Below are 114488 nucleotides of genomic sequence, written 5' to 3' on the forward strand. Positions count from 1 at the left end.
ATCTGCACGAAGGGCTCGATCTCGGCGTAGGTCTCCACATACCGCGCCGGGCTGATCGGCTGGCCGTCGATCGCAATGCGCTCGACCGCCGACTGCAGATGCGGGCTGGTGGTGCGCCCGGTACGGCGGCTGAACGCGGTCAGCAGCGCGTCGATCATCCGTACCACCGAGGTTTTGCCGTTGGTGCCGGCGACGTGGATGGACGGATAGCTGCGCTGCGGCGAGCCGAGCAGTTCCAGCAGCGCGTTGATGCGGGTCAGGCTCGGTTCGATCTTGGTCTCGCCCCAACGCTGATCTAGCAGGTGCTCAACCTGGAGCAGTGCCGCGATCTCGTCCGGGGTGGGCTCCGTGGTGCCGATCGGCTGATCGGTCACGTCAGGCCTGCCAGACGCGCGGTGATCCGCTCCACCTCGTCGCTGGCCAACTGCTGGCGACCGCGGATCTTGTCGACCACCGCATCGGGCGCCTTGGCCAGGAACGCCTCATTGCCCAGTTTCGCCGAGGTGGTCTCGAACTCCTTGCGCGCGGTGGCCAGGTCTTTCTCCAGCCGTCGGCGCTCGGCTTCGACGTCGACGGTGCCGGAGGTGTCCAGTTCGACAACGACGGTGCCGTGCCCCAAGCGCACCTCCACGGTGGCCGACGGCGCGAAGTCCTCCCCCGGCTCGGTCAGCCAAGCCTGGGAGGTAACCGCTGCCACCTGGGTGGCCAGGTCGGCATCGTCGATGCCGGTCAACCGGGCCGGAACCTTCTGCCGGTCACGCAGCCCCTGGTCGCTGCGGAATCGGCGCACTTCGGTCACCAGCTTCTGCATATCGGTGATCCGTTGCGCGGCAACCTTATCCAGTGCCATGCCCGACGATTCCGGCCAGTCCGCGATCACCAGCGACTCCGCGCCGGTGAGCTCCTGCCACAGCGTCTCGGTGACGAACGGGATCACCGGGTGCAACAGTCGCAACAGGTTGTCCAGCACCGCGGCCAGCACGGCGGTGGTGTGGGTCAGCCCCTGCCCCAGCTGGGTCTTGGCCAACTCCACGTACCAGTCGCAGAACTCGTCCCAGGCGAAGTGGTACAGCGCCTCACAGGCCCGACCGAACTCGTAGCCCTCGAACGCCGAATCCACTTCGGCACGAACCTCTTCCAGGCGCCCCAGGATCCAGCGGTCGGCGTCGGTCAGCTGCTCGGTCGCCGGCAGCGGCGCCGGCGCGGCGCCGTTCATCAGCGCGAACCGGGTCGCGTTGAACAGCTTGGTGACGAAGTTGCGGGACGCGCGAGCGTGGTCCTCGCCGATCGACAAGTCACTGCCGGGGCTGGCGCCGCGGGCCAGGGTGAACCGCAGGGCGTCGGCGCCGAACGTCTCCACCCAGTCCAGCGGGTCGATCCCGTTGCCGCGCGACTTACTCATCTTGCGGCCGTGCTCGTCGCGGATCAGACCGTGCAGGAACACGTTGCGGAACGGAACTTTGGCGTCGGGCAGCGCGGCATCGCCTCCGACGAAGGTGCCGAACATCATCATCCGGGCCACCCAGAAGAACAGGATGTCGTAGCCGGTCACCAAAACGCTTGTCGGATAGAACTTCTCCAGCTCCGGGGTGGCGTCCGGCCAGCCCATCGTGGAGAACGGCCACAACGCCGAGGAGAACCAGGTGTCCAGCACGTCGGGGTCCTGCTCCCAGCCCTCCGGCGGGGTCTCATCTGGGCCGACGCAGACCTTTTCACCGTTGGGCCCGTGCCAGATCGGGATGCGGTGGCCCCACCAGAGCTGGCGGGAGATGCACCAGTCGTGCATGTCGTCGACCCAGCCGAACCAGCGCGGCTCCAGGCTCTTCGGGTGAATGACGGTGTCGCCGTCTCGGACCGCGTCTCCGGCGGCCTTGGCCAGCGAGGAGACGTCGACCCACCACTGCATGGACAGCCGCGGTTCGATGACCTCGCCGCTGCGCTCGGAATGCCCGACGCTGTGCAGGTAGGGCCGCTTCTCGGCGACGATGCGGCCTTGCGCGGCCAGCGCTTCGCGCACCGCGACCCGTGCCTCGAAACGGTCCATACCGTCGAACTGTGTTCCGGTGCCGGTGATCCGGGCGCGTTTGTCCAGGATCGTCGGCATCTCCAGCTGGTGGCGCAGACCGATCTCGAAGTCATTGGGATCGTGGGCGGGGGTGACTTTGACCGCGCCGGTGCCGAACTCAGGATCGACGTGGGCGTCGGCCACCACAGCGATCTGACGGTCCAAGAAAGGGTGCGGCAGTGAGCTACCCACCAGGTCGCGGTACCGGTCGTCGTCGGGGTGCACCGCGATCGCGGTGTCGCCGAGCATGGTCTCCAGTCGGGTGGTGGCCACCACGATATGGGGCTCGGCGTCATCGAGTGAGCCGTAGCGGAACGACACCAGCTCGCCCTCAATGTCGTCGTACTTGACCTCGAGGTCGCTGATCGCGGTCTCCAGCACGGGCGACCAGTTGACCAGTCGTTCGGCCTGGTAGATCAACCCAGTGTCGTAGAGCCGCTTGAAGATGGTGCGGACCGCCCGCGACAGGCCCTCGTCCATGGTGAAGCGTTCACGGCTCCAGTCCACCCCGTCGCCGAGCCGGCGCATCTGGCTCCCGATGGTGCCGCCGGACTCCCGCTTCCAGTCCCACACCTTCTCGATGAACAGCTCACGGCCGAAGTCTTCCTTGGTTTTGCCGTCGACGGCGAGTTGGCGTTCCACCACGCTCTGGGTGGCGATGCCGGCGTGGTCCATGCCCGGCAGCCACAACACCTCGTAGCCCTGCATCCGCTTGCGACGGGTCAGCACGTCCATCAGGGTGTGGTCGAGCGCATGGCCCATGTGCAGGCTGCCGGTGACGTTCGGCGGGGGCAGCACGATCGAGTAGCCGGGCTTATCGCTGGTGGGATCCGCGGTGAAGTAGCCGGCATCCACCCAACGCTGGTAGATCGCGTCCTCGACCGCACCCGGCTCCCATGACTTGGGCAGGTGATCGGTGTTGGCGGCGTTGGGAATGTCAGTCACCGGTCAATTCTAGGAATACCTGCCGAGCAGTCGCGAAAGCCCCCGAATCCGCCGCGATTCGGGGGCTTTGACGACTGCTCACGCAGGTAGGGCTACTTCTTGCCGCCGAGCAGACCGCCGAGGATGTCGCCGATGGCGCCGCCGGTCTTGCCGCCGATCATGTTGCCCAGGATGCTGCCCATCGACTGGTTCTTGGCGGCGCCGCCACCGGACATGCCGCCCAGGATGCTGCCCAGGACGTCACCGAGGCCGCCACCGGAAGCCTGCTCGTGGGCCGGCTCGGCCTTCTGACCGGTCAGTTGCTTGCCGATGTAGGCGAGCACGATCGGCGCGATGATCGGCAACAGCTTCTGCAGCAGCTCGTTGTTGCCTGCGCCGGCACCCGACAGCGCCGAGGCGACCTGGCTGGTGTCGTTGCCGCCGAAGATGGTGGAAATCACCTGTTGGCCTTGAGACTGGCTGGCGCCCAGCGCGTTGTCCAGCAGTCCCTGGGCCGCGAAGGTGGCGGCGGTGTTGACGATGCTGTCCGCCTGGCCCGGGTCTTGGGCGTGCTCGCTCAACCCGCCGACCAGTACCGGCACCAGGGTACGAATGGTGCTGTCCACTTCACCCGAGTCGGCGCCGAGCTGGTTGGCGATGTCCTGGATGGGGATCTGAGCGAAGAGATCGTCGAGGCCGGCCATGAGATTCCACCTTCGTTGCTGGGTGCTGCTACGGGCAGCGGTCGAAAACGACACTAGCGGAAAGATCAGTGGCCGGCACCGAACAATGTGAGCCCGATCAGCGCAGTCGGGAGACCTCTAGCGTCACTCCCGCCGCAGGCAGTCTGGTCAGCAGCACATCGCCCATCGCGGCCGCCGGGGTGAGCACACCGTAGCGGTCCGGCAGAGCGTCGCGGTCCAGTGCCAGCGCCAGCGCGCACTCGCCCAGCAGCACCGAGGTGGCTTGGTAGCCGGGGTCACCCCGCTGCGCCATGTCCGCCCGGTAGCGAGCTCCGCTGCTGGTGGTCGTGTAGGTCTCAATGCGGTAGTAGCCGTTCTCGCGGCGGCTGCGGCTGGGGCCGGTACCCGGTTTGGGCAACACCCGTTCCAGCCAGCCGGCCGGCACCAGCCGCAACAAGTTGCCGCCGACCGCGAAGGTCGCCTTGCCCATCCCAGTGGCCAGTCCCGACAGCGCGGGCGCCGCGGCCGACGAGCCGACGCTCATGTGCTCGGAGTAGCGGAAACGACGCCCGTAGGCCCAGTCCAGCAGTCCGTTGCTGCGCCGCACGATCCGGGTGTTGACGGGCGCCATAGCGAAGCCTGCGGTCCATATTCCGTCCAGTTCCGGTGCGATATCGCGGCCCCGCCGCCAGGACAGGTCCGGCTCGGGGCCCAATCGGGGTTCGGCGGACCGATCTGAGCTCAGCGTGTAGGGATCAAACAGCTGGCGTCGGGCCTTCGGGTCGTCGGCTGCGGCGCTCAGGACCTCGATCATCGTCGCGAGGGTGCCACCGGACGCCCCACCGGAGGCTCCCCGCATCACGAAATCGGTGTCAAGCAGGTCGCCGGCGCCATCGTCGCGGGCCGCCCGATACAGGGCGTACACACTCATGTCCGACGGAAGGGAGTCGAAACCGCAGGCGTGCACGATTCGGGCCCGGTTTTCGGCGGCCTGCTTGTGGTAGTGATCGATGCTCTCCCGCACGAACAGGGTCTCGCCGGTGAGGTCGACGTAATCGGTGCCCGCCGCGGCGCAGGCCGCGACCAGGGGCATTCCATAACGGAGGTAGGGGCCGACGGTGGTGATCACCACCCGGGCGCGGGCCGCCATCGCCTCCAGGGTTGCGGGCTGGTCGGCGTCGGCCACCACGATCGGCCAGTCTTGGGCTCGCGATCCGAGACCGTCGCGGACCTCGCGCAACCGTTCCGCCGAGCGGCCGGCCAGCCCGATCCGGGCTTCGCCGCCGGCGCGGGCCAAGTACTGGGCGGTCAGCTTCCCTGCGAAACCGGTGGCTCCATAGAGGATGAGGTCGAGTTCACGGGGCGTGTCAGGCACGCGCCCGACGCTACTCGCCGGCCGGGGCCCATTACGGGCGGCGACGGCGGCGGGCTGCCCGCCCGCCGCCGTCGATAGCGCTAGAGAGATGTTCAGCCGCGACGGCCGCACACCGGCCAGGCACCGATGCCCTGACTCCGCAGAACGTTCTCGGCAACCCGGATCTGCTCGGAACGGCTGGCATTGTGCGGCATGCCGCTGCCGCCGTTGGCCCGCCAGGTGCCGGCGTTGAACTGCAGTCCGCCGTAGTAACCGTTGCCGGTGTTGATCGACCAGTTGCCGCCCGACTCGCAGGCCGCGATGGCGTCCCAGTTGACGCTGTCCGCCTTGGCGGTGGCGTCGGACAGGGCGATCGCGCCGGTGATCAGGGCGCCGGCGATCGCGGCCAGGGTCAGGGGCTTGCGGACGTTCTTCAACATCGTTCCTTTCGCAGTGCGCGCGTCGAAGTGCGCCCACGGCAGGTGGGGCGACATGCCTGGGATCCAGGCGGGAGTGGTCTTCGAGACGTGCCGTCTAGGTCAGGCACGACAGCGGGGGCAGATCGCCCGCCGGGATGGCACCCGGCACCGCGGAGGCGTTTGAGGGGCCGCCCGCGGCCCCGCTCACACGCGGTTCCGTCGATTCAATTTGTTTGCCCCGCATTAGGGCGAGAGGAAACTTACGAAACGTTCATACGACAAGTCCAACCGCATGACGCGACTATTTCGAACAGATAACGAAACCATCACGCCGGCGCCAGGAATGGTTGTAGCAGGTCAGCGCCCGCTTTGGGCGTCCTGCCGACACGGCAGCGTGCGCCGGCGAGCGTGAGTCAGATCACCAGGTTTTTGTGGGCTGGACCACTGGAAATGAGGAGATTTGAAGTCGGCCTGCCGTCCGCCGTGCCGCAAATCGCCCGCTACAGGGGCCTCAGCAGCATCAACTGCCTCAATCGTCGCAGGTCATCCGGCCGGCATTGTCCGAAGCGCCTCAAGCAGGCAATAGACCCAGGACCGCCGAACCGGCAGGTAATTGACCAGGCGGAAGCAACGTTGCAATCCGGCCCGCCGCAACATTCACGGCCGACCCAGGCCCCGAACCAATTACCTTGCGCTACAAGCATTTCCGGCCAACCCCAACGCGGCGACCACGTGACAAATACCATGTGGCGCCAATAATCTTTGTATCTCTTGCAGATAATACGACGATTTATTTCATTATCCGCACCCACTGAAATGTGCTTTTTTTACGGCCAAAACCTGGCTTTGCTGCTATGCGCCTCAGGCCAGGCCGGCGAGATCGTCCGGAGAGTTGAGATTGGCCAGCGGCGCCGCGTCGGCCAGCACGATCCGCCGGACTTCGATCCCATCGATCAACGCGCCCACCCGGCGCTCCCCGGCAGCGACCATCGCATCGACAGTGTCGGCCAGGGCGGTGCGATACACCCCGGGACGACAGCGCGGGGTGCGCCGGCCTGCGCCGCAGCGCGCAGCCCCAGCCCGATCGCCGGCAACGGACCCAGCCCGGGCACCGCGTCGCGCAGCACCTGCGCAGCGAGGTCGGGCAGCAGCTGGCCCTGCGCGGCCACCACAAAGACGGGATCGCAGCGCTGCGCCAGCACCGAGACCTGGTGTTCCACCAGGGTCAGGCCGGCGAACCTGCCCGGCACGGTGAGAGTGGCCTTATCGCGGCCCATCCGGCGCGATGCGCCGCCGGCCAGCACGACACCGGCCAACCGACCGGCCGTCATGGCGTCAGTCGACGGTCCAGGTGTCCCGACCACGCAGCAGCGCCTGAAGTGCGGCGGTGTCATTAGGAGTCGACTGCCGGGCCTCGGCGACCTGCGCGCGCGCCAAGTCGTCGTAGGTGGGCTTGCTGACGTTGCGGAAAATGCCCATCGGGAAGTGCGACAGGTCCTGCTCGGAGAGCCGCGACAGCGCGAACGCGTACGAGGAGTCGGCCTGGGTGGCGTCGTGCACCACGATCTGGTCGGCCGAGACGTCGGCGGTCTTGGCGACCTCGAGCCCGAAGCCGGACCTGATCACGCAGTACTCCCCCTCGGCGCCGAACACGACCCGCTCGCCCTGCTGGACGTTGATGATGCGGTTCTCCGCACTGTCCTTACGCAGCAGGTCGAAGGAGCCGTCGTTGAACACCGGGCAGTCCTGCAAGATCTCCACCAGCGCCGAGCCACGGTGCTCCATGGCACCGCGCAGCACCTCGGTGAGGCCCTTACGGTCGGAGTCCAGGGCGCGCCCGACGAAGGTCGCCTCGGCGCCGATCGCCAGCGAGATCGGGTTGAACGGATTGTCCAGCGAACCGAACGGCGTCGACTTGGTGACCTTGCCGGTCTCCGAGGTCGGCGAGTACTGCCCCTTGGTCAGGCCGTAGATCCGGTTGTTGAACAGCAGGATGGTGATGTTGACGTTGCGGCGCAGCGTGTGGATCAAGTGGTTGCCGCCGATCGACAGCGCGTCGCCGTCACCGGTGATCAGGAACACCTTGAGGTCTTCACGGGCGGTGGCCAGCCCGGTCGCGAACGTCGGGCCGCGGCCGTGGATCGAGTGCACGCCGTAGGTGTTCATGTAGTACGGGAACCGGCTCGAGCAGCCGATACCGCTGACGAACACCACGTTCTCGCGGCGCAGTCCCAGCTCGGGCAGGAAACTGCGGATCGTGTTGAGGATGACGTAGTCACCGCAGCCCGGGCACCACCGCACCTCCTGGTCGGAGGTGTAGTCCTTGGCCTTCTGCGGCTCGTCGGTGGTGGGCACCCCGCTCAGCGAGGTCAGCCCCAGGTCGGTACCGACGAGCGTGCCGACAGCTTCGGTGGTGGTCATGAATTCGCTCCTGCTGTACCCGCAATGGTGACCGCCGCGGCCCTGGCCAGCGACGCCTTCTCGTTCTCCCGATCCGCCAGCGTGCCTGCCAGCGCGTCGTCGATGATCGCTTCGACCTCGTCGGCCAGGAACGCCTTGCCGGTCACCTTGGTGACCGACTGGATGTCGACCAGGTAGCGGCCGCGCAGCAGCAACGCCAGTTGACCCAGGTTCATCTCCGGCAGCACCACCTTGGGGTAGCGCCGCAGCACTTCACCCAGGTTGGCCGGCAGCGGGTTGAGGTAGCGCAGGTGCGCCTGCGCGACCTTGATACCGCCGCGCCGGACCCGCCGGCATGCCTCGGCGATCGGACCGTAGGAGCTGCCCCAGCCCAGCAGCAGCAGCTCGGCGTCGCCGGACGGGTCGTCGACCACCAGGTCGGGAACCTCGATGCCGTCGATCTTGGCCTGGCGCAGCCGCACCATCAGGTCGTGGTTGGCCGGCTCGTAGGAGATCTCGCCGGAACCGTTCGCCTTCTCCAGACCACCGATCCGGTGCTCCAGGCCCGGCGTGCCGGGGATGGCGAACTGCCGGGCCAGGGTCTGCGGGTCGCGCGCGTAAGGTGCGAAGTCCTCGCCGGCCTTGGCCAGGTTGCGGTCGATGGGCGCCATCGCGGCGACGTCCGGAATACGCCACGGCTCAGAACCGTTGGCGATCGCGCCGTCGGAGAGCAGCACCACCGGGGTGCGGTAGGTCAGCGCGATCCGGACGGCCTCGATGGCCGCGTCGAAGCAGTCCGACGGCGTGCACGGCGCCAGCACCGCCACCGGCGACTCACCGTTACGTCCGTACAGCGCCTGCATCAGGTCGGCCTGCTCAGTCTTGGTGGGCAAGCCGGTGGACGGACCGCCGCGCTGGACGTTGATCAGCAGCAGCGGCAGCTCGGTCATCACGGCCAGGCCCAGCGCCTCGGCCTTGAGCGCCAAGCCGGGGCCAGACGTGCTGGTGACACCCAGCGCGCCGCCGTAGGAGGCACCGATCGCTGCACCGATGCCGGCGATCTCGTCTTCGGCCTGGAAGGTCAGCACGTTGAAATTCTTGTACTTCGACAGCTCGTGCAGGATGTCCGAGGCCGGAGTGATCGGGTAGGTCCCCAGCACCACCTGGGTGTCGGCCAACTGGCCAGCCACGATGACGCCGTAGGCCATCGCGGTGTTGCCCGAGATCTGGCGGTACTCACCCGCCGGCAGCTTGGCCGGCGCGATCTCATAGGTGGTGCCGAACGCCTCGGTGGTCTCGCCGTAGTTCCAGCCCGCCTTCAGTGCCAGGACGTTGGCCTCGGCCACGTCGGGCTTCTTGGCGAACTTCTCCCGGATGAAACGCTCACTGCTCTCCAGCTCCCGGCCGTACATCCAGGACAGCAGGCCGAGGGCGAACATGTTCTTGGCCCGGGCGCCGTCCTTCTTGGTCGCGCCGATCGCCTCGACCGCACCCAGCGTCAGGGAGGTCATCGCGACCGGAACCACGACATAGTCGGAGAGCTCTTCGGTCTCCAGCGGGTTGGTCTCGTAGCCGATCTTGGCCAGGTTGCGCTTGGTGAACTCGTCGGAGTTGACGATCACCATGCCGCCACGCGGCAGGTCGCCGATGTTGGCCTTGAGCGCAGCCGGGTTCATCGCCACCAACACGTCGGGGCGGTCACCGGCGGTCAGGATGTCAAAGTCGGCGATCTGGATCTGGAACGACGAAACACCGGGCAGGGTGCCCTGAGGTGCCCGGATCTCGGCCGGGTAGTTCGGCTGGGTGGCCAGGTCGTTGCCGAACAGGGCCGCCTCAGAGGTGAAGCGATCGCCGGTGAGCTGCATACCGTCGCCGGAGTCACCGGCGAAACGGATGACGACCTTCTCGAGTTTTTGGCGCCCGGGTGCCGACCCGACTCCATTACCACTCGGCCCCACGGCCCCGCCTTCCATCACTGTCCGACCGGGCCCGCGCAGCACGGCTGCCGCACCCACAAGTTTTTCTGTCACTGGCAGTACCGATTATTGCACCGCTCTTATAGACCATACGACGCCACACCGTGTCGAAATTCGGGTTACTCAGTGTTAAATGTCGATGTCACACCGGGGTTCGCAGTCAACTTGAGCTGGAAATGTGGTTTTCATCACGTTCACCCGCGCGCCAACTCTAAGAGAACACCGGTACTGGCGAGTAACTTTGCCGGGCGACGAGCGCCGCCCCGGATCAGGCGCTCTTGTCGCGACGCTCGCCGCGGGATGCCTTGCGCGGCACGATGGTCGGCAACACGTTGTCCTGCACCGTTTCCTTGGTCACGACGACCTTGGCGACGTCGTTGCGGCTCGGGATGTCGTACATGACGGGCAGCAGGACTTCTTCCATGATCGCCCGCAGACCGCGCGCACCGGTGCCGCGGTGGATCGCCTGATCCGCGATGGCCTCCAGCGCGTCCTGGCTGAACTCCAGCTCCACCCCGTCCATCTCGAACAGCCGGGAGTACTGCTTGACGAGCGCGTTCTTGGGCTCCGACAGGATCTTGACCAACGACTCCATGTCTAGGTTGGTCACCGAGGCCACCACTGGCAACCGGCCGATGAACTCGGGGATCAAACCGAACTTGATCAGGTCCTCGGGCATGACCTCGGCGAAGTGGTCGGTGGTGTCGATCTCGGCCTTGGACCGAACCTCGGCGCCGAAACCCAAGCCCCGCTTGCCAACCCGGTCGGAGACGATCTTCTCCAGTCCGGCGAAAGCACCAGCCACGATGAACAGCACATTGGTGGTGTCGATCTGGATGAATTCCTGGTGCGGGTGCTTGCGGCCGCCCTGCGGCGGAACCGAGGCCTGAGTGCCCTCCAGGATCTTCAGCAGCGCCTGCTGCACGCCCTCGCCGGAGACGTCGCGGGTGATTGAGGGGTTTTCGCTCTTGCGGGCGATCTTGTCGACCTCGTCGATGTAGACGATGCCGGTCTCGGCGCGCTTGACGTCGTAGTCAGCCGCTTGAATCAGTTTGAGCAGAATGTTCTCGACGTCCTCACCCACGTAGCCCGCTTCGGTCAGCGCGGTGGCGTCGGCAATCGCGAACGGCACGTTGAGCATCTTGGCCAGGGTCTGGGCCAGGTAGGTCTTGCCGCAACCGGTGGGCCCGAGCATCAAAATGTTGGACTTGGTCAGCTCAACCGGCTCACCGGAGCGGGAATCCCGACTCTTCTCGCCGGCCTGGATGCGCTTGTAGTGGTTGTAGACGGCCACCGCCAGGGTGCGCTTGGCCGTGTCCTGGCCGATGACGTAACCCTCCAGGAACTCCCGGATCTCCGCGGGCTTGGGCAGTTCATCGAGCTTCACGTCGTCGGCGTCGGCCAACTCCTCTTCGATGATCTCGTTGCACAGGTCGATGCACTCGTCGCAGATATAGACGCCCGGACCTGCGATGAGCTTCTTAACCTGCTTCTGACTCTTGCCGCAGAACGAACACTTCAGCAGGTCCCCGCCGTCTCCAATGCGCGCCATAGTGCGTTAGGACCTACTTCCTGTTCGCCGTCTGTCGTCGGGGTGCCGGTGTTCTGCTCCGACGCTACCCGTTCATTCCGGTGCGAGGCGACCGATAAGGCCGAATCGCGTCGTTGGTATTCATCGCCGGCTCCGTCTGCCTGCTCCACGAACATATAGCCCACGGCTGCGCAGCCGGCGTGTGACGCGCTGGCGTGGCGTGAGCGTTTCGGGGGCGTTACCCGGCTGTGAGGCGGGCGGAGCCTTTCCCGCTCTAGAGTGGCAAACGTGGGGTTCGCCGTGCCCGACGATACCGTGCTGGTCGCCGATGGGGGGCTGGCGACGGAACTGGAGGCCCGCGGGGCAGACCTGTCCGACCCGCTGTGGTCTGCCCGGTTTCTCATTGAGGCACCCCAAGCCATTGCGTCCGTGCACGCGGCCTTCTTCGCCGCCCGCGCACAGATCGCGACCACCGCCAGCTACCAGGCAAGCTTCGAGGGGTTCGCCGCCCGCGGGATCGACCGCCGGGCGGCCGCCGGGCTGTTGCGGCGCAGCGTGGGCCTGGCCCGCCAGGCCGCCGGCGTCGCGAGTGGGCGCTGGGTTGCGGCGTCGGTCGGTCCGTACGGCGCCGCCCGCGCCGACGGTTCGGAATACCGTGGCGGGTACGGGCTTTCGGTCGCGCAGCTGTCGGCGTGGCACCGGCCCCGGTTGGAGGTCCTGGCCGACGCCGGTGCCGATCTGCTCGCGTTGGAGACGGTGCCGGACCTCGATGAGGCGGCGGCACTGGTGGGTCTGGTCCAGGCGGTCAATGTGCCGGCCTGGCTCAGTTACACGATCGACGGCACCAAAACCCGCGCCGGGCAACCACTCGCGGAGGCCTTCGCGGTGGCCGCCGGGGTGCCCCAGATCGTCGCGGTGGGGGTGAACTGCTGCGCACCCGACGACGTCCTGGCGGCGATCGAGATCGCCCGCGAGGTCACCGGCAAGCCGGTGATCGTCTACCCCAACAGCGGTGAGCGCTGGGACGCCGGGGGTTGGGCCGGACCGGCGCGCTTCTCCCCCACGCTGGTGCCGCAATGGGTGGCCGCCGGCGCACGCATCGTGGGCGGTTGCTGCCGAGTCAGCCCGGCCGATATCGCCGGACTCGCCGAGATCGTGCTCACGCAGGAAAAGTGCGAGTAACCGCCTGCGTGAACGCGATCTCGCGGAAACCTACGCGGTGGTGGCCGACAGCTTCCGGTACTCCAGCACCGTGTCGATGATCCCGTACTCCTTGGCCTCGGCCGCGGTGAGAATCTTGTCGCGGTCGGTGTCCTTGCGGACCACCTCCGGGTCCTTGCCGGTGTGACGGGCCAGGGTGGACTCCATCAGGGTCCGCATCCGCTCGATCTCGGCGGCCTGGATCTCCAGGTCGGAGAACTGGCCCTGGATCACGCCGGACAGCGACGGCTGGTGGATCAGCACCCGGGCGTTGGGCAGCGCCATCCGCTTGCCCGGCGTACCGGCGGCCAGCAGCACCGCGGCAGCTGAGGCGGCCTGACCCAGGCACACGGTCTGGATGTCGGCCCGCACGTACTGCATGGTGTCGTAGATCGCCATCAGCGAGGTGAACGAACCACCCGGGGAGTTGATGTACATGGTGATGTCGCGGTCCGGGTCCAGCGACTCCAGCACCAGCAACTGGGCCATGATGTCGTTGGCCGAGGCGTCGTCGACCTGCACGCCGAGGAAGATGATGCGCTCCTCGAACAGCTTGTTGTACGGGTTCGACTCCTTGACGCCCCAGCTGGAGTGCTCCACGAACGACGGCAGGATGTAGCGCGCCTGCGGCGCGGTGGCGCGCAAGGTTTCGGGGTTCATGATGCATCTCCGTTGACGTGGGCGCGGGTGATGATGTGGTCGACGAAGCCGTATTCCAGGGCCTCAGGGGCGGTGAACCAGCGGTCACGGTCAGAGTCAGCCTCGATGCGCTCGATGCTCTGACCGGTGAACTCGGCGTTGAGCCGGAACATCTCCTTCTTGATGACCGCGAACTGCTCGGCCTGGATGGCGATGTCGGCGGCGCTGCCGGTCACCCCGCCCAACGGCTGGTGCATCAGGATCCGGGCGTGCGGCAGGGCGTAACGCTTGCCCTTGGTGCCCGCCGCCAGCAGGAACTCGCCCATTGAGGCGGCCATCCCCATCGCGTAGGTGGCGACGTCACACGGTGCCAGCACCATGGTGTCGTAGATCGCCATCCCCGCGCTGATCGATCCGCCCGGGGAGTTGATGTAGAGCGAGATGTCCTTGGTCGGGTCCTCGGCGGCCAACAGCAGGATCTGGGCGCACAGCCGGTTGGCGATGTCGTCGTCCACCTGCGACCCCAGGAAGATGATGCGTTCTCGCAGTAGCCGCTCGTACACCGAGTCGACGAGATTCAGACCGGGCTGGCTCACAGTGGGATACCTGCTTTCTCGAGATTCATATGCACCGACCCTAACCAACCGGCGCGGCTGAGGTAGGTCCGAACCGGCTTCGTTCGCTTACAGCGTCACTCGTCGGATGCGGCCTCGGCCTCGACGGCCTCGTCGGCTTCCTCGGCGGCTGCCAACGCCCCGGCGGCCTCGTCGGCCTCGTCGGTTGCCCGCGGTGTCGCGGGCCGCGGCCGCACGCACCGCCGCTGCCAGCGCCATGCCGCGGCGCACGTCGGCGAAGACCGCCGGCAACTGGTTGTTCTGCTGCAGGAACTGAACCAGCTGCTGCGGCGGGATGCCGTACTGACGTGCCATCAGCACCAGGTGCTGGGTGAGGTCGTTCTGCCCCACCTGGATCTCCAGCTCGTCGCCGAGCGCGTCGAGCAGCAGCTGAGTCTTCACCGACTTCTCGGCCTCACTGCGGGTCTCGGCGTCGAACTCGGCACGCGAGGAACCCTTCTCGGCCAGCGACTCGGCGAACTTGTTCTCGTCGTGGTCCAGACCGTGCAGGGCGTTGTGCAGCGCGTTATCGATGTGCGCCTGCACCACGGCCTCGGGCAGCGGCATCTCGACCTGCTCGACCAGGGTCTCCAGCGTCACCTCGCGGACCTTCTCGGCCTGCTGGATGCGCTTGGTCCGGCCCACCTGCTCGGTGAGCTTCTCCCGCAGCTCGCCGATGGTGTCGTACTCGCTGGCCAGCTGCGCGAATTCGTCGTCGGCCTCCGGCAGCTCACGTTCCTTGACCGACTGAACCGTGACCGTGACCTCAGCGTCCTTGCCGGCCTGCGGGCCGGCCGCGAGCTTGGTGGTGAAGGACTTGCTCTCACCGGCCGAGAGCCCCACGATGGCGTCGTCGAGGCCCTCAATGAGCTGACCCGATCCGACCTCGTGCGACAGCCCCTCGGTGGCAGCGCCTTCAACCGTCTCGCCGTCGATGGTGGCGTCCAGGTCGATCGAGACGAAGTCGCCTTTGGCGGCCGGGCGCTCGACACCGGTCAGGGTGCCGAACCGGGCGCGCAGCGAGTCGAGCTCGGCGTCGACCTCGTCGTCGTTGACCTCGATGGGGTCGACGGTGATCTTGAGCTGCTCCAGGTCGGGCAGGATGATGGCCGGTCGCACGTCGACCTCGGCGGTGAAGGTGATGTTCTCACCGTCGTCGAGCTTGGTGACCTCGATGTCGGGCTGACCCAGCGGCTTGAGGTCCGAGCTCGTGACCGCCTCGCTGTAGCGACTCGGCAGCGCCTCGTTGACCACCTGCTGCAGCACCGCGGCCCGGCCGAAGCGGGCCTCGATGAGCTTGGCCGGAGCCTTGCCCGGCCGGAAGCCCGGCACCCGCACCTGCTGCGCCAACTGCTTGTAGGTCCGCTCGAAGTCCGGCTGAAGCTCGGTGAACGGCACCTCAACGTTGATGCGAACCCGGGTCGGGGTCAGCTGCTCGACGGTGCTCTTCACGGGTGTACTCCTCGATATCGTTGACGTGGTCGGTCGTGCCAGGTGCGGCGCGCGCTGCTGGTCGGGGTGACAGGATTTGAACCTGCGGCCTTCCGCTCCCAAAGCGGATGCGCTACCAAGCTGCGCTACACCCCGCACTGACCAGGCGATCCTACGGCCCGGCAAATCGGTGATCACAATGACCTGCTGCCAACGCCCCACGAAGCCAGCGCGGCGGGGCAATTGGATTTCGGGTCCGCCACGCCGGTACAGTCTCGCTCTAGCTGTTCATGCGGGCGTAGCTCAATGGTAGAGCCCTAGTCTTCCAAACTAGCTACGCGGGTTCGATTCCCGTCGCCCGCTCCACGAGGACCCACGCGGAGTCCGCCGAACTGCGGTTCGACGGACTCCAGCGGGGTGATCCCCCGGGTCCGGGGCCTGCTGTACTCGCACGACACCCCGGACTTATCCTTCCAAGCAAGTACACGGGTCCGATCGGCCCGTCGCCCCCGCGGAAGGGGATTCTCCCTAGCAGGAAGGCACGCCATGGGCGGCACACGGCACGTCCAAATCCATGGGACGTGCTCCCCGCGCTTTGAGAAGGTGCGGTCCGAGTTCGAGCGCAACTTCACCGAGCGCGACGAACTCGGCGCGGCCGTGGCGGCCTATGTCGACGGCGAGCTGGTCGTCAATCTGTGGGCCGGCTCCGCCGACGTCGAGGGCGACCGGCCCTGGCAGGAAGACACGCTGAGCACCGTGCTGTCGGGCAGCAAGGGCCTGACCAGCACCTGCGTGCACCGGCTCGCCGATGCCGGGGAACTGGACCTGCGGGTACCGGTGGCGCACTACTGGCCGCAGTTCGGCCAGGCCGGCAAGGGCGACATCTCCCTGGCGATGGTGCTGGCGCACCGTTCCGGGGCGATCGGGCCACGTGAACCGATGCACTGGCGCGACGTCACCGACTGGGATCTGGTCTGCGAACGCCTTGCCGCCGCCGAACCGTGGTGGCGTCCCGGCACCGCCCAGGGCTACCACATGACCACCTACGGCTTCATCATCGGCGAGGTCGTCCGGCGGGTCACCGGATTGACGGTGAGCCAGTACCTGCGCACCGAGGTCGCCGGTCCGATCGGCGCCGAAGTGCACATCGGGGTGCCGGCCGAACAGCAGCCCTACCGCTGCGCCGACCCGGTGGGCAAGCCGACGATCCGGGAGATGCTGGCCTCGGCCGGAGCCCCGAAACGCCCGACTTCGTTGGCCGACCACTCCAAGGCGGGGCTGGCAGTCGCGATGGGATTCGCCCCCGACGACGAGATCGCCACCAACGACCTGACGCTGTGGCGCCAATTGGAGTTCCCCGGCACCAACGCCCAGGTTTCCGCCCTGGGCATGGCCACGTTCTACAACGCACTGGTGCAGGAGAAGCTGCTCAGCCGGGCCGCCATGGACCGCCTGCGGGTCCTGCAGGGCGGCACCGAAACCGACCTGGTGCTCGGCCCCCGCGTCGCCGAGCACGGCTGGGGCATGGGCTACATGCTCAATGCCCAGGGGGTCAACGGACCCAACCGGCGGATCTTCGGTCACGGCGGCCTCGGCGGATCGTTCGCGTTCGCCGATCTGGAGCACCGGATCGGCTACGGCTACGTGATGAACCGGTTCGACCACACCCAGGCCAATGCCGACCCGCGCAGCGTGGTGTTGTCCAACGAGATCTACCGGGCACTGGGGGTGCCCCTACGTCCCCGGCGCGAAACCGTCTACGACGACTGACCGCCCTGACAGGACGGACACCAGAACACATTGCGGCCTGCTAGTTCAGCGGTCCGCACGGTGGTCCCGCACAGCCGGCACGGGTCTCCGGCGCGGCGGTAGACGTAGGTACGCGGCTTGCCAGTCGCGTACGCCGGAGCGCCGTGGTCATCCTCGGGCCGGACGACGACGATGCTGCCGCGCCGCAGCCCTACCTTCATCAACGCCACCAAGTCCGACCAGATCGCAGCGAAGTCCGCTTCGCCGATCGCCGCACCGGGCCGGTAGGGGTCGATCCGGTGCCGGAACAGCACCTCGCTGCGGTAGACGTTGCCGACCCCGGCCAGCACCGACTGATCCATCAGCAGCGCAGCAATAGTTTTGCGGGACTTGGCAATTCGCTTGAAGGCTAGCGATGGGTCGGCGTCGCTGCGCAATGGGTCGGGTCCCAGCCGCGCGATCACGTCGGCGACCTGCGCCTGGTCGATGACCTCGCATGCGGCCGGGCCGCGCAGATCGGTGCCGTAGTCGGTGCCCACCATCCGCATCCGGACCTGGCCGACCGGTTCGGGCAGGCCACCATCGGCCAGGTCGAACTCGGTGAAGTGGCCGTAGATCCCCAGGTGCACGTGCACGATCGGCCCGCGCGCGTAGTGGTGGAACAGGTGCTTGCCCCAGGCCTCGGCGCGCAGCAGTGGCTGCCCGTCGACTACCGCGGCACCGGATTCGAAGCGGCCCTGCGGACTGGACACTGCGACCGGCGCCCCCGCGAAGCGGCGCTGATGGAGCCGGGCCAGCCGGTGCAGGATGTGCCCCTCCGGCATGTCAGGCCAGTCTGCGCTCGCGTCAGGCGGGCGCGCCGGGCACCGGAGGTGCCTCGTGGTTGCGCTCGTAGGCAGCCAGGATGTCGATGCGCCGCTGGTGACGTTCGGCCTCCGACCACGGGGTGCTCAAGAACGCGTCGACGATCGCGAGCGCTTCGGCGGTGGTGTGCATCCGGCCGCCGATGCCGATCAGCTGGGCGTTGTTGTGTTCGCGGGCCAGTTGCGCGGTTTCGGTGCTCCAGGCCAGCGCGCAGCGCGCCCCGGGCACCTTGTTGGCTGCGATCTGCTCGCCGTTGCCGGACCCGCCGATCACGATTCCCAGGCTGTCGGGATCGGCCACGGTGCGGGCCGCCGCGGCGATGCAGAACGCCGGGTAATCGTCCTCGGCGTCGTAGCTGAAGGCCCCGCAGTCGACCGGCTCATGACCGGCCTTCTTCAGGTGCTCGACGATCTGTTCTTTGAGTTCGTAGCCGGCGTGATCGCAGCCGAGGTAGACGCGCATGGCGTCATTGTCGCAGACCCGGTCTGCTCCCCCGCCAGCCGTCAGTCGAACTCCGGTGCCTCGGTGCGGGTGCGCTTGAGCTCCCAGAAGTGCGGGTAGGACGCGAACGTCACCGATGCGTCCCACAGCTTCCCGGCCTGCTCACCGCGGGGGATCCGGGACAGCACCGGACCGAAGAACCCCACCCCGTTGACGTGGATGGTCGGGGTGCCAACGTCCTTGCCGACGGCGTCCATCCCGGCGTGATGGCTCTTACGCAGCGCGTCGTCGTAGGTGTCGGTGGTGGCCGCGTCCGCCAGCTCTGCGGGCAGGCCCACCTCGGCCAGCGAACCCGCGATCACGTCGGGGAGGTCCTTGTTGTTCTGGTTGTGGATCCGGGTGCCCATCGCGGTGTACAGCGGGCGCAGGATCTCATTGCCGCGCAGCTTCTCGGCGGCGATCGCCACCCGCACCGGTCCCCACGCCTGCTTCATGCCTTCGCGGTACTGCTCGGGCAGGTCGTCGCGGCCTTCGTTGAGCACGGCCAGACTCATCACGTGGAAGGTGACGTCGATATCGCGGACCTTCTCGACCTCCAGGATCCACCGCGAGGTGATCCAGCACCACGGGCACAGCGGATCGAACCAGAACTCGGCGTGTGATTTCTCGGACATCGGCGGGTCCTTTCGTGGGGCGGCGGGCATCTCGCCCAACACAACTATGCCCGCCCGCCCGGTGTTCCCGAACCCACCCTTACANTCATCACGTGGAAGGTGACGTCGATATCGCGGACCTTCTCGACCTCCAGGATCCACCGCGAGGTGATCCAGCACCACGGGCACAGCGGATCGAACCAGAACTCGGCGTGTGATTTCTCGGACATCGGCGGGTCCTTTCGTGGGGCGGCGGGCATCTCGCCCAACACAACTATGCCCGCCCGCCCGGTGTTCCCGAACCCACCCTTACAAGCTCAGCCCCAGCAGCGCGACTGCAACCGCCGGGAAGGCACCCTGGACGACGGCGGCGCGGGCCTTGTCGGGCGACGACGTCACCAGAACCAGTGCCGCGGCCAGCATGGATCCCACTCCGGCGAACATCAGCGCAAGCCCAACGGTGTTGTGGTCCAACGAAACCGCGCAGATTCCAACCACCGTGACGATGGCAAGGAACAGATTGTAGAAACCCTGGTTGAAGGCCAGCGCCTTGGTGATCTCGGCCTCCTCTGCGGTGGTGCCGAAGACGGCCCGGGTGCGCGGTGAGGTCCAACTCAGCGACTCGAGCGCGAAGATGTAGACGTGCAACACCGCGGCCAGCGCGGCGAAGGTCAGACCGGCGAGGAGCATGGCCTCATTAAACTCGGTCCGGCGCCCGTCCGCACGATCCGGCGGCTACTGTAGGCGGGCGTGGCACTTCCTAACCTCACCCGCGACCAGGCCGCCGAACGGGCCGCGTCGGTCACCGTCGTCAACTACCGGATCGCCCTGGACCTGACCGATGGCAGCGGCAAACCGGGCGAGCGCACCTTCCGCTCCACCACCACCGTCACCTTCGACGCCCTGGCCGGCAGCGACACCGTCATCGACATCGCCGCCGAGACGATCCACCGCGCCACCCTCAATGGCCGCGCCCTCGATGTCTCGGCCTACGACGAGTCGGTCGGCGTCGCCCTGAGCGGCCTGGCCGAGCACAACACCGTCGAGATCGACGCGCAGTGCTACTACTCCAACACCGGTGAAGGGCTGCATCGCTTCGTCGACCCGGTCGACGACGAGGTGTACCTGTACTCGCAGTTCGAAACCGCCGACGCCAAGCGGATGTTCGCCTGCTTCGACCAGCCAGATCTCAAGGCCACCTTCGACATCACCGTCACCGCGCCGTCGCACTGGCAGGTGATCTCCAACGGCGCCACTACCGCCGTGCGCGACGGCGTGCACACGTTTGCGACCACGCCCAAGATGAGCACCTATCTGGTGGCGCTGATCGCCGGACCGTATGCCCGTTGGGACGACGTGTACCGCGACGAGCACGGCGAGATCCCGCTGGGCCTGTTCTGCCGGGCGTCGCTGGCCGAGCACATGGACTCCAAGCGGCTGTTCACCGAGACCAAGCAGGGATTCGGCTTCTACCACAGCAACTTTGGCGTGCCGTATGCGTTCGGCAAGTACGACCAGCTGTTCGTTCCGGAGTTCAACGCCGGTGCCATGGAGAACGCGGGCGCGGTAACGTTCCTGGAGGACTACGTCTTTCGCAGCAAGGTGACCCGGGCGTCCTATGAGCGTCGCGCCGAGACCGTGCTGCACGAGATGGCGCACATGTGGTTCGGCGACCTGGTCACCATGCGCTGGTGGGACGACCTGTGGCTCAACGAGTCGTTCGCGACGTTCGCCTCGGTGTTGTGCCAAAGCGAGGCAACCGAGTACACCAGCGCCTGGACCACGTTCGCGAACGCGGAGAAGTCGTGGGCCTACCGCCAGGATCAGCTGCCGTCGACGCACCCGATCGCCGCCGACATCCCCGACCTGGCCGCCGTGGAGGTCAACTTCGACGGGATCACCTACGCCAAGGGCGCATCGGTGCTCAAGCAGTTGGTGGCCTATGTCGGTTTGGAGCACTTCCTGGCCGGATTGCGCGACTATTTCGCCGCGCACGCCTTCGACAACGCCACTTTCGACGACCTGCTGGCGGCGCTGGAGAAGGCGTCCGGCCGGGACCTGTCCGACTGGGGCAGGCAGTGGCTGAAGACCACCGGGTTGAACACCCTGCGGGCCGACTTCGACGTCGACGGCGACGGCCGGTTCACCCGGTTCGCGGTGACGCAGGGCGGCGCTGCCCCGGGTGCCGGCGAGACTCGGGTGCACCGGTTGGCCATCGGCATCTACGACGATGACCCCGCTGGCTCCGGCGGGTTGGTGCGGGTGCACCGCGAGGAGCTGGACATCGACGGGCCCAGCACGGACGTGCCTGGGCTGGTCGGGGTTTCGCGTGGAAAGCTGATTCTGGTCAATGATGACGACCTGACCTACTGCGCGCTGCGGCTGGACCCGCAGTCCCTGGCTGCGGCGACGGAGCGCATCGCCGACATCGCCGAGCCGTTGCCGCGCACCCTGGTGTGGTCGGCGGCCTGGGAGATGACCCGCGAGGCCGAGCTGCGCGCCCGGGACTTCCTGGCGCTGGTGCAGCGCGGTATCGGCGCCGAGACCGAGGTCGGCGTCGCCTCGCGGCTGCTGCTGCAGGCGCAGACCGCGTTGGGGTTCTACGCCGATCCGGTCTGGGCCGCCGAGCAGGGGTGGCCGGCGTTCGCCGACCGGCTGCTGGAGTTGGCCCGCGAAGCCGATCCGGGCTCGGATCACCAGCTGGCCTATCTCAACGCGCTGTGCACCTCGGTGCTCGCCGAGCGGCACACCACGGTGCTGGCCGCGCTGCTGGACGCCGATCCGGGAACGCAGGGGCTGGCGGGTCTGGCCGTCGACACCGACCTGCGCTGGCGGATCGTGGTGGCGCTGGCCCGCAGCGGTGCGCTGGACGCTGCGGCGATCGACGCCGAGATCCAGCGTGACCCGACCGCGGCCGGCCAACGGCAGGGCGCCCAGGCTTCGGCGGCCCGCCCGCAGCTCGCCGTCAAGGAAGCGGCCTGGCAGCAGGTGATCGAGGACGACACGTTGGCCAACATCACCGGTCGCGCGATCATCGGCGGGATTGTGCAGCCCGGCCAGGGCGAGCTGTTGGCGCCGTTCACCGCGCGCTACTTCGAGGCGATTTCCGGTGTGTGGGAGCGGCGATCCAGCGAGGTGGCGCAGACCGTGGTGGTGGGCCTGTACCCCGGGTGGGATGTCAGCCAGGCGGGATTGGACGCCGCCGACGCCTTCCTGGCCGATCCTTCGCTGCCGCCGGCGCTGCGCAGGTTGGTCACCGAGGGCCGGGCCGGGGTGGAGCGGTCGCTGCGGGCACGCACCGTTGATACCGCTTGATCAGCGGTATCCCCCGTCACGCAAGCCGGCGTCCTTCTCGAAACTGTTGACACCGCCGAAGATTCGCGCCCTCGCCTCCTCGGCGAGGTAGCGGGCGGGCATCCGCACCGGCCCTAGGGCAGCCCACTGCTGGGCGTGGATCTCCTCGTGATGCAGCAGCGCGTCCAGGTTCGGCCCGGCCGGGGCGAGCCGTCCTGATTCGATGATGTCGCGCATTCGCCCAGCGGGGTCTAAGACCCGCCGGTCGGTGTTGACCAGGAACAGATCCCCCCACATGGTGCCGCCGCGGTGGCTGAACGACCCGTGAATTCGATTGCCGCCCACGACCATCAGCACCCCGTTCGGGGTGGCGGCCACGCAGCCGCCGGTGTTGCAGATGCTTCGAACCACCGCGTAACTCCAGCGATTCGCGCGCTGACGGTCGATGATCCGTCGCACTTCGGCGGCACCGTACGGCGTCTCGGGAAAGTCGCTGAGAGCGCCGTGCCGGCCGTAACCGGTGCCCGCATTCAGCAGGTAGGTCAGTAGCACCGCGCGCCGCACGGCGTCGCCGCCAGCTGTTCGAGGGATGACGAAAAAGCTCTTGCCATCCGGGTCGGTGATCTGCTCCAGCACGTCCAGAGCCCGGAAGCTGTCCCGCGTGATGCCCTGCCCGCGAACGATTTCGGTAACCGTCCGGGGCCCGACAGCGCGCCGGTCGATGTTCGCCAGCCAGGCCCGGTGCGCCGGGGAGGCCGCGGCGCGGGCATGCGCCAAAACGACCTCCGGTCCCGCGTGTGGACCGGGCAAGTTCACGCTCGCGACCATGGGATCGTCCAGCGGTACGGCCGACGGCTAGGCCGGGGTGACGCCGGCGCTGATCACCTGCACCGCGCTGACCAGACCGTCGATCAGGTTGCCGTCGCGGAACGCCGCAGCCGCCGCGGCCACACCCTGCGGTGCGGCAGCCGGGGCAATGCGACCGGCCACACCGGCGCCGTAGACCACCTCGATGGCCTTCTGGTCCGGCGAGACCGCAATAAGCACGGCGTCGTTCGGGGTGGGCACCTTCGCCAGAATCTCGCGGGCCCGCGCCGCGGTGTCAGCGCCCAGGTCGCCGATGTAGGTGGCGAATCGGGCCTGCGTGGCGCGCGACGCGTAGGTCAGTGCCTCATCGAGGGCCACCAGTTCCTTGACCGGGAACGGATAGTGCAAGGACGCCTCACCGGGCTCGGTAACCCCGGAAACTCGACCGCTGTTGGTGACCACAAAGCCGTAGGGCAGGTCGGCCGGATCGATCGTTACGACTTCACCAGTTGCCACTGGTTCCACCCCCCACGCTGAACTCGGAATGGCCGTGGCCGTGTCCGCCAATGGCCTCGTCGGTCGCCGACCACAGGATCGGCGGGTGTGTCCACCGCTCGGACATCTGATAGGTGGCCGCGCGCGGCCCCTTTCGCGACAGGGTCCGGGCGGCCAGCAGTGCGAACATTGCCACTGGAATGCCAATGAAGATGCCGAGGGTTTCCAACACGCTCACGCCGTAGACGGTATCCCACCGCTTATCGATCGGTGCGGGAACCCGGCCCGATGCGGCGACCCGGTCAGGCGGCGCCTTCACCGAGGTAGCGCATCCACACCGGATCGAGATCGTGGATCACCGCCAGCAGCCGCCAATGCTGGCCCTTGGGTGAGGTGGGCACCAACCGCAGCGTCCAGCCGATCTCGGCCAGCAACCGGTCCGCCTTGCGGTGATTGCAGGTCGAGCAGGCGGCCACACAGTTCTCCCAGGAGTGATCCCCGCCGCGGCTGCGCGGCACCACGTGATCGACGGTGTCGGCCTTGCCGCCGCAGTAGGCGCAGCTGTGCTGGTCGCGGTGCATCAGCGCAGCCCGGGTCAACGGGATCCGGGCCCGGTACGGCACCCGAACGTAGTTCCGCAGCCGGATCACCGACGGCACCGGCACCGACCGGGTCGCCGAGTGGATGACCGGACCGGCCGGATCGTCGTGCACCATGTCGGCCTTACCGCAGATCAGCATGACTACGGCACGGCGCAGCGGAAGCGCCGTCAACGGCTCGAAGGTGGAGTTCAGCAGCAATACCCGCCGGCGGGTCCAGATCGATGCGGCGTCATGACCGGCTTCGGAACCGGACGCGGCGACCGAGTGCAGGCATGGGGCGGCGGCAAGCCCGCTCAGGCTCGCCGGTGGGGCACCGTGGGTGCGGTGGCCCCGACGTTTCATATCCGGTCTTGCAGCCGGTTTAGATGTCGCACCATTGACCTCCGCCGAACAGTTCACCATGATTCGGCGCTGGTCGCACGCCTATTTGCTGTGTGTTCACCGGCGGGGGCCCGCGATGCCCCACAATGGTGGGCGATGCAGCCGATAGAAGAACCCTCGTTTTACGACGCCGTCGGCGGTGCGAAAACGTTCCACGCCATCGTCTCGCGGTTTTATCAACTGGTCGCCCAGGACCCGATCCTGCGCCCGATGTACCCCGCCGACGACATGGACGGCGCCGAGGAACGCCTTCGGATGTTCCTCGAGCAGTACTGGGGCGGACCGCGCACCTACACCGAGCTTCGCGGCCACCCGCGACTGCGGATGCGCCATATCCCCTACCGAATCGGCCCGCTGCAGCGCGATGCCTGGCTGCGCAACATGGTGACCGCGGTCAACGAGATCGACAGCGACACCCTCGACGATGCGCACCGCGGCGAACTGCTGCAGTACCTGCATTCGGCGGCCGACTTCCTGGTCAACGCGCCGATCTGATGGGAGCCGAGCAGACCACCTGGTGGGCCGACAGTGTGTTCTACCAGGTGTATCCCCGCTCGTTCGCCGACAGCAACTCCGACGGGGTCGGCGACCTGGACGGGGTGACCGCACACCTGGACTACCTGCGGTGGCTGGGGGTCGAGGCGCTGTGGCTCAACCCGGTGATGGTGTCGCCGATGGCCGACCACGGCTACGACGTGGCGAATCCGCGGGACATCGATCCGCTCTTCGGCGACCTCGCGGCACTGGATCGGCTGGTGGCCGCGGCGCACCAGCGCGGACTCAAGCTGACCATGGATCTGGTGCCCAATCACACCAGTTCGGCGCACCCCTGGTTCGTCGAGGCACTGGCTGCCAAGCCGGGCAGTCCCGCGCGAGACCGCTACTTCTTCCGTGACGGGCGTGGACCAAACGGCCAGCTGCCGCCCAACAACTGGGTGTCGGTCTTCGGCGGCCCGGCCTGGACGCGGGTCACCGAACCCGACGGCCCGGGCCAGTGGTACCTGCATCTGTTCGATGTGTCACAGCCGGATCTGAACTGGGACAACCCGGAGGTCTTCGCCGACTTCGAGCGCACCCTGCGGTTCTGGCTCGATCGCGGCGTGGACGGCTTCCGGATCGATGTGTCCCACGGCATGGCCAAGCCGGCCGGCCTGCCGGACATGCCGGTCACCGATGTGAAGCTGCTCGCCCACCAGGACGACGACCCACGCTTCAACCGGCCCGGCGTCCACCCGATCCACCGGGCGATTCGCCGGGTTATCGACGACTACCCGGGCGCGGTGAGCATCGGCGAGGTCTGGGTGCACGACAACGCCCAGTTCGCCGAGTACCTACGGCCCGACGAACTACACCTGGCCTTCAACTTCCGGCTGCTGCAAGCCGACTTCGATGCCACCCAGATCCGCGGTGCGATCGACAATTCGCTGGCCGCGGTGGCGTCGGTGGGTGCCAGCGCTACCTGGGCGTTGGAGAACCATGACGTCGAGCGGGCGGTCACCCGCTACGGCGGCGGGGCGATCGGGCTGGACCGGGCGCGGGCCGTGGCCCTGGTGCTGTTGGCGCTGCCCGGGGCGGTGTTCGTCTACAACGGCCAGGAGTTGGGCCTGCCCAACGTCGAGCTCCCCGATTCGGCCCTGCAGGACCCGGTATGGGAGCGCTCCGGGCATACCGAACGCGGCCGGGACGGCTGCCGGGTGCCACTGCCCTGGTCCGGCGACGCGCCGGCGTTCGGCTTCTCCGACAACCCCGACACCTGGCTGCCGATGCCGCCGGACTGGGCGCACCTGACTGTCGATCGACAACGCAGCGAGATCGGCTCAACCCTCTTGCTGTACCGGCACGCCCTGGAAATACGCAGGCGCCGAGACGAACTCACGGGACGGCAGCTCGATTGGCTGGACGCACCGCCGGGACTGCTGGCCTTCCGGCGCGGCGGTCTGGTGTGTGTGCTCAACACAGGTGACAGCCCGGCGGATCTGCCGGAGGGCCGGCTGATCTTATCCAGCGCCCCGGTGGCCGACGGGCTCTTGGCGCCCGACACCGCCGCGTGGTTGGTCTGAGCGGCAGGTCAAGTCACCGCCGACGGGTTGCGGCGCCGGCGAATTCGGCGACCAGATCTGCCAGTCGGTCCGTTTGATCGATCATCGAATAGGTGCGTGCACCTTCGATGAGTTCGAATCGAGAGTTGGGCAGCACCTCGGCCAAACGCCTGCCGTCCTCGATCGGAAAGAACAGATCGTCGGCGGACCAGGCGACCAGGGCCGGCTTGGTGAACGAGTGAAGTCGCGCCCCGGCATCTAATGAGGTCTGCTGGTTCAGCGACTTGGTGAGCTGACGGAGGTCCTCGGCGACGCCTGCATCCCGCAGCGCGGGCCTGACCCACTCACGCACCAGGTCGTCGATATCGCGGTGCGCCAGCTTCCCGTAGGCGTAATGACGAAACGCGCGCATCCGCATCGGTTGCAGCGCAACACGGAAGGTGATCGCGGTCTTCGCAGCCACAATGAACGGATTGATGATGGGCGGCGGGAAGTGCTCGAAAGCGTCGCAGCTGGCCAGGACCAACGCTCCGAGTCGGTCCGGGTGGTTGACCGCAACCAACTGGCTGACCAGGCCCCCGGTGTCACTGCCAACCAACACCACGTCGTCGAGGCCGAGCGCCGCCATGAACGCGTCGACCATGGCGGCGATGCCCGGCAAGGTTCTGTCGGCGCCGGCCCGCAGCGCCTCCGGATGCGCGCCCAGCGGCCAGTTCGGGGCGATGCAGCGGAGATTTCGCTCCGCCAGGCGGGCGCTCAGCGGCCCCCACATGGAGGCGCCCATGGCGTAGCCATGGACGAACAGCACCGGGCGACCGTCCTGCGGGCCCGCGGTGTCGTAGTGAATGGTTCCGGCGTCAATGTCAACGGTGGGCATGGGAAGCTCCTAACATAGTTACGTGCAACCTGCCGATAACTTACCGACAGCCTGTACGGAAATCAAGCGTCGGACGCAAGCGGAGCGTTCTGCGGCCACCCGTGCTGCGCTGATAACCGCGGCCCGCACGTTGTGGGGTGCGCGTGGCTTCGCGGCCGTGGGCACCCCCGAGATCGCCGAGGCCGCCGGCGTGACCCGGGGCGCCATGTACCACCAATTCCCGGACAAGGCAGCACTTTTCCAGGCCGTCGTGGAATCCGTGGAAGCCGATGTGATGGCGCGGCTCGGCGACGCGGTCGCCGCCTCGGCGGCAACCACCCCGGCCGCCGCACTGCGGGCAGCCGCCGAGAACTGGCTGGAGGTGGCCAACGATCCCGAGGTGCGCCAACTCGTGCTGCTCGATGCCCCCACCGTGCTGGGTTGGGACGGCTTTCGCGACGTGGCCCAGCGCTACAGCTTGGGCATGACCGAGCAGCTGCTCAGCGAAGCGATGAGGGCTGGACAGCTCCCCCAGCAGCCGGTCCGCGCGCTCGCCCACGTTCTCATCGGCGCGCTCGACGAAGCCGCGATGCTGATCGCGACGGCCGATGACCCCGAGCAGACCCGCGCCGACGTGAGCATCGTCATTGAGCGACTGCTCGACGCCATGCTCACCGAGGGCTGACCGGGTAGCGTCCGCGCGCTCAGCGGAGGAATTTCTCCAAGTAAGCGCGATGGTCCGGCGAGAGCCGCACCAGTTTCTGCTCGTCGATGCTGAAGGTGGCCAACTGCGTCTCGGCGATCACGGCGGGCCGTGAATCCGGGGCCGCGTGCACCGAGCGCACCTCGTAGCCGATGGTGAAGTCCACCGTGCGCAGCCGCGAAATCCACATTGTCACCTGCAGCGGTGAGTCCGTCAGCCGCAGTTGCCCCTTGTAGGTGACTTTGACCTCGGCGATCAGCAGACCGACGCTGGTGATGTCGACCGCGAAGGCCGGCGACAGGAAGGGCACCCGCGCTTCTTCGAGCATCGTCACCATGGTCGCGTGGTTCACGTGCTGGTACATGTCGATGTCCGACCAGCGCACCGGAACAGCTGCCACAAAGCCCACCGGCGCCCCGGTGGATTCTGCCGGACTCACGAGGCCGCACCGCGGGTCATGCTGCGGATCTGGCGCGCCGCCACCGACAGCGTGGCCAGATCGCGCTGGTCGGATTCGTAGATCTGGGTCAGCGTGCGCTGTGCCCGGGCAACGCGGGAGGCATTGGTCGATTCCCATTCGGTGATTTTCTGCATCCCGTCCTCGTCCGGTTCCCCGACCGCCAGCACATCCAGGCACAGCGACCGCACCGAATTGTAGATGTCGTCACGGATCGCCAACCGCGCCAAGGCATGCCAGCGGTCATCGCGCGGCAGCTGGGCGACCGCGGTCAGCAGCCCGTCGGTGCCGAGCCGATCCATCAGCGCAAAGTAGGTGTCCGCGACCTCGCCGGCGTCGCGTTCGGTGATGTCGGCGACGTCGATGATGTCGAGCAGGCTGTAGCGATACAGGCCTAGGGCGACGTCGGCAGCCAGGCCACCAGGCACACCCTGAGCCTCGAACTCGCCGATGTGCTTGGCGACGATGTCGGCGTCGTCGCCGCGCAGCCATTCCGACATCCGCGGTAACAGCGCAGCAACCTGCGCGGCGAACCGGTTGATCTCGGCGCCCACCGCCAGCGGCTGCGGGCGATAGTTGAGCAGCCAACGGCCGGCCCGGTCGATGAGCCGTCGCAGGTCCAGTGTCATCCGGTCGGTCACCGCTACCGGCAGACCGTCCCGCTCGCCGGCTTCGCGGATCCGGCGCCACAGGTCGCCCACCCCGAAGATGGCGTCGGTGGCAACGTAGGCCCGCACCGCGTCGATCAGTTCGACGCCCGCGTCCTCGGTGATCCGGAAGGCGTAGGTGATGCCCGCGGTGTCCACCACATCGTTGATCAGCATCGTGGTGACGATTTCGCGGCGCAGTTGATGCTGACGGATCTCGGCGCCGAAGCGCTGCTGCAGCGCCCGCGGGAAATACTGCGGCAGCCGGGCGGCGAACACGTCCTGTTCCGGGAGGTCGGTGGCCAGCACCGCCGCTTTCAGCGTCAGCTTGACGTGCGCCATCAGGGTGGCCAACTCCGGTGAGGCCAGGCCCAGCCCGGCCTCGGCGCGTCGGGCGATCTCCTTCTCCGACGGCAGCGCCTCCAGTTCACGGTTGAGGCCGCGGTCGGCCACCAGGTGGCGGATCTGATCGGCGTGTACCGGCAGCAGGCTCGCGGCGTTGGCCCGGCTGGTGCCCATCAGGTCGTTCTGGGCGGTGTTGTCGGCGAGTACTAGCGCGCTGACCTCGTCGGTCATCGATGCCAGCAGCTCGGGCCGGTCGGCGGCGTCCAGTTTGCCGACGGTGACCAGGGCGTCGATCAGGATCTTGATGTTGACCTCGTGGTCGGAGCAGTCGACGCCGGCGGAGTTGTCCAGGGCGTCGGTATTGATGCGCCCGCCGGCCAGGTCGAACTCGACGCGACCCAGTGGCGTGACGCCCAGGTTCCCGCCTTCGCCGATCACCTTGGCGCGCACCTGGTTTCCATTGACCCGGACCTGGTCGTTGGCACGGTCTCCCACGTCGGCGTCGGATTCGGCCTCGGCTTTGATGTAGGTGCCGATGCCGCCGTTGAACAGCAGGTCGACCGGCGCCCGCAGGATCGCCCGGATCAACACCGGCGGGGTGAGTTCGGTGATGTCCTCGTCGAGCCCCAGCACTGCGGCGACCTGCGGGCTGACCGGCACGGATTTCAGGTCCCGCGCGTAGACGCCACCACCGGCGCTGATCAGTGACTTGTCGTAGTCGTCCCAACTGGAGCGAGGCAGGTCGAACATCCGCTGACGCTCGGCGAAGGACCGGGCGGGATCGGGGTCGGGGTCGAGGAAGATGTGGCGATGGTCGAAGGCGGCCATCAGTCGGATGTGTTCGCTGCGCAGCATGCCGTTGCCGAACACGTCGCCGCTCATGTCGCCGACGCCGACGACGGTGAAATCCTGGGTCTGGGTATCGATTCCCATCTCCCGGAAGTGCCGTTTGACCGCCTCCCAGGCACCCTTGGCGGTGATGCCCATCTCCTTGTGGTCGTAGCCGACCGACCCGCCGGACGCGAACGCGTCGCCCAGCCAGTAGCCGTAGGACTTCGCCACGCCGTTGGCGATGTCGGAGAAGCTGGCAGTGCCCTTGTCGGCGGCCACCACCAGGTACGCGTCGTCGCCGTCCCGGCGGACGACCTGCGGTGGCGCGCTGACTGCACCGGTGGCGTGGTCGACATTGTCGGTGACGTCCAGCAGGCCGGAGATGAACAGCGTGTAGCAGGCGATCCCTTCGTCGCGGGCCGCCTCGCGGTCCTCCGCAGGGTTACCGCTGGGCGTCGGTGGGTGTTTGACCACGAAGCCGCCTTTGGCTCCGGTCGGGACAATGACGGCGTTCTTGACCTCTTGGGCTTTGACCAGCCCGAGGATCTCGGTGCGATAGTCCTCGCGGCGGTCCGACCAGCGCAGCCCGCCGCGCGATACGAAGCCGAACCGCAGGTGCACACCCTCGACCCGGGGCGAGTAGACGAAGATCTCGAACTTCGGCCGAGGCAGCGGCAGCTCGTCGATCAGGCCGGCATCCAGTTTGAACGCCAGCACGTTACGTGCGCGAGCCGAATCGGCGCGGGTGACATAGTAATTCGTGCGAAGGGTGGCTTGAATCAGGGAGGCGAATGCGCGCAGGACTCGGTCGGTGTCCAGACTCACCACCGCGTCGATGCCCGCCGCGACCTCAGCGGCTGCCGCCTGCGCGTCGCGGTTGCGCTGCGCGCGCGACGGGTCGAACAGCGCCTCGAACAGTGCCACCAGGGCCCGCGCGATGCCCGGATGCTCGTTGAGCACCGAGGCGATGTGGCTCTCGCTGTAGGGGAAACGGGCCTGCCGCAGGTATTTGGCGTAACCACGCAGCACTACCACCTGGTGCCAGTTCAGCCCGGCCCGCAGCACCAATTCGTTGAACCGGTCGGCCTCGACCCGGCCCTCCCAGATCGCGGTGACCCCATCGGCGAACCGCTGTTCGGCGTCGTCACGCTCGGCGCCGGTCTCCGGAATGTCGATGGTGGGGTGCGCTGACACCTTGAACTTGTAGATCCACACCTGTAGGCCGTCAGCGCGGGTGACGGTGAATGGCCGCTCTTCGAGCACCGCGACCCCCATGCACTGCAGCATCGGCAGCAGGTGGCTCAGCGATGCACCGTGCCCGCCGAGAAACCAGGCCAACTGACTTCCGTCGGCCTCGCCGTAGTGGGAGAACACGAGTTTGACCGAGTCGTCGGTCAGCCGCTCGATGATCGCGATGTCACCGACGGCCTCGGTCGGCGTGACGGCCTGTTTGTAGATTTCGTCGAAGGCGACGGCATAGTGTTGCGCCACGTCGTCGTCGATGGAGTCCTGCGCCGCCACCTCGATCAGCCGGTCCCCCCAGGTGCGGGTCGCCTCGGTCAGCAGCGCCTGAATCCGGACCCGGTTGGCCTCGCCGGTGTCGACCGGACCAGCGTCGGGGTCGTCGGACATCCGGACCATGAAGTGCAGCAGTGCCCAGGGCGCTTCGCTGACACGGGCGCTGTATTCCAGCCCTACCCCACCGAACTCGTGGATCAGGATGTCCTCCATGTGCAACCGCACCGGGGTGGTGTAGCGGTCACGTGGCAGGTACACCAGGCATGACACGAATCGACCGGTCCGGTCGCCGCGCAGGAACAGCAGAGTTCCGCGCCGCGAACCCAGGTCGGAGACCGCCATCGCCATGTTCAGCAGCTGCTCCGCGCCGATCGCGAAAAGCTCTGAGCGCGGCACGGTTTGGATGATGTCGAGCAGCAGCTGCCCGGGATGGCCGGGCTCCTTTTCCGCCAAAGCCAGGGCATGGCGGACGGTGTGCGAGATGACCGGGATCTCGAAGACGTCGGCGTTCATGGCACCGGCGGTGAACAGCCCGACGAAGCGGTGCGCGACGATGCCGTCGCCGGTGTCCTCCCGGATCACCACCACATAGGTGTGCGAACTGAACCGCATGTAGCTGGGCACGGTGGCCTGCGCCAAGGTCAGTAGATTGTTACCGGTGAGCCTGGGCCGCAGGGACTTACGCAGGCGCAGCACTCCCAGCCGGGCGGCGTCTTCGATGTGAACCTGCCCGTCGCGCACCACGCCGCTCTGGTAACCCAGCAGCACAAAGTGCCCGTCCGCCAGCCACTGCAGCAGCGCGGCGACATCGTGGCGGTCCGGCGCGGTGTAGTGGCCTTGCGCATTGGCTTCGACGTCGGCGGCAAGCTCGTTGAGCGCATTGCGCATCGCCGTGGAATCGATGGCGACCTGGCGGACGTCCGCCATCACGTCGGGCAGCAGGCGTTCGGTCTCGGCGAGGGTGCTGCGGTTGACCGTCGGTGAGAGTTGGACATGAATCCAGGCCTCGGCCCCCGTGGAGCCGTTCGCGGGTCTCGGTTCCACCGAGCGCAGTTCCCCGGCCCCATCGCGCTGCACGGTGAACACCGGCGACATGATCCCGACGTAGGACACCCCGAGCCGGTGCAGCAGCACCGCCACCGAGTCCATCAGCATGCCGCCGTGCTCGGTGACCACCTGCAGTGCCGGACCGAACCCGGCCGGATCATCGGCGGGGGACACCGCAACGCGGGTCTCACCGGCGAGCCGGTGCTGCGCCAGCCGGGCGTGCGCGGCCAGCAGCGCCGGGGTCACCACCGCGGTGGCGGCGGCCCGACTGGCTGGATCGGTGCCGGCTGGTTCGTCGCTGACCAGCGAGTCGCTGTGCGACCCGCGATAGGTCTCGACGTAGGCGGTCGAGACCCAGGCAGGAATGCCTTGCGGCTCAGAGGAATCGGGAAATGTTGTCCACGCGGTCAATTCTTTGGTGGACTTTGTCATCCCACCCCTCCTGACTGTGTGTCAGCTCCGGCAGCGCCGCTACCGGACCAACCCTAGTCGCGGGTGAGCCTGCGGTGCGTTACTCGATGCGGACGCGCCGCTTCGGCACCGAGTCGTTCCACCTTGTTCTCCTCGTAGGCACCGAAGTTCCCCTCGAACCAGAACCACTTGGCCTCGTTGTCGTCGTCGCCCTCCCACGCCAGGATGTGGGTGCAGGTGCGGTCCAGGAACCAGCGGTCGTGGCTGATGACCACGGCACAACCGGGGAACTGTTCGAGGGCGTTCTCCAGTGAACCGAGGGTTTCGACATCGAGGTCGTTGGTCGGCTCGTCCAGCAGGATCAAGTTGCCGCCCTGCTTGAGCGTCAACGCCAGGTTCAGCCGGTTGCGCTCACCACCGGAGAGCACGCCAGCAGGCTTCTGCTGATCGGGGCCTTTGAACCCGAACGCCGAGACATAGGCCCGCGACGGGATCTCGTTCTGCCCGACCTCGATGTAGTCCAAGCCGTCGGAGACCACTTCCCAGACCGTCTTCTTCGGGTCGATGCCGGCACGGTTCTGGTCGACGTAGCTCAACTTGACCGTTTCGCCGACCTTGACCGTGCCGCTGTCGGGCTCTTCCAGGCCGACGATCGTCTTGAACAAGGTGGTCTTGCCGACGCCGTTGGGGCCGATCACGCCGACGATGCCGTTGCGCGGCAGCGTGAACGACAGGTCCTTGATCAGCTGGCGCGACTCGAAGCCCTTGTCCAGGTGCTCCACCTCGACGACGGTGTTGCCCAGTCGCGGGCCGACCGGGATCTGGATCTCTTCGAAGTCGAGCTTGCGGGTCTTCTCCGCCTCAGCGACCATCTCGTCGTAGCGCTGCAGGCGGGCCTTGTTCTTGGCCTGGCGGGCCTTGGCACCCGAACGCACCCAGGCGAGTTCGTCCTTGAGCCGCTTCTGCAGCTTCTGGTCCTTCTTGCCCTGCACCTCGAGGCGCTCGGCCTTCTTCTCCAGATAGGTCGAGTAGTTGCCTTCGTAGGGGTAAGCCCGGCCGCGATCGAGCTCCAAGATCCACTCGGCCACGTTGTCGAGGAAGTAGCGGTCGTGGGTGACCGCGAGGATCGCGCCCGGGTAGGAGGCCAGGTGCTGCTCGAGCCACAGCACACTCTCGGCGTCCAGGTGGTTGGTCGGCTCGTCCAGGAGCAGCAGGTCGGGCTTGCTCAGCAGCAGCTTGCACAGCGCCACCCGCCGGCGCTCGCCACCGGAGAGGTGGGTGACGGGTTCGTCGGCCGGCGGGCAGCGCAGCGCGTCCATCGCCTGTTCGAGCTGCGAGTCGATGTCCCAGGCGTCGGCGGCGTCCAGTTCCTCTTGGAGCTTGCCCATCTCCTCCATCAGCTCGTCGGTGTAATCGGTGGCCATCAGCTCGGCGACCTCGTTGTACCGATTGAGTTTGGCCTTGATCGGCACGCCCTCTTCGACGTTCTCCCGGACGGTCTTGGTTTCGTCCAGATGCGGCTCCTGCAACAGGATGCCGACGGAGGCGCCCGGCGCTAGGAACGCGTCTCCGTTGTTCGCTTTGTCCAACCCGGCCATGATCCGCAGGACGCTGGACTTACCAGCGCCGTTAGGACCGACGACACCGATCTTGGCGCCGGGCAGGAAGTTCAGCGTGACGTCGTCGAGGATGACTTTGTCGCCGTGTGCTTTGCGCACCTTCTTCATCGTGTAGATGAACTCAGCCATGCCGGGGTGTCGCCTCCTGGTCTCGCGAATTTGCTCGCTGACCATCCTAGGGGGTAGCCCGACACCGCCGTCGGCTGCTGTCAGGCGGTGAGCGCCATCCCCTCATCGGCGTCGACGGCTTCCCCGGCGGAATCCGGGTCGTCGGCCTCCTCGGCCTGGGCGGCAGCAGGCGGATTGTCCGGTCCAGCGGCGATGATCTTCTCCACCCGGGCCGCGCACCGCGCCAGATCGGGGCCAACCGCTGTCGCACGCAGCTCCACCGACGACCGGCGAACCCCGTCCTTGTCCTCATACTCGCTGGTGAAGACATGCCCCACCACGATCACCGGCAGCCCCTTGCTCAGCGACGCTCCCACCCCGGTGACCAACCTGTCCCAGCAGTTGACCGTCACGAACAGCGAGTTGCCGGTCTCCCAGCTGCCGTCAGCAGCACGCTTGCGCGAGTTGCTGGCGACCCGGAACTTGATCAGTTCGTGCTCGCCCACCCGACGGCGAATCGGGTCGTTGACGATGTTTCCGATCACGGTCAGCGTTGTCTCGAACATTCGATGTTTCCTTCCTGGTTGCGGCGGGCCTGACGGACTCGCCGGTGGTGCACCCATTGGGCCGGCCGGGCCCGACAAGGACGCCGGGCCGGCCGCCGCGCACGACGGCAACTGGGGAAGAACCTCGGATTGGGGATAACCCTGGCGGACGCTTAGGTCCGCGGCTTGCCGACGGTCACCGGCGCATTCCAGTTCGAGAAGGTGATCGCCACGGCGTTGTCGTCGCCGGAGGCCAGCTTCAGCGCAACCAGGTGGTGCTCGCCGGTCTCCTCGATCCAGACCGTGCAGGCGGTCCTTTTGGTGGCCTGCAGCTGCGGCACGATCTTCTGCGCCACCTCGGCCGACACCTCGCCACTGATCCGGACGGTGTGTACGTCATCGATGGTCTCGCGGCCCTCGACCTCGGGATCGACGAAATCGGTCAGCAGACCGGCCAGCCCGGTGTCCGGGCTCAGGATGCTCGCCGCGTCATAGAACTTCGCGGCCGGACCGTAGTCGACCCAGCGGCCGCGATCCTGCGACACGTAGAAATCGCCGCCGAACACCACGAACGCGACATAGGCCGGCGCGCCCCGGTAGGCGATCTTGGCGTAGCCCTTCGCGGCGGGGCCCGGCTGCTGGGTCACGTCCCCGTCAAGCGCCGTGACCGGCATGTTCTCCATGCTGCCGGTCACCGCCAGCGTCAGGTGCACACTGGCGAGTTCGGCGGTGGTGGCGCTGGACTCCTTCAGGATCGCCGCGGCGTCCGGCAGGGGCTCGGTGGACTTCTTCGCCGACGATGCCGTCGTCGATGACGACGTGGCCGAGGGAGCCGACGAGGTTGGTGGCGTCGTCGCGGTTGACGACGCAACCGCCGGAAGGCTTGTGGAGGGGGTGAACGAGCACCCGGCGACCAGGGCAGCGGCGATGCTGACCACGGTCAGGACGCCCGGGAGCCTGCGCATGCCCGCCATCGTAGAGGCCACCAGCCCGCCGGGCAGCTCTTGCGGCGGCGACGAGAAGTAAGCGCGCGGTTGGTATACGTTGCTTGCGGTGGGTACCAAAGGCCGGTCCGGCAGCGGTGAACACACGAGCCGCAGCACCTGGGCACGCGACGACATCCGGGTCTCGGACCCGGCGGCCATGCAGCGCTCGATCGCCGGCACGGCCGTGGGCAACTTCATGGAGTGGTACGACTTCGGGATCTACGGGTTCCTGGCGACCACCATCGCGCAGGTGTTCTACCCCAGTGACAGTTCCAGCGCCGTCGGCCTGATCGCCACGTTCGGAACATTGGCGGCGGCTTTCGCGGTTCGACCGTTCGGCGGCATTATCTTCGGCGCGCTCGGTGACCGCATCGGCCGTAAGCGGGTCTTGGTCATGACCGTCACTCTGATGGCGATCGGCACGACCGTGACCGGACTGCTGCCGTCCTACGAGAAGATCGGCGTGTGGGCGCCGATCCTGCTGATCGTCACCAAGATCATGCAGGGCTTCTCCACCGGCGGCGAATACGTCGGCGCGATGACCTACGTCAGCGAACACGCCCCAGATCGCAGTCGCGGCGCGCTGACCGGGTATTTGCCGCTGGGCACACTCGGCGGCTACATCACCGGCGCCGCGGTGGTGACCCTGCTCAAAACCCAACTACCGGTCTCAGACATGCTGCACTGGGGTTGGCGGGTCCCATTCCTGCTCGGAGTGCCGCTGGCCATGGTGACGCTGTACATGCGGCTGCGCATCGACGAATCACCGGCCTTTGCAGAGCTAGAGCAGCTCAACGAGAACCACGACACCGACCACAGCAACGGCTGGCGGCAGTTCAAGCAAACCGTCACCGGGCAGCGCCGCGGGCTGCTGATCTGCATGGGCCTGGTGTTGGCCGAGAACGTCACCAACTACATGCTCACTGGCTATCTGCCGACGTACTTCAAACAGGTCGGTCGGATCAGCGGCAGCCGCGGACTGACCATGATCGTGGTGGCATTGGTGTTCATGCTGGTCGCCGTGTTGCCGCTGGCCAAGTTGTCCGACCGCATCGGCCGCAAGCCGATTCTATGGACCGGCAGCGCCCTACTGATCGTGGGATCTGTTCCCGCGTTCCTGTTGATCCGCCAGGGCGGCAATTACCCGCTGCGGTTGCTCGGTGTGCTGCTCATCGGTGTCATGCTGCTGTGCTTCTACAGCACCACTCCGTCGACCCTGCCTGCGCTGTTCCCCACCAGGGTGCGCTATTTCGCGGTTGCGATCGGATTCAACATCTCAGTCTCGCTGTTCGGCGGCACCACCCCGCTGGTCGCCGAGACCCTGGTATCGGGAACCGGCAACGTGATGTTGCCGGCCTACCTCCTGATGGGTGCTGGCGTGATCGGCGCAATCACGGTGTGGTTCACCCCGGAGACGGCAGGTAAGCGCCTACCCGGGTCGGGGCCGTCGGTGGCCACCGAGCAGGAGGCCGAGGCGATCGCCGAAGCGGGGCTGCACGAATAGCGCCAGACCCGAAGATCAATGTTGACGGCGCTTACTTCGCCCCCTATGCTGACGTAAGCACTGTTAACATTACCCACGCTCGGAGAGTGCGATGCCCGCCACGATCTTCACACCGCTGCGCCTGGCCAACGGTTCCGTCATCGAAAACCGCCTGGTCAAGGCCGCCATGGAAGAGAACATGGCCGTCGCCGGTCAATTGCCCGACGAAACGCTCTTCCGGCTGTACCGGCGGTGGAGCCAGGGCGGCGCCGGGTTGATCATCACCGGCAATGTGATGGTGCATGCCGAGGCGCTGACCGGACCGGCGGGCGTCGTACTCGACGCGCAGGCGCCGTTGGAGCCGTTCCGGCAGTGGGCGGCCGCGGCCCGCAGCGGCGGCGCACGGGTGTGGATGCAGATCAACCATCCCGGCCGGCAGGTGATGGCCAACATGCCCGGTGTCGCCTGGGGCCCTTCGGCCATCCGGGTGGATATCGGCCGCAACAGCAAGCGGCTGGCCCAGCCCGTCGAGATGACCGCCGAGCAGATCGACGCCACCGTGGCACGCTTCGCCGAGACCGCTCGGCGCGCCGAACAGGCCGGGTTCGACGGGGTCGAGGTCCACGCCGCCCACGGCTACCTGCTCTCGCAGTTCCTCTCGCCGTTGTCGAACCAGCGCACCGATCAGTGGGGCGGAACATTGGCGAACCGGGCGCGTCTGCTGCTCGACATCGTCCGCGCGGTCCGCTCCTCGGTGTCCCCCGCGTTCACGGTGGCGGTCAAGCTCAACTCGGCCGACTTCCAGCGAGGCGGCTTCGATACCGACGACGCCGCGACGGTGATCAGGCTGCTGGCGCCCCTCGGGGTCGACGTGGTTGAACTGTCCGGCGGCAGCTACGAAAGCCCCGCCATGACCGGCCAGGCTGCCGATGAGCGGACCCGATCCCGTGAGGCGTACTTCCTCACCCTCGCTGAGGAACTGGCCCAGTCCAGCCCGCTGCCGCTGATGCTGACCGGCGGCATCGTCCGCCGATCGGTGGCCGACGAAGTCCTCGCCGGCGGTATCGACCTGGTCGGCATGGGAACCGCGCTGGCTGTCGATCCCGATCTGCCGAACAAGTGGCGCACCGGCACCGACGCCGCGGTCGAACTCCCCCCGGTCACTGTCAAAGACAAAGCCGCCGCGTCAGCCATCGGCATGGCCCGCGTCCGCTATCAACTGCGCCGGCTGGGCAGGGGCAAACAACCCCGACCCACCGTGCATCCGTTCACCGCCTACGCCCAGGAGGCCGTCTTGCGGCGCCGGGCACTGCGCCGCTACCAGAGCTGGCTGCCCGCCCGCGCCGCGTGACCGCCCCGAAGAAGAATGGACTATGAGCATTCCTGACCAAACTCCCAGCCGCCCTTTCGATCTGGTGATCTTCGGCGCCACCGGTTTCACCGGTGGTCTGACCGCCGACTATCTGGCCGCCCATCTTCCCGCCGACGCGCGGTGGGCCCTGGCCGGCCGCAACCAGACCAAGCTCGAAGCCGTGCGCGACCGGCTCGCTGCCCTCAATCCGGCCGCCGCCACGCTGCAACTCCTGCTGGCCGACAGCAATGATCCGGACTCGCTGCGCGCGGTGGCCGAATCCGCGCGGGTGGTGATCGCCACGGTCGGCCCCTATCTGGAGCACGGTGAGCCCCTGGTGGCGGCGTGCGCTGCGGCCGGCACCGACTACCTCGACCTCACCGGCGAGCCGGAGTTCATCGACCGGATGTATCTGAACCACCACGCCACGGCCGTCCGGAGCGGCGCGCGGCTGGTTCACGCCTGCGGATTCGACTCCGTCCCCCATGATTTGGGCGCCTTCTTCACCGTCCAGCACCTGCCCGACGGGGTGCCGCTGACGGTCCGCGGCGTGGCACGCGCCAACATGATGATCTCCGGCGGCACGTTGCACTCCGCGCTGGCGCAGCTGTCGCGCTTGCGGCAGATGCGCCAGGTCGAGGTGGCGCGCAAGAAGGCCGGACCGCACACCGATGGCCGCCGAACGCGCGCCCGCGTCGGTGTTCCGCGCCGCGATGCCGAACTCGGTGTGTGGCTGCTGCCCCTGCCGACGGTCGATCCCCAGATTGTGCAGCGATCCGCGGCCGCCCGCGCCGAGTACGGCCCGGACTTCACCTACACCCACTACGCGGGCCTGCGGCGGGCCAGCACGCTGGCGGCTGCCCTCGCAGGCGTCGGCGCGTTCGTCGCCGCCGTGCAGGTGCCGCGACTGCGTCGGGTGCTCGGCAGCCGAATCCCGCAGGGTGAGGGCCCCTCGGAGTCGCGGAGGGCCAATTCGTGGTTCACGGTCGACTTCATCGGCGAAGGCGGCGGCAAGCAGGTGCACACCCAAGTCCGCGGCGGCGATCCAGGCTACGGCGAGACCGCGAAAATGCTGGCAGAGTCGGCTATGTCCCTGGCGTTCGACGACAACCCGCCGACCTCCGGTCAGCTCACCACCGTCGCTGCGATGGGCGAGAACCTGCTGCGCCGGCTCACCGACGCCGGTATCTCATTCAGTGTCCTCGAGGACGCGACGAGCCAGGCCCCGGAGCCCTTCGTACCCTCGTCCACCGCCGAGGCACTGGCGGGATTGACCATGCCGCTCGCCGAGGCCATGCGCTCGCAGCGGGCGATCCGCCGGCTGCACTTCGCCCCGGTCGACGAAGACCTACTGCGCGAAGTGCTTGCGCTCGCGCTCAAGGCTCCCACCAGCTCCAACAGCCAGGACTGGGCATTCGTCGTCGTGAACGACGCCGAGCAGAAGCGGCGTCTGGTGCGCAGCTATCAAAGGATTTCCAAGCTTCTCAACGGGTTCGCCAGGCGCACCGCCCCCGACGAACCAACGCGACGCCAGTTGCGGGTGTCCGAGTGGCAGGGCGAGCACTTACACGAAATGCCGACCCTCGTCGTCGCCTGTTACCGGCGCACCCTCAAGCACCAGCCGGTCGGGTGGCCGCAGATCAGGGTCTCCTCGTTCTACGGTTCGGTCTATCCGGCGGTGCAGAACCTGCTGCTGGCGTGTCGAGCCGTGGGCCTGGGCGCTTCACTGCAGACGCTGCCGTTGTGGTTGGTCCGCCGCACGCGCCGCGTGCTGGAGCTACCGCCCGAGATGGTGCCGGTGTGCATCATTCCGATCGGCTGGGCTCGCGGGCGCTACGGCCCGACCCAGCGTCCGCCGATCGACGACGTGGTGCACGTCGATCGATTCGGCCACCAGCCGTGGCGATCAGTTCAGGCCGACGAGGTCGGCGGAGACGGCCCATAGCCCGTCGATGAGCTTGGGGTCGTGCGCTTGCCGATTCTCGCGACCATGGGCGCGATGCCGGTCGAAGTAGACGCCGTTGATCTCGGGGTCGGCGCCGCGGTTGGCCAGTTCGATCAACGGGGTGGCGCCCTGGGCCGGGGTGATGGTCGCCAGGTGGCGCAGCGGGGTGCGGTAGAGCAGGCCGGCAAACCACGAGTCCCGACCGAAGCTGGTCGCGACCGGACCGGGATGTACTGCGGCCGAGACGATCCCGTCGTCAGCCCAGCGATGGGCGATGCCGCGGGTGAACAGGATGTTCATCAGTTTGCTGGTCCCGTAGGCCCGCGTCTCGAAGGCACGTCGGCGCCGATAGTCCAGGTCGTCGAGGTCGACGTGCCCGAACCGGTTGCCGACGCTGGAGGTGTTCAGCACCAGCGCGCCGCCGGCTGCGGCCAGTCGATCGCGCAGCAGGTTGGTCAGCAGGAAGGGCGCGAGGTGGTTGATCCCGAAGTTGGGTTCATGCCCCTGCGCGGTACGCAGGCTCGGTGCGAACGTGCCGCCGGCGTTGTTCAGCAGGACGTCGATGGCGCCGACCTGTTCGCGGATCTGGTCGGCCAGCGCCCGAACCTGGTCCAGATCGGCGAAATCAGCGGTGAGCGCGGTGGCACCGGCGTCGGCGGCGACCGGTGCCAATTTCTGAGCCGAGCGGCCGACGACCACGAGGTTGACCTCCGGTCCGGCCAAGGCGCGCGCTGCGACGGCGCCGATGCCGTCACTGGCACCGGTGATCACGATCGTTCGGGGTGAGGTCACTGCACAGTCTCCTTCGCTTCGTCGCCGCGGCGCCTTATGTTAGCGACGCTTACACGCGCGTGCTGCTAACATTAGGAACTCATGTAAGCGGCGTCAACACGGGGTAGCCACAGATGTCAGCGTCGATCAAGACCTATCACCACGGCGACCTGCCCGGAACCCTGCTGCGCGCCGCTATGGATCTCCTTGAGGAAAACGGCGCCACGGAATTGTCGCTGCGGGCCGCCGCCCGCCGCGCCGGCGTATCGACCGCGGCGCCCTACCGACATTTCGCCGACCGGAACGCTCTGCTGTCGGCGATCGCCGCGGTGGGCTATCGCGAACTGGCCACCGACCTGGTTGCGGCACATCCGGCACCGAAGACGGCGGACGACCTCGCTGCGATCGCCATCGCCTACGTCCAGTTCGCGCTGGAGCGGCCCGGACTGTTTCGGGTGATGTTCACCGAGCAGTGCGACCCGAGCAACGCCGAACGGGTGGACGCCGTCACCGCGATCCAAGAGTATCTGAACTCCATTGTGCGGCAGGTGTTTCCATCGGCCGACTCCGACGCGATGGCGAACGCGGTGTGGGGATTGGTGCACGGCCTGGCATTCCTGCACCTCGACGGCAAGCTGGACACCTCATCGGCACAGGTCGTTGCCGGCACGGTGCGGGCGGCGGTACGCGCCGCGGCCGGTCAGATCGCCTAGGCGGGTCGCCGCGCTGGGCTCAGTGCTGCACGGTCCCGTCGCGGCGGGCCATCTCGGCCAGCATCGCGTTGTAGGCGGCCAGGTCGGCGTCGTCATCGCGGTCGGCGGCGCGGTCAAGCCGCTTCGCGGTGCGCTGATCACTGCGATGCCACTGCACCAGCAGCGCAATCATCACCATGAGCAGGGGCAATTCGCCTGCCGACCAGGTGATGCCGCCACCCAGGTGCTGGTCGCCGGCCAAGTCGGTGTGCCAAGGCAGGCCCAGCGCACCGTAGAACCACTCCCCGAGCACCTTGTGCATCCCCATCAGGAAGACCCCGAAGAAGCCGTGCAGCGGCAGCGAAGCGAACACCACCGCCAGTTTGGCCAGCGGTGAGACGGGCCGGGGGGTCGGATCGACGCCGATCACGACCCAATAGAAAAGGTAGCCGCTGAGGATGAAGTGGATGTTCATCGCGAGGTGCCCGGCATGGCTGCCGGCGATCGAGTCGAACAGGCTGCTGAAGTAGAGCCCGTAGAAGCCGACGACGAAGATCACCGCCGCGATGATCGGATTGGTGAGGAACCGCGAGACCCGGCTGTGCAGCGCGGCCAACAGCCATTCCCGCATCCCCGGCGGCTCACCGCGGCCGGCCACCGGCAGCGCCCGTAGCGCCAGCGTGGTCGGCCCACCCAGCACCAGCAGGATCGGCACCAGCATCGACAGCAGCATGTGCACGGCCATGTGCATGCTGAACATCGCCGGCATGTAGCGACCGGTTCCCGACGAGGTGGCGAACAGCAGGGTCAGGCAGCCCAGCATCCACGCGGTCGTGCGGCCCGCGGGCCAGGCGTCGCCGCGGCGGCGCAGCCGCAGCACACCGGCCAGATACACGCCGGCCAGGACTATCGCGGCGGTACCGAAGACGAGGTCGAATCGCCAGTCGAACAGGATCCGCGCCACGGTCGGCGGGCCGGCGAAGTCATAGCCGATCTTGACCATCGGGACCGACGGGTTGAGCACCGCTGGCGGGGGTGGCGGGGTGCGCCCCAGCCCCACTGCGACGCCGAAGGTGAGCGCGAAGACGACGGCCTCCGTCAGCGCCAGCCGGATCAGCGGGGCACGCTTGTTCGGGTCTTCCTGCAGCGCCGCTACCCCGCGGCGCCGCTGAGCGGCACCCAGGGCGCTCAGCACACACAGCGCGACGAACTTGACCACCACCAGCCGGCCGTACGGGCTGGTCAGCAGATCGGCGGGGGTCAGCCGAACCAGCGCATTGAGCACCCCCGACAGGCCCATCGCCACGAAGCACCACAGCGCCACGGTGGAGAATCGCCGCGCGGCCAGGTCGGCGTGTTCGCCGCCGCGAATCGCGTGTACCAGCAGCGCCAGCAGGCCGCCGGCCCACAGGCCCGCGGCGACCAAGTGGATGAGCAGGCTGTTGGTGGCCAGGTCGTGTGACCCGCCGGCGGCCGAATGCCCGGTCAACCCCAACGGGATCAGGGTCAGCAGCGACCCCGCCAGCAGCACCGGCGTCCACGACCAGCGCAGGACGGGCAGGCTGGCCAGCGTCACCACCGCGGCCAGCAGCGCGGTCCACCGCCAGGCCGACGCGGTGTCGACCAGTCCGGCAAACGACCAGGCCGTGGCCGGGTCGAGGAACTCAGACACGGGGTGGCCGGAGACATCGGAGATGGTCAGCGGAACCAGCAGCGCGGCACACACCGCCCACGCTCCCGACGCCGCGGCGCCCAACCGCAGCGCCCGGTAGCCGGCGGCGTCGAGTACCCCGCTTTCCTGCGGCGGCACCAGGAACGCCGTGAGCAGAAACGAGCCCACCGCCAGCACCGCGGCCATCTCGCCGGCCGCCCGCACGAATGGCAGCCCCAGCGTGGTCACCGGTCCCGGGTCGGGCAGGCCGGTGGCGGTCAGGGCGTCGGCCAACGACAGTGCCCCGATCCCGGCGGCGATGCACCCGGCCAGGATCGCCAACCCGGCCAACATCGGCACCACGATCGCCGCGCGGCCGCGGGTCGCCGAAGTAGCCGTCATGGCTCCCAGCGTATGGTGCGCGCCCGTCGCGCCGCATACCAGGCGGGCGACGTTGCAGACCGCCCCGCTACCTGCTCAAGCCCCGCCAATGCCGTCGCACCTCCATGTCCCGGGCGGCAAAGGCCTCCCGGGCGATGCGGGCGATGTGGTCGGAGTCCTGCAGGATCGCGCGCAGTTCAGCCCGGAACGCCTTGCGGCGGCCCGCCAGATCCGGCGCGGGTTCCAGCAGGCCCTGATCGGCGACTACCTGACAGGCGGTCGCGAACAGCAGGGTGGACACCGATTCACTGCTGCGAACGCGCCCCTGCGCCACGTACTGGCGGCCGACCCCCAGCGCCAACTGGGTCAGTTCGTTCTCGCCGATGTCGGCCGGTGCGTCGCAGAGCACGTCGGCGACGATCGCGTAGGACTCGAAGAACACCCGCAGCATGACGTCGGAGGTCACCGGGGTCTTTTCGGACAGGATGCCGTCGATCTCGGCGCCACCGGCGCCGACCCGCTCCTGCCAGTCACCGAACCAGGACATCTCCTCGGCGATGTTGTCGCGGAAGGACGCGGAGTCGGCGAAGTAGAAGTCGAACTTGAGCAGGTCGCGCAGCCGCATCGCCTGCGTCCAGAACGCGTCCAGCCGGTCGCCTTCGCCGCGGCCGGCGTGCGCCAGCGCCAGCTCGACGATCGAGGTTTCCAGGAAGGCGTGGATCACCGAGTTGCGGTAGAACGATGCGGCGTGCTCGTCTTCGGGGGCGATCCGCCACACCGACTCTCGCCCGCCGTCGACGCGGGTGACCGGATGCCCGTTGGACAGCGCGTCCACCGCGGCGCGTACCCCGTCGCGGCTGCGCAGCCGCAACGCGCTGGTGGAGATCGGAGTCTGCTTGCGTTCCAGGTAGTCCAAGCCGGCCTGCAGCGAATGGTGGATCTGGTCCAGCGTCAACGCCAGCCCGTGCGTGGTCAGCAGCAGCGCGGACACCAGACCGGTCGCGCTGATCGGGGTGACGCGCTGGATCCGCCAGGCCACCTCGATGGCCATCTTCTGCATGGCCAGCCGCTTGGCGTCCGGGTCGGTCGCGGTCGGACTGTCGGGGGCACCGAGGTATTGGCGCATCGAGACGGCCTCGGGGAAACGCACGTAGATCTTGCCGTAGTTGCGTTCGCCTTGCGCCTTGATGAAGCGGTAGAGCCAGCGGATCCCCTCCGGCGTCTTCTCCCCACCCCGGGCGTAGGCGGCGTACTCGTCGGCCTCGTGCAGCTGGTCGAAGCTGATCGAAACACCCTGCAGGAGAACATCTTCAGTGCGGTCGTCCAGGTAGGCGTCGGCGACGTAGGTCATCAGTCCGAGCTTGGGAGGCAGCATCTTGCCGGTGCGCGACCGGGTGCCCTCGATGGACCAGCTCAGGTTGAACCGCTTCTCCATCACGTAGCCGACGTACTCCTTGAGCACGTATTTGTAGAGCGGGTTGTTGCCGATGCTGCGGCGGATGAAGATGACCCCGGAGCGGCGCAGCAGCGGCCCCATCAATCCGAACGACAGATTGATACCGGCGAAGACGTGGACCGGCGGAAGCCGGTTCTCCTGCATCGCCACCGGCATGACCGCGCCGTCGATGTAGGACCGGTGGGAGAACAACAGCACCGCGGGGTGGTTCTCCAAGGCGGTGCGCAGCGCGGCGACCTGATACTCGTCGTAGTCGATCTCGGGGTCGAAGCCGCGGCTGAGCATCCGGGTCAAGACGGCGACCATGTCGACCGAAACCCGACTCCAGCCGGTGGACAGCTCGTCGAGCATCTTGCCGGCCTCGTCGACGGTGGCGCCCGGAATGGCTTGCAGTCCCTCACGGAATCGGGTGGACGCCAAGATCTCCGGTTTCACCAGCCGCGGCGACTTGTATTGCGGGCCCAGGATCCGGTTCTCGGCGCGTTCCAGCGCCAGCACCGCGCGACGCGTAACGAAATGCGCGAAATCCCGGGGGTTTTCACCGACGGTGTTCTCACTCCACTGGCTGCGCAGGTCGGCGACGCTGGCCGGCTCACCCACCACGACGCGGGCCAGCGACGACTCGGTCCGCAGGATCTGGCGCTGTTGGCGTTCACTGGGCCGGTAGGGATTGCGGCCGGGCAGCAAGGCGGCCACCCGCTTCAGCGCGGAGGCTTCGGCACGGGGCATCCAGAAGACCCGCACCGGCAGGATCGACCGCCGCTCGTCGCGTTCGAGATGCCCGACCAGCCGCGCCATCGCCCCGGGTGAGCGCTGCGACGGGTCGAGTTCCAGCAGTTCGATGCGGTCGCCGGGCCGGCCGTCCCGGTACCGTTCCAGCCACTCGTGGACGAGGTCGGCCTCCACCGGCGACGACACGTAGGCCAAGACCAGCGTGTCGACGGTTGCGGTGGACCCCGAGGGGTCGGTGGCCGGTGATGTCGTCACTGCTCCCCCTTCGGGGCCGGCGGTTTCTTGGCCGGAGCTTTCTTGGCCGGAGCTTTCTTGGCCGGGACTTTCTTGGCGACAGCCTTCTTGGCGGCGACCTTTTTCGCTGGCGCCTTCTTGGCTGGCACCTTCTTGGCCGGCGCCTTCTTGGCTGGCACCTGCTGTTTGGGCGACCAGGCCGGCAACTCGTCGACCGGCCAGTCGGCCAGGGTGTCCAGGTACAGCTGGCGGACCTCCGCGATCCGCTCAGGCAGCGTGTCGAGGGTCCAGTCCTGGACCGAGATCGCCGGGAATACCGCAACATCCACGGTGCCGGGGTGGGCGCTTATCGAGTCCCGGGCGGCGACCACCTCGGCGTTGCGGATGATCACCGGCACGATCGGAATCCCGGCCGCCATCGCGAGCCGGAACGGCCCCTTCTTGAACGGACCCACCCCGGTGGTGTCCACTCGGGTGCCTTCGGGCGCGATCACCACCGACAAACCGCGCTTGGCCCGTTCCTCGACCTCCTGCAGGGACTCCACGGCCGCGGCCGCGTCGTCCCGGTCGATGAACACCATCTCGGTCAGCTTTCCCAGCGCGCCGGCGATCGGATCCTTCTCCAGTTCCCGTTTGCCGACGCTGATCCAGTTGTCGCGGACCAGTGCCGCGGTGATCACCGGATCCACCTGGTTGCGGTGGTTGAAGATGAACACCGCCGGCCGGGTTGCGGTGAGGTTTTCTTTGCCGATCACGTTGAGCCGCACGCCATTGAGACCCAACAGCACTTGCGGGAACAGCGCGGTGAAGAAGTTGACGCCCCGGCGCCGGCTGCCGCTGAGCAGGCCCATCCCGATGGCGCCCGCGCCCACCGGGACGATCGAGCTGAGGCCGGCCAGGTTCCGCAGTTGGCCGACGACCCCGCTGCCGCGGCTGCTGAACTGCAGGATCGGCCAGCCGCGCTTGCGGGCGACCGAGGCCATTTTGCCCTCGGGGTTCGTCGGGCGCGGATTGCCGACCAGATGCATCAGCGCGACGTCTTCGTCGCCGTCGGCGTAGAAGTAACTGTCCTGCAGGTCGATGTCGTGTTCGGCGGCGAACTTCTGCACCGCGGCGGCTTTACCCGGCCCCCACAGAATCGGTTCGACCACCTCGCCGGTGAGCGCACCGTCCTCGTCGGTGACGAAGGCGTTGGTGAGCGTGTTGGTGATGCCCAGGAAACGGGCCACCGGTTCGACCTGAATGGTCAGCGCCGAGGAGCTCAGCACCACGGTGTGCCCGCGCGCTTGGTGGGCCCGCACCACTTCGCGCATCTCGGGGTAGATGCGCTTGGCGATCTTCTGGACGAACAGCCGCTCGCCGATCTCGTCGAGGTCACTGATCGAACGGCCACGCAGTGCCGACGACGCCGTGGTGATGAGCTCCTCGAACTCGATGCGGCCGAGTTGATGGTTGAGCCCGGCCTGGATCATGCCGAACAACTCCCCCAGCCCCATGTCACGGCTACGGAATCGCTCCCGGGTGAGGATGACGGCGGTGAAGCCGGCCACCAGGGTGCCGTCGAGATCGAAGAACGCGCCGATCTTGGGGCCGGGCGGGCTGGCCGCGATCTCGGCTACCGATCCGGGCAGCCGCATGTCGCGCGGCGGCCGAGACTTCGCGTCGTCGGTCATGACTCGTCACCGGTGCTGAATGAGGCCGGCACGCAGCGCGGCGCGGGATCGCCGGCGAGCGCCAGCACTTCGTCGAAGCCCTCCACCAAACACCTGGCGAACAGCTTTTCGTCGCGGACTGCTGCGCGGTCGTAGCGGACCGTGATGGTGCACTCGCCGCCCCGGGAGATCAGCACTACCATCATCGCGACCCCCGGCAACGGACCGATTCCGTAGTGCCGCAGCACCTTCGCCCCCGCGATATAGGTTTCGCCGGGATAGAACGCGACGTTGCTGGCCTGCACATCGGCGCTGACCACCGACTCGGTCATCTTCTCCAGAACTGGGGACGGAAAGACGCTCAGCAGTGGCGCGATGGAGCCGATCACGTCCATCGCGGGCTCGTCACGTCGCTGGGTCATCTGGGCCCGAATCCGCTTGATCCGCTCCACCGGGTCGGCGACTCCGACCGGGGCGGCCACGTTCACCCCGGTGAACCGGTTGCCGCCGGCAGGATCGGCGTCGGCGCGCAGGTTCACCGGGATCGCCATCGGCAGGGTCGCGATCGGCACTCCCAGCGCTCGGTGATAGCGCCCCAGCGCACCGGACAAGGCAGCTAGGTAGGCGTCGTTGATGGATCCACCGCCGGCCTTGGCGGCCCGGTGCAGATCCGACAGTCGGACGTCAATCGCCTGGGTCCGGCTGGCCAGGCTGCGCCGACGCAGCAGCGGGGAGGGCTCGGCTGCCTGGCTCATCACTCGCGCGCCCGACCGGGCGTAGGTGATGACACCGGTGACCGCCGACAACGGGTCGCGCACGGTGCGGGTCGCCATCGACAGCGCCCCCAGCAGCACATCGCGAGTGCTGCCGAGCATCGCGATCGGCAGGTGGTTGATGCCGTCACGCATCAGGTCGTTGGCCGACAGGTCCTGCGGCACCGGTTGCGGCGGCATCGACCGGGCCGGCGGATCGCGCTCCAGGTCATAGATCCGCCCGAACATCGCAGCACCCCCGACACCGTCGGTGACCGCGTGACTCAGGTGCATCAAGGTGGCAGCCCGCCCGTCGGCCAGCCCCTCCACCAGTGTCGCCGACCACAGCGGGCGCTGAATATCCATCGGTGATTGCAGGGCCACCTCGGCCAGATCGAGCACCTCGCGCAAGCCGCCGGGCTCGGGCACCCGGACCCGCCGGACATGAAAGTCGAGGTTGAAGTCGGGGTCTACCACCCACCGCGGCGCAGCCGTCGGCAGCGTGGGCACCACGACCTTCTGGCGCAGCCGCAGCACTTTCCGGGAGACGTTCTCGAACAGGCTCCGGAAGCGGTCCCAATCCGGGGTGGTGTCGAGCAGCTCCAGACCCATGATGCCCGAGCGGGTGCGCGGATTGGCCTCTCCGCGGTGCAACAGGTAGTCGAGAGCACCGAGCTCGGTGGGCAATCCGGCGGCGTCCACGCGATCAGCCACGCCGAGCTCCCCACGCCGCAGCACTGCCCCGTCCCACCCGGCACACCGAGGCTGTCACCACACACCACTCCTGATTCACAGACGTCACGAGCACCATTCAACGCTAATCGTTTGCCCACGGCGACGGGTGTCGATTGGCGCAGATCCGGATCCCTGCCGACAAATCGAAATACTCTGTTGGCCGGTTGAATTGGAAACCGGCGGTTTAGCGAGGCTCGACGAAGGAGAGGCGAAGCCGGCAGCGCCGCATGCGCCCGGCCCTTCAGCGAGGCTCGGTTGGCGTGGATCCACCTCTAGCAGCGGATAAACTGGACGCGCATTGCCTCCGTAGCTCAGGTGGATAGAGCACATGACTTCTAATTTTGTCTCTTGCTTTCAGCACCGTTCGTTGTCGCACGTCGGGGCAGGTTGCACGCCACACCGCATGACACCGGACGCACGCGAAAGGGCGTACGAAAGGGCGTAACTTCGCCCGTGTGTGCGAGCGGCGCCCCGGCGTGACCTGCGGCGAGACTCGAATCGTTTTGGACTCGAAGCCCACGCGTCTTACGTTGCATAGGCAAGCTATCAATCGACAACGAACGGAGCGCACCATGCCTGCACCCACCTCCCCCACCCTCACGTCCAAGGACGTCGCCGAAGCGCTCGACATCGACCCGAAGGCGTTGCGCGTGTACCTGCGCTCGGGCAACGCTGACGGCATGTTCACCCGCGAAGGCAAGTCGTACGTCTTCGCCAAGGCCGACGTTGCCAAGCTCAAGAAGGGCTATGCCGCGTTCGTCGCTGACCGTGGCACGAAAGCCCGCGCTCTCGCGGTCGTCGCCGACGAGACGGCTGAAGCCATAAAGGCGTCATAACCCGGTTCCACACCCAACAAGCCTCGGTGCATCGCCGGGGCTTTTTGGTGAGTGCGACGATGGTCGCCATGGAACGGATGGTGCTCAAACTGTTCGGCGCGTGGACAGAGCTGCAGGCGCTAATCAAGGACTACACGTTGATGGCCCTCGAAGGCGAGGACGCACGGGCGTACGCAGAGAAGGGGAAGTACGCCGACGACTACATCCTCAAGGAGTACAAGAAGGTTGTCCGTCGCGTCTGGGGTGTCGCTTTCCCGCAGGTTTTCTCGGTGATCTACAAGGAGGCCAAGGCAATACGCGACAAGCTCGCGCACATGGTCGACGTTGTCTCGGTCGACGGAGAGGAGCCGCACCGTGTCATGACCATCGCCCTCGGCAAGGGCTTCGAGAAACACGCAGACGGAATCTGGTTCCAGCAGCGCTACAACGAAGAGATCCGCGAAGAGGATCTGGCTAAGGCGCTCCGCAATGTCGGCGAAGCCAAAAGCATGCTCCACATCATTGATCGACTGGGCGCAGCGTTTAAAGAGTTACAGCCATCGGACGACGACATCTGGGACTTTCATTGGGTTCCGTGGTGGGACGGTCGATGGGGTCAGCCTCCGACGCATCCGACCCAGGGCCATCGGTTCCCTGTCGGTCGATATCGCCATAATCCTGAGCCGGGGGCCGAACAGGCGTATTGGGATCCAGACGAGAGCAAGTGGTATCGCTACCAGCCCGATGCCGACGAGGACGACGACGACTAAGCGAGGAAGTTCGCCAGCGCGATAATGCCGCGCATGATGACGACCTCGCAAGCCGCTGCGGCACTTGATATTTCGATCCCAGTCCTACAACGCGCAATCCGTAAGTCGGGCCTCAGAATGAGGCTCGCCAAACGCGGAACCGACTACCTATTCTCACCCGACGACATCAACGCCGTATCCGAATATCTGTGCACGCCCAAGCCCGTGAAGAAGTCCGGGAACAATGCCAGCCATAGTGATTCACCGGGGCTGCCCTTGGAGTGGCTAAACGATCCTGCCCACACTGCCGAGTTCGTCGCTGAACGATACCGACGCGAAGCGCGACTGATGACGCTCGTACGCGCCGTGGATTGAAGCCATCACCTTCTACGAACAGCCGCCTCGACGTCCTTGAGATCCAGGCTAAAGTGCTTGCGGGCTAGTACTACAGCCGTAGTTCGCTTCCGGTGAGCGGGTTCGGCGTGTTTGCGCTGGTAGGGGCGGCTGCCGGGGCATGATTCACGGTTTGTGAAGACGAGAAAAACACCCACGGCAGCCGCGGGTTTGAGAGTAGATCACCAACGCTGGCGCGATGGCCTGGACGCGCTGATGAACCGGATATCGGGCCGGTTCGCCCGCTATGACGCCGCGCGAAATGCGGGCGCATTCGTGCTGGGTGCGCTCTCGGCGGTGGAGTCCAAGAACTGCTGGACGATGGCCGAACTGTCTGGGCATTCCACTCCGGATAAATTGCAGCACTTGCTTGCTCGCGCCAAGTGGAACGCTGACGACATCGCAGATGAGCTGCGAACCTACGTCGTCGAGGCGTTCGCCGATTCTGATGCGGTACTGGTGGTCGATGAAACCGGCGATGTGAAGAAGGGCACCAAAACTGTTGGTGATCAGCGGCAGTACTCGGGAACCGCGGGCCGGATCGAGAACTGTCAGGTCGCGGTCTACATGACCTACACCAGCAGTCGGGGCCACGCGTTGATCGACCGTGCCCTGTACCTACCGAAGTCGTGGGCCGATGATCCGGACAGATGCCTGGCCGCTGGTGTGCCCGAGAGCGTGGCGTTCGCCACCAAACCTGCATTGGCTACCGCGATGATCGGTCATGCTCTTGACGCCGGCGTGCCCGCGTCGTGGGTGGCTGGCGACGAAGTGTACGGCGCCGACCCGGATCTTCGAACTATGTTGCAGCACAGGGGTGTCGGGTACGTGTTGGCGATTAGCTGTGACCGGCGAGTACCCACAAAGGTGGGCAGCCTGCGCGTCGATGACCTTGCCTACGCACTACCGATGTCGGCGTGGCAGCGTCGATCCGCCGGTGCGGGGGCCAAAGGCCCACGCATGTACTCGTGGGCGTGGATCGCCACCACCGAGAGCGCCCCGAGTGGGTCGTGTTCGGTGCTGATCCGCCGCAACGACATCACGGGCGAGCTGGCCTTCTACCACTGCTACAGCCCAGCCTCGGTCACACTGGCTGACCTGGTTCGTGTAGCGGGGCGGCGCTGGACAGTCGAGGAATCGTTTCAAACCAGCAAGGGATTGACCGGCCTGGACCAGCATCAGGTGCGCACCTGGACCTCCTGGCACCGCTGGACGATCCTGGTCATGCTCGCCCATGCGTTCCTGGCCGTGCAGACCGCCACCCAACGCGACACCGAGCACCACAACCCAGCACTGATCCGGTTGAGTGTCAACGAGTTTCGGCGACTGTTCGTCGCTCTTATCCTTACGCCGCTGCACCACCGCGACCGCATCCTGGACTGGTCACTCTGGCGCCGCCGACACCAGCAACAGGCCTATCAAAGTCGCCAAAACTGCAGGTCAAAGTACCAATAGCATCGATCTACGGCTGTAGTACTAGATCAAGATGTCCGCGCCTGAGCCCCGTAACCTTCTGCCAACTGTCACTTAACTCGGCCGCCGGGCGTTGGCCGTTACTCGCGGCTATTGAATACTGTTGGTCCAGCAATTCCTTTAAGAACTCGTCGATCGCTGTGTCCAATTCGAGGATGCTGTCACCGAATGACGTAGCCTTCAGAAGCGTCAACGCGACAAATCGCACTGATTCGACGGTGTCCATCCATCTCGTCATATATTCGCCCAGCTCCTCGTGCAACTCCACGCGCAGCGATCTAGTCGTACTGTGAGTGCTACCCGGACGCGGCAAATCAAGATCGAAATTAGCCGGCAAGTTCTGAAAATATTGACTAAACCTAAGCGTAGACATGTTCATCGCCAGCAGAGCCGACCACAGGTTCGATAGCGCGTCTAGATTCTCGCGCCGCCTCGCCAGCTCATGGTCGATCAGGCGGCCGTGTTGCCCCTTTAGCGATTCTCGTAGCGCTACCACCACCGCGCCGAAGGTCAAAAACCCGACGAGCCAATCTGCGAACGGTCCCCACTGCTGTGCGCCCCATCGCTGCCCGTATCCCACGCCTAGCCAGAAGATGACGCCGAGGGCCAAGACGACGCCAAGCGTTATAACTTTCCAATGTCGCATGGAGTCGTCGGCGTCATCTTCAGGCGAAAAAGAGGCAGGCGGTGATGTCGTCACATCGTCAGTGAATCACGGGGTCGCGACACAGCACCCTGAGCGACACGCACGGCGTCTGCGCGTTCGCACGCGACTCGTTGTCGGGGGGTGAATTACCGGATCGCTTACAGAAATAACTGGTATTGCGACAATCCTTGATACAAAGGTCCGACAATGATGCTGATACAAGGTCATTACCCCAGGTCAGGGCACCTTTTGCCCCTCGTCGTTCTCTAACGAGAAAAAGTTGGGCCATCCGTACGCAGCATGAGCGGCAAAGGCCGTCCGCGGCCGCGTGTGTCAGACCCCCCTGTCCCCCGCAGGGGTCAAAACATGCCTTGACCTGCGGGGATGACCCGAATCGGCAAGAAGCACGGTGGCAACGGGCAGTTCTCGATGCGCACGGGCAGTGTGGGCATTGGATATCCAATCCTCAGTCGTGGCAATTGAATTGAGATTAGCAATCGGCGTGGTATCAGGAATGTGATTGCAACACAACAGAAAAGGGAAAGAGAACTCCGAGCATCAAGTCATCATCATGCGTGTACCTACGCACGTACAACGTCGGGCACGCACACAATCAACGGGACAGGACAACGCGCACAACAGATCACGGACACAATCACGGGAACGACAACGCGCACGGGTACACACAACACGTACCCACCAAGAAGGACAACGCATCAGGAGAAAGAGGCACGTTGCCCTTCGAGGTCACGCGCATCAGTCACGTTGGGTGTTGTGGCAGCGCAGCGTGAGGTTCAGGTAATGGGGGATCATGCGCGGGTGACGAGCAGCGGCGGCCCAGCCCAACCCGCACCCAACGCATGATCCATGTGACGCGACGACCACGGGTAAACGGTCGCCTTGTGCGTCACGCCCAATCGTCGCATTCTCGAACTCAGCGGGAGCAGAAATAGGAAGAGGCGCAACCCCATTCCAGAGTCACGCCCCATTCCTATTCAGTTGTTACGACACCGTGAGGACCTGCGCCGCTTCGCTTTCGAGGATGCCCGCGCCGAACCTGAAGCTCGCCCGCAACGCCACCGAGATGGAGTTGAAGTAGAAGTCATCAGACCGCGCGACTTCCAGATTCGAGTACGCCGACACGATGTAGTTCTTGTCCAGAGCCATGATCTTGTCGGACGGCATAGCGTTGGTCGTCAACACCGGCACACCGAGAATGGATTTCTCGCCTGCCTGCGTTCCCGCACCCAACAGAGCCTCGTTCGACCCGGTCGCCTTCTTGATCTGGCGCAGCGTCGCGTATGCCGACGGGTGCGCGAGAACGTGGGTGACCACACCACCGGGCAACGCTTCGATCTCAGCGAAGGCGTCGATCAGAGCATCCAGGTCGCCCGTCAACGGACCCGCATCGGTCGCGTACGACAGAAGCCCACCCGGAGGGAACTCCACCGGCGGAACAGGCGCGGGCTGCGACAGGAACGCCGTGTCCGCCTTGTGGATCAACGAGCGCCGCATCTCGTGGGAGATCAGCGACGACGCCGAATTCTGGCCCAGCTGGTCCCTCGACACCTTCAGCAATTCCGCGACGGTCCCGGTCTTGATCAGGAGCTCGGACAGCTCGGGATCGTTCTCGGGAATGTCGTCACCCTCGGGCACGAAACCCGCATCAATGATCTTGATACGCGGGACACGGACCACGGGAGCATCACCCTGGACTTCGCCGCCCTTGGTGCTGCACTGCAGAACGAGTGCCTGCGGGATTACCGCTTCGGGCGCAATGCCCTGTACGTCCATCGCCCAGCCTTTGGGCGAGTTGTTAGTGATGAAACTTGTAGACACAGTGGTATTCCTTCAGATTCGAGAATGGATGTATGTTTTCGCACCAAAACCGACAAATGGTGCTGCATCCGTAAGCCCGTCGGCATAACCACCCGTTTTGTGTCTGGTGTGGGACATCTCGACTTTCCGCGTCGAGCGTGCGTGCCGATGATGTTACACCGCACCGACTTTCAGACTCAATGGTGCGCTGTGCGGTCCAGTGTGGGTCTGTACAAATTCGGGCCGATCAATCCCTCATTGCACAATTGAACGGAGCGCACAGACGCGCTGAGAGCGCTCTAATGTGCCTCGGTGTCGTCGTCGACCGATCGCGCGGGGCACTCGGGCGTGTGCTCGCCCTCAGGCGCAGCGCAACACGGTGACGCGGGTCCGATATGACCGAGCGGGAACTCAGCCTCATCGACACGCTCGGCGGAGAGCGGGTTTCGGTCCGCGTCTGTCCGAAGCTCCGTCTTCCACGTCTTCACGGAAGTCGCCTTGCCCACACCGGAGTCGGGATCGCCGTGATTGAGCTTGTTCATTAGTTCGCGAGCTTCTTCGAGATTCATTGCAGTTCTTACCTTTCCGTTGATTCAATGATGTTGCGTCCTGCTTTGCGTCGATGACGTGGCGGAACGCCCCTTCGTGCCCGTGTTGTCGTACGTCATGCAATGCACTCGGTACACTCGGTGCACTTGGTGCACTCGGAACGAACTTGAATGCGCCAAGTGCGCCGATTGCACCGAGTTGCACCGAGTGCACGACGTGACGTCACTCGGGGCCTTGGATGTTCATCCGTCGCCAGGTCAATTCGAAGTCGCTACGCGTGAATCCCCGTGGTCCACTGCGCCCGTGCTCGCGGGTGCTTGTGCGCTTGGTCGCTTGGTTGACGATGCGCCCGAAGCGCTGTGGGCTGAGCCTTCCGAACTTGCTGTTGGCGCCCCAATAGTCCCGATTGTGATTGACGACCAGCTTGAGGAGGTCCGCGCTGGATACGAAGTCTTCGTCATCCGGCCATACAGCCCGAAGGTCGTTGAGCAACACCATTCCCGGAGGTAGTTCTTTCAGTCCGGCTTCGCGCTCGGCCTGATCCTCGGCAATGTTGTTCTTGATCAGTTGATCTGCGACGCGGGGCCAGTCACCGCCAGCGAGCACGGCGACCCGTTTAAGAGGCCTCCATTTTTCCCGTGTGCGCCCAATACAGCCATCGGGCAGATCGACTTGCGGGATGTTCTCGCGGACACTGTCAGCCCACGTGACGATGCTGTCGTGGAGCTTCTTGGCGTCCTCTTCGATCAGTTCCCAATCGCTGTCCTCAACATCACCCGAAAGGTCGGGCATCATCAGAATCCTGATCGCACGACTCAAGGTGTCCGGGGGTAGGTGGGGCGAGTTGCCCGCCATAGCCACCGGCGCGTAAGTGGACATGTCTTGAGTGACCCAACCATCGCCACCAGGAACCAGCACTGGACGTGACGCCCCGAACCGGTACCCCGAGTTGACTACGGCGATGAGGTCTTGCACGCCCTCCTTGTTCTCTCTCAACGAACGGTCGACCTCATCGAGCAGGATCGTTCGCATCTCCGATTCGAGCATGCGGGGAATGAGCGCAGGCGAACTCAGCATGGCCGCTTGAACCGGCCTGTGGCACAACCTGGAGCAATGATCCAGCACCGTGGTCTTCCCACTGCCCGGCATGATTGAGTCGATCAACAGTCGCGGTGTGGTCCACAGTTCGGATACGAGATGGGTGTGAACAATCCACAGTGACAGGATGTCCAGATCATCTTCGTGCGTAACTGCGATGAACCGCTCAAGCCACGTACGGACATCCCGCAAGATCGCGTTACCCGATGGGCGTCGTTTATTGCCGGACATCACTGCCCCTCGCTTTCTTTCACGAGTTGCCGCAGCACCGCGCAGGGCAAGTTCCTCAGCGACGGGTGCCGAAAGAACGAGTCGCGTCGATATGGCCATTCGGGGCGCTGCTGGCACTCCCACAAGATCCGTCGCGCCCGATTCATACGGAACTCAGGCACCGGCCTCGTGTGGGACCGCAGCTTTCCGTCTTTATCGAGGCTGAACGTCGTCGGTCCCTTGACGTCGATTGGATGTGGGATCGGGGGATGACCGCCCCGCAGAGTCTTGACGAGATCCTGATATTGCTCGTCGGGGGTCTGGACGTTGGTGAAATCTAGAACTATGGGTTTAGCCCTTGCCACGATCCTTGCTCGCTTTCCTCTGGCGGGAGGTTTCGACATAAGACTTCATTTTGCTTCCCTTTCTTGCTTACGCTTCTCTCGTAACTTCTTCATCGAGGCCTTTTTCCGGGCTTCCTCCATGGCGAAATACGCAGGATCTTCGCGCCGCTTACGACGACGGGTGTTGTATGCCTGCCTGTATTCCTCGTATCCCGGCTCGCCTTTTTTAGGTCCAGCCATTTACATCACCTCCTCATTTGCTGCTCAAATTGAAACACACGGCATCTCCTCGCTATTTGACCTGCGAGAATGCAACAATTCTTGAATTACGCCGTCACGCGCATATGCGCGTACGTCGCGGAATGCGCGTAATCAGGCGCTCAGTTCGACGCAGAGCGACCTTCGGGTCGATTATGTGGTGATCGTCGGACGCGCAATTCACAGGAGCCGACAGGCCCCCCCCCCCCCGCCTGTGAGCATGGGCGGGACCCGTCGCAGCGCTACACCGCGTACTGGCGCTCTCCACACGTCATGCAGGTGTACTCGACGAACGAGATGAGTCGGCCGTCGAGCTCCTTCGCGAACTCCAGCGCCATCATTTCCTCGTCGTGATCCTCGCCGCAGCGTGGACAGTCAACGTACGGAACACCAACGGAATCGGAGATGGTCTTTCCCTTCACTGAGATGCCGTTGGTGTTCGGGAAGTCTGGCGATCCCCCGACCATGCGTAGGTAGTTCATCAAGAACTCAAACGGCGTCGATCGTGTTGTTACAATTGCGTCCGTCATTGTTTCTCCTCTGACATGAATGCCCGCGAGCCGTGAACTTGCGGGCATTCTTTTTGGCCTGGTCCAACGGGATTGTTAGATCAGGGGTCCTAGTACTACAGCCGTAGTTCGCTTCCGGTGAGCGGGTTCGGCGTGTTTGCGCTGGTAGGGGCGGCTGCCGGGGCATGATTCACGGTTTGTGAAGACGAGAAAAACACCCACGGCAGCCGCGGGTTTGAGAGTAGATCACCAACGCTGGCGCGATGGCCTGGACGCGCTGATGAACCGGATATCGGGCCGGTTCGCCCGCTATGACGCCGCGCGAAATGCGGGCGCATTCGTGCTGGGTGTGCTCTCGGCGGTGGAGTCCAAGAACTGCTGGACGATGGCCGAACTGTCTGGGCATTCCACTCCGGATAAATTGCAGCACTTGCTTGCTCGCGCCAAGTGGAACGCTGACGACATCGCAGATGAGCTGCGAACCTACGTCGTCGAGGCGTTCGCCGATTCTGATGCGGTACTGGTGGTCGATGAAACCGGCGATGTGAAGAAGGGCACCAAAACTGTTGGTGTTCAGCGGCAGTACTCGGGAACCGCGGGCCGGATCGAGAACTGTCAGGTCGCGGTCTACATGACCTACACCAGCAGTCGGGGCCACGCGTTGATCGACCGTGCCCTGTACCTACCGAAGTCGTGGGCCGATGATCCGGACAGATGCCTGGCCGCTGGTGTGCCCGAGAGCGTGGCGTTCGCCACCAAACCTGCATTGGCTACCGCGATGATCGGTCATGCTCTTGACGCCGGCGTGCCCGCGTCGTGGGTGGCTGGCGACGAAGTGTACGGCGCCGACCCGGATCTTCGAACTATGTTGCAGCACAGGGGTGTCGGGTACGTGTTGGCGATTAGCTGTGACCGGCGAGTACCCACAAAGGTGGGCAGCCTGCGCGTCGATGACCTTGCCTGCGCACTACCGATGTCGGCGTGGCAGCGTCGATCCGCCGGTGCGGGGGCCAAAGGCCCACGCATGTACTCGTGGGCGTGGATCGCCACCACCGAGAGCGCCCCGAGTGGGTCGTGTTCGGTGCTGATCCGCCGCAACGACATCACGGGCGAGCTGGCCTTCTACCACTGCTACAGCCCAGCCTCGGTCACACTGGCTGACCTGGTTCGTGTAGCGGGGCGGCGCTGGACAGTCGAGGAATCGCTGCAAACCAGCAAGGGATTGACCGGACTGGACCAGCACCAGGTGCGCACCTGGACCTCCTGGCACCGCTGGACGATCCTGGTCATGCTCGCCCATGCGTTCCTGGCCGTGCAGACCGCCACCCAACGCGACACCGAGCACCACAACCCAGCACTGATCCGGTTGAGTGTCAACGAGTTTCGGCGACTGTTCGTCGCTCTTATCCTTACGCCGCTGCACCACCGCGACCGCATCCTGGACTGGTCACTCTGGCGCCGCCGACACCAGCAACAGGCCTATCAAAGTCGCCAAAACTGCAGGTCAAAGTACCAATAGCATCGATCTACGGCTGTAGTACTAGCGTTCCTTACGGCCGCGGTTCCTCAATCGCGCAATGACTTCCTCGCGCTCGGTGCGATCGTTCGTCGGAATGGGTGGTGTGGAACTGACTGCCTTACTTGGCTTTTTGCGCTTGCCTGGAACCTCGGTCCGTGTGCGATCTGCCTTAGCGAAGCCCTTAGTCATAGCGACACCTCGCGGTAGTGTGCTCGCCGCCGAGCGCGGTACTCGGGAGTCGTCTGGTAGCCCCGCTGGCGTTCCCGCCGACGCTGGCGGTACTCGTCGTCCTGCATCCGACACCGGTCACGCGCGCCACTCGTGGCGGGGTGATCGCAGTCCGCGTGGCTACGCATCGTCGGTCAAGCCTTCGATGAAGTCGTCAAGGTCCGACTTGCGGATGCGACGAGACTTGCCGAGCTTCACGCTCGGAATCTGACCGTCCTTCATGTAGCGGTACAGACGGGTCTTCCCACACCCAAGCAATCGGCACGCCTGTTCGGGCGTATAGAGCCTTTCAACCATTGGTTCTCCTTGTTCTGGAATACGACAGAACTTATTGCGTATCGTCGCTATTGACGTTAACATGAACGTGCTTGAACGCGACTGACAGGAGATAGAATGTTCTGTAATACGACAGGTGACGAGAATGCCCACAGTTGACCCCGACGCCAAGCGATGGCAAGAAGCCACGGCCAGACGCATCGGTCGAGCCATCGCGCTGTACCGAGAACGACGAAAGCTATCGGCCTCGCAACTGGCGGAACGCACGCGGGAGCTGGGCTACCCGATTCACCGCGTGACCATCAGCAAGATCGAGTCGGGTAATCGACTGGGCAAGGTTGACGTGTGCGAACTACTCGTACTCGCTAAAGCGCTTGGCACCGACCCCCTTTCGTTGGTCCTGCCTGACTTGCTCGATGGTGAGGTCGAGCTGACACCTGGTGAGCTGATGCCCACACACGAAGCGATCCGCGACTTCGTAGGCCAGAGCTTCGACGAGACGTCCATGCGCGTGTACTGGGATTATCTCGATTTTGTCGCGCGTCAACGTATGTACGCAGAACGTGGAAACGACGACGCCGCGCACGAAGCTGGCGAACAGGCAAGACAAACGATCCAATGGGGAGTCGATCGCTACGGCTGGGAAGTCCGCAATGGATAGGCGCGGCAACCACGAGGGGTCGATCACGAAGCGCCCCAACGGGACCTATCAGGGGCGGATGAGGTACACCGATCCACACACCGGGTTACCCAAGCGGGTCAGCGTCTACGGCAAGACAAGCCAAGAGGTACGCGACAAGCTACAAGAAGTGCGAGAACGGCTGGCCATCGGCGCACCAGCCCGCGACGCTAAAGACACGGTCGCACAGTGGCTTCGGGTGTGGTGCGAGTCGTCTTTGGAGGCGTCGGACCGTAAAGCGACGACCAAGCAACTCTATGCAGCGATTGCCCGAAAGCACTTGATGGCAAAGACCATTGGTGAGATACGGCTCGACCGCCTGCGGCCATCGCACGTAGAAGCCATGATCGTGGAGCTACGTCGCCAGGGTCTCGCCGACTCGACGGTGCGACAGGTGTACGTCGTGCTACGTGCTGCTCTGGACAGCGCTGTTCGAGATGGCTTGATCGGGAAGAATCCCGCCGCCACAGTGCAACGTCCTCGCGTCGAACGTCACGAGGCGCACGTACTGGCACCCAGCGACGTCCGTAAGGTCCTCGCGGGCGCTCGTCGCAGTCGTTACTACGCTGTCGTGCTGGCGATCGCCTCGTGCGCCCTGAGGCGCGGTGAAGCCTGCGCGCTGGCGTGGAAAGACGTTGATCTGGACAACGCCGAGCTAACGGTGACGCACACGCTCGCTCTGATTGACGGCCAGCTCAAGCTCACCACGCCCAAGTCGAAACGCTCTCGCCGGCGTATCCCCATGACGCCCGAACTCGTCGCCGAACTTCGCGCCGTGCGGAAACGCCAGAAGGAGGAACGCCTACGCCTGGGTCCCGCTTGGGGCGGTCATCACGACATGGTGTTTACCACCGAGGTGGGAACACTCGTGTCACCGCGGAATATCCTCCGCGTAGTCGAGAATGGGGCCAAGGCCGCGGGACTCGAAGGCGTTGGTGCCCACACGCTGCGTCACTCGGCTGCGACCGCATGGCTTGAGGCAGGGGTACACATCAAAGCCGTTGCTGATCTACTCGGCCACGGGTCAATCGCTGTTACCGGCGACCTCTACGGGCACACGTCACAGGATCAGGCACGCAACGCCGTAGCATCACTAGGAATGATGCTCGCGAACACAAAGGGCGTAAACGAAGGGCGTACAGAGGAGGAGACGACCCCCGACAACCTCAACAAAAAGCACGTTTGACGTGCACCAGGCCTCCGTAGCTCAGGTGGATAGAGCACATGACTTCTAATCTTGTGGTCGCAGGTTCGAGTCCTGCCGGGGGCGCTAGTTGACTTGTATGACGTCGGGTGATGCTTGACGTTTTGTCTCCGGTTGATGCTTGACGGTGTTTCGGCTGATGCTTGACAGCTGTTTCGGTTGATTCTTGACGCAGCAGCCGGAGGCCCTGCCTGCGCCGCCTGCAACGCAAATAAACACAACCGCGAGGTCACCAGTTCGGCAAACAACCGGACCTTGTGCACCCGCGAACAGGGCTGGCCACTAGTCTGGAGCGTCAACGATCAACCAGCGGACGATCCGTCAACGCATCGAACGCCGCCGAACAGCGGCGCGTCGGCCGCAGCGGAACGCCAGAAGCCCGGTTCGCATGACAATCGCGTCGTGCGGAACGACAAGGAGACCGGGCAAATCAGGAAAGGCAGATCCATGAGCCACGAACGGGCGCTCATCTTCTTCACCATGTTCATGATCGCGATGGTGGGGGTGACCGCAGGCGTCGTCACCTGGATCGGCTGATCGCTCCCCACCGCGCTAGCGTCATCGCCCTATGACACGCCCCGATCTCGTCCTATACGACGTCAGTGATCGTGTAGCGCTGATCACCGTCAACGATCCGGACCGGCGTAATGCCGTCACCGGCGCCATGTCGGTGCAGCTGCGGGCCGCCGTCGAGCGGGCCGAAGCCGACCCCGGAGTGCACGCGGTGGTGGTCACCGGCGCGGGCCGGGCGTTCTGCGCCGGAGCCGACCTGTCGGCGCTCGGTGCGGCGACCGAAGACGGGCTGTTGGCGTTGTACGACGGTTTCATGGCGATCGCACAGTGCACGTTGCCCACCATCGCCGCGGTCAACGGTGCCGCGGTGGGTGCGGGTCTGAACCTGGCGCTGGCCGCCGACGTGCGTATCGCCGGCCCGGCGGCGCTGTTCGATGCCCGGTTCCAGCAGCTGGGTCTGCATCCCGGCGGCGGCGCCACCTGGATGCTGCACCGGGCGGTGGGGCCGCAGGTGGCCCGGGCCGCACTGCTGTTCGGCATGCGTTTCGACGCCGAGGCCGCGGTGCGGCACGGCTTGGCGCTGCAGCTCGACGACGACCCGGTCACCGCGGCGATGACGCTGGCCGCCGGTCCGGCATCCGCGCCTCGGCAGGTGGTCTTGGCCACCAAGGCGACGATGCGCGCCACCGCCAGTCCCGGTGCTGTCGAGGGTGACCAACACGAGTTCGCCAAGCAGACCGAGCTGGGTCCGCAGGCAGCCTCCGTCGAGTCGCCGGACTTTGCCGCACGGCTGGCCGCAGCACAGCGCAGATAGCGACATGCTTTAGAGATCCAGCAGCGCGATCTCCGGTTGTTCGATCAGATCGCGAAGCGCGCACAGGAATTCGGCGACCTGCGCGCCGTCGGCGACGCGATGGTCGAACGCGCACGTCAGGGTCAGCTGCGGACGCACCACGACGACCTCCCCCACCGCGACCGGCCGTGGTTTCAGCGAACCGATCCCCAAGATGGCCGCCTCCGGGTAGTTGATCACCGGTACCCCGTCATCGAGGCCGAGCGCCCCGAAGTTCGAAACCGTGAACGTCGACCCCTGCAGCTCGGCCGGCTTGAGTGTGCCGGCCCGGGCCTCGGCGATCAGCCGCGCAACGGTATCGGCAAGTTCGCGGGTGGTCTTGCGGTGCGCGTCGAACACCACCGGCACCAGCAGGCCGCGGGGCGCGGCCACCCCGAAACCCAGATGCACGCCGTGATGAGTGCGGATCATCGGGCCCTCCGGTGCTTCGACCCACGTCGCGTTGAGCACCGGGTGGCGGGTCAGGGCGATGACGAGCAGGCGCAGGATCAGCACGAACGGGGTGATCGTCGCGCCGCCGGCCTCCACTAGTCGATCCCGCAGCTGCAACAGGTTGGTGCCGTCGACCTGCACGCTGCCGTGCGCATCGGGGATCGTGCTGCGGGACAGTGTCATCCGTTCGGCCATGGCCGCCTGCACAGGGCTGGGCGGACGAAGTTCGTCGTCGGGAGCCGCCGCGCCGGCGGCCGCGCGTACCCCATCGGGGGTGATCACGCCGCTCGGTCCGGGCGGCACGCGACTCAAGTCGACGCCCAGCTCAGCGGCGAGTTTGCGGGCGCCCGGCTTGGCCCTGGGCCGCCCGGTCGTGGACGTGCAGGTACGGCGGCTGGTGTCGAACGTGTCGTCGGCGCCATAGCCGACCAGCACCGGTGCCCGCCCCGCAGTCTCAGCCGGTGTACCGGTGTCGATGCGCACCAACGGCGCGCCGACCGCGAGCACGTCGCCCACCGCGCCGCCCAGCTCGACCACCCGGCCGGCATACGGGCTGGGGAGCTCCACTTCGGCTTTTGCCGTTTCCACCGAGCACAGCGCCTGGTTGAGTTCGATCTGATCGCCGACGGCGACGCTCCAACTGGTCACCGTCACCTCTTCGAGCCCCTCCCCGAGATCAGGGACGGTGAAGGTCTGGACCGTCTCGGTGCTCATGGCGCCTCCAACAGCCGCTGAACGCAGTCCAGCAGCCGATCGGGGCCGGGCAGCCAGAGGCGTTCCAACCGGGCCGGTGGATACGGGGTGTCGAATCCGCTGGCGCGCAACACCGGTGCTTCCAGTTCGTAGAACAGTTCCTCGGAGATGCGGGCGGCCAGTTCGGCGCCGTAGCCGAGATTGCGGGGGCCTTCGTGCAGCACCACGCATCGCCCGGTGCGCCGCACCGACGCCGCGACGGTGTCGAAGTCGAGCGGGACCAGCGAGCGCAGGTCGACCACCTCCAGGCTCCACCCGTGCTGTTGCGCACCGATCTCGGCCGCGGACAGCGCGGTGGCCACTCCACCGCCGTAGGTGAGCACCGTGACGTCGGTGCCGGATCGGCGTACGGCAGCGCACCCGATCCCCGGCGCCGGATGTTCGGTGTCGACGGGGCCGCGGGACCAGTACCGCCGCTTGGGCTCCAGGAACATCACCGGGTCGGGGGCGGTGATCGCATGGCGCAGCAGCCAATACGCGTCCGACGGGTCGGCGGGCACCACCACCTTCAGTCCGGCGGTGTGCGCCCAATAGGTTTCGGTGGATTCCGAATGATGCTCGGCCGCACCGATTCCGCCGAACGATGGGATGCGCACGGTGACCGGCATCGACACCGCGCCGCGGGTCCGGGAGCGGTACTTGGCCAGGTGGCTGACCACCTGGTCCAATGCCGGGTAGCTGAACCCGTCGAACTGGATCTCCGGAACCGGGACGAAGCCCCGCATGGCCAGTCCGATGGCGATGCCGATCACCGCCGATTCCGCCAGCGGAGTGTCGAAACAGCGTTGCTCACCGAAGGTTTCGGCCAGGCCCTCGGTCACCCGGAACACCCCGCCCTGCACACCGACGTCGGTGCCGAATACCAGGACCTTGGGCTCGGCGTCCATCGCATCGCGCAGTGCCCGGTTGAGCGCCGCCACCATGGTCAGCTCTTCGGTGCGGGTGTGGGATCCGGCCGCTGCGGTGGGGGTCGCCGCGCGGGTGGGTGGTTCGAGGATCTGGGTCATCAACGCCCCCTGCCCAATTCGGCACGCAGCGCGGCCCGCTGCTGCTGCAGATCCGGGGTGATGTCGGCGAAGACGACGGTAAACACCTCGTCGATATCGGCATCGGCAGCCCCGACGGTGGCGTCGCGCAGCTCGCTGCGTACGCGCTTGGCCTTGGCGTCGACCCGGTCCTGCAGCCGCTGCGACCACACGCCGATATGGCGCAGGTAGGTGCGGTAACGCGGGAGCGGGTCGAGTTCCGCCCATTGGTCGACTTCGGCGCTGTTGCGGTAGCGGGTCGGATCGTCGGAGGTGGTGTGCGGACCGAGCCGGTAGGTGACGGCCTCGATCAGGCTCGGTCCACCACCATGGCGCGCCCGCTCGGCCGCTTCGGCCATCACCGCGTAGCAGGCCAGCGGATCGTTGCCGTCCACCCGGATGCCCGGCATGCCGTAGCCGATCGCCTTGTGTGCCAGTGAGACAGCGACGGTCTGCTTGCGCAGCGGCACCGAGATGGCCCATTGGTTGTTCTGCACGTAGAACACACACGGGGCGGAGAACACGGCGGCGAAATTGAGTGCCTCGTGTACGTCGCCCTCACTGGTGGCGCCATCGCCGGTGAAGGCGACGGTGACCGAATCCTCGGCCAGGCGTTGGGCGGCCATTGCGGCGCCCACCGCGTGCAGCGCCTGGGTACCGATCGGAACCGAGATCGGCGCGCAGTTCTTCTCGGTGAACTCCAGCCCGCCGTTCCACGTTCCGCGCCAGGCGGCCGCGACGTGCCACGGCGGGATTCCCCGGGTGACGAAGACGCCCAGCTCGCGGTACTGCGGGAACAGCCAGTCGGTTTTGCGCAGGCACGCGACGGCGCCGACCTGGGCGGCCTCCTGGCCACGACACGATGCGTAGAGCGCCAGCTCGCCCTGGCGTTGCAGGTTGACCAGTTCAATATCGAGTTCGCGGGTGAGCACCATCAGCTCGTAGAGCCAACCGAGGGTTTCTTCGGGCAGGTCGCGGCTGTAGCGACTCTCGGCGGTGGGGGTGCCGTCCGGCCCGATCAGCTGCACAGGTTCCAGGGCGACCTGCGGACCGGTAATGCCTGGCAGCTGGCCCATGTGAGCCTCCTTGTGACGCTGATCTCATTATGCCAGCGAATGTCGAGCGCCCTGGTGAGCCGGTGCGGCGTGGCTATTCGTCGAGTGCGCGGTTTAGTGGTCGAGAACGGCTTGTCACGTACGAAACCGCACACTCGGCGTGTTCTTTGTTGAGCTCCGCTACCCCGAGACCTCGAAGATGCCGCGCGCCCCGTTCTCGGCGTGCCGCATGTCGTGATCCATGAACGGGTAGTGGCCCGGTTCGGGGAACGTGAGCTCGACGAAGCCGCCCTGGGCGGGCGCCAGGTCGAGGACCTGCGATCCCCCCGCCGGGGCCGACGGGTCATTGGGCCGCAGCAGCCAAGCCCCCTCTTTATAGCCGGTGTCGAACTGCGATCCGACGACGTGGAAGGCGATCGCGTCGCCCGGGCCGGCGTTGACCACCCAGACGCGCACCCGTTCACCGGTGCGCGCCGGCAGCGGGGCGTGCACGTACTGGGCCGCGGTGCCGTTGAACATCCAGCCGTCGGGCTGACCGGCGCGGATGGCGGTCGTCTGGGCATCGGAATCCGGTGCGTTCGCGTAGAGCTGGGCGCCGACCAGGGCGTATTCCCGGTCCACCGGCGGCAACCCGGGTGGATCGATGATCACCGCCCCGTACATGCCGTTGGCGATGTGCAGTGCCATGGGCGGGGTGCTGCAGTGATACAGCCAGGCGCCGGCCCGGCGCGCCGTGAACCGGTAGACCAGTCGCTCGCCCGGCGCCAAGGTGCGCATCGGTTGGTCCGGGGCGAGCGCTCCGGCGTGAAAGTCGATGCCATGGCCCATGGTGGCGTCGTTGATCAGCGTGATTTCGAAGGTGTCCCCGACCTTGCCGTGCAGGGTCGGCGCCGGTTCGACGCCGCCGAAGGTCCAGCGGATCTCCCGGCGGCCGGGCGCGATCTCCAGTTCCCGGTCGACGGCGCGCAGTTCCACCCGATGCACCCCCGGGGTCGCCGGTGCGAGCACTGCATCGCGCGGCGTCCAGCCGGGGGACGGATCGGCGGCCAGGTCCAACACGGTCGGCGCGGGCAGGCCACCATGCCCCGCGCCGCTGTGCTCCTGCCTCGGGGAGCCACCGATGGCGTGGATCGTCATCGTCATGCCGGCGGCCCGGTGACCGGGCACATCGCACCACACGTCGCGGTCCTGGTGCACCGCACCGAGATCGAGCACGGCGGTCTGGCCACGGCTCAACCGCGGGGTGCGCTCGCCGGTGTCGACGTGCAAGTCGTGCGGCAACCCGTCGACGTTGGTGACCCGCAGGGCCAGCCGGGTTCCGGCCGGCACGTTGATCACGTCCGGGGAGAACCGCATGTTCTTCAGCGTGACGTCGACGGTGCGTGCCTCTCCGGTGATACCGGCGGCCCCCGAGGTCGCGGGGCCGCCGATCCCGAGTCCCAGCGCGGCGGCGACCGCGGCCACCGCGGCAACGGCGACCGCCCCGGTGATCGCCCGGGAATGTGGCGTGATCGCGTCAATATCGAGCGGACCGCGCAGCGCTACGGGCACCGCGAGCCGCAGTGCCAGCAATACGAAGCTGGCCACCGCGACCGCTGCCAGCACCCAGCCGATCAACGGCAGCGGTGCCCGCCACGGCCCGGCGACCAGCGGTACGGCGATGTTGAGCGCGCACACCCGAGCCTGCCAACCCTGGTCCAGGTAGCCGATGACGGCTTTGCGAACGGGCGGGCCGTTGGCCACCAAGACCGGCAGCAGCTGACTCAAGGCGCCCAACAGGATCTGAGCGACGAATCCGACTGCCAGCAGCGGAAGCAGGGTGTTCTCCGCGAAAGCGGGCAGCACGTCGACCGAGCGGGCGACGATCAGCCGAATCATCTCCATCAGGACAGCGACACCCAGCCAGGCCGTCGCGCCGACCAGCATCCAGGCCGCGGGTCCGGTGAAGCTGCGCCCCGGCCACAATCCGACTATGGAGAGGCCGACTCCGACCGCATACCCCAGCAGTCCTGCCGCGGTCAGCCACCAGCTGTTGGTGAGCAGACCGGCGGCTGCGACGGACAGGCCCACCGTCAGGGTCGGTAACGCGCGCTGGGCCATCGCAAAGCTGCGCGGGGTGATCTTCTCCCGGATTGTGGTGGGCCACAGGGTGAACAAGGTGCCCACAACCGTCAGGCCGATCCAGCCGTAGAGCATTACGTGCACGTGGGTGGTCCACAGCCGCGCATACCACCGGGCCACACCGAAGGCCATGGCGGCACCGGTCGCCGATCCGGCCAGCAGCGCTGCGATGGCGGCCAGGTAGAAACCGACCAGGTAGTCGAAGCGCGCGGACAGGGCGCGCTTCTTCATCGCGATCAACTCGGCACCGTGAGCGACAGCGACCACGGCCACGGCCGTGCCGCCCATCCCGGTCAGGGCCTCGGCGTTGAAGGCCACTCCGGCTAGGGTGGCGATGACGGCGAGGTTGAGCAGGGACAGCTTGGCCACCAGGTGCCATGGCGGCGGGTCGGGGACCCGGCATAGCGTGGTGGTGAAGTGTCCCGACCAGATCACGATCGCGTTGGTGGCCGCACCGAGCAGCAGCGCGTGCACCGGCAGCCAGATCGGGTGCGCAATGACGTTGTGCGCGACCAGCAGCGCGACGGCGACGACCAGCCAGCCCAGCACCACGATGTTGGCGCCGAGGAAGACCGGTCCGCGCGGTCCGCCCCGCCGGCGGGGTTTGACGACCGGCGCCGGCGGCCCCAACGGAATCATGTTCGCCAGGCTACGGCCGGATCGTTCCTACCCGGAAGTGCCCTTTGGCACTGGTTTGATCCGGGTGCGCTAAGCGGCGCGGTCGGTGGTGACCACCAGGCGGCCAGTGGTCTGGCGAGCGGCCATGCGCTCCAAAGCATTCGGCAGGTCGGTCCAGGGAACCTGTGCGCCGACGACGGTGCGGATCTTGCCGGTGCGCAGCATTTCCAGGATTTTCGCGTGAGCGTCCAGTCCCTCCGAGCGAGCCGGCCAGTTGAAGCCCAGGGTGCGCCGGATCGCCACCGGGTCGTTGACGTAGACCAGACATACCCCGCAGACATCGAAGTTGCTGTAGGCGATGGGCCGTGGCGAGAGGTAGTCGCCGTCCTCCAGGGCGATGTCCTGGGCGAACCCTGCCATCAGGTACCGGCCGTTCAGGCCCATGGCACGGAACGTCTGGACTGCCACGTCTCCGCCGACCGCGTCGAACGCGACGTCGACACCGCGGCCGTAGGTCAGTTCCATGACCTGCTCGACCCAGTCACCGTTGCGGTAGTTGATCGCGTGGTCGGCGCCGAGTTCCTTGCAGAACTCGACCTTCTCGTCACTGCCGGCGGTGGCGATTACCCGAGCGCCCAGCGCTTTGCCGAGCACCAATGCGCCGGATCCGGTGCCGCCCGCGGCGGCGTGCACTAGCAGGGTCTCCCCCGGCTTGAGGCGGCCACGTTCCCGCAATGCGAACCAGCCCAGGTGGAACGGGTAGTGCAGGGCGGCGCCGTCGACGTCGCTGACCCAGTCCGGCAGGTCCAGCGCGGTCGCGGCGTCGACGATCGCGTAGGAGGCGTACCCGCCGAAGGCCATCACCGGGATGCCGACGATGCGCCGGCCGATGAGATGTTCGGCGCCCTGCCCGGCGCTCTCCACGACTCCGACTGTCTCCATGCCGGGCACGAACGGCGGCTGCAGTGGCAGGGTGGTGTAGCGGCCTCCGATGATGTCGATGTCGTTGAAGTTGAGGCAGAACGCGTTGACCGCGACCCGGATTTCGCCGGGCCCGGGCGCGCGTACCTCGACGCTCTGTCGGGCCAGCACCTTGGCCGGGTCACCGAGTTCGGTGGCGACCCAGGCGTCAGCAGAGATCGGTTGATTCACGGTTTCTCCCATTAATCGGTAACGAATTGGTTTTGGTAGTCGCGCAGCCGGTTTGCGATCTCGTCGGCATCCAGTCCCAGATCGGCCGGCTGGTAGTCGACCGCGCCGTAGCGCCCGCGGGGGTGCTCGATGCAGAACTGCGTCATCGCGTCTGTCGCCTGAGCGTCGAGGGGCTGGCCCGCGAGCTCGTAGATGGCGGCGACGGTCCCATCCTCATCGGCCATGAAGTCCTCGAACCTCACGTCGACGGACTGCGCCGCCGGCAGCACATCGCGGTCGCGCAGGCAGCCGGTGAGCAGATCGTCGGCCCGGTCTAGCCAATACTTCGAGATCTTGACCGGGTCGGGTTGGTCGCAGGCCATCCGTGCCGCGTAGCTGATCATGGTCGCCATCGATCGCGTCACCTCGACCGGATCCCGATGAGTGACAACGAAGGTGGCGTCGGGGAAGGTGGCATACAGCGCGGGGAACTGCTCCAGATGTTGTGGCGACTTGAGCACCCAGCGGGTGCCACCGCGCAGCCATTGCAGCGCCTGCAGGGTGCGTTTCATGTACGCGTACGACGCGGTCTGATCGTGTGTCTTGTAGTGCTGCGCGAATGTCGGGAGGTAGTAACTACATTCGAAGAGCATTCCGGAGATGTCGTTGCCCAGCAGCTGGATCTCTTCGTGCGCGTGGTCGACGGTCATGTCGTGCATGCGCTTGAACTCGGGCATCGAGGTGTTGATCAGATCCAGGCCGACGGCGCAGCGGTCACGCCTGGCCTGCGGATCGGGTTCGCCCGGCGTGGCGACCGGCTCCATGCTCTCCCAGTACGGCAGGTAGCGCAGTGCCGGGTCGGCCGCGATCAGGTTGTGCAGGTGGGTAGTCCCGGTGCGTGGCAGTCCGCAGATGATGATCGGGCGTTCGATCTCGACGCTGTCGATCTCGGGGTTCTTCGCGATCAGATCTTCCAGTCGGAGCCGGTTGACCAGGTGGCCTACCAGTTGTTCGAACGCCATCGCCCGGCCCACGCCGGACAGGTCGGCCTCGGTGACCAGCGACGCGCACAGTACGTCCAGGCGCTCACGAAAGGCGTTGTCGCCCCAGTTGTCCAAGCCTGTTCGTTCGGTTGCGGCCTGCAGCAATGCGTCCGGTGTCAGCTGCAAGACGGAGCCGTAGCCGGCCAGGCCTTCCCGCATCGGGCGCGCGGCCCCGGGAAAGACCGGGTTGGCAAGGTCTTCGAGCCGGATGGCGCCCGGCCGAGTGGCAGCGCTCATGAGACCAGCTCTGCGACGTCGACGACTCGGCAGTTCAGCGGGTCGGGGGTGGCCTCGGGTAGGAACCAACGTAGCCAGATCAGGCCTTTCGACCGGCCCGCGGTGGACACCCAGTTCGGATGCCCGGGATCAGTTTCGCTGATCACGATCTGCCAAAACCCGTCGGGTGCGTAGCTGACGTGCGCACCGTTGATGGTGACCCGCTCGCGGGTGTAGTCGTAGGTGTGTAAGAACGGATTCCACAGGCACAGATTCCAGAACACGCACTCCGGTGAGGTTCCTTCGATGACCAGCGCCTGGCCGGGTTGCAGTTCGTAGGCGCCCATCGAATAGGCGGCGTCGCCGGCGGCCCAGCCCACGGTGCGACTGGGAACCGGATAGGGCTCCTGCAGCACGTTGGCCGGCAGCCGCACGGGCGCCATGGCGGCCTGCTCACGAATCCAGGTGCGCGCCGCGCGCATCCGCCGGCTCAGGTCGGCGCGGGTGTCGGGGCGCCGGCCAGTGTCATCAAGCGCTTCGATCTTCCACTGCACGCGCACATCGGTGCCGGGGTCGGTGAGATAGTCGCGGGTCAGGATGAACACGGCGTCGGGCTCCAGTTTGAGCCAGTTACCCTGCTGCTCTTGGGCACTGATGATGAATTCGAAGTTGCCGTCGGCGTCAGGGGCTAAGTCGCGGTCGTTGATGGTGTCGATGATGCGGTCGCTGTAGCGGCCGTCGTCGGGGCCGCCGTAGACGGTCATAGACAGGTAGACCGCGTCGCCGCGGTTGCCGGTGACCCGGTAGCTGCGGCTCGGGTCGATCGGCGCCAGCTGGTAGAAGGCGTCCGAATTGTCGCCGCCCCATTTGAGATAGGGGCCGATCACGTCGACCAGGATCGGCTTGTCCGCATCGCCCCAGATGTAGGCCTCGGAGGCGACCCGCAGCAGGCTCAACGCCCATCGGTAGCCGTCGAGAACGTCGGCCTCCTCCAGCGGCGGATCAGCGGTCAGCAGGCGCTGCTCGACGGCACGGACCTCGTCGAGCAACTCGCCGAATGCGACGGACAACTCGTCACTCATCCCGGTTCTCCTTCTTTCTCATTCCTTGCAGCAGTAACGTGCACAGCCTGTCGGCGGCGGCCTCGACGGTGTCGGTGGCCAAAACTTGGGCGATGTAGAAGCTGGTGCCCACCATTGCGTCATAAGCGATCTCGACATCGATGTCGGCATCGAGCACGCCTTGGTCGATGCCGGCGCGGACCAGCACACCGAACGCGGTGCGGGTCGTCTCGTCGAGCAGCTGTTGGGTGCGGATGAACAACTCCGGGTCGCGGTGGCGATCGGCCAAGATGCCCAGTGCCGCGGCAGCCACGTCCGGCGCGCGCCAGAACTCGAACACGCCGGCCACGAATTGGCGCAGGTCAGCTTCGAAGTCGCCCGAGCTGGTCAACACGTCACCGACCTCGGCGGCACCGAAGACCGCATCGAACACCAGGTGCGTCTTCGACGGCCAACGTCGGTAGACGGTGGGGCGACTGACGTCCGCCTCGCGGGCGATCGCCTCGATGGACACCTGGTCGTAGCCGTCCCGGGCCAGCAGTCGGCGGGCGGCTTCGGTGATGGCCTGCTCGGTGCGCGGATCGCGGGGGCGTCCGCGACCGGCCGGGGCCTGGTCCGGGCTTGCCGTCACTGTGGCATCTGCGGTCGGCGACTCACGGTCTAAATAATTACATTACGTAACGTAATTAGTCAACGATTCTGTGGGCCGCCCCGACTCTGCAGGTCAGAAGGCGTAGCGGTGGTACTGCGACATGTTCGCCACCGCCGGAATCAGCGACATCGCCCTGCCCAACGCCTGGTAGCGGCGGGGAAGCTTGCCATAGGTATCCGACTCGAACCAGCGCACCCATTCCAACCGTCGGGTGCCCGGCACCGCGGCAAGGATGTCGTCGGGGCGGTTGATCCCCCACCGCAGCGTCGCCCCAGAGCGGCGCACCACCGCGTTGGACCACTGGGTCTTGATGCCCAGCCAGTTGAAGGCGTCGAACTGCAACTCCCCGCCCGGAGCGTGCTCGACCACCCGGCGCAGCAACGCGACACCGTCCGCTTCGGTGAGATACATGGTCAGACCTTCGCCGAGCATCAATGTCGGACGGCCGGTGGGGATTTCGGCGAACCACGCCGGGTCGGTGACCGACGCCGCCACCACGTGGTTGTGGCTTCGCTTGGGAAGCAGTTGCCGGCGCAGGTCGGCGACGTCCGGGTAATCGATGTCATACCAGTCGACTCCGTCGCCGGGTTGGATCCGGAGGTATCGGGCGTCGAGCCCACAGCCCACGTGCAACACCACCGCGTCGGGGTTGGCCGCCAGGAACTGACGGGCCCAGGTGTCGAAGTGCGCCGAGCGGGTGGTCACCGACGGCGATTGAGCCGCGGTGATGGTGGTCTTGCTCCAGTCGTAGTCGATGCGTGCGACCACTTCCTTGGCGTAGCGATCCCCCAGGATGGGTTCGGGCAGATCAGCATCCAGCGCCTTGGCATACAGCGTCGCGAGCATAGTCTGCGGAGACCCGCTCAGATCCACCCGCGCCTTGTCATCGGTCATGCCAATCCACGCTAGCCCCGCCGGCGCAAACCGCTCGGAGCTGAACGCCGGTCGGCGTGGTGTTCAGCCCTGCGGCGTTATCCACTGACGTTCAACCGCTTTGACCAGCGCGGTCAGGGTGGCGTTCACCGGCACTTGCTCGCCCACCTGCGCGGCCGTGCGCACCACGGCGCCGTTGATGACGTCGATCTCGCTGACTCGACGGGCCAGATGATCCAGCAGCGCAGACGGTTTGGCGTTCGGCATCTGCGCACCGAAGGCCCGGACATGCGCGACCGGGTCCGCCACATCGATACCGATTCCCGCCGCGCGGGCCACCGTCCAGGCCTCGGTTGCGGTGGCGCGGCTGACCGGTCCCATGTCTGCGTCGTCCAGGACCTGCCCCACCGTCATGCCGGTCAACGCGCACGGCGCGCTATAGGCGGCGTTGCAGATCAGCTTCTCCCACTGCATGGCGACGATGTCGGCGACCGCGGCTGCGTCGAAGCCCGCCTCGGACCACACCCGAGCGATCTGATCGACAGTCGAAAACGGCAGCGCCGCATAGGCTCCGAACCAGACCGCACGCATCGCGTTGTGGTGCACATGCCCCGGGGCGGGGCGCGAGGCCCCGAATCCACTGGCGATGCCCACCGCCACCCGGGCTCCGCCGACGATGTCGGCGACGGTGTCGGCCGACCCGAGTCCGTTCTGGATGGTCAACACCGGCGTGTTCTCGCCGAGCAGCGACAGCGCCTGGTTGGCCCCCGTCGCGACGTCGGCGGCCTTGACCGCCAGCACCACCAGATCCATCGGCTCGGCCGGCGCGGTGGTGGCCGCGCGCATCGGAACCACCTGGTCAGGCTGCGGTCCGCTGATCCGCAGGCCGTCGGCGGCGACGGCGTCCACGTGCGCGCGCGACCGGTCTATGGCCAGAACGTCGTTGCCGGCCGCCGCCAGCTTGGCGGCATAGATCGAACCCATAGCGCCGCATCCGATGACCGCGATCTTCATTAGCTCATCCCACCAGGTCGGCAATCACGGCGGCCAGGTCGGGCTTGTCCTCCAGCCCGAAGCCCGGCGCATCGGTCGGCGCGATAGTGCCCTCGGCCAGCACACAACCCGGCGCGTAACCCCCGAACGGCGCGAACACCCCGGGATAGGACTCGCAGCCGCCCAAGCCCAGGGCGACCACGATATGCAGATTGATCAGGTGCCCGCCGTGCGGAAAGGCGAAGCGACGATCAAACCCGTGCGCCTCGAGGACCTCGATCATCCGGGCGTATTCGGTTAGCCCGTAGCTGAGTGCGGCGTCCATCTGGAAGATGTCCACGCCCGGCCGCATCCCGGCGTACCGAAGCAGGTTGGTCGCGTCCGGCACCGAGAACAGGTTCTCTCCGGTCGCGATGGCGCCGTCGTAGGCAGCAATGACCGCGGCATTCAAGGCGAAGTCGAGTGGGTCACCGGGTTCTTCGTACCAGCGCAGGTTATAGGGGCGTAGCGCGTGTGCCCACTGGACCGCGGCGGCCTCGTCGAACCGGCCGTTGGCGTCGACGGCGACCCGGGCTCCGCTGCCGACGATGTCGATCACGGCCTCGATGCGCGCCAGGTCCTCGCTCGTCGACGCGCCGCCGATCTTCATCTTGACCGCGTCGTAGCCCATGTCGAGATAGCCGCGGATCTCGCTGCGCAGCCGATCCAGGCCGGCGTTCGCGTCGTCGCCCGGGTAGTAGTAGCCGCCCGCTGCGTACACCGGGACGGCGGTGCTCACGATGTTCCGGCCGAAATGCTCGGCGATGGTGCGGTAGGCGGGCTCGCCGGCGAGTTTGGCGTTGAGATCCCAGCAGGCCAACTCCAGTGCGGCCGCGGCACCGGCCCGGTCGCCGTGCCCGCCGGGCTTCTCGTCGGCCAGCGCAGCGCCCAGCACCCGCGCGGGATCGATCCGGCCGGCGTCGTCAAGCAGCGACTCGGGGTTCGCGCGCAGCACTCGCGGGATCATCCGGTCGGCCAGGATGCCGCTCTGGGCGAATCGGCCGATCGAATTGAACGCGATCCCGGTCACCGGCTTCCCGTCGCGGATCTGGTCGCTGACCACCGCGACCAGTGACACCGTGTGCCGGGAGAAATCCACCAAGGCGTTGGCGACCTCGCCGCGCAATCGCACCGGTGTCTCGATGATCTGGGTGATGCGCATGCGCTGTCAGTCCTCCTGGTGCGTCAATCCGCTCGCCGCAGGATGGCTTCGGCGTGCCGCAGCACCGGGGAGTCGACCATCTGTCCTTCGAACGCGAACACCCCGCGCTCGGTCTGCGCCGCGGCGAGCACCCTGCGCGCCCAGTCGACCCGTTCCGGGGCGGGCCGATAGGCGTCGCGGACCACCGCGATCTGGCTCGGGTGGATGCACACCGTAGCAGCGAATCCGACCGCGGCGCCATCGCGCGCTTCGGCTTTGAGACCGTCGAGGTCGCCGATGTTGAGGTAGACGGCGTCGAGTGCGGCCCGGCCGAACGTCGATGCCGCCAACAGGACGCTGGAGCGCACGTGGCGAGCCACATCGCGATACCGGCCGTCGGCGTGCCGGCTGGAACCGCCGCCCATCGCCGCGACCAGATCCTCGGCGCCCCACATCATCGCGACGCATTGCTGCGCGGCGGCGATCTCGGCGCAGAACACCGCGCCGCGCGGAGTCTCGATCAGGGCCACCACCTGCCGGGGCGCCAACGCGGCGACCTGGGCGGCGGATTCGGTCTTGGCCAGCATCACCGTCGTGTAGGCGGTGTCGGCCAGGGCCTCCAAGTCGCGGGCCTGGTCCTCGGTCCCGGCCGGGTTCACCCGCACCACGGTCCGCTCCGGGTCAAGGGGCGTGCTCCGCAGCGCTTCGCGGGCGGCGGGCCGATCCGCCGCGGCCACACCGTCTTCCAGGTCCAGGATCACCACGTCGGCGACCGCGGCCGCTTTGCCGTAGCGCTCCGGCCGATCCGCCGGGCAGAACAGCCAGGCCGGACCGGTGCTCATCGCTGGTCCTCGGCGGGCCGCTTGCGGACCAGCGTGGAGCGTACTGCGCGGGCGACGATGTCGCCGTTCTGGTTACGCCCGATGTGCTCCAACGTCACGATGCCCTCGCCAGGACGGCTCTTGGACTCCCGCTTGTCAGTACAGACCGTCTCGGCGTACAGAGTGTCGCCGTGAAACACCGGCTTGGGGAATGACACCTCGGAGAAGCCCAGGTTGGCCACGATGGTGCCCAGCGTCAGCTGTGCCACCGACAGGCCGACGAGCGTGGAGAGGGTGAACATCGAATTCACCAGGCGCTCACCGCGGAAACCCGGTTGCTGGGCCGCCCACGCCGCATCTAGGTGCAGCGATTGGGTGTTCATGGTCAGCGTGGTGAACAGCACGTTGTCGGCCTCAGTGATGGTGCGCCCGGGCCGGTGCAGGTAGGTGGTGCCGATCTCGTATTCCTCGAACCACAGTCCGCGCTGCTCGACGGTCTTGCTCACGCTGTATCCCTTCTTTGACCCTCGCCGAGTGTGCATCCTGCGACGCGACACGCCGGTGCCGCGTCGCCGGATTCACACTCACCGTCCGCCATCCTCACAACCCCAGCGATCGTGCGATGAGCATCAGCTGCACCTCCGTGGTGCCCTCGCCGATCTCGAGGATCTTGCTGTCCCGGTAATGCCGGGCCACCGGGTATTCGTTGATGAAGCCGTAGCCGCCGTGGATCTGGGTGGCGTCACGGGCGTTGTCCATCGCCGCTTCCGAGGAGATCATCTTGGCGATCGCCGCCTCCTTCTTGAACGGCTTGCCCGCCAACATCTTCGCGACGGCGTCGTAGTAGGCGGTGCGGGAGACGTGGGCACGGGCCTCCATCCGGGCGATCTTGAAGCTGATCGCCTGATAGGAGCCGATCGTCTGGCCGAACGCCTCACGCTCGCCGGCGTACTTCACGCTTTCGTCGACGCAGCCCTGCGCTACCCCGGTGGCGACCGCGGCGATCGCAATGCGGCCCTCGTCCAGGATGGACAGGAAGTTGGCGTAGCCCCGGCCCTCGTCACCGAGCAGGTTGGCTTGGGGAACGCGAGCGTCGGCGAAGGTGAGCGGGTGGGTGTCCGAGGCGTTCCAGCCGACCTTGTTGTAGGCCGGCTCCACGGTGAAACCCGCTGTGCCCGAAGGCACGATGATCGTAGAGATCTCCTTCTTGCCGTCCGGCTGGATTCCGGTGACGGCGGTGACGGTCACCAGCGAGGTGATGTCGGTGCCGGAGTTGGTGATGAACTGCTTGGTGCCGTTGATGACCCACTCGTCACCGTCCAGGCGGGCGGTGGTCCGGGTGCCGCCGGCATCCGAACCGGCGCCCGGCTCGGTCAGGCCGAAGCCGGCCAGGGCGCGACCGGTCACCAGATCCGGCAGCCAGGTCTGCTTCTGTTCCTCGGAGCCGAACCGGTAGATCGGCATCGCCCCCAGGCCGACCCCGGCCTCCAGGGTCATCGCCACCGACTGATCGACCTTGCCGAGTTCCTCCAGGGCGAGCGCCAAGGCGAAGTAGTCGCCGCCCATGCCGCCGTACTCCTCGGGGAACGGCAGGCCGAACAAGCCCATCTGGCCCATCTTGGCGATGACTTCGTAGGGGAAGCTGTGCTCTTCGTCGTGCTTGGCCGCCACCGGGGCGACGACGGTGCGGGCGAACTCGGCGACGGTGTCGCGCAGGTCCTGGTAGTGGCTCGGCAGGGTTCCTGCCTCGATGGTGGTCATGGTTTCGCTTCCTCGGTCTCTTGCTGCGGGATCAGCCGCGCCAGCACCTGATCCACCTTCACTTGATCGCCCACCGCTACCAACACCTGCACCCGGCCGGAAATTGGGGCAGTCAGGGTGTGTTCCATCTTCATCGCCTCCACCACGACCACCGGATCACCTTCGCCGACAGTGGATTCCGATGCGGCACTGACAGCGATCACGGTGCCCGGCATCGGGCTGGCGATCTCCGCGCTGCGGGCTGCGCCGCCGCGGTGCACGCGCACCACTTCAGCCTCCCGCAACTGCCAGCTTCCGCGTTCGTCGGCGATCCACAGTTGACCATCGTCCTCGGCGAACAGGTAGCGACGTTGCCGCCCGGCCACGGTCGCGATCAGTTGGTCGCCTTCGACATGGGCGCTGGCGCTGTGGATCTCGCCGTCGCCGATCTGCACCTGCGCGGCCTCGGGCAGCCCCCACACCGACACCGTCTCGGTGCGCAGCGGGGTGTGCATCTCGGTGCGCACCGGCGCCGCCGCGCCGATTCGCCATCCGCTCGGCATCCCCCACAGCGATTTCGGCGCGGTTTCTCCGGCTGAGCGGTGATTACCGCGCCGAAATCGCCCGGCGAGCTGCCACTGGCGGTAGAGGCCACCGGCGGCCAGCACGTCGTCGGGGGCGGGTACCGGCATGAATTCACCCGACCGGGCGTCCAGCAGTTCGGTGTCGAGGTCACCGGCGATCACCCGCTCATCGGCCAGCAGGAACCGCAGGAACTCGACGTTGGTCTGTACCCCGAACACCGCCGTGCCGGCCAGCGCCGCATCCAGGCGCGCCAGTGCCTGCGCCCGGTCGACCCCATGCGCGATCACCTTGGACAGCATCGGATCGTAGTCGCTGCCGACGACGGTGCCGTCCTGCAACGACGAATCCACCCGCACCCCCGAACCGGTGGGTTCGTGCACCGCCAGCACTCGCCCGCCGGTGGGCAGGAAGCCACGGGCCGGGTCTTCGGCATACACCCGGGCTTCCACGGCGTGCCCGGTGAACGTGACGTCGTCCTGGGCGAAGGACAGTTTCTCCCCGGCCGCCACCCGCAGTTGCCACTCGACCAGGTCCAGACCGGTAATCGCCTCGGTGACCGGGTGTTCCACCTGTAGCCGGGTGTTCATCTCCATGAAAAAGAACTCATCCGGGCGATCCGCGGAGACGATGAATTCCACGGTGCCGGCGCCGACGTACTCCACGCTGCGGGCGGTGTTGCACGCTGCGGTGCCGATCCGGTCCCGGGTGGCGGCGTCCAGCAGCGGCGACGGCGCCTCCTCGATCACCTTTTGGTGGCGCCGCTGCAGGCTGCATTCGCGTTCGCCCAGGTGCACCACATTGCCCTGGGTGTCGGCGAGCACCTGCACCTCGATGTGGCGCGGCCGCAGCACGAATCGCTCCAAGAACAAGGTGTCGTCACCGAACGCCGAGGCCGCCTCACGCCGTGCGGTGGCCAGGGCCGAGCGCAGCTGGGCGGGGTCGTCCACCAGGTGCATGCCTTTGCCGCCGCCGCCGGCCGAGGGCTTGATCAGCACCGGATAGCCGATCTCGCCTGCGGCGGCCACCAGCTCGTCATCGGACAGACCGGGTTTGGCGATGCCCGGAACCACCGGCACCTCAAAGGCGGTGACGGTGTTCTTCGCCGAGATCTTGTCGCCCATCACCTCGATGGCCCGGGCCGGCGGCCCGATGAAAACCACGCCGGCCCGCTGGCAGGCGGCCGCGAATCCGGCGTTCTCGGAGAGGAATCCGTATCCGGGGTGAATGGCCTGGGCGCCGGTGGCCGCGGCGGCCTCAAGCACCTTGGGTATCGACAGGTAGCTCTCCAGCACCGGAGCCGGCCCCAGGCGCACCGCGGTGTCGGCTTCGCGCACGTGGCGCGCCCCGGCGTCGGCGTCGCTGAAGACGGCCACCGATCGGATGCCCATCCGGCGCAGGGTGCGAATCACCCGCACCGCGATCTCGCCGCGATTGGCTATCAGTACGGTTTCAAACATATGCGCTCACATCCGGAATACGCCGTAGGAGACCGGGTCCAAAGGCGCGTTCGAGCAGACCGAAAGCGCAAGGCCCAGCACTGTTCTGGTGTCGGCCGGGTCGATGATCCCGTCGTCCCACAACCGCGCGGTCGAGTAGTACGGGTTGCCCTGCGCCTCGTATTGCTCGCGGATCGGGGCCTTGAAGGCTTCCTCGTCGGCTGCCGACCACGGCTTGCCCGCGGCGTCGAGCTGCTCGCCCCGCACGGTGGCCAGCACCGACGCCGCCTGCTCGCCGCCCATCACCGAGATCCGGGCATTGGGCCACATCCACAGGAAGCGCCCCGCCCACACATGGAGTAGTTGCCCGCCCCGTAGGACCCGCCGATCACGACGGTCAGCTTGGGCACTCGCGCACAGGCCACCGCGGTGACCATTTTGGCGCCGTGCTTGGCGATGCCACCGGCCTCATAGTCGCGGCCGACCATGAACCCGGCGATGTTCTGCAGGAAAACCAGTGGGATCGAGCGCTTGTCGCACAGCTCGATGAAGTGTGCCCCTTTGACGGCGGATTCACCGAACAGCACCCCGTTGTTGGCGATGATGCCGACCGGGTGGCCGTGGATGCGCGCGAACGCGGTCACCAGGGTCTTGCCGTACTCGGCTTTGAACTCGCTGAACTCGCTGCCGTCGACCAGCCGGACGATCACCTGCCGCACGTCGTAGGGCACCCGGGGATCCGGCGGAACCACGTCGTAGAGCTCGGCCGGATCATGCCGAGGTTCAACAGAGTAGCTGATCTCCCATGGGCTTTCGGAGCGAGGCCCGAAGGTGGCCGCGATCTGGCGCACGATGCGCAGCGCGTGCTCGTCGTCGTCGGCCAGGTAGTCGGTGACCCCGGAGACCTTGGAGTGCAACTCTCCGCCGCCGAGTTCTTCGGCGGTCACCACTTCGCCGGTGGCGGCCTTCACCAGCGGCGGTCCGCCCAGGAAGATGGTGCCCTGCTCCCGGACGATGACGGCCTCATCGCTCATCGCCGGAACGTAGGCTCCGCCCGCGGTGCACGATCCGAGCACCGCCGCGATCTGCGGAATGCCAGCAGCGCTCATGGTGGCCTGGTTGTAGAAGATGCGGCCGAAATGCTCACGGTCGGGGAAGACTTCGTCCTGGCGGGGCAGGAACGCTCCCCCGGAGTCCACCAGATACAGGCAGGGCAGCCGGTTGCCCAGTGCCACCTCTTGGGCACGCAATAGTAGGTGCCGCCCTTGACCGTGGCGTCATTGGCGACGATCACGCATTCCCGCCCCGCGACCCGCCCGATTCCGGTGATGATCCCGGCGCCGGGGCACTGGTCGTCGTACATCCCGTCGGCGGCCAGCGGCGCCAATCCCAGAAATGGGCTCCCGGGATCCAGCAGCCGGTCAACGCGGTCGCGGCGCAACAGTTTTCCGCGCGCCACGTGGCGCTGCCGGGACTGCTCGCTGCCGCCGAGGGCGGCCGCCGCGAGCTTGGTGTTGAGTTCGGCGACCAGGCGCCGGTGTTCGTCAGCGAATGCCGGTGCTGTCATGACAGTGTCGACAGGTTCAGCGGAGCATCGGTTTTCGCGACGACCTCGTCGACGGTGACGCCCGGGGCGGTCTCGATCAGCTGCAGACCGTTCTCGGTGACGTCGATGACGGCCAGGTCGGTAATGATCCGGTTGACGCAGCGGGCGCCGGTGAGCGGCAGTGTGCACTGCTCGACGATCTTGGCGCTGCCGTCTTTGGCGGCGTGCTCCATCATCACGATCACCCGGCGCGCTCCGTGCACCAGGTCCATCGCCCCGCCCATGCCTTTGATCATCTTGCCGGGGATCATCCAGTTGGCCAGATCGCCGGCGGCCGAAACCTGCATGGCGCCAAGGACCGCCACGTCGAGGTGACCGCCGCGGATGACTCCGAACGAGGCCGACGACGAGAAGAACGACGCGCCGGGCAGGGTGGTGACGGTTTCTTTGCCGGCGTTGATCAGGTCGGCGTCGAGGTCTTCGCGCAGCGGGTAGGGTCCGACCCCGAGGATTCCGTTCTCCGAGTGCAGCACCACGCTGACGCCGTCGGGGATGTGGTTGGGAATCAAGGTGGGCAGTCCGATGCCGAGGTTGACGTACTGCCCGTCGCGCAGTTCGGCGGCCACCCGGGCGGCCAGTTCATCTCTGCTGAGGGTCATGCGCGCACCGTCTCCCGCTCGATTCGCTTGATCGGATTGGGTACGTGCACTACCCGGTGCACGAAGACTCCCTGGGTGTGCACCTCGGCGGGGCAGATCTCGCCGGGCTCGACCAGGTGCTCGACTTCGGCGATGGTGATCCGGCCTGCCGCAGCGCAGTCCGGGTTGAAGTTGGCGGCAGCCTCGCGGTAGACGAGGTTGCCGTGCCGGTCGCCCTTCCAGGCGTGCACCAGTGCGAAGTCGGTGCGGATCGCCCGCTCCAGGACATAGGTTCGGCCGTCGAACTCTCGGGTCTCCTTCGGCGGCGAGGCCACCGCGACCCCGCCGGCCCCGTCGTAACGCCACGGCAGGCCGCCGTCGGCAACCTGGGTGCCCACGCCGGTGGGCGTGTAGAACGCCGGGATGCCGGCGCCGCCGGCGCGCAGCCGCTCGGCGAGGGTCCCCTGCGGGGTCAGCTCCACCTCGAGTTCGCCGGACAGGAATTGGCGGGCGAATTCCTTGTTCTCGCCCACGTAGGAGCTGATAGTGCGGCGGATGCGCTTGTGCTCCAAAAGCACTCCGAGCCCCACGCCGTCGACTCCGCAGTTGTTCGACACCGTCTCCAGATCGGTGACCCCGAGCTGCAGCAGGGCCTCGATCAACGCCTCCGGGATACCGCAGAGCCCAAACCCGCCTACCGCCAGTGACGCGCCGTCGGTCACGTCGGCCACGGCCTTTGCCGCCGTCGCCACGACCTTGTCTATCGCCACTCGCGCCTCCTCATTTCAGTTAATGTTCATTAACTGATGCTTGAGACTACCATTCTGAAGCAGCCCTGTCAGCCGCTGCCCAAATGCTGGATTGCCTGCTGGCGCATCTGGTCCTTACGGACCTTTCCGGTGACCGTCATCGGAAACTCGGTCACCACCTGCAGGTACCGCGGCACCTTGAAGTGCGCCAGCCGGCCGGTGCAGAACTCCCGCAGCCGCTCGAGGGTCAGTGGCGGCGCCCCGTCGCGCATGATCACCACCGCCATCAGCTCCTCGCCGTAGGTGTCGTCGGGCACACCGATGACCTGGGCGTCGCGGATGTCGGGATGGGCGTAGAGGAATTCCTCGATCTCGCGGGGGTAGATGTTCTCCCCGCCGCGGATCACCATGTCCTTGATCCGCCCGGTGATGCGCACATAGCCATCGGCGTCCATCACGGCCAGATCGCCGGTGTGCATCCAGCCGCCCGCGTCGATGGCCGCCGCGGTCTTGTCGGGGTCGTTCCAGTAACCGATCATCACCGAATAGCCGCGGGTGCACAGCTCGCCGACCTGCCCGCGCGGCACCGTCGCACCGGTATCCGGGTCGGTCAGCTTGATCTCCAGGTGCGGGCCAACCTGCCCGACAGTCTCGACTCGCTGCACCAGCGAGTCCTCACCGCGGGTCTGGGTCGACACCGGGGAGGTCTCGGTCATGCCGTAGCAGATCGCGACCCCGGCCATGTGCATGTCGTCGATGACCCGTCGCATCACCTCAGCCGGGCACGGCGATCCGGCCATGATCCCGGTGCGCAGGCTGGTCAGGTCGTACTCCCCGAAGTCAGCCAGGCCGAGCTCGGCGATGAACATGGTCGGCACCCCATACAGGCTGGTGCAGGCCTCGTCCTGCACTGCCCGCAGCGTGGCCGCCGGATCGAAGCCGGGACCCGGCAAGACGATGGCCGCGCCGTGACTGGCCGCCGCCAGGCTCCCCATCACCAGTCCGAAGCAGTGATAGAGCGGCACGGGAAGGCAGATCCGATCCGCTTCGGTATAGCCGAGCAGCTCGCCGACCAGGTAGCCGTTATTGAGGATGTTGCGATGACTCAGCGTCGCACCCTTGGGGTAACCCGTTGTGCCCGAAGTGTATTGAATATTGATTGGATCGCTCGGATGCAGTGTCGCGGCCACCTTCGCCAGCGCCTTCGCATCGATCGGCGTATCGGCCAGCTCCTGCCACCGGGAACTGCCGATGACCACCACCTCGCGCAGATCCGGGCATTCGGGGGCTACGTCCCGCAGCATGCCGACGTAGTCGGAGGTCTTGAACCGCGAGGCCGCGATAACCATCGTGACCCCGGACTGCGTGAGCGCATAGGCCAATTCGTGGGCGCGGTAGGCAGGGTTGACGTTGACCAGAACCGCGCCGATCTCGGCGGTGGCGTACTGGGTCAACACCCATTCGGCACAGTTGGGCGCCCAGATGCCCACCCGATCCCCCGCGCCGACGCCAGCCTGCAGCAGGCCGGTTGCCAATTGGCGCACATCGGCTACGAGCTCGGCGTAGCTCCAACGCCGACCCGACGGAACGTCAACCAACGCATCGCGATCGGGGAACACGCTCGCGATCGCCGCAAGATTGGCGCCGATCGTCGTCTCCAACAGCGCGGGCTGGGTCCCGCCGCGGGCGTAGGACAGATCGTCCTGCGCCGCGGGTACCGCAGTTGCCATCGGCCCCTCCACCGGTGCCGCCCGAAGCCGGATGTGTTCCGAGGCGACGGATGTTACGTTAGTGGCCATTAACTGAGATGTCCACGACGAGCGGAGGTGTGATGGCTTCTTCCATTCCGAAGTCCATCTCGGCCGATTCGACGGGGGACGACGAGCCGGCCAACCGGCGCAGCCGGCTCAAGTCCGACCGGCGCAGCCAGTTGCTCGCGGCCGCCGAACGCCTCTTCGCCCAGGGCGGCTACCTGGCGGTGCGGTTGGAGGACATCGGGGCGGCCGCCGGCGTCAGCGGCCCGGCCATCTACCGACACTTCCCCAACAAAGAGGCCCTGCTGGTCGAGCTGCTCGTCGGCATCAGCACCCGGCTGCTCGCTGGAGCGCGTGCCGTCGAAGCGGGTGGACGCAGCCCCCAGGAGGTGCTGGACGGCCTCGTCGACTTTCATCTTGATTTCGCCCTCGGTGAGCCGGATCTGATCCGAATCCAGGACCGCGATTTGGCGCATCTGCCAGCCGCCGCGCAGCGCCAGGTACGCAGCGCCCAGCGGCAATACGTCGAAGTGTGGGTGAGCGTGCTGCGCGCCCTGCACAACGGGCTAGCCGAAGCCGATGCCCGGCTGATGGCCCACGCCGCGTTCGGTTTGCTCAACTCGACCCCGCACAGCATGAAGCCCATCGGCGCCAAGACGGCCGGCCCGGAGCGCTCGCGAGCGGTGTTGCGGGCGATGACGATCAGCGCGCTGGGCGCGGCCGGAATCTAGGCCGGCGCGCCGACGTCCCGGCCCCAGCCGCCCGGCACAGGTACCCTGCAAGCCATGAGGTGGGCATGACCGATCCGTACCGACCGGAGGGTTCCAATCAGCCGTGGCAGCGCGGTGGAACATCCGAACCGCCGACCTACGGCCAACCGCCCTACGTCGACCCGGCCTACGCCGGGCAGCTCCCGACGTACCCGCCCGGCTATCCCCCGCAGGCTCCGCACCCGACCGAGCAATTGCCGCGGCAGCACTGGGAACCGTCCCAGCCCCCGCCGGGCGGGCCGCCGCCAGGCAGGCCCGGAAACGACGGCCGAGGCGGACCGCCAGAGCCTCCGCGGTTTCCGAACTGGCTGTTCCTGGTGGCCGGCGCCGCCGTGCTGCTGGTGGTCGGCATGGTCATCGCCCTGGTGATCGCCAATGGCTCACAACGCAATTCGGCCACCGTCACGCCCGTGACCCCGTTGCCGACAGCCCCCAGCACCCCGATTCCCAAGCGCGTCCCGACCACCACCCCGTCACCGTCCCGGACACCGGCGCCCAGCACCACGACGACCACCCCGCCTCCGACGACCTCGACCACCGCCGGAGTGCCCGAGACGATCGTCTACAGCGTCAGCGGGACCGGCAGGGCGCTGAGCATCGCCTACATCGATACCGGCGGCGTGCTGCAGACCGAGTTCAATGTGGCCCTGCCGTGGAGCAAACAGGTGACACTGACGCCACCGGCCTCGACGGCCGCGGCGGTCACGGTGGTCAATTTCGGCGAGCAGATCACCTGCTCGGTCTCGGTGGACGGTGCCCAGGTCCGGCAGCGCACCGGCTCGATCCTTACGGTGTGCGCGGCGGCGGGCTGACGCGGCGATCGCTAGCGCGGCGAAAGTCGGGCGAAGCGGGTCGGCGCCATCGGCACCCGTACCGGCAGCAGCGCCAGTAGACCCAGCAGCAGGACGGTGCACAGCCCGCCCATGCCCGCCCGGTCGGTGCGAAAGACGTCGACGAAGACCGAGAACAGCCACGGCGCCAGGAACGACACCGCTCGACCGGTCATCGTGTAGAGGCCGAATGCCACCCCTTCCATACCGTCGTCGGCCATCCGCAACAGCAAGGTGCGCGCCGCGGATTGGGTCGGCCCGATGAACAGGCACAGCACCAGCCCGCAGGCCCAGAATGCTCCTGGACCGGACAGCGTCATCAACGTGGTCCCGGCGGCGATCATCACGATCAGTGATCCGACGATGACGGTCTTGGACCCGATCCGGTCGTCGAGCAGGCCACCGGCGATGGCCCCGACCGCCGCGACCACGCTGGCGGCCACCCCGAAGATCAGCACGTCGCCGGCCGAGATGCCGTAGACGCTGACGCCGAGCACCGCGCCGAACGCGAACACCCCGGCCAGCCCGTCACGGAAGATCGCGCTGGCCACCAGGTAGAAGACCAGGTTGCGGTCGCGGTGCCATTCGGCGGTGATGTCGTGCCACAGCTGGCGGTAGCCGCCGAAGAAGCCCAACCGCAGGGCAGGCGCCTCGCTCTCGCCGGCAAAGCGGTGCGCGGTCAGCAGCAGCGGCAACGCGAACACCGTCAGCCAGGCCGCAGCCAGCAGCATCGCCACCCGGACGTTGTATCCACCCTCGGTGGGCAGGCCCAGCAGGCCGCGGGTGGGCCCGCTGCCGGCGATGCAGCCCACGTAGACGAGCAGCAGCAGCACCACGCTGCCGGCGTAGCCGGCCGCCCAGCCGAAGCCGGAGATCCGGCCGGAGTTCTGCGGCGTCGACAGCTGCCGCAGCATGGCGTTGTAGGGCACGCTGGCCAGGTCGCCGCACGCGGCGGTCAGCGCCAACAGCAGCAGTCCCGGGGCCAGGTAGGCGGGTTCGTCACGGATCAGGCTCATCGAGGCCGTCAACATCGCCGCGGTACCGGTCAGCACCGCCAGTGTCACGCGACGCCGGTGTGGGGCGGCCACCCAGACCCCGATCACCGGGGCGACCGCGGCCACGGTCAGCCCGGAGATGGCCAGGGTGCGGCCCAGCCAGCTGGCTGGGGAGACCTCTCCGGGCAGCTCACGGCCGACACTGCTGGTCAGATACACCGAGTAGACGAACGTCACCACGATGGCGCTGACACCGGCCGCACCGGTGTCCCACAGGGCCCACGCCACGATCCGGGATCGCCCCAGCTTGTCCGCCCCCGGCTCACCCATGACTGGCACTCTACGATTGCCCCATGCCAATTCCTGCTCCCAGCCCCGATGCCCGCGCTGTCGTCACCGGCGCATCCCAGGGAATCGGTGCGGCGCTGGCCACCGAGCTGGCCGCCCGCGGCCATGCCCTGATCATCACCGCGCGCCGCGAAGATGTGCTCAACGACGTGGCGGCGCGGTTGCGGGACCAGTACCGGGTCGCCGTGGAGGTGCGGGCGGTCGACCTGGCCGATCCGCCGGCGCGTGACGCGTTCTGCGCCGAGTTGGCCGAGCGGGAGATCTCGGTGCTGTGTGCCAACGCCGGAACCGCGACGTTCGGACCGATCTCCGGCCTGGACCCGGCGGCGGAGCAGGCCCAGGTGCAGCTGAACGCGGTCGCCGTGCATGACCTGGTCTTGGCGGTACTGCCCGGCATGCTCGAGCGCCGCGCCGGCGGCATCTTGATCTCCGGTTCGGCGGCGGGAAACTCACCGATCCCCAACAACGCCACCTACGCCGCGACCAAGGCATTTGCCAACACGTTCAGCGAATCGCTGCGCGGCGAGCTGCGCAAGTCCGGGGTGCACGTGACGTTGCTGGCGCCCGGGCCGGTGCGCGCCGAGATGCCCGATGCCACCGAGGCCTCGTTGGTCGACCGGCTGATCCCGGATTTTCTGTGGATCTCCACCCAGCACACCGCGAAGCTGTCGCTGGATGCGCTGGCGCGCAACAAGATGCGCGTGGTCCCCGGGATCACCTCCAAGGCCATGTCGATGGCCAGCGGCTACGCGCCGCGCGCCATCGTCACGCCGATCGTGGGGGCGGTCTACAAGAAGCTCGGCGGGGGTTAACGCCGGCGCCGGCCGGTGCCCATTGCGCCGCGGGTGATCTGACCGACCACCACGGTGGTGACAGCACGTGTCACCTGCTTGCCCTCCCGGGTGGAAAGGAAGTGGGCGAGCCAGCGACCGAACCGCGTCCACCAATGCACTTTCGGCGGCGGCGGCACACCGTCGTAGCCCTGCGCGTCGGATGGCGGCGCACTGCCCTCCCCCGATGCGAGCTTGCCGGACAAGATCTCATAGGCCGACTCGCGATCCACCGTCTCGCTGTAGACAGCGTGTAGGGGGCTCGCCGTGGCTGCCGCGGTGATCGCCGCGTCACCGACGGAGCTCATCAGCGATCGCGGTGCCCGCAGTCGTGTCCAAGCGACCGGGGTCGGGGCGCCCTTCTCCGACAGAACGGTGACGATCGCCTCGCCGATCCCCAGCGACGTCAGCGCCGACTCCAGGTCATACACCTTGGTTTTCGGGTAGGTGCGCACCGTTTTGCTCAGCGCCGCCTGGTCATCGGGGGTGAACGCACGCAGCGCATGCTGGATCCGGGCGCCCAGCTGGGACAGCACGCTGTTGGGCACATCGGTGGGCAATTGGGTGCAGAAGAACACCCCGACACCCTTGGAGCGGATCAGCTTCACGGTCTGCTCGACCTGCTGCAGGAACGCCTTCGAAGCGTCGGTGAACAGCAGGTGCGCCTCGTCGAAGAAGAACACCAGCTTGGGCTTGTCCACGTCGCCGACCTCGGGAAGCAGTGTGAACAGGTCGGCGAGCACCCACATCAAGAAGGTGGAGAACAACACCGGGCGGGTGGCTTGATCACCCAGTTCCAGCAGCGAGATGATCCCGCGGCCCTGACTGTCGGTGCGCAGCAAGTCCTCCGGTTTGAGCTCCGGCTCACCGAAGAAAGTGTCGCCGCCTTCGGCCTCCAGATTGACCAGGGCACGTAGGATCACCCCCGCGGTCTGCGCCGACACCCCGCCGAGGTTCTTCAGTTGGGGCTTGCCGGCGTCGCTGGTCAAAAACGTGATGACCGAACGCAAATCCTTCAGGTCCAACAGCAGGTAGCCGTTTTGGTCCGCCCAGTGGAAGATCAGCCCCAGGGTCGACTCCTGGGTGCTGTTGAGCCCCAACACCTTCGACAACAGAATGGGTCCGAAGCTGGAAATGGTCGCGCGCACCGGGATTCCGAGGCCCCCGGTGCCCAGCGACAGGAACTCCACCGGGAACGCCGTCGGCGTCCAGTCGTCGCCGGTCTCGGCGGCGCGCTGGGTGATCTTGTCGCCGCCCTCCCCAGCGCGCGACAGCCCGGACAGGTCGCCCTTGACATCGGCCATCAGCACCGGGACGCCGGCGGCGGACAGCTGCTCGGCGATCACCTGCAACGTCTTGGTCTTGCCGGTGCCGGTAGCGCCGGCCACCAGCCCGTGCCGGTTGATCGTGGCCAGCGGAATACGGACCAGCGCGGAGGCGTCTGCGGTGTCGTCGATGACCACCGTGCCCAGCTCCAGGGCCTGGCCGTCGGCGACATAACCCGCCGCGATCTGCTGGGCGGCGTTCGCCGCCGACTCGGGACTCACAGGTCACGACATTACTTGGCGAGTCTGTACCGCTGTGCGGCTATGGCTGTGGTGAACGGCTAACGTTGGCTAACTGTGAGTGCTGCACGAGACGAACTCGTCTGGATCGACTGTGAGATGACCGGCCTGGACCTGGGCTCGGACAAGCTCATCGAGATTGCCGTCCTGGTCACCGACGGCGAGCTGAACATCCTGGGCGACGGTATTGACGTGGTGATCCATGCCGACGACGCGGACCTGGACGCGATGAGCCCGGTGGTGACCGAGATGCACACCCGATCGGGTCTGATCGACGAGGTCAGGGCGTCGACCGTCGACCTGCCCACCGCCGAGGCGATGGTGCTCGACTACATCCGCACCCACGTCAAGCAGGCCAAGACGGCGCCGCTGGCGGGCAACTCGATCGGCACCGACCGCGGTTTCCTGGCCCGCGACATGGTCGCCCTCAACGACTACCTGCACTACCGGATGATCGACGTCAGCTCGATCAAGGAGTTGTGCCGTCGGTGGTATCCGCGGATCTACTTCGGCCAGCCCGAGAAGGGCCTGGCGCACCGCGCACTGGCCGACATCCACGAGTCCATCCGGGAATTGAAGTACTACCGGCGCACCGCGTTCGTCGCCCCGCCCGGGCCGTCTACCAGCGACATTGCTGCGGTCGCCGGGGAACTGGGTCCGCCGGTGGACGCGCCCGACGATATCGATTCGGTCGCTGAGCGCCCAAGCGGTTAGTATCGACGACGCTGCTTGCTAGTCGGCAGCAATGGTGGCTGTAGTTCAGTTGGTAGAGCACCAGGTTGTGATCCTGGGTGTCGCGGGTTCGAGTCCCGTCAGCCACCCCGAGTAGAAACCCCGTCTGACCTGCTCAGACGGGGTTTCTTTTTGCCCTCCGAGGGGCTCCATCCAATACGCTATCCAATAACTGGGCGAATCACGGGGAATCCGCAGGTCATCCAATAACCGCCCCGCCGTCACCCCCAGACAGCGCCGTAAACGCACGTCAGAGCGCCGCCAGAGACACATCACGTCCCCGTCTGCCGCCGCCGAGTCCACCACCGCCTGCCCGCCCGAGGACACATCACGTCCCCGCCAGACCTACGCCTCGCCCCGCCACCGGCGTAACCTCCAGCACATGTCCACCGTCGTCCGCACCAGCCGCCGCGTCGCCTCCGTGCTGCGTCACGACGCGGACGTGCCCCGAACCGCCGACGGCTGGGTCAAGGTCACCGAACTGCTCCACCGCCTCGGTATCACCCGCGCCGAACTCGCCGACGTCCTCGCCGCCAGCGGGAGGTACGAACTCGATCAGCACCAGCAGCGCATCAGGGCGAAGTACGGACACTCGCTGCCTACTGGGACCGGACAGCCCTCCGTGCCGCCCGCGACGCTCTACCACGGCACCAAGTGGCACAACCTGACCAGCATCCTCCGCGACGGACTCTCTCCGATGAGCCGCCAGCAAGTCCACCTCCACACCGATCCCGCCGTGGTTGTCCGCCGTGGAGCAGCAGTCCTCGCCATCGCCGCCCAGGAGGCGCACGAACAGGGACACCAGTTCTACGACGCAGGCAATGGAGTGTGGTTGACCTCCGCCGTGCCCGCCGCGTTCATCTCGCGCGCGAACTAGACCTTCGACGTCGGCGGCACAAGCTCGATCACCGCCGTGCCCATCGGGCACCGCAGCGTCGCCGTCGGTGCCAGCAACAGTTGACGGTCAACGTCATCGCACAGCGCCCGAACGTGGTCGTCCGGCCATCGCCAGTCCGCCAGTTCGAGAGCAACGAGCGCCTCGCCGAGCCCGCAGCTCAAGGTCACCGCTCCGCCGATCTGCCGCGTGTCCAGATAATCGCCCGTGGCGCTCACAGCCTCCCCGCCGCGTGGAGTCCAGGTGACGCGGCAGGTGACGGTGTACCAGCCAGGCTCACGCGGTATAGGGACCGCATACGGGCGGGTGTCGTAGAGCGGCATGTTCATCGAATCCGCTCGATCCGCTCGATGCCCTCGGTCGTCATGCTGTCTATTGTCCCGCCCAGCACCGACAATTACCAAAGCTCGCCGTGGGACGTACCACCCGAATCCCGGTGCGCGGCAACACGTCACGTCCCTAGTCGTGCCTTGCCGCCTGTCGGTGCGGTGCCCGACGATAGAGCCATGACCGACACCCGAATCGACGCCATCGTGCTCTACCACGACGCCAGCTCCGAATACCCGCCCTATCCGACGAAGGTCGCTCCCACCATCGAGCTGTACCAGCAGGTCGTGAAGGGCTACATCGAAGCTGTGCACCTCGAACTCCCTGATGGAACCCGCGCCGTCATGTACGTGAATGAGGAAGGGCGGATTCATGCGCTGCCTATCAACCCGTTGGCTACTTCCGTTGCGCGGCAACTGAATCGCTACTTCGCCGACCCATACATCCTGGGTAACGCCATCATCGTCGGCGTGCGCGAGTGCGACGACGCCGACGCACCTCCCGCCATCACTTCCGCCGTGCAGTCCATCCACACCAACCTCCGCATCGCGGGCTACGTGCAGACCCTGCGCGGGCAAGGTAGGCAGTCGTGAACACCACCCCTGTACGCAACGTCGATGCGCTGCTGCTGGCTGCGGGGCGTCAAGGGACACCAATCCCCCACAACATCCCCGCCGACATGACTCTGTTCGCGGGACTGGTCGGCGCTTCTCGACTGCACCACGTCAACCTCACCACTCCCGACGGCGAACAGATCACGATGTGGCTCAACGGATCGGCGAACCCGCGCACCCTCACCCGCAACGAGACGGCGACGAGGTTGTATCAGCGGTTGAGTCCGGTCCCGACAACCGCCACCGTCCTCGGCGACGTCGTTGTCACGGGCTCCGTCGACGGTAACGTTCCATGGTCAGCGGTCGAACTGGTGCAGGGTCTACACGCCAACTTCGAGCACAACATGAGCGCGGCGTTGGACTCCATCGCGGAACAGGGACGGGGATGAACTCCGTCAAGCGCTTCACCGTACGGTCCCGTGGCAAATGGAAGGTGACCGATGACAACGGCAGGGTGTCGGTGTGGGACATGGATAACTGCACGTGGAAGGGCGAATCGGGCGGTCCCTGGAGCATCATTCGCGGCATCAATTACCCCTGTGTCGGTGCCGTTTTCGAGGTAGAGGTCGAAGACCCGAGCCGCGAGTGGACGATGCCGACGAAGAGGCTGGTGTCGTCAAATGTGGTGTCCATCGAGAGGACTGAGGCATGACCGATCATCCACTCTCCCTGCCATCAGGCATGGTGCTGGCGGCGGTGTCCCCCGACGGACTCAACGTTGAGTACCTGCACTCCGCCAACCCCCGCGTACAACTCGACCCTGCGGGAATCCTCACCGGTGATACTGACCTCGTTAATGCCGTGTGGGCGACAATCAACGGCTCCGACGAGTACATCGACGGAGACGAACAGTTGGTTTTCCTACACTGCCTGACCGAGGTTCATCCGACAGGGTTGAGTACGGTAGTGCCGACGGCGCGGTGGTTCTTGCCAGGTGATCGCGACTCACTGCCTGACTGGGCAATTGCGATGGCGGCGGTGATGCCCGTCGGGTCGGAGCTGAACGCGGCGTTGGACACCTACCTGCGCGAGATAGAGAACGTCGACGAGGAATAGAGCACTGACCTGCGGGAATCTACGTCCCCTGGGCTGCGCGGGCTAGCTGGTTGACCGTCGGCACGCCAAGCCCGGTCTCGGCGGCAATCACCCGTGCGGGATACCCACACTCCTTGAGCTGTGCCACCAACGCCGCCCGCTCGGCTGCAACCTCGATCCCCTGTTCCCGCAGCGTATGCGCCTTCTCGGTTGCCTTCATCAGCTCACGGATCAATCGGCGGGACTCAGGTGTTGCGCTGACCTCTACAGGTGGGCGTGCCATCACGCAACCGCCGTTTCCGTGCGACGGATGCGGGGGCGGCGGTCTAGGCGCTTCGGCACGCTGTGCCGCACCCGTCGTGTTGAGTGGATGCGCGGGCGGCTGTCCACCGCCTTCGCCTGCGCCGTGGACGGGGCGTCCGCCACGATCTCCGCCTCTACCTGCACATCTCCATGTCCCTCATCTACCTCCGTCTCCGCCTGCGCGGGTGCCTGCGCGCCTGCGTTGACGACGATCTCGGGCTGTACAGGGATGGTGTTCGCCTCGATCTCCGCCAGAGCCATCTCGGCGGCGAACGCCTCCGTCTGCGCGTCGGCGAGGGCTGCTTGTGCCGCGTCAACCCGTGCCCGTGCCTGCGCCAGGGCGATGTCCTGGTCGCTCCCAAGGGCTGCGGTCTCGGTTTCGGTTTCGCCGTCCGATGCGAGCGACAGCGAGTATCCACATTGGGTCTCGATGGTGTGCTCTACCTTGGTCTCGGTCTCGACGGTGGGCTCCGCCTCGGCGGTCGCACCGGCCTGCGCGAGGCGGCGGGCAACGACGGCGGCTTGAACACCGAGGGTGATCACCTCGGCGTCGGTGATGGTCTCCCCCTCGGCGTGGCGCGTTGCCACGGCGGTGGCGGAGGCGATCCATCCGTCGAACGCGCGGCGGACGGCAGGGTCTTTCACCGACCGTCCGATGGACGCGGCGGCGCGCCGGAACATCGGCACGGCGTGGTCAGTCAACCAGCGATCACGTGCCACCAGGCGGTCAAGTAGGGCGACGAACTCGGTCTCAGTCATGCCATTAACTATACCTGTTATATAGCTCAATAGGGCGACACGCCCGGAAGTACAGCAAAGTACGACAGGAATGCGTTTCTCCTGTATAGCACCGGTTTACGGGTAAAATCACACCATGACAGCAACCCTCGCAACACGGAGTTCGACGTTAGCTGCGGCTGGCGTTGTGACCGCCGCGTTGATGGTGCCAGTGGTCGCCGCCGCGCCCTACGCGCCCGCAGTTCCCCCGCTTCCTCCGATGCCCACCGTCACCGTGGATGTCGACCTGACCGCCTGGTCTGACCTCCCCCTAATCGGGCAGTTGTTCGACACACCCGACGGCTTGTCGGGGCTGTTTCCTGGGCTTGATCTCCTGCTCAGCGAAACGGGTATCTCGGATGTGTTGCGGGGCTTGCCCTTTGGGCTCGGAGACCTGTTCGGCAACCTGCTCGTCGGCGTCGGTGCGCAGCCCTACCTAGATTTCGTCGGCGCGTTTCCGCTGGTAGGTCCATTGTTGGAGGGGATCACGGAGGCGATCATCGCCATGCCGATCACCGGTCCCCTCGTCGAGGACTTCTTGGCTGACCTACCCGTCAGCGACTGGGTCTCGCTGATCGGCGGCTTCTTCGATTTCTAGTCCCCTACCTGGACATAACGAAACCCCCGCCGATTGACGACGGGGGTTTCGTGGTTTTCGGTTGTGCTACACCGGGTTTGCGATGTTGAACGCGCGGCTGGTGGAGACTCCCATCAACCGCCCGAGGCGGACATAGCTGACCTTGAACTCGTCGTGCAACCGTCTCGCCAGGGCGGAACGTTCGCCGGAGGCGGTGGAGAGTGCGCCCCAGGCGGAGCGCACCTCCTCCGTCTTGACTGATAGCTCAGCCAGCAGCTCGTCCATCGGACTAGAAGCTGAACAGGTCGGCGAATCCGCTGAAGATTCCGTCGAGTCCGCCACCGAACAGGTCACCGATACCGTCGAGTCCACCACCGAACAGCAGGTCAGCACCTACCAACGGCAGAGCCAGCGGGATCATCAGACCCAAGCCGATGACGTCCAACGGAGCCAACAGGACGCCGAGCGGTCCGAGCGCATCAGAGAGGCTGAAGCCCAAGATGTCGTTGATGTTCGGGAGGCCGGTGAGGAAGTCCTGCACACCGCTCAGGTCGATGCCCATGAACTCGGTGCTAGCAGCAGGGTTCGCGACGAAATCGCTTGCGAGGCTGGAGAGCAAGTAGTTCGGCTCTGCGAACGCCGTTGCTTCCGCACCACCGAGCAGGTCACCGATCCCGCCGCCGAATAGGTCGCCGAAGCCGCCGAACAGATCACTGAGCCCGCTGCCGCCGAACAGGTCACCGATACCGCCACCGAACAGGAGATCGGCGGCGACGAGTGGGAGTGCCAGCGGAATCATCAGCCCGAGACCGATGAGGTCTAGTGGAGCAGCCAACACACCGAGCGGTCCCAGCATGTCGCTGATGCTGAAACCCAAAATGTCGTTGATGTTGGGGAGACCTTCGATGAGCGCCTGGACGCCGCTGAGGTCGACGCCGAGGAACTCGGTACCGGCAGCGCTGGAGGCTTCCGCCCCGCCGATGAGGTCACCGATACCGCCTCCGCTGACCAGTCCCTGCCAGAAGTCCGAGGTGTCGAACAAGGTCGGGAACGGGTTGATGACGGAGCTGGTGAGAAGCTGCGTCAGCACGGGGAGTGCGCGGAACGCCGTTTCGATGGGCTCCCCGATCAGCGGTAGTCCACCCAGACCCGACGCGACGGTCTGCGCGAACTGGTCGTAGCCGCTTGCGATACCGGCGAGGTCTGGGTTATCAGCGGCGAGGGAGTGCAGCAGATAATCCGGTCCCGCGATGGCGAGTGCACCAGGCACGGCGGGCAACGCCATCAGGTACGGAGCCAGCGTTTCCAGCGTCGGGAGGAATCCCAACGGGTTCTGCAACCCGTTCAACAGTATCTGCGGCAACGGGGTAAGCGCTGTGCTGCCGAGGCTTTCTGGGTTGAACAGCGGCACGTTTGGGTTGAATAACGATCCGCCTGCGGTCAGCTCGATGTCGAAGTTCGACGTGCTGAAGGTCGGGAGAGTCGGCTCGACGGTCGCAGCGATGGGAGCCACGACGGCGGCGGTTGCCAAGGTCGCGGCTGCGAAGGGCGCTAGAGCACGGTTGAGGGTTGCGTTGGTCATCGAAACGTCCTTTGCTAGGTGGAACTTCTTAGCCTCAGTATATCGAGCATTTACCTACTTTCACCTGGCTAGATAAGCTGCTTCGGCGTGTCCGACCGTTTCTAGATGTGTTTGCTAACGTGACGTTAACAGGGCATCGAGATGGACACGGGATCGTCGTGGGAACGGCGCTGTATGCACTAAATCAGGAGTACGGAGCGGGATTTCGGCAAGGAAACGGCTCTGGGAGAGGGTTTTCGGGCGATGCGGTGGAGTTGCCATCTTGGCGGAGGGGTCAAAATGGCAGGTCAGGAGGTATCGGTAGTGCCGATACCTTCGGTTAATCGCCCCGAGGAATCAACGTCAAACGCAGTTCACCGCTCGGACAGCGCAGCGTTGCGGTCGGTCGTTCATTGAATTGGTCGTTGACCGTCGCCAGGAGCCGCGTCAGCTCGTCGTCGGTGAGGGTGTCCAGTTCGTCGGACAGTCCCAGCTCAGCCACCAAGACCGTTGTACCGTCGCCGAGATAGGGATAACCGTCGGCGCGGATCGCGTCCAGGTACAGACCTTCAATGGTGACGGGTTCGCCGCCGCGTGGTGTCCACGTTACCCTCACCCACACCAGGTGCAGGTCGGGCAGGTGAGGCTCGGGTTCGATGGCGAATGTCGTGTCGTACGGTGCGGTTCCGGTTTTGCAGGCGGTGTAGAACATCACGCCGCCGCCTTCAGGTATCGGAACACCGTCGCTCTGCTGACGTTGAACATCTCCATCAGCTCCGATACGGGCTCTCCACCGTGGTACAGCCTGACTAGGCGTTTCCGCTGGTCAGCGTCCAACTTCGGAGGCTTGGTCGCAGGCAAACCCCGCGCGAGGCGGGCGGAACGGGACGCGGCGCGACGCTCAGCACCAAGTTCAAGCTCAAGTTCGGCGAGCGAAGCCATGATGGCAGCGATTGCCCGCCCCGTCGGCGTGCTGGTGTCCACTGCTTCCCTCAGCGCCACAACGGTAATACCGCGCGAGGTCAGGTCAGCAATAGTTGCCGTGACTTCGGCAACCGACCTACCTGTCCTATCGAGAGCAACGGTCACGAGCTGGTCGCCGGGGCGAAGCCATGCCAGCGCCTCCGCTAGACCAGGGCGATCCGTACCGGCCTTTCCCGATGCGATGTCGGAGAATTCACGGTCAGGGGTAATGCCTGTCGCTGCCAGTTGGTCGCGCTGCTGGTCGAGGGACTGGTGATCCGTCGACACCCTCATGTAGAAAGCGGTAGCCATACCTGGAGTCTCACATGGGATTACGACAACATGCGAGACTCGGCTCGGGACGTGACGGGTGCTGAGGTCGCTGGGCGCATCCCGCCGTGAGGGCTCAGAACCAAGTCGCTAATCAGCGGTCAACAGTGAAAAGATACGACACCATATCTGCGACTGCTGTCCTGGGCTTTCGTCGCTCCGTCGGGGGCGAGAGGGCCTTGCCCCCATGTAGTGGACACGGGATTTGTGGTTAAGCAGCTTCGGGCAGCGTAGCCGGTGTCAGGGTCCTTTCGTAGGTGGCAGGGCTGGATTGACGGCAGTGGGAGTGCCGTCGTTTGGTGTTGTAGCGGGCCAGCCATCGGAAGACCTCCCGGCGGCAGGTCGCCGCGTCCGGCCAGCAGGCACGGTCCTGCAGGATCTCGCGTTTGAGGGCGGCGTTGAACGATTCGGCCAGGGCGTTGTCGGCGCTCGTTCCCACCGCTCCCATCGACTGGATGACCCCATACTCGCGGCAGAGGGACACGAAATCCCTTGAGGTGTACTGACTTCCGTGGTCCGAGTGGAACACTGCACCGGCCAACGTGCCGCGTAGCGCGGCAGCGGCGTTGAGGGCGTCGGTGACCAGTTCGGTGCGCATGTGATCGGCGATCGCCCACCCCGCTACCCGCCGCGAGCAGAAGGAGAGAACCGTGGCGAGGTACAGGTTGCAGAGGGTGGCCAGTGGCAGGTAGGTGATGTCGCCGACATAACGGGTGTTGATCTGCGCGGCGGTGAAATCCCGCTTCAGCAGATCAGGGACTTTCTGGCTGGCCGGCTCCGCCTCGGTGGTCTTGACCCGCCGCCGGCGCCGATAACCGACGATCCCGGCGCCGCGCATCACTCGAGCGACCCGCTTGTGGTTGACCCGCTCACCGTCGGGCGCACCATCGTTGAGCTCGGCGGTGATCCGCGGCGCCCCGTAGGTGTTGTCCTCGCCGTGCACCACCCGGATACGGGCGGCCAGCGCCTCATCAGCGGCGGCCTTCGCGGCGCGGGAATCGGCGCCGGCGAGCCAGGCGTAGAACGATGAACGCGCGACCTCCACGACCGCGCAGAGCCACTTCACCTCGAAGGCGTGTAGGTGGTCGGCGACGAACTGGAAGCGGCTCACCAGTTCGTCTCCCCGGCGAAATATTTGGCTGCCGACCGTAGAATGTCCCGCTCGGTGGATAGCCGAGCATCGATGCCGCGCAGCGTCTTGTTCCCGGCGCGCAGCCGCACCAGTTCCTGCTCCGGGCTCTCGGCCCCTGGCGCAAGCTCGGTCTCTACGCTGCCGCGGCGGTGCCGAATCGCCACGCCGGCCGACTTGCACCACGCTGAGAGCGTGGCTTCGCTGACACCGAGCTCGGCAGCGATCTGCGTAATCGTCGCACCCTCGGTATCCCGGTACAGCGCGACCGCGTCACGCTTGAACTCATCGGGGTAATTTTTCCTTGCCATCGGGTTGGATCATCTCGCTTCCCCCAGGACATTCCTGGGATTGAGCGTGTCCAACACACGGGGTCAAGTCCCAGAACCGCCCTCGTCATTTCTAAAGATGTGAGACATCCCGTTTTGGGCTGCACTGCAACGGATTCTGTGGGTCGGCGTCCACCAGGGCGGCGTAGACCGCGACGATGGTCAGCTTCTCATCCAGGGTCAGATCGGGTTCTGTGGCGTCCACGCTGCCGACGGTAGGACGGTGGTCGGACAGTGCATCGTTTCATCACCAGGTCACGAAACTGACCTGCCCTGACCTGGGCTTTCCTAGTCCCCGATTGCTACCCAGCGGCGGCGGTTGGACGCTCCTCGACGGTGATCTCCAACCGCGTGCGTAGACCCAGCCGAGCAGCCATGTTGATCAAGGTGTCCAGCGAGAACAGGGCGATCTTGCCGCGCAGGAGGTCGGACACACGCGGCTGAGTTACCCCGAGGTTCCGCGCCGCGACGGTCTGAGACCACCCGAACTCCGCTAGGCGGTCTTCAATCGCCAGCATCAGATCGGCTCGCGCTCGCAGGTTGGCAGCTTCCTCGGGCGTGTCCGATACCGCGTCCCACACACTGACGTACGCCTTGATTTCGTCGCTCATGGTTTCTCCCTCCGTTCTCTCTCCACATCGGATATCGCTTGGCTCAGTCGGCGTTTGGCAATGTCGATGTCTGCCTTCGGCGTCTTCTGCGTCTTCTTGGTGAAGCAGTGCAGGACGTAGATGTGCTCGCCGAGGCTCGCGGTGTAGATGGTCCGGTAAGCACCAGTCTCGGTACGAACCCTGATCTCTCGGACACCTTTCCCGACGGTCACCATCGGCTTCCAGTCGCTCGGTTCCCGGCCAATCTCTACGCGGTAGAGCTGGTAGCCCATCTCACGGCGGGCATCGTCGGGGAACTCACGCAGCTCGTCATCCGCGCCTCCCACGAATCGCACTCGCCCCACACGGACTCACTATACAGAGTTTTGTATATGAGGGGTAGCCTCCGCCGACATCCCCTATGACCTGGGCTCTCCTAGTCCCTCACCAGTTGCTCGACAACCCCGCTGAGATCAACTACTGAACGCGGCGTTCGGGTCGAGCGCGGCAGCCGACATCGACAAGCCCGGTACGTTCGCCGTCGACTCCGACGTGCTCCCGACAACGGGTGCATCGTCAGTGGGGACACCAACTTCGGCGGGCGCGGCTGCGACGGGCGGAGCCTCCTGCACAGCTCCTACCTGCTGTACCGGCCCGTGAGCACCCACGGCGGTGTCGGGCTCAGCCAGTCGGAAGATGCCATCGTGCTCACGGTTGAATCCGCCCGCGACATCCCCGAGCTTCTGCACGGATTTGTCCTCCATGAGAACATCTCCATCGCCGAGGTAAATCCCGTGCTTCCCGTCGGCGGTGATCACGTCGCCCTCCCGCATCGAGGCGGGACTCACAGGCTCGCCAAGGTCTTCGCCCTGCGGTGGCAGGACGTAGCCACTCTCCGACGCTGCCATGAACAGCGATTTCGGGTTGAACTGGTCGGCGGCGACCATCGCCCGAAGCGTCTCCGCCATGCGGAAACTTGGCATCGTCGCCATCCGCCCGTTGCCTACGTCCACCGTGCGGGCTTCCTCACTGTTCGGGTCGAATTCCGCGTGAGCTGCGGGAACGCCTGCGTCGATAGGCGCAACGCCGCCGTCATCGGGCTGCGTGTCGTCGGGCAACAACTCGTCGTCGGGAGCCTCGTCCACGTCGGTGTTCTCGTCTTTGTCCGTATCCCTGTCGTCGGCGGGGGTGTCCTCGGGCTCATCATCCAGGGGTTCCTCGACGGCTGCGAAGGGTTGCTCCTGCCCAAACGGTGACTGCATCCCCTGACCGAGATCAGGCATGCCCATGCTCCCAGGCATGCCGCCACCAGGCATGCCACCACCGAGACCGTCCGTTGGTAGTCCCATGTCGGGGCGGGCGTCAGGTTCGCGCCCGAGCAGCTCGTCGAGCTTTTCAGCCAACGAGGTGTCGGGGTTTTCGATGTCCCCTCCACCGCCGAGACTGCCAACGCCAGGGTCGGTGATCACCTCATCGGGTGCCTCCGAGAAGCCGCTTCCCGTGCCTGCGTTGCCCGCCAACTGATTTCCGAGGCTGTCGGCATCCTTGCCCGCGCCTAGTTTCCAGTCCGCCAGGGCGGCGTCGAGCACACCGATGGACTTGTCCGACTCCGCTCCGTCGGCGGACAACTCCGCGATGGAAGGTGCTCCCCCGCCATCGTGCACCGAACGGTCACCACTCAACCACCCGAGCAGCGCGGTCACGGGTGCCGCGATCATGCCAAGTCCCGGGATCGCAGCCGCCGCCGTGCTGCCGATACCAAGACCAATACCCGTGTCAGCCTTGTGCTTCTCCGCCGCACCGGCCAAGTACATTCGCACGCTCTTGACCGACTCCCGCACCGTCTTCAACGCCCCGTCCGCGTGCTTGTTCGACGACGTGATCACAGGTGGGAGCGCTGCCTTGACCGCCTCGGTGCGCTCCACCAGCACCGATAGGTCCGCTTCTCCCCCGCTGCCGTACTTGGTCTGGAGGCGCTCGCCCCAAGTTCCCGACAACTGGTTGGTGATCACGCCCTTGACTCCCTCGATACCTTCGATCAACGCATCGAGCGAGGTAGTCAGCGTTTCGTGATGCAGCGCAGGCATTTTCGTGAGCGAGTCCGTGCATCCACCGCCGCAAGTGTGATCACAGAACGAGCGCACGGCGGCGGGATCGGCGTTCACCGTGGCGGTGTTGATGTTCCCCAGTCGCGAGTCCAAGGACTGCACGCTGTCGGCAGCGCGGGCTCCGCTCGGGTTGTCGATGTCGCTGTTTCCAGTCGAAGGCAGGTACAGCATCCCTGTACCTGCGGGAGCGTGGAGGATGTTGGCGTTGGTCATGGTCAGCTCCCTAGATCGTCACGATTTCGTCGACATCGGACACCGCCTGGTCGGTGACGTCCTGCTGTCCCACCGCTTGTTTTTCGAGCGTGAGGGCGTCGGCGCGCAGTGTCTCCACCAGGCGTTTCGCCACCGCTGCATACCTCACCTGCACGCGGGTCAACGCCTCAACGGCGGGTACCCTGATGGGTGCCACGTCGCCATCAGCGGTGCCCTCACTGGCGGGTTCGAGGGCGTCGTCGAAGATCGCCTTCGAGGCGGTCGCCAAGGACTCGATCTCGTCGGCTTGGGCGCGAAGGTTTTTCGCCGCTGCATTCAACTCGTCGGGGTCGACGATGAGGGTGTCAGTGGGCATTGGTCGCTCCTCCGTTGTGGATCGCGCGCCAGACCGACGTGATGCTAATTCCGGCGCGGTCAGCGATGCGCTGATAGGTCCAACCCGAGTCGGCAAGTACGCGGATCACCGCGCGTCGGCGGGTCACCGCAGCGTCCAGGGCGCGGGAGAGGTTGTCCACCTCCGCCTGCACCCTGGTCAGCGTGCGTTCTGGTTGCTGCATACCATGATTTTACGGGGCGTGTATGATCCCTACCAGCGACATCCGTATAGGGTAGGTATACCTAGACCGTTTGCTGGGCGAGCCTTTTTCGCCGATCTGCGAAATAGGCGGAGGCGGCGTGCAAGGACATGGAAACGTGCAGGTGGTGAGGTAGGCGGAGCCGCCAACCCCTAGCCGTCCAGTGGGGATGCACACCGTCCCTGTGTGGGCGTGGCGTGGCAGACCGAGCGCATGTGCCGCGATGGGCGGAGGCTGGGCGTGGCGGTGTCCGGTCCCGCTCAGGTGTAAGTGCCTGCCTTGGCAGCGTCGATGTCCTCGGTCTTGGTCGTGCTCTCCGCTTCCCCGGCGGTGTGCGCCTCGGCGAGTCGCTTACCTGCATCGGCGGGAGTTGGCGCGGTCATTGTCGTTGTTCCTCTCTCACAGGGACTTGGGACATGGAAACGTGCAGCTAGAGGGCTAGTTCTGGAGGTACTTGTTCACGCACGACTTGAAGTCCGTCGTGGTCATCCCCTCATGGAACGCCTCCTCGCGGACGGCGGTACCACCGAGAGCTGTCAACGGCAGAGCACGGTCTAGGTCAGCGGTGGGGACACCTTTTGCCGCGAGAGCGAAACCAGCCAAGCAGTCAGCGGAGGTCTCGGCGGCGTTGGTGGAGCCGATGAGCGGGGCGTCGTGAAGGTCGGCGGAGAAACCCCGCGCCGCCTGGATGGCATGTCCCACCTCGTGCGCAGCGGTGATCTCTAGTGCTACAACGCCATAGGGAGGATCGGCGAGTAGTCGCCGTTCCCAGTCCGCGTCGTACTTGATGTCCGTCGAGTCGTCACCGCACCCGACGGCGTGTGCTGTCGGAAACATCGTGGTATCGCACACCAACGGTGATTGAGACGCCTCGGTGCGGACGTTCAGCAGAATGCCCTTTCCCCGCCAGAACGTCACCATGTTCTGCACTGCCTCATCCATCGACGCGACGCGGGGATTCTCGCGAGTTCTGATCTTTCCGCCGTTCGGCAGGAACCCCTCCAAGGGGTTTTCGGTGGGCACGGGATCGGCGGGAGTCACGCCGTCGAGGGCGGCGTCGAGCGGGGTGAGTTTCGTGGTCGCTGTCCCACTCACGGTGTGGCTGCACGCGGGTAGCACAAGAGCCGCCGCGACAGCAACCGCGACGGTAGTCCTCCGTGCCCAGATGCTGGACATGGGACTATCATCCCCAATGCTCTTGGCGTTGGCTAGAGACCAGGTGGGACGTGACATCACCCCGCCTTCCTCTCGGGTTTGGACGGCTCTGGCTCTCCACTGCCGAAATCGGGCTCGGGCTTGCCGCTCGACGCCCGTCCGATGAGACCGCCCTGGACTGCCTCGTCTGCCGTTCCTTGTCCAACGAGATCAGGGTCGCGGTTCGGAATCTCCGGCGGCTTCATGTTTTTCGAGTGCTGGGCTCCACCTCCCCCTAAACCTCCCATGCCGCCCATCGGACCTCCCATTGGAGGACGTCCACCACCGCCTGCGTTCGGGTTACCTGCCGCAGTAGCAGCGACTGCACCTGAACCGCGACCGCTTACGTCGGCGATGGTTTTCACCCCTGTGACTGATCCGCCACGGTCGGGCTGACCGGTCGCGACGGCTGCTGCCGCTCCCAGTCCAGAGCCCGCCGCCATACCGTCACCCGAGAGACCAGTAGCTACGTCAGCGCCACGATCATCTTTTTTCCGCTGCGGGGCTTGCATGTTGGGAATACTGCCTGGCATCGCGCCCATTCCGCTGGGCATTCCGCCAGCGGGCTGCATCTGCATCGGTGCCATCTGGGGAGGCATGGGCGCAGTGGTCGCGGCGCGGGCTGCACCAGCACTAGCGGTGTCCCCTGACACGTGCGTGCCGACGTCTGCCATCGACATCGGCGGTAATGACGGCATGCCCCCGCCGCCTCCGCCTCCACCGCTGCTTGGACGGTTGAGAGGCATCAAGGTGACACCGCCCTCGCCTGTATCGGTGGTGCGACCACGCTTCCCACCCGACCCGCGCCACTCGCTCACCTCAACCGTCGGGAATCGTGGCGGGGTCGCGGTCGTCTCGCCCGCGTGGCGCACCCGCGCAGAGTCACGCTCGGCGATCAGCTCGCCGAGCTTCTTGTCCTCTACCTGCGCCTGAGCTATACCACCGAAGCGCACCGCCGCGATGGTCTTCCGCCGTTGGTCCTCGATGTCCGAGGGGGTAGGCGCGGCGGAGAAGGCGTTATCAGCATCAGCCTGTATCTGACAAGCGCTCACCATGTCGGTGCAGTTCTCTTGCAGCGCTTGCAATTTCGAGATATGCCCGTCGAGCAGCTCCACGGCGGCTTCGGCGGCTTTACCCTGCTGGGTTTCGATGATTTGCAGCCGTGCCGCCATGAGCTGTTCGGCAACATCACCGCAGCTTGCCGCCATTTCACTGAATCCCTGACCTGCCCCGGTGAAGGGTGACTCAGACATGATCGCCGCCAGCGGATTTGAGTCTGCACTGCATGTCGTCGATCAGATCGAGTACCTGTCCAACGGCTTGCGCTGCGGTTCCTGTCACGTATGGGACGAGCGCCAGCACTTCACCGCGTGCGGCGGTCAGGAGGGCGTGCTTCGTCAGGCATTCGCGGCGGCAGGAGGAGAGAACATCGACGTACTCCGATCCCGCGTACTCCCGATTCAGTGAGGTATCCCATGCCGATGCCTGGTCGAGTTGCGCGATGAGCGAGAGCGCCTGGCGGTTCAGGTGGAAGAAGTGATAGCTGACCGTGTGGAGGCTTCGCACCGCTTCGTGATTAAGGGCGGGCTCGGTGTACATCGCCGCGCAGAGACGCATACTCGCCGCGTTGGTGCCGTTCGCATACGCAGCGAAGGCGTTGCTGTAGCTGAGGAACGGTGATGTCGTCGTGCTCATCGGTACCCACCTCCATCAACCTGACGCTGCAAGTCCCTGAGCGCGTCGATGTCGTCGCGTAGGCGTTCCAGCTCCACACGAAGTTGTCCCCGTGCAGCGGGACGACGCGGGGTGAGTAAGTCCTCGGCGGGGTACTCCACCTGGGTATACCGATCAGGGAGGGTCGGTTCGGGAAGTTCATCAACCGCCGACGGATCGGCGGATATCACCTGCTCCACCGACACAGGCTGCGTCGTGCGACGGTCTCCTACCGAATAGCCGACAGCGCCCGCGCCGACGACAGCCACCGCCACGACAGCCCCCGCGATGGAGCCTCGTGTAATTACGTCTTTCATGCCGCTACCTCCGATTTTTGAGCGGTGCCAACAACCCGAAAACCCGCACCCCACTTCGGGAACAGGCTCTGCACGTGGGAAACGAGTGCCCGCACAGGCACCGAGTAGGTGCTGCGTTCGCTGCCGCCTATGAGCAACCCGTACAGAGTCCCTGTACGGGTGTTCACCACCGGACCGCCGCTGTTTCCTGGCTCGCCTGGGGCGGTGGCGCGGAAGACGCTCGTGCTCGATGAGGTCACCTGCCCGACGCGCCCAGACTGTTCGACGGTTTCACCCACCTTCGCGCTGCCGATGCGGGAGAACCGCGCGTTCGTGCTCACGCCCGCATCGAGCTTGATGAGCGTTGCGCCGAACGGTCCCCGCGCACTGGCGGGATCGCCCGCATGCGCGACCACCTTGCCGATGCGGTGTCCGCCAGCGGTGACCACTTCACCCGAGTGATGGGAGCAATGACCAGCGGTGACCGCCAGGTGGTCGCCGCGTGAGTTGCTCGCAATGAAACCGAGGGTGCAACTGCGGGAGCCGTCGAGCGTGATCATGTCGCCCGGTGAGACGGTCACCGAGGCGGATGCGGTAGGCGCACCAACGAGAGCCAACCCTGCGCCGAGGGCGAGGGCTGCGAGGGCTGCACGGACGTTCATCGGGTATCAGCCCGTCCGAGGATTTTCCATACCGCAGTGTGCGAAATCCCAAGCGCCGCACCGATTCGGCGTTCTCCCCAGCCTGCCTGGTGTAGAGCGACGATGGGCGAACGGCGACGGCGGAGGGCGACGCGGCGGGCAGCCTCAGCGGCGTCGACACGGTCCTGCGCGGCGCGGGCGATAGCCACCAACTCGGCTACGTCGGCGTTCACCATCTCTTGCATGACTATACGTATACCTGCATAACCATTTCTTTGTCAACTAATCCGCCATTCTTTTATCCGAAATCCCGTACAGGGAGGGTATACGCGCAAGGAATGGCGCGGAGTTCGGCTGTTGGACGTACGTAGGAGACTATTCAGGTTACCCATGGAACCGTTTCCTACGTGCGTAGATGCCGAATTAGGCGTTTCGGGCGGGGTTATTCCTGAGCTTTTCATGATAGTTTTTCGCCCATTCCTGGCCGGGTCGGTTTGTGCCGCCCTTTGTGGTGTTAATACCAGGCGAAGAATCAGGGACTGCGCTTTTGGTGTCCCGTTGATTGTTAGCGCAGGTAATGGGCTCGCTGATTGCGTATAGGGATGGTGTACCCAGCTAACTAGTGACTCTATTCATATCCTTTGTACTGCCCTTTGTGGTGTTAATATCATATCAACATAATCGCAGGTCACAACGGGTGCAACTTCCCCAAAGAGCTGAATTCAGTGGTACGTTAGTGTCACACGGCAACCAGCCAGCAACGCCCAACCGACAGGAGTAGAAATGACCGCCACAACCGCCGACGATGTAGCCATCATAGAAGAGGACACCGACGGCGTGCTTTTCACGCAGCACCCGGGGCAATTCCAGCCATTGGCTGCATTCATCACGGTGAACTTCGACGGTGACGTTCCGTCGATGTACGCCGAGTCCCCCGAATGCAATCCTTACCGCCCATTCGAGCGGAGTTTCGGTATCGACCCGACGCTGACAGCCTCCGCAGTGAACGGGATCATGCGCGGTATCGCCGCCGACGTCGCCGAAGCGTTCGACGCACTGGACACGGTTTTCAACCGCCACAGCGGTCTCTACGAGCCCGACTTCGACGCTGAGGACGTTCGCGACGTCATCGCCCGCATCGAAGCGACTGTCGAGAGTGGTTCGGAAAGCGGCGAGCGGTTCTCCGGCGTGGAGATCAACGACGAATACCTCGGATACGACATGAACGACGAGGTTGCCGCCGTCACCGCCGACTCCACCGACGCCGAGCTGGCTGAGCTGACCAGCGCGGCGGTGAACGAGCTGGCTGTGGAGTCCGAGTCAGAGGGTTACGTCGTGACCCGCTTCATCAACTCCGACATTCACCCGCTGTTGGAGGCGCGCCGGGACGAGTTGATCGCGGAACGGGGCTGGACAGCCGAGAGCGTCTGCGGCTAGCCCAAGGAGGGTGTGCGGGAACCAGCCGCGCAGGGAGGTGCAAGCCCTCCCACACCCACAACAACCCGTGACATCCGTTGCGGGACAGGACAAGCCCAAGGAGCAGAGATGACCACCTACACCTACGGTGACAAGTACAAGGCGAACGGCGCTGACCCTGATCTGACTTTCCTCGTGTTCTACCGCGAGGGAGCCTGGAGCGGGTCTGGGCGTCGGGGCGCGGGGAAATACTCCGTCGATATGCCCGACCGCTGGGAGACCGCTGTTCTGCGTGGTGATGACCCACGGTGGGCGTTCTGGAACAAGTCCGGTGCACGTGAGTACATCATCGTCAGCACTTCGAAGAATCCCAACCAGGACAGGCGCTTTCAGCAGTTGCGCAGAGACATCAACAATGTCGCAGACCCGAATCTGTTGCGGGAATTCTTCGGGGTCACCTGGGTCGAGTCGGACAAGCTGAAGGTCGCTGACGTTCGCCATGCCGTCGCGCGTCCGAACGGCAGTTCGCGGCTGAAGCTCGCACTGTGCGTCGTCGGTGCCAGCCGTGCGAATGTCAACGTTCGTCGGCTGGCTGCGGCGCTGGCGGTCACCGGCACGAGCCAGCGGGGTGTGGCGCTGGCGGAAGCCATCGCGCGCCTGAAGCTGACCGCCGAACGGACATCTGAGGTCGCACGCACGGCAGTGACGGCGAAGGTCACGGCGCGGCAATTCGAGGCTGGTGTGAAGGCGGCACGGGAAACTGCGGCGGAGTTCACCGTTGACGGAGAGGTCTTGCTTCCGCTGGTGGAGGCAGCGACGAGCCATTGGCAGGTAGCGGTGATTGACGCGGTGGTAGCGGCATGAGTTGGAATCCACGACGCCTCGCCGCTGTGGACGTGCACGACGTGCACGGCGGGGACGATCCGGTCCTCCTATGGTTGCCCGCAGAGGCAGTCGCCCGCATCGTGAACGGCATCGCCGCCGGTGCTATCGAGTACACCGACGAGAAGCCAACTCAGCCTGTGGTTGTCGGGCTGGGGACGCCGATAGCCACCGCCCACGGCGAGGTGTCAGTGCTGGTGGGACGCACCGGTGAGCCATGGAAGCTGATGGCAACCATGGCACGGGCAGTGGTGAATCCCGCGCCGATCATCACGGACAGGGCGTCGCTGCTGGACAACGCGCTGGCGAACATCACCCCTGACATACTGCGGAGCAACCGTATGGTGTCGGCGTTCACTCGCAGCGGTGGTGAGGTCGGCGAGGCGTTCATCGACGCCCGTACAGGTGATCCCATCTTCTCCGGTCCCCCGCCGTCGGACTGGACATGTGGGGAGATGTTGCCTGGACAGATGCTGCGGGGGGTTCTCCACCAGGCGCTATACGGCGACGACGCTCGTCTGCTGGGTGCCCTACACCGCGCAGCCTGGACACTTTACTGCGAGCCAGTGGAACGGGAGATCACCGCGACTGAGGTGATTGGACAGCGGGTTTCGACGGGCAAGGGACGCCGTGGACGTGACTACGACGTGTCGGTAATCGACGTCCGTCCCCCGTCTGGAGTCCGCTACCGGCCAACGGGCGAGCCCATCGAACACGACCACCGTTGGATCAGGCGCGGGCACTGGCGTCGGCAGGCGTTCGGAAAAGGGCACACCGAACGTCGCCGCATCTGGATTGAGCAACAGGTCTGCGGTCCACCGGACAAGCCCCTTATCGACAAGACCAAAGTCAACGTCATTCGTTGACGGACAGGAGAAATGACCATGACGAACAAGATTGCGCTCGGTGTCCGATCAGACCTGTGGCAGCTTCCGCCCGCGCAGCAGACGATGGTGCGAATCCTCGCAGCGCTGGAAACGTCCGGTCCCGCCGAGCTTGGCTGCATTCGCAATTCACGGGTGGGTAGAAGGCTGGCGAGTTACGTAATCCGAGTTATGCCCGAACTGGTGAACGGCGGGTACGTGGTGGCGACCAGCCGTGGTGCTCGGAACGGGGAGCCGGGTGTACGGCGCACGCGAGGTCGGACGTTCTATTCCCGAGGCGAAGGGCTGCCTCCTGGCATCGACCCAGACCTGTACTCGCGGGTGGTGGCTTATCGCCGAGCCACGCCACCCGCGCGTCCGGTGACGCGGGGAGGAAGGTGGTGATGACCACCGAACAGGCGAGGCGCGACCGCCTACTAGCGCCAATTGCCACGTCACGCTGCTTGGGCATCCCCACTCGCCGTATTGCGCACGCGATGCGGCAGGCGGGAGTGGACACTCGCCTGGACGTTAAGACAGCGAAGCGGTGGAGACGCGAACCAGCCTCCGCTCCACCATGGTTCGTCGCCTTGTTGGCGTGGAAGGCTGCACGAGACGCTGGACGCGAGTTTCGCCGCCAGCAGGCTAGCGAAGAGGCTGCCCTGCGTGACTTAACGGCAGAGCAGACAGCCAAGGACAAGGTACTTAGCGGGACGCGCCTCCGCAGGTTCTCCGACGAGGAGCTTGCGTGGGTCGACCAGTGGACGTGGTATCTGGTCAAAGACAGGACACCTCGCGCCGAGTGGGATGAGTTCGAGCGTCGTGTAGCCAAGCTAGCTGGACTATGACACCACCTACCGATAGAGGGGACTGGACATCCGATGTGTAGAGCAGGCGGACGCCGATGCCCATCCCATCGCTCCCCGTCCACGGTGAAGTGCTCGATGAGTTCCAAGACCATCGGTGTCGGTCATGCCCTCAGTTTGCCTGCGGCGCACCGGGATTGGGAGCTGCGACGCGGGATGTGACGACATTTCGCTGGCGGAGTGGTTTCGTCACATTGTGATGAAACGGGACCGGAAAACCGCAGGTCAGTCAGCCGCGACCGGAAATAAATTCCGCCGTAGCCGCCGCGCAGCAGGCTCAGGGGTAGAGAACCACCACGCCGAACCAGGCTCCATCACGGCTCTCTCGGCGGTGATCCTGTAGGTCTGAAAGCGCCCCCTCCCAGTTGGGGTAGTCCTCGCGGTCCCATCCCGCTCCTGTACGGCGTAGCAGCGGCTGGGTGGATGCATTGCGGTCGTTAGTGACGATCAGCAGCCGACCACCATGTGCCCAGTGCCTCTTCGCCGAATCTGTATCGACCCGTACCAGCATTCCGATTTCGTCGTCATCGCCGTAAGTCATTTCGCGGATACTACCGACACCGCTGACAGTAACCTAGCTGACCTGCGGTTTTCCGGTCCAGTTTCGTTACATTGTGATGAAACAGGGACCGGAAAACCGCAGGTCAGTCAGCCTGGCGGATCGGACCATCTGGGTTGTCCGAGATGGAGGTGTGGCGAAGCGAGCGCCTGCGCCGCGCAATGGGGCGGAGACGGCAGAACGGATGTGTCGCTGGGTGTGGGGACACCGAATCCTTATATTGAATTCGGGCAGTTCCGCGCCGTGAATCTCTGACGGCGCGGTCGGGACTCACCAGGAGGACGTCTGAGGGTGGCTACCCAGGACTTGATTTCGCGAGGCACCTTCCGTGACCGTCTCAACAGTTTCTCGTTGCACTGGCGGGAGATGATTGACGGCTGGGACAACAGTCAACGCGGGCGCTCCGAATCGTCCCACGCACAGACGTTCTGGTCTGAGCTGCTGCGCTGCTTCGACATCATCCCCGAGCGAATCAACCTGTTCGAGAAGGACGCCGTGCGTGCCTCCACGGGGCGAGCAGGCAGCATCGACGTGTTCCAGTCGGGTGTGTTCCTCGGCGAGGCGAAGTCGATAGGCAAAGACCTCGACGTCGCTTACGAGCAGGCATTGGACTACTTGAGCGGTGGGAGCATCGGAC

Annotated in this window: 108 protein-coding genes, 4 tRNA genes and 4 pseudogenes (2 of these 116 only partly in view); 37 read left to right on the top strand and 79 right to left on the bottom strand. The window is 66.1% G+C overall.

The window, feature by feature from the left end; all coding sequences use genetic code 11:
* The 9 genes and pseudogenes from folC to clpX form a co-directional block, all read right to left on the bottom strand.
* On the bottom strand, positions 1-374 hold the start of the coding sequence (folC, locus tag BN4346_RS39730; protein ID WP_067974604.1) for a bifunctional tetrahydrofolate synthase/dihydrofolate synthase. The gene continues 1042 nt to the left of window position 1, outside the view; 374 of the gene's 1416 nt are visible here — the first part of the coding sequence; the start codon lies at positions 372-374; its stop codon lies beyond the left edge, outside the window.
* Positions 371-3010 (bottom strand): valine--tRNA ligase, encoded by a 2640-nt coding sequence (locus BN4346_RS39735; protein WP_067974607.1) that lies wholly within the window; start codon positions 3008-3010, stop codon positions 371-373. Before BN4346_RS39735 ends, folC begins: the two co-directional genes overlap by 4 nt.
* A gap of 92 nt (positions 3011-3102) precedes the next feature.
* A complete protein-coding gene (locus tag BN4346_RS39740) occupies positions 3103-3693 on the bottom strand; it encodes a DUF937 domain-containing protein (protein WP_067974609.1) in 591 nt (196 codons plus the stop codon).
* Between the two features lie 97 nt (positions 3694-3790).
* Entirely contained in the window at positions 3791-5047 is a 1257-nt protein-coding gene (locus tag BN4346_RS39745; protein ID WP_067974612.1) for a saccharopine dehydrogenase family protein, read from the bottom strand.
* A 92-nt stretch (positions 5048-5139) separates the two neighbouring features.
* Positions 5140-5463, bottom strand: a complete 324-nt coding sequence (locus BN4346_RS39750; protein WP_208863295.1) for a transglycosylase family protein — start codon at positions 5461-5463, stop codon at positions 5140-5142.
* Between the two features lie 843 nt (positions 5464-6306).
* Positions 6307-6776: pseudogene (locus tag BN4346_RS39755) on the bottom strand (NTP transferase domain-containing protein).
* A gap of 4 nt (positions 6777-6780) precedes the next feature.
* Positions 6781-7866: a 2-oxoacid:ferredoxin oxidoreductase subunit beta gene (locus BN4346_RS39760; protein WP_067974617.1), complete on the bottom strand. Its 1086-nt coding sequence runs from the start codon at positions 7864-7866 to the stop codon at positions 6781-6783.
* Positions 7863-9818, bottom strand: coding sequence for a 2-oxoacid:acceptor oxidoreductase subunit alpha (locus tag BN4346_RS39765; RefSeq protein WP_208863296.1), 1956 nt, complete (start codon positions 9816-9818; stop codon positions 7863-7865). The genes BN4346_RS39760 and BN4346_RS39765 overlap by 4 nt, the downstream gene beginning before the upstream one ends.
* A 271-nt stretch (positions 9819-10089) precedes the next feature.
* Positions 10090-11373, bottom strand: a complete 1284-nt coding sequence (gene clpX, locus BN4346_RS39770) for an ATP-dependent Clp protease ATP-binding subunit ClpX (protein ID WP_067974620.1) — start codon at positions 11371-11373, stop codon at positions 10090-10092.
* Positions 11374-11640: 267 nt separating this feature from the next.
* On the opposite strand from clpX, the gene mmuM reads away from it, so the two are divergent.
* Complete coding sequence (gene mmuM / locus BN4346_RS39775) at positions 11641-12534, top strand: homocysteine S-methyltransferase (RefSeq protein WP_067974622.1); 894 nt, start codon at positions 11641-11643, stop codon at positions 12532-12534.
* A gap of 30 nt (positions 12535-12564) precedes the next feature.
* On the opposite strand, the gene clpP2 is transcribed toward mmuM, so the two are convergent.
* From clpP2 to BN4346_RS39795, 4 genes are all read right to left on the bottom strand, one after another.
* The gene (gene clpP2 / locus BN4346_RS39780; RefSeq protein WP_067974625.1) at positions 12565-13212 is read right to left on the bottom strand and encodes an ATP-dependent CLP protease proteolytic subunit ClpP2; all 648 of its coding nucleotides are present in this window, start codon (positions 13210-13212) and stop codon (positions 12565-12567) included.
* A complete protein-coding gene (locus BN4346_RS39785; RefSeq protein WP_067974627.1) occupies positions 13209-13787 on the bottom strand; it encodes an ATP-dependent Clp protease proteolytic subunit in 579 nt (192 codons plus the stop codon). The genes clpP2 and BN4346_RS39785 overlap by 4 nt, the downstream gene beginning before the upstream one ends.
* Before the next feature lie 87 nt (positions 13788-13874).
* Positions 13875-15257, bottom strand: coding sequence for a trigger factor (gene tig, locus BN4346_RS39790; protein WP_167666224.1), 1383 nt, complete (start codon positions 15255-15257; stop codon positions 13875-13877).
* Positions 15258-15315: 58 nt separating this feature from the next.
* Positions 15316-15392 (bottom strand) — tRNA-Pro (locus BN4346_RS39795).
* 136 nt (positions 15393-15528) lie between these two features.
* On the opposite strand from BN4346_RS39795, the gene BN4346_RS39800 reads away from it, so the two are divergent.
* Both BN4346_RS39800 and BN4346_RS39805 read left to right on the top strand, forming a co-directional pair.
* A tRNA-Gly gene (locus BN4346_RS39800) sits at positions 15529-15602 on the top strand.
* A gap of 180 nt (positions 15603-15782) precedes the next feature.
* Complete coding sequence (locus BN4346_RS39805) at positions 15783-17006, top strand: serine hydrolase domain-containing protein (RefSeq protein ID WP_067974629.1); 1224 nt, start codon at positions 15783-15785, stop codon at positions 17004-17006.
* Here the strand turns inward: BN4346_RS39805 and BN4346_RS39810 are convergent.
* The 5 genes and pseudogenes from BN4346_RS39810 to BN4346_RS39830 all read right to left on the bottom strand — a co-directional run bounded on the left by BN4346_RS39810 (position 16994) and on the right by BN4346_RS39830 (position 19633).
* Positions 16994-17809, bottom strand: a complete 816-nt coding sequence (locus BN4346_RS39810) for an Fpg/Nei family DNA glycosylase (protein ID WP_067974632.1) — start codon at positions 17807-17809, stop codon at positions 16994-16996. The genes BN4346_RS39805 and BN4346_RS39810 overlap by 13 nt on opposite strands.
* Positions 17810-17831: 22 nt before the next feature.
* Positions 17832-18311 (bottom strand): ribose-5-phosphate isomerase, encoded by a 480-nt coding sequence (locus BN4346_RS39815; protein WP_067974636.1) that lies wholly within the window; start codon positions 18309-18311, stop codon positions 17832-17834.
* Positions 18312-18352: 41 nt separating this feature from the next.
* Complete coding sequence (locus BN4346_RS39820; protein ID WP_067975048.1) at positions 18353-18964, bottom strand: mycothiol-dependent nitroreductase Rv2466c family protein; 612 nt, start codon at positions 18962-18964, stop codon at positions 18353-18355.
* A 74-nt stretch (positions 18965-19038) separates the two neighbouring features.
* Positions 19039-19173, bottom strand: a pseudogene (locus BN4346_RS39825) (mycothiol-dependent nitroreductase Rv2466c family protein); the annotation flags it as partial.
* A gap of 79 nt (positions 19174-19252) precedes the next feature.
* Positions 19253-19633 carry a DUF1304 domain-containing protein gene (locus tag BN4346_RS39830; RefSeq protein ID WP_067974641.1) on the bottom strand — a complete coding sequence of 127 codons (381 nt, stop codon included), beginning with the start codon at positions 19631-19633 and terminating at the stop codon, positions 19253-19255.
* Between the two features lie 60 nt (positions 19634-19693).
* On the opposite strand from BN4346_RS39830, the gene pepN reads away from it, so the two are divergent.
* The gene (gene pepN, locus BN4346_RS39835; protein ID WP_067974644.1) at positions 19694-22258 is read left to right on the top strand and encodes an aminopeptidase N; all 2565 of its coding nucleotides are present in this window, start codon (positions 19694-19696) and stop codon (positions 22256-22258) included.
* Here the strand turns inward: pepN and BN4346_RS39840 are convergent, their stop codons facing one another.
* The 4 genes from BN4346_RS39840 to BN4346_RS39855 all read right to left on the bottom strand — a co-directional run bounded on the left by BN4346_RS39840 (position 22259) and on the right by BN4346_RS39855 (position 24483).
* Complete coding sequence (locus BN4346_RS39840; protein WP_235653674.1) at positions 22259-23053, bottom strand: hypothetical protein; 795 nt, start codon at positions 23051-23053, stop codon at positions 22259-22261.
* A gap of 39 nt (positions 23054-23092) precedes the next feature.
* Positions 23093-23560 carry a DUF5130 domain-containing protein gene (locus BN4346_RS39845; protein WP_067974647.1) on the bottom strand — a complete coding sequence of 156 codons (468 nt, stop codon included), beginning with the start codon at positions 23558-23560 and terminating at the stop codon, positions 23093-23095.
* Positions 23547-23729, bottom strand: coding sequence for an aa3-type cytochrome oxidase subunit CtaJ (gene ctaJ, locus BN4346_RS39850; RefSeq protein WP_167666255.1), 183 nt, complete (start codon positions 23727-23729; stop codon positions 23547-23549). The genes BN4346_RS39845 and ctaJ overlap by 14 nt, the downstream gene beginning before the upstream one ends.
* Positions 23730-23841: 112 nt before the next feature.
* A complete protein-coding gene (locus BN4346_RS39855; RefSeq protein ID WP_067974650.1) occupies positions 23842-24483 on the bottom strand; it encodes an HNH endonuclease in 642 nt (213 codons plus the stop codon).
* A 135-nt stretch (positions 24484-24618) separates the two neighbouring features.
* Between BN4346_RS39855 and BN4346_RS39860 the strand changes: the two genes are divergently transcribed.
* Entirely contained in the window at positions 24619-25017 is a 399-nt protein-coding gene (locus BN4346_RS39860) for a globin (protein WP_067974652.1), read from the top strand.
* The gene (locus tag BN4346_RS39865; RefSeq protein ID WP_067974655.1) at positions 25017-26582 is read left to right on the top strand and encodes a glycoside hydrolase family 13 protein; all 1566 of its coding nucleotides are present in this window, start codon (positions 25017-25019) and stop codon (positions 26580-26582) included. Before BN4346_RS39860 ends, BN4346_RS39865 begins: the two co-directional genes overlap by 1 nt.
* A 13-nt stretch (positions 26583-26595) precedes the next feature.
* Here BN4346_RS39865 and BN4346_RS39870 read toward each other — a convergent pair whose 3' ends face one another.
* Positions 26596-27438: an alpha/beta fold hydrolase gene (locus tag BN4346_RS39870; RefSeq protein ID WP_067974658.1), complete on the bottom strand. Its 843-nt coding sequence runs from the start codon at positions 27436-27438 to the stop codon at positions 26596-26598.
* Positions 27439-27460: 22 nt separating this feature from the next.
* Between BN4346_RS39870 and BN4346_RS39875 the strand changes: the two genes are divergently transcribed.
* Positions 27461-28102: a TetR/AcrR family transcriptional regulator gene (locus BN4346_RS39875; protein ID WP_067974661.1), complete on the top strand. Its 642-nt coding sequence runs from the start codon at positions 27461-27463 to the stop codon at positions 28100-28102.
* A gap of 19 nt (positions 28103-28121) precedes the next feature.
* Here the strand turns inward: BN4346_RS39875 and BN4346_RS39880 are convergent, their stop codons facing one another.
* The 5 genes from BN4346_RS39880 to BN4346_RS39900 form a co-directional block, all read right to left on the bottom strand.
* Complete coding sequence (locus tag BN4346_RS39880) at positions 28122-28529, bottom strand: acyl-CoA thioesterase (protein WP_096867559.1); 408 nt, start codon at positions 28527-28529, stop codon at positions 28122-28124.
* Between the two features lie 26 nt (positions 28530-28555).
* Positions 28556-33397 carry an NAD-glutamate dehydrogenase gene (locus BN4346_RS39885; RefSeq protein WP_067974664.1) on the bottom strand — a complete coding sequence of 1614 codons (4842 nt, stop codon included), beginning with the start codon at positions 33395-33397 and terminating at the stop codon, positions 28556-28558.
* 53 nt (positions 33398-33450) lie between these two features.
* On the bottom strand, positions 33451-35124 hold the full coding sequence (gene ettA, locus BN4346_RS39890; RefSeq protein WP_067974666.1) for an energy-dependent translational throttle protein EttA: 1674 nt from the start codon (positions 35122-35124) through the stop codon (positions 33451-33453).
* 80 nt (positions 35125-35204) lie between these two features.
* The gene (locus tag BN4346_RS39895; protein ID WP_067974669.1) at positions 35205-35669 is read right to left on the bottom strand and encodes a single-stranded DNA-binding protein; all 465 of its coding nucleotides are present in this window, start codon (positions 35667-35669) and stop codon (positions 35205-35207) included.
* A 152-nt stretch (positions 35670-35821) separates the two neighbouring features.
* Complete coding sequence (locus BN4346_RS39900; protein ID WP_208863255.1) at positions 35822-36613, bottom strand: LppX_LprAFG lipoprotein; 792 nt, start codon at positions 36611-36613, stop codon at positions 35822-35824.
* 178 nt (positions 36614-36791) lie between these two features.
* Here BN4346_RS39900 and BN4346_RS39905 point away from each other — a divergent pair, with 178 nt between their 5' ends.
* The 3 genes from BN4346_RS39905 to BN4346_RS49130 all read left to right on the top strand — a co-directional run bounded on the left by BN4346_RS39905 (position 36792) and on the right by BN4346_RS49130 (position 41413).
* The gene (locus BN4346_RS39905) at positions 36792-38138 is read left to right on the top strand and encodes an MFS transporter (RefSeq protein ID WP_067975061.1); all 1347 of its coding nucleotides are present in this window, start codon (positions 36792-36794) and stop codon (positions 38136-38138) included.
* 91 nt (positions 38139-38229) lie between these two features.
* Positions 38230-39468: an NADH:flavin oxidoreductase/NADH oxidase family protein gene (locus BN4346_RS39910; protein ID WP_067974673.1), complete on the top strand. Its 1239-nt coding sequence runs from the start codon at positions 38230-38232 to the stop codon at positions 39466-39468.
* Positions 39469-39490: 22 nt separating this feature from the next.
* On the top strand, positions 39491-41413 hold the full coding sequence (locus tag BN4346_RS49130) for a nitroreductase family protein (protein WP_167666226.1): 1923 nt from the start codon (positions 39491-39493) through the stop codon (positions 41411-41413).
* Here the strand turns inward: BN4346_RS49130 and BN4346_RS39920 are convergent.
* Positions 41375-42205, bottom strand: coding sequence for an SDR family NAD(P)-dependent oxidoreductase (locus BN4346_RS39920; RefSeq protein ID WP_067974675.1), 831 nt, complete (start codon positions 42203-42205; stop codon positions 41375-41377). The genes BN4346_RS49130 and BN4346_RS39920 overlap by 39 nt on opposite strands.
* A gap of 113 nt (positions 42206-42318) precedes the next feature.
* Between BN4346_RS39920 and BN4346_RS39925 the strand changes: the two genes are divergently transcribed.
* Complete coding sequence (locus BN4346_RS39925; RefSeq protein WP_067974678.1) at positions 42319-42897, top strand: TetR/AcrR family transcriptional regulator; 579 nt, start codon at positions 42319-42321, stop codon at positions 42895-42897.
* A gap of 19 nt (positions 42898-42916) precedes the next feature.
* Here the strand turns inward: BN4346_RS39925 and BN4346_RS39930 are convergent, their stop codons facing one another.
* From BN4346_RS39930 to BN4346_RS39945, 4 genes are all read right to left on the bottom strand, one after another.
* On the bottom strand, positions 42917-44929 hold the full coding sequence (locus BN4346_RS39930) for a cytochrome c oxidase assembly protein (protein ID WP_067974682.1): 2013 nt from the start codon (positions 44927-44929) through the stop codon (positions 42917-42919).
* Between the two features lie 67 nt (positions 44930-44996).
* On the bottom strand, positions 44997-47351 hold the full coding sequence (locus tag BN4346_RS39935) for a glycerol-3-phosphate 1-O-acyltransferase (RefSeq protein WP_067974685.1): 2355 nt from the start codon (positions 47349-47351) through the stop codon (positions 44997-44999).
* A complete protein-coding gene (locus BN4346_RS39940) occupies positions 47348-49003 on the bottom strand; it encodes an HAD-IB family hydrolase/lysophospholipid acyltransferase family protein (protein WP_067974688.1) in 1656 nt (551 codons plus the stop codon). The genes BN4346_RS39935 and BN4346_RS39940 overlap by 4 nt, the downstream gene beginning before the upstream one ends.
* Positions 49000-50448: a wax ester/triacylglycerol synthase family O-acyltransferase gene (locus tag BN4346_RS39945; protein WP_067975063.1), complete on the bottom strand. Its 1449-nt coding sequence runs from the start codon at positions 50446-50448 to the stop codon at positions 49000-49002. Before BN4346_RS39945 ends, BN4346_RS39940 begins: the two co-directional genes overlap by 4 nt.
* Positions 50449-51041: 593 nt before the next feature.
* Here BN4346_RS39945 and BN4346_RS39950 point away from each other — a divergent pair.
* The 4 genes from BN4346_RS39950 to BN4346_RS39960 all read left to right on the top strand — a co-directional run bounded on the left by BN4346_RS39950 (position 51042) and on the right by BN4346_RS39960 (position 53881).
* Complete coding sequence (locus BN4346_RS39950) at positions 51042-51305, top strand: MerR family transcriptional regulator (protein ID WP_067974690.1); 264 nt, start codon at positions 51042-51044, stop codon at positions 51303-51305.
* A 47-nt stretch (positions 51306-51352) separates the two neighbouring features.
* A complete protein-coding gene (locus tag BN4346_RS39955) occupies positions 51353-52054 on the top strand; it encodes a hypothetical protein (protein WP_235653675.1) in 702 nt (233 codons plus the stop codon).
* A gap of 33 nt (positions 52055-52087) precedes the next feature.
* Positions 52088-52408, top strand: coding sequence for a helix-turn-helix domain-containing protein (locus tag BN4346_RS47775; RefSeq protein WP_154677619.1), 321 nt, complete (start codon positions 52088-52090; stop codon positions 52406-52408).
* Between the two features lie 234 nt (positions 52409-52642).
* Entirely contained in the window at positions 52643-53881 is a 1239-nt protein-coding gene (locus BN4346_RS39960) for an IS701 family transposase (protein ID WP_067974693.1), read from the top strand.
* 7 nt (positions 53882-53888) lie between these two features.
* Here BN4346_RS39960 and BN4346_RS39965 read toward each other — a convergent pair whose 3' ends face one another.
* The 5 genes from BN4346_RS39965 to BN4346_RS39985 all read right to left on the bottom strand — a co-directional run bounded on the left by BN4346_RS39965 (position 53889) and on the right by BN4346_RS39985 (position 59352).
* On the bottom strand, positions 53889-54599 hold the full coding sequence (locus BN4346_RS39965) for a hypothetical protein (protein ID WP_154677620.1): 711 nt from the start codon (positions 54597-54599) through the stop codon (positions 53889-53891).
* Positions 54600-55547: 948 nt separating this feature from the next.
* The gene (locus BN4346_RS39970; protein WP_154677621.1) at positions 55548-56384 is read right to left on the bottom strand and encodes a phage major capsid protein; all 837 of its coding nucleotides are present in this window, start codon (positions 56382-56384) and stop codon (positions 55548-55550) included.
* A 750-nt stretch (positions 56385-57134) separates the two neighbouring features.
* Positions 57135-58241: a DUF3631 domain-containing protein gene (locus BN4346_RS39980; RefSeq protein WP_167666227.1), complete on the bottom strand. Its 1107-nt coding sequence runs from the start codon at positions 58239-58241 to the stop codon at positions 57135-57137.
* A 389-nt stretch (positions 58242-58630) separates the two neighbouring features.
* Positions 58631-58804, bottom strand: a complete 174-nt coding sequence (locus BN4346_RS47780) for a hypothetical protein (protein ID WP_154677622.1) — start codon at positions 58802-58804, stop codon at positions 58631-58633.
* 260 nt (positions 58805-59064) lie between these two features.
* On the bottom strand, positions 59065-59352 hold the full coding sequence (locus tag BN4346_RS39985; protein ID WP_154677623.1) for a hypothetical protein: 288 nt from the start codon (positions 59350-59352) through the stop codon (positions 59065-59067).
* A gap of 259 nt (positions 59353-59611) precedes the next feature.
* On the opposite strand from BN4346_RS39985, the gene BN4346_RS39990 reads away from it, so the two are divergent.
* Complete coding sequence (locus BN4346_RS39990) at positions 59612-60850, top strand: IS701 family transposase (protein ID WP_067974710.1); 1239 nt, start codon at positions 59612-59614, stop codon at positions 60848-60850.
* A 348-nt stretch (positions 60851-61198) separates the two neighbouring features.
* On the opposite strand, the gene BN4346_RS48210 is transcribed toward BN4346_RS39990, so the two are convergent.
* Positions 61199-61375 carry a helix-turn-helix domain-containing protein gene (locus BN4346_RS48210; protein ID WP_167666228.1) on the bottom strand — a complete coding sequence of 59 codons (177 nt, stop codon included), beginning with the start codon at positions 61373-61375 and terminating at the stop codon, positions 61199-61201.
* Between the two features lie 124 nt (positions 61376-61499).
* On the opposite strand from BN4346_RS48210, the gene BN4346_RS40000 reads away from it, so the two are divergent.
* The 5 genes from BN4346_RS40000 (at position 61500) to BN4346_RS40020 (ending at position 64564) form a co-directional block, all read left to right on the top strand.
* The gene (locus tag BN4346_RS40000; RefSeq protein ID WP_067974714.1) at positions 61500-62015 is read left to right on the top strand and encodes a helix-turn-helix domain-containing protein; all 516 of its coding nucleotides are present in this window, start codon (positions 61500-61502) and stop codon (positions 62013-62015) included.
* 58 nt (positions 62016-62073) lie between these two features.
* Complete coding sequence (locus BN4346_RS40005; protein WP_235653676.1) at positions 62074-63219, top strand: tyrosine-type recombinase/integrase; 1146 nt, start codon at positions 62074-62076, stop codon at positions 63217-63219.
* A gap of 10 nt (positions 63220-63229) precedes the next feature.
* Positions 63230-63303, top strand: a tRNA-Arg gene (locus BN4346_RS40010).
* Positions 63304-63396: 93 nt separating this feature from the next.
* Entirely contained in the window at positions 63397-63774 is a 378-nt protein-coding gene (locus BN4346_RS40015; protein ID WP_067974719.1) for a hypothetical protein, read from the top strand.
* Between the two features lie 31 nt (positions 63775-63805).
* Complete coding sequence (locus tag BN4346_RS40020) at positions 63806-64564, top strand: enoyl-CoA hydratase (protein ID WP_067974722.1); 759 nt, start codon at positions 63806-63808, stop codon at positions 64562-64564.
* Between the two features lie 9 nt (positions 64565-64573).
* Here the strand turns inward: BN4346_RS40020 and BN4346_RS40025 are convergent, their stop codons facing one another.
* The 19 genes and pseudogenes from BN4346_RS40025 to BN4346_RS40115 all read right to left on the bottom strand — a co-directional run bounded on the left by BN4346_RS40025 (position 64574) and on the right by BN4346_RS40115 (position 87001).
* The gene (locus BN4346_RS40025; protein ID WP_067974723.1) at positions 64574-65749 is read right to left on the bottom strand and encodes a dihydrolipoamide acetyltransferase family protein; all 1176 of its coding nucleotides are present in this window, start codon (positions 65747-65749) and stop codon (positions 64574-64576) included.
* Positions 65746-66795 (bottom strand): alpha-ketoacid dehydrogenase subunit beta, encoded by a 1050-nt coding sequence (locus BN4346_RS40030; protein WP_067974726.1) that lies wholly within the window; start codon positions 66793-66795, stop codon positions 65746-65748. Before BN4346_RS40030 ends, BN4346_RS40025 begins: the two co-directional genes overlap by 4 nt.
* A complete protein-coding gene (pdhA, locus tag BN4346_RS40035; protein WP_067974729.1) occupies positions 66795-67889 on the bottom strand; it encodes a pyruvate dehydrogenase (acetyl-transferring) E1 component subunit alpha in 1095 nt (364 codons plus the stop codon). Before pdhA ends, BN4346_RS40030 begins: the two co-directional genes overlap by 1 nt.
* A 159-nt stretch (positions 67890-68048) precedes the next feature.
* Positions 68049-70628: a multicopper oxidase domain-containing protein gene (locus BN4346_RS40040; protein WP_067974732.1), complete on the bottom strand. Its 2580-nt coding sequence runs from the start codon at positions 70626-70628 to the stop codon at positions 68049-68051.
* Positions 70629-70697: 69 nt separating this feature from the next.
* Positions 70698-71759 (bottom strand): zinc-binding dehydrogenase, encoded by a 1062-nt coding sequence (locus BN4346_RS40045; RefSeq protein WP_167666229.1) that lies wholly within the window; start codon positions 71757-71759, stop codon positions 70698-70700.
* Positions 71760-71770: 11 nt separating this feature from the next.
* Complete coding sequence (locus BN4346_RS40050) at positions 71771-73018, bottom strand: sulfotransferase family protein (RefSeq protein WP_067974738.1); 1248 nt, start codon at positions 73016-73018, stop codon at positions 71771-71773.
* Positions 73015-74079 carry a DUF1214 domain-containing protein gene (locus tag BN4346_RS40055; protein WP_067974741.1) on the bottom strand — a complete coding sequence of 355 codons (1065 nt, stop codon included), beginning with the start codon at positions 74077-74079 and terminating at the stop codon, positions 73015-73017. Before BN4346_RS40055 ends, BN4346_RS40050 begins: the two co-directional genes overlap by 4 nt.
* Entirely contained in the window at positions 74072-74689 is a 618-nt protein-coding gene (locus tag BN4346_RS40060; protein WP_067974744.1) for a TetR/AcrR family transcriptional regulator, read from the bottom strand. Before BN4346_RS40060 ends, BN4346_RS40055 begins: the two co-directional genes overlap by 8 nt.
* A 93-nt stretch (positions 74690-74782) precedes the next feature.
* Positions 74783-75604, bottom strand: coding sequence for a class I SAM-dependent methyltransferase (locus tag BN4346_RS40065; protein ID WP_067974747.1), 822 nt, complete (start codon positions 75602-75604; stop codon positions 74783-74785).
* Between the two features lie 63 nt (positions 75605-75667).
* Positions 75668-76597, bottom strand: a complete 930-nt coding sequence (locus BN4346_RS40070) for a ketopantoate reductase family protein (RefSeq protein ID WP_067974750.1) — start codon at positions 76595-76597, stop codon at positions 75668-75670.
* 4 nt (positions 76598-76601) lie between these two features.
* The gene (locus BN4346_RS40075) at positions 76602-77777 is read right to left on the bottom strand and encodes an enolase C-terminal domain-like protein (RefSeq protein WP_067974753.1); all 1176 of its coding nucleotides are present in this window, start codon (positions 77775-77777) and stop codon (positions 76602-76604) included.
* 23 nt (positions 77778-77800) lie between these two features.
* On the bottom strand, positions 77801-78598 hold the full coding sequence (locus BN4346_RS40080; protein ID WP_067974755.1) for an HpcH/HpaI aldolase/citrate lyase family protein: 798 nt from the start codon (positions 78596-78598) through the stop codon (positions 77801-77803).
* A pseudogene (locus BN4346_RS40085) lies at positions 78595-79175 on the bottom strand (MaoC family dehydratase). The gene BN4346_RS40080 and the pseudogene BN4346_RS40085 overlap by 4 nt, the downstream one beginning before the upstream one ends.
* Before the next feature lie 2 nt (positions 79176-79177).
* Positions 79178-80338: an acyl-CoA dehydrogenase family protein gene (locus BN4346_RS40090; protein ID WP_067974761.1), complete on the bottom strand. Its 1161-nt coding sequence runs from the start codon at positions 80336-80338 to the stop codon at positions 79178-79180.
* The gene (locus BN4346_RS40095; protein ID WP_067974763.1) at positions 80335-82359 is read right to left on the bottom strand and encodes an acetyl/propionyl/methylcrotonyl-CoA carboxylase subunit alpha; all 2025 of its coding nucleotides are present in this window, start codon (positions 82357-82359) and stop codon (positions 80335-80337) included. The genes BN4346_RS40090 and BN4346_RS40095 overlap by 4 nt, the downstream gene beginning before the upstream one ends.
* 6 nt (positions 82360-82365) lie before the next feature.
* Positions 82366-83905 (bottom strand): annotated as a pseudogene (locus BN4346_RS40100) (carboxyl transferase domain-containing protein).
* On the bottom strand, positions 83902-84543 hold the full coding sequence (locus BN4346_RS40105) for a 3-oxoacid CoA-transferase subunit B (RefSeq protein ID WP_067974765.1): 642 nt from the start codon (positions 84541-84543) through the stop codon (positions 83902-83904). The pseudogene BN4346_RS40100 and the gene BN4346_RS40105 overlap by 4 nt, the downstream one beginning before the upstream one ends.
* Positions 84540-85286 (bottom strand): CoA transferase subunit A, encoded by a 747-nt coding sequence (locus BN4346_RS40110; protein WP_067975068.1) that lies wholly within the window; start codon positions 85284-85286, stop codon positions 84540-84542. Before BN4346_RS40110 ends, BN4346_RS40105 begins: the two co-directional genes overlap by 4 nt.
* A 74-nt stretch (positions 85287-85360) precedes the next feature.
* Complete coding sequence (locus BN4346_RS40115) at positions 85361-87001, bottom strand: AMP-binding protein (protein WP_067975071.1); 1641 nt, start codon at positions 86999-87001, stop codon at positions 85361-85363.
* A gap of 101 nt (positions 87002-87102) precedes the next feature.
* Between BN4346_RS40115 and BN4346_RS40120 the strand changes: the two genes are divergently transcribed.
* Complete coding sequence (locus tag BN4346_RS40120; RefSeq protein WP_067974768.1) at positions 87103-87756, top strand: SACE_7040 family transcriptional regulator; 654 nt, start codon at positions 87103-87105, stop codon at positions 87754-87756.
* 65 nt (positions 87757-87821) lie between these two features.
* Positions 87822-88607 (top strand): MmpS family transport accessory protein, encoded by a 786-nt coding sequence (locus tag BN4346_RS40125; RefSeq protein WP_067974771.1) that lies wholly within the window; start codon positions 87822-87824, stop codon positions 88605-88607.
* Positions 88608-88618: 11 nt separating this feature from the next.
* On the opposite strand, the gene BN4346_RS40130 is transcribed toward BN4346_RS40125, so the two are convergent.
* Positions 88619-89950: an MFS transporter gene (locus BN4346_RS40130; protein ID WP_067974774.1), complete on the bottom strand. Its 1332-nt coding sequence runs from the start codon at positions 89948-89950 to the stop codon at positions 88619-88621.
* A gap of 23 nt (positions 89951-89973) precedes the next feature.
* Between BN4346_RS40130 and cmrA the strand changes: the two genes are divergently transcribed.
* Complete coding sequence (gene cmrA / locus BN4346_RS40135) at positions 89974-90780, top strand: mycolate reductase (protein WP_067974777.1); 807 nt, start codon at positions 89974-89976, stop codon at positions 90778-90780.
* Here cmrA and BN4346_RS40140 read toward each other — a convergent pair.
* Positions 90777-92345, bottom strand: coding sequence for a helicase HerA-like domain-containing protein (locus BN4346_RS40140; RefSeq protein ID WP_067974779.1), 1569 nt, complete (start codon positions 92343-92345; stop codon positions 90777-90779). The genes cmrA and BN4346_RS40140 overlap by 4 nt on opposite strands.
* Before the next feature lie 75 nt (positions 92346-92420).
* Here BN4346_RS40140 and orn point away from each other — a divergent pair, with 75 nt between their 5' ends.
* The 3 genes from orn to BN4346_RS40155 all read left to right on the top strand — a co-directional run bounded on the left by orn (position 92421) and on the right by BN4346_RS40155 (position 93972).
* Positions 92421-93077, top strand: coding sequence for an oligoribonuclease (gene orn, locus BN4346_RS40145; RefSeq protein ID WP_078058742.1), 657 nt, complete (start codon positions 92421-92423; stop codon positions 93075-93077).
* A 34-nt stretch (positions 93078-93111) separates the two neighbouring features.
* Positions 93112-93184 (top strand) — tRNA-His (locus BN4346_RS40150).
* Between the two features lie 293 nt (positions 93185-93477).
* Positions 93478-93972 carry an RNA 2'-phosphotransferase gene (locus BN4346_RS40155; RefSeq protein WP_067974784.1) on the top strand — a complete coding sequence of 165 codons (495 nt, stop codon included), beginning with the start codon at positions 93478-93480 and terminating at the stop codon, positions 93970-93972.
* On the opposite strand, the gene BN4346_RS40160 is transcribed toward BN4346_RS40155, so the two are convergent.
* A complete protein-coding gene (locus BN4346_RS40160; RefSeq protein WP_154677624.1) occupies positions 93969-94319 on the bottom strand; it encodes a hypothetical protein in 351 nt (116 codons plus the stop codon). The genes BN4346_RS40155 and BN4346_RS40160 overlap by 4 nt on opposite strands.
* Positions 94320-94496: 177 nt before the next feature.
* Between BN4346_RS40160 and BN4346_RS40165 the strand changes: the two genes are divergently transcribed.
* From BN4346_RS40165 to BN4346_RS40180, 4 genes are read left to right on the top strand one after another with little or no spacing between them, the layout of a single operon-like run.
* The gene (locus tag BN4346_RS40165; protein ID WP_067974792.1) at positions 94497-94910 is read left to right on the top strand and encodes a DUF3846 domain-containing protein; all 414 of its coding nucleotides are present in this window, start codon (positions 94497-94499) and stop codon (positions 94908-94910) included.
* Positions 94907-95320 carry a hypothetical protein gene (locus tag BN4346_RS40170; protein ID WP_154677625.1) on the top strand — a complete coding sequence of 138 codons (414 nt, stop codon included), beginning with the start codon at positions 94907-94909 and terminating at the stop codon, positions 95318-95320. Before BN4346_RS40165 ends, BN4346_RS40170 begins: the two co-directional genes overlap by 4 nt.
* On the top strand, positions 95317-95583 hold the full coding sequence (locus BN4346_RS40175; protein ID WP_067974798.1) for a hypothetical protein: 267 nt from the start codon (positions 95317-95319) through the stop codon (positions 95581-95583). The genes BN4346_RS40170 and BN4346_RS40175 overlap by 4 nt, the downstream gene beginning before the upstream one ends.
* Positions 95580-95987, top strand: coding sequence for a hypothetical protein (locus BN4346_RS40180; RefSeq protein ID WP_154677626.1), 408 nt, complete (start codon positions 95580-95582; stop codon positions 95985-95987). Before BN4346_RS40175 ends, BN4346_RS40180 begins: the two co-directional genes overlap by 4 nt.
* A 19-nt stretch (positions 95988-96006) precedes the next feature.
* Here the strand turns inward: BN4346_RS40180 and BN4346_RS40185 are convergent, their stop codons facing one another.
* Both BN4346_RS40185 and BN4346_RS40190 read right to left on the bottom strand, forming a co-directional pair.
* Positions 96007-96249 (bottom strand): hypothetical protein, encoded by a 243-nt coding sequence (locus BN4346_RS40185; RefSeq protein WP_154677627.1) that lies wholly within the window; start codon positions 96247-96249, stop codon positions 96007-96009.
* Positions 96249-97028: a hypothetical protein gene (locus BN4346_RS40190; RefSeq protein ID WP_067974806.1), complete on the bottom strand. Its 780-nt coding sequence runs from the start codon at positions 97026-97028 to the stop codon at positions 96249-96251. Before BN4346_RS40190 ends, BN4346_RS40185 begins: the two co-directional genes overlap by 1 nt.
* 115 nt (positions 97029-97143) lie before the next feature.
* Here BN4346_RS40190 and BN4346_RS40195 point away from each other — a divergent pair, with 115 nt between their 5' ends.
* Complete coding sequence (locus BN4346_RS40195; protein ID WP_154677628.1) at positions 97144-97644, top strand: hypothetical protein; 501 nt, start codon at positions 97144-97146, stop codon at positions 97642-97644.
* Positions 97645-97710: 66 nt separating this feature from the next.
* On the opposite strand, the gene BN4346_RS40200 is transcribed toward BN4346_RS40195, so the two are convergent.
* The 13 genes from BN4346_RS40200 to BN4346_RS40250 all read right to left on the bottom strand — a co-directional run bounded on the left by BN4346_RS40200 (position 97711) and on the right by BN4346_RS40250 (position 106597).
* Positions 97711-97908 (bottom strand): hypothetical protein, encoded by a 198-nt coding sequence (locus tag BN4346_RS40200; RefSeq protein ID WP_067974812.1) that lies wholly within the window; start codon positions 97906-97908, stop codon positions 97711-97713.
* A gap of 4 nt (positions 97909-97912) precedes the next feature.
* Positions 97913-99205: a hypothetical protein gene (locus tag BN4346_RS40205; protein ID WP_067974815.1), complete on the bottom strand. Its 1293-nt coding sequence runs from the start codon at positions 99203-99205 to the stop codon at positions 97913-97915.
* Positions 99206-99524: 319 nt separating this feature from the next.
* On the bottom strand, positions 99525-99899 hold the full coding sequence (locus BN4346_RS40210; RefSeq protein WP_154677629.1) for a hypothetical protein: 375 nt from the start codon (positions 99897-99899) through the stop codon (positions 99525-99527).
* Positions 99896-100459 (bottom strand): recombinase family protein, encoded by a 564-nt coding sequence (locus BN4346_RS40215; protein ID WP_067974820.1) that lies wholly within the window; start codon positions 100457-100459, stop codon positions 99896-99898. Before BN4346_RS40215 ends, BN4346_RS40210 begins: the two co-directional genes overlap by 4 nt.
* Positions 100460-100688: 229 nt before the next feature.
* Positions 100689-101917 (bottom strand): IS3 family transposase gene (locus tag BN4346_RS40220; RefSeq protein ID WP_096867562.1). Its coding sequence is split into 2 segments (ribosomal slippage): positions 100689-101605 and positions 101605-101917, totalling 1230 coding nucleotides; the frame shifts between segments, so codons are not numbered across the junction.
* 91 nt (positions 101918-102008) lie between these two features.
* Positions 102009-102140 carry a hypothetical protein gene (locus BN4346_RS49545; protein WP_268811486.1) on the bottom strand — a complete coding sequence of 44 codons (132 nt, stop codon included), beginning with the start codon at positions 102138-102140 and terminating at the stop codon, positions 102009-102011.
* Positions 102141-102237: 97 nt separating this feature from the next.
* Positions 102238-102546, bottom strand: a complete 309-nt coding sequence (locus BN4346_RS40225; RefSeq protein WP_067974830.1) for a helix-turn-helix domain-containing protein — start codon at positions 102544-102546, stop codon at positions 102238-102240.
* A complete protein-coding gene (locus BN4346_RS40230) occupies positions 102543-102872 on the bottom strand; it encodes a type II toxin-antitoxin system RelE/ParE family toxin (protein ID WP_235653677.1) in 330 nt (109 codons plus the stop codon). Before BN4346_RS40230 ends, BN4346_RS40225 begins: the two co-directional genes overlap by 4 nt.
* 126 nt (positions 102873-102998) lie before the next feature.
* The gene (locus BN4346_RS40235) at positions 102999-104846 is read right to left on the bottom strand and encodes a hypothetical protein (RefSeq protein WP_067974836.1); all 1848 of its coding nucleotides are present in this window, start codon (positions 104844-104846) and stop codon (positions 102999-103001) included.
* A 10-nt stretch (positions 104847-104856) separates the two neighbouring features.
* Positions 104857-105201, bottom strand: coding sequence for a hypothetical protein (locus BN4346_RS40240; protein ID WP_067974840.1), 345 nt, complete (start codon positions 105199-105201; stop codon positions 104857-104859).
* The gene (locus BN4346_RS40245) at positions 105191-105403 is read right to left on the bottom strand and encodes a helix-turn-helix domain-containing protein (protein ID WP_067974845.1); all 213 of its coding nucleotides are present in this window, start codon (positions 105401-105403) and stop codon (positions 105191-105193) included. The genes BN4346_RS40240 and BN4346_RS40245 overlap by 11 nt, the downstream gene beginning before the upstream one ends.
* A 278-nt stretch (positions 105404-105681) precedes the next feature.
* The gene (locus BN4346_RS49550; protein WP_268811487.1) at positions 105682-105804 is read right to left on the bottom strand and encodes a hypothetical protein; all 123 of its coding nucleotides are present in this window, start codon (positions 105802-105804) and stop codon (positions 105682-105684) included.
* 55 nt (positions 105805-105859) lie between these two features.
* Positions 105860-106597 (bottom strand): neutral zinc metallopeptidase, encoded by a 738-nt coding sequence (locus BN4346_RS40250; protein ID WP_067974849.1) that lies wholly within the window; start codon positions 106595-106597, stop codon positions 105860-105862.
* An 881-nt stretch (positions 106598-107478) separates the two neighbouring features.
* Between BN4346_RS40250 and BN4346_RS40255 the strand changes: the two genes are divergently transcribed.
* Entirely contained in the window at positions 107479-107859 is a 381-nt protein-coding gene (locus BN4346_RS40255; RefSeq protein ID WP_067974852.1) for a hypothetical protein, read from the top strand.
* Between the two features lies 1 nt (position 107860).
* On the opposite strand, the gene BN4346_RS40260 is transcribed toward BN4346_RS40255, so the two are convergent.
* The gene (locus BN4346_RS40260) at positions 107861-108310 is read right to left on the bottom strand and encodes a hypothetical protein (RefSeq protein ID WP_067974854.1); all 450 of its coding nucleotides are present in this window, start codon (positions 108308-108310) and stop codon (positions 107861-107863) included.
* 331 nt (positions 108311-108641) lie between these two features.
* A complete protein-coding gene (locus BN4346_RS40270; RefSeq protein WP_067974860.1) occupies positions 108642-109205 on the bottom strand; it encodes a chymotrypsin family serine protease in 564 nt (187 codons plus the stop codon).
* A gap of 843 nt (positions 109206-110048) precedes the next feature.
* On the opposite strand from BN4346_RS40270, the gene BN4346_RS40280 reads away from it, so the two are divergent.
* The 3 genes from BN4346_RS40280 to BN4346_RS40290 all read left to right on the top strand — a co-directional run bounded on the left by BN4346_RS40280 (position 110049) and on the right by BN4346_RS40290 (position 112429).
* Positions 110049-110702: a hypothetical protein gene (locus BN4346_RS40280; RefSeq protein WP_067974866.1), complete on the top strand. Its 654-nt coding sequence runs from the start codon at positions 110049-110051 to the stop codon at positions 110700-110702.
* 108 nt (positions 110703-110810) lie between these two features.
* Complete coding sequence (locus tag BN4346_RS40285; RefSeq protein WP_067974868.1) at positions 110811-111545, top strand: hypothetical protein; 735 nt, start codon at positions 110811-110813, stop codon at positions 111543-111545.
* Entirely contained in the window at positions 111542-112429 is an 888-nt protein-coding gene (locus BN4346_RS40290) for a hypothetical protein (RefSeq protein ID WP_154677630.1), read from the top strand. Before BN4346_RS40285 ends, BN4346_RS40290 begins: the two co-directional genes overlap by 4 nt.
* 1140 nt (positions 112430-113569) lie before the next feature.
* Here the strand turns inward: BN4346_RS40290 and BN4346_RS40300 are convergent.
* A complete protein-coding gene (locus BN4346_RS40300) occupies positions 113570-113833 on the bottom strand; it encodes a hypothetical protein (protein ID WP_067974876.1) in 264 nt (87 codons plus the stop codon).
* Positions 113834-114142: 309 nt separating this feature from the next.
* Here BN4346_RS40300 and BN4346_RS40305 point away from each other — a divergent pair, with 309 nt between their 5' ends.
* On the top strand, positions 114143-114488 hold the 5' end (the start) of the coding sequence (locus BN4346_RS40305; protein WP_067974879.1) for a DNA methyltransferase. Its footprint extends 2486 nt past the window's final position; only the first 346 of its 2832 coding nucleotides appear in the window; its start codon is at positions 114143-114145; the stop codon falls past the right edge of the window.

The organism is Mycolicibacter icosiumassiliensis, from assembly GCF_900078685.2.
In the GTDB taxonomy this organism is placed as follows: domain Bacteria; phylum Actinomycetota; class Actinomycetes; order Mycobacteriales; family Mycobacteriaceae; genus Mycobacterium; species Mycobacterium icosiumassiliensis.

Excerpts from the sequence above, each read along its gene's own strand:
- BN4346_RS39740 (WP_067974609.1), bottom strand. The coding sequence starts at position 3,693 with ATGGCCGGCCTCGACGATCTCTTCGCTCAGATCCCCATCCAGGACATC.
- BN4346_RS39760 (WP_067974617.1), bottom strand. The coding sequence starts at position 7,866 with ATGACCACCACCGAAGCTGTCGGCACGCTCGTCGGTACCGACCTGGGG.
- BN4346_RS39765 (WP_208863296.1), bottom strand. The coding sequence starts at position 9,818 with ATGGAAGGCGGGGCCGTGGGGCCGAGTGGTAATGGAGTCGGGTCGGCA.
- clpX (WP_067974620.1), bottom strand. The coding sequence starts at position 11,373 with ATGGCGCGCATTGGAGACGGCGGGGACCTGCTGAAGTGTTCGTTCTGC.
- clpP2 (WP_067974625.1), bottom strand. The coding sequence starts at position 13,212 with ATGAACCCCGAAACCTTGCGCGCCACCGCGCCGCAGGCGCGCTACATC.
- BN4346_RS39805 (WP_067974629.1), top strand. The coding sequence starts at position 15,783 with ATGGGCGGCACACGGCACGTCCAAATCCATGGGACGTGCTCCCCGCGC.
- BN4346_RS39810 (WP_067974632.1), bottom strand. The coding sequence starts at position 17,809 with ATGCCGGAGGGGCACATCCTGCACCGGCTGGCCCGGCTCCATCAGCGC.
- BN4346_RS39815 (WP_067974636.1), bottom strand. The coding sequence starts at position 18,311 with ATGCGCGTCTACCTCGGCTGCGATCACGCCGGCTACGAACTCAAAGAA.
- BN4346_RS39820 (WP_067975048.1), bottom strand. The coding sequence starts at position 18,964 with ATGTCCGAGAAATCACACGCCGAGTTCTGGTTCGATCCGCTGTGCCCG.
- BN4346_RS39830 (WP_067974641.1), bottom strand. The coding sequence starts at position 19,633 with ATGCTCCTCGCCGGTCTGACCTTCGCCGCGCTGGCCGCGGTGTTGCAC.
- ctaJ (WP_167666255.1), bottom strand. The coding sequence starts at position 23,729 with ATGTTCGCACTGCTGGCCGCCCGGACCCTGTCGCGAAAGGGGCCGCGC.
- BN4346_RS39855 (WP_067974650.1), bottom strand. The coding sequence starts at position 24,483 with ATGAAACGTCGGGGCCACCGCACCCACGGTGCCCCACCGGCGAGCCTG.
- BN4346_RS39860 (WP_067974652.1), top strand. The coding sequence starts at position 24,619 with ATGCAGCCGATAGAAGAACCCTCGTTTTACGACGCCGTCGGCGGTGCG.
- BN4346_RS39865 (WP_067974655.1), top strand. The coding sequence starts at position 25,017 with ATGGGAGCCGAGCAGACCACCTGGTGGGCCGACAGTGTGTTCTACCAG.
- BN4346_RS39870 (WP_067974658.1), bottom strand. The coding sequence starts at position 27,438 with ATGCCCACCGTTGACATTGACGCCGGAACCATTCACTACGACACCGCG.
- BN4346_RS39885 (WP_067974664.1), bottom strand. The coding sequence starts at position 33,397 with ATGACAAAGTCCACCAAAGAATTGACCGCGTGGACAACATTTCCCGAT.
- ettA (WP_067974666.1), bottom strand. The coding sequence starts at position 35,124 with ATGGCTGAGTTCATCTACACGATGAAGAAGGTGCGCAAAGCACACGGC.
- BN4346_RS39895 (WP_067974669.1), bottom strand. The coding sequence starts at position 35,669 with ATGTTCGAGACAACGCTGACCGTGATCGGAAACATCGTCAACGACCCG.
- BN4346_RS39900 (WP_208863255.1), bottom strand. The coding sequence starts at position 36,613 with ATGCGCAGGCTCCCGGGCGTCCTGACCGTGGTCAGCATCGCCGCTGCC.
- BN4346_RS39905 (WP_067975061.1), top strand. The coding sequence starts at position 36,792 with ATGCAGCGCTCGATCGCCGGCACGGCCGTGGGCAACTTCATGGAGTGG.
- BN4346_RS39910 (WP_067974673.1), top strand. The coding sequence starts at position 38,230 with ATGCCCGCCACGATCTTCACACCGCTGCGCCTGGCCAACGGTTCCGTC.
- BN4346_RS49130 (WP_167666226.1), top strand. The coding sequence starts at position 39,491 with ATGAGCATTCCTGACCAAACTCCCAGCCGCCCTTTCGATCTGGTGATC.
- BN4346_RS39925 (WP_067974678.1), top strand. The coding sequence starts at position 42,319 with ATGTCAGCGTCGATCAAGACCTATCACCACGGCGACCTGCCCGGAACC.
- BN4346_RS39930 (WP_067974682.1), bottom strand. The coding sequence starts at position 44,929 with ATGACGGCTACTTCGGCGACCCGCGGCCGCGCGGCGATCGTGGTGCCG.
- BN4346_RS39940 (WP_067974688.1), bottom strand. The coding sequence starts at position 49,003 with ATGACCGACGACGCGAAGTCTCGGCCGCCGCGCGACATGCGGCTGCCC.
- BN4346_RS39950 (WP_067974690.1), top strand. The coding sequence starts at position 51,042 with ATGCCTGCACCCACCTCCCCCACCCTCACGTCCAAGGACGTCGCCGAA.
- BN4346_RS47775 (WP_154677619.1), top strand. The coding sequence starts at position 52,088 with ATGATGACGACCTCGCAAGCCGCTGCGGCACTTGATATTTCGATCCCA.
- BN4346_RS39960 (WP_067974693.1), top strand. The coding sequence starts at position 52,643 with ATGAACCGGATATCGGGCCGGTTCGCCCGCTATGACGCCGCGCGAAAT.
- BN4346_RS39980 (WP_167666227.1), bottom strand. The coding sequence starts at position 58,241 with ATGTCCGGCAATAAACGACGCCCATCGGGTAACGCGATCTTGCGGGAT.
- BN4346_RS47780 (WP_154677622.1), bottom strand. The coding sequence starts at position 58,804 with ATGGCTGGACCTAAAAAAGGCGAGCCGGGATACGAGGAATACAGGCAG.
- BN4346_RS39985 (WP_154677623.1), bottom strand. The coding sequence starts at position 59,352 with ATGACGGACGCAATTGTAACAACACGATCGACGCCGTTTGAGTTCTTG.
- BN4346_RS39990 (WP_067974710.1), top strand. The coding sequence starts at position 59,612 with ATGAACCGGATATCGGGCCGGTTCGCCCGCTATGACGCCGCGCGAAAT.
- BN4346_RS48210 (WP_167666228.1), bottom strand. The coding sequence starts at position 61,375 with ATGGTTGAAAGGCTCTATACGCCCGAACAGGCGTGCCGATTGCTTGGG.
- BN4346_RS40000 (WP_067974714.1), top strand. The coding sequence starts at position 61,500 with ATGCCCACAGTTGACCCCGACGCCAAGCGATGGCAAGAAGCCACGGCC.
- BN4346_RS40005 (WP_235653676.1), top strand. The coding sequence starts at position 62,074 with ATGAGGTACACCGATCCACACACCGGGTTACCCAAGCGGGTCAGCGTC.
- BN4346_RS40020 (WP_067974722.1), top strand. The coding sequence starts at position 63,806 with ATGACACGCCCCGATCTCGTCCTATACGACGTCAGTGATCGTGTAGCG.
- BN4346_RS40025 (WP_067974723.1), bottom strand. The coding sequence starts at position 65,749 with ATGAGCACCGAGACGGTCCAGACCTTCACCGTCCCTGATCTCGGGGAG.
- BN4346_RS40030 (WP_067974726.1), bottom strand. The coding sequence starts at position 66,795 with ATGACCCAGATCCTCGAACCACCCACCCGCGCGGCGACCCCCACCGCA.
- pdhA (WP_067974729.1), bottom strand. The coding sequence starts at position 67,889 with ATGGGCCAGCTGCCAGGCATTACCGGTCCGCAGGTCGCCCTGGAACCT.
- BN4346_RS40040 (WP_067974732.1), bottom strand. The coding sequence starts at position 70,628 with ATGATTCCGTTGGGGCCGCCGGCGCCGGTCGTCAAACCCCGCCGGCGG.
- BN4346_RS40050 (WP_067974738.1), bottom strand. The coding sequence starts at position 73,018 with ATGAGCGCTGCCACTCGGCCGGGCGCCATCCGGCTCGAAGACCTTGCC.
- BN4346_RS40055 (WP_067974741.1), bottom strand. The coding sequence starts at position 74,079 with ATGAGTGACGAGTTGTCCGTCGCATTCGGCGAGTTGCTCGACGAGGTC.
- BN4346_RS40065 (WP_067974747.1), bottom strand. The coding sequence starts at position 75,604 with ATGACCGATGACAAGGCGCGGGTGGATCTGAGCGGGTCTCCGCAGACT.
- BN4346_RS40070 (WP_067974750.1), bottom strand. The coding sequence starts at position 76,597 with ATGAAGATCGCGGTCATCGGATGCGGCGCTATGGGTTCGATCTATGCC.
- BN4346_RS40075 (WP_067974753.1), bottom strand. The coding sequence starts at position 77,777 with ATGCGCATCACCCAGATCATCGAGACACCGGTGCGATTGCGCGGCGAG.
- BN4346_RS40080 (WP_067974755.1), bottom strand. The coding sequence starts at position 78,598 with ATGAGCACCGGTCCGGCCTGGCTGTTCTGCCCGGCGGATCGGCCGGAG.
- BN4346_RS40090 (WP_067974761.1), bottom strand. The coding sequence starts at position 80,338 with ATGACCACCATCGAGGCAGGAACCCTGCCGAGCCACTACCAGGACCTG.
- BN4346_RS40095 (WP_067974763.1), bottom strand. The coding sequence starts at position 82,359 with ATGTTTGAAACCGTACTGATAGCCAATCGCGGCGAGATCGCGGTGCGG.
- BN4346_RS40105 (WP_067974765.1), bottom strand. The coding sequence starts at position 84,543 with ATGACCCTCAGCAGAGATGAACTGGCCGCCCGGGTGGCCGCCGAACTG.
- BN4346_RS40115 (WP_067975071.1), bottom strand. The coding sequence starts at position 87,001 with ATGGCAACTGCGGTACCCGCGGCGCAGGACGATCTGTCCTACGCCCGC.
- BN4346_RS40120 (WP_067974768.1), top strand. The coding sequence starts at position 87,103 with ATGGCTTCTTCCATTCCGAAGTCCATCTCGGCCGATTCGACGGGGGAC.
- BN4346_RS40125 (WP_067974771.1), top strand. The coding sequence starts at position 87,822 with ATGACCGATCCGTACCGACCGGAGGGTTCCAATCAGCCGTGGCAGCGC.
- BN4346_RS40130 (WP_067974774.1), bottom strand. The coding sequence starts at position 89,950 with ATGGGTGAGCCGGGGGCGGACAAGCTGGGGCGATCCCGGATCGTGGCG.
- cmrA (WP_067974777.1), top strand. The coding sequence starts at position 89,974 with ATGCCAATTCCTGCTCCCAGCCCCGATGCCCGCGCTGTCGTCACCGGC.
- BN4346_RS40155 (WP_067974784.1), top strand. The coding sequence starts at position 93,478 with ATGTCCACCGTCGTCCGCACCAGCCGCCGCGTCGCCTCCGTGCTGCGT.
- BN4346_RS40160 (WP_154677624.1), bottom strand. The coding sequence starts at position 94,319 with ATGAACATGCCGCTCTACGACACCCGCCCGTATGCGGTCCCTATACCG.
- BN4346_RS40165 (WP_067974792.1), top strand. The coding sequence starts at position 94,497 with ATGACCGACACCCGAATCGACGCCATCGTGCTCTACCACGACGCCAGC.
- BN4346_RS40175 (WP_067974798.1), top strand. The coding sequence starts at position 95,317 with ATGAACTCCGTCAAGCGCTTCACCGTACGGTCCCGTGGCAAATGGAAG.
- BN4346_RS40180 (WP_154677626.1), top strand. The coding sequence starts at position 95,580 with ATGACCGATCATCCACTCTCCCTGCCATCAGGCATGGTGCTGGCGGCG.
- BN4346_RS40185 (WP_154677627.1), bottom strand. The coding sequence starts at position 96,249 with ATGGCACGCCCACCTGTAGAGGTCAGCGCAACACCTGAGTCCCGCCGA.
- BN4346_RS40190 (WP_067974806.1), bottom strand. The coding sequence starts at position 97,028 with ATGACTGAGACCGAGTTCGTCGCCCTACTTGACCGCCTGGTGGCACGT.
- BN4346_RS40195 (WP_154677628.1), top strand. The coding sequence starts at position 97,144 with ATGACAGCAACCCTCGCAACACGGAGTTCGACGTTAGCTGCGGCTGGC.
- BN4346_RS40200 (WP_067974812.1), bottom strand. The coding sequence starts at position 97,908 with ATGGACGAGCTGCTGGCTGAGCTATCAGTCAAGACGGAGGAGGTGCGC.
- BN4346_RS40205 (WP_067974815.1), bottom strand. The coding sequence starts at position 99,205 with ATGACCAACGCAACCCTCAACCGTGCTCTAGCGCCCTTCGCAGCCGCG.
- BN4346_RS40215 (WP_067974820.1), bottom strand. The coding sequence starts at position 100,459 with ATGGCTACCGCTTTCTACATGAGGGTGTCGACGGATCACCAGTCCCTC.
- BN4346_RS40225 (WP_067974830.1), bottom strand. The coding sequence starts at position 102,546 with ATGAGCGACGAAATCAAGGCGTACGTCAGTGTGTGGGACGCGGTATCG.
- BN4346_RS40235 (WP_067974836.1), bottom strand. The coding sequence starts at position 104,846 with ATGACCAACGCCAACATCCTCCACGCTCCCGCAGGTACAGGGATGCTG.
- BN4346_RS40240 (WP_067974840.1), bottom strand. The coding sequence starts at position 105,201 with ATGCCCACTGACACCCTCATCGTCGACCCCGACGAGTTGAATGCAGCG.
- BN4346_RS40245 (WP_067974845.1), bottom strand. The coding sequence starts at position 105,403 with ATGCAGCAACCAGAACGCACGCTGACCAGGGTGCAGGCGGAGGTGGAC.
- BN4346_RS49550 (WP_268811487.1), bottom strand. The coding sequence starts at position 105,804 with ATGACCGCGCCAACTCCCGCCGATGCAGGTAAGCGACTCGCCGAGGCG.
- BN4346_RS40250 (WP_067974849.1), bottom strand. The coding sequence starts at position 106,597 with ATGTCCAGCATCTGGGCACGGAGGACTACCGTCGCGGTTGCTGTCGCG.
- BN4346_RS40260 (WP_067974854.1), bottom strand. The coding sequence starts at position 108,310 with ATGAGCACGACGACATCACCGTTCCTCAGCTACAGCAACGCCTTCGCT.
- BN4346_RS40280 (WP_067974866.1), top strand. The coding sequence starts at position 110,049 with ATGACCGCCACAACCGCCGACGATGTAGCCATCATAGAAGAGGACACC.
- BN4346_RS40285 (WP_067974868.1), top strand. The coding sequence starts at position 110,811 with ATGACCACCTACACCTACGGTGACAAGTACAAGGCGAACGGCGCTGAC.
- BN4346_RS40290 (WP_154677630.1), top strand. The coding sequence starts at position 111,542 with ATGAGTTGGAATCCACGACGCCTCGCCGCTGTGGACGTGCACGACGTG.
- BN4346_RS40300 (WP_067974876.1), bottom strand. The coding sequence starts at position 113,833 with ATGACTTACGGCGATGACGACGAAATCGGAATGCTGGTACGGGTCGAT.